This is a genomic window from Herbaspirillum sp. NPDC101397, assembly GCF_044767325.1.
Lineage (GTDB): Bacteria > Pseudomonadota > Gammaproteobacteria > Burkholderiales > Burkholderiaceae_D > Herbaspirillum.
On sequence record NZ_JBIWNS010000008.1, the window covers coordinates 114894 to 228121 of the forward strand.

105 protein-coding genes (2 of these 105 cut by a window edge) are annotated in these 113228 nt (G+C 61.2%); 37 read left to right on the forward strand and 68 right to left on the reverse strand.

Features of this window, described 5'->3' with window-relative positions; all coding sequences use genetic code 11:
• From ACIROW_RS19720 to mctP, 7 genes are all read left to right on the forward strand, one after another.
• Window positions 1-20, forward strand: the final stretch of a protein-coding gene (locus ACIROW_RS19720; protein WP_402278143.1) for an SDR family NAD(P)-dependent oxidoreductase. Its footprint begins 793 nt before the window's first position; the window shows 20 of its 813 coding nt (coding positions 794-813); its start codon lies off the left edge, out of view; it ends in the stop codon at window positions 18-20.
• Window positions 17-898, forward strand: a complete 882-nt coding sequence (locus ACIROW_RS19725; RefSeq protein ID WP_402278144.1) for an SMP-30/gluconolactonase/LRE family protein — start codon at window positions 17-19, stop codon at window positions 896-898. The genes ACIROW_RS19720 and ACIROW_RS19725 overlap by 4 nt, the downstream gene beginning before the upstream one ends.
• On the forward strand, window positions 895-2679 hold the full coding sequence (locus tag ACIROW_RS19730) for an IlvD/Edd family dehydratase (protein ID WP_402278145.1): 1785 nt from the start codon (window positions 895-897) through the stop codon (window positions 2677-2679). Before ACIROW_RS19725 ends, ACIROW_RS19730 begins: the two co-directional genes overlap by 4 nt.
• A gap of 292 nt (window positions 2680-2971) precedes the next feature.
• A complete protein-coding gene (locus tag ACIROW_RS19735) occupies window positions 2972-4063 on the forward strand; it encodes an alkene reductase (protein ID WP_402278146.1) in 1092 nt (363 codons plus the stop codon).
• 205 nt (window positions 4064-4268) lie between these two features.
• A complete protein-coding gene (locus ACIROW_RS19740; RefSeq protein ID WP_402278147.1) occupies window positions 4269-5021 on the forward strand; it encodes an SDR family NAD(P)-dependent oxidoreductase in 753 nt (250 codons plus the stop codon).
• Between the two features lie 320 nt (window positions 5022-5341).
• Complete coding sequence (locus tag ACIROW_RS19745; RefSeq protein ID WP_116434812.1) at window positions 5342-5521, forward strand: DUF3311 domain-containing protein; 180 nt, start codon at window positions 5342-5344, stop codon at window positions 5519-5521.
• Window positions 5521-7023, forward strand: a complete 1503-nt coding sequence (gene mctP, locus ACIROW_RS19750) for a monocarboxylate uptake permease MctP (RefSeq protein ID WP_402278148.1) — start codon at window positions 5521-5523, stop codon at window positions 7021-7023. Before ACIROW_RS19745 ends, mctP begins: the two co-directional genes overlap by 1 nt.
• A 76-nt stretch (window positions 7024-7099) precedes the next feature.
• Here mctP and ACIROW_RS19755 read toward each other — a convergent pair whose 3' ends face one another.
• The 3 genes from ACIROW_RS19755 to ACIROW_RS19765 all read right to left on the reverse strand — a co-directional run bounded on the left by ACIROW_RS19755 (window position 7100) and on the right by ACIROW_RS19765 (window position 10498).
• Window positions 7100-8425 carry an MFS transporter gene (locus ACIROW_RS19755; RefSeq protein WP_402278149.1) on the reverse strand — a complete coding sequence of 442 codons (1326 nt, stop codon included), beginning with the start codon at window positions 8423-8425 and terminating at the stop codon, window positions 7100-7102.
• A 121-nt stretch (window positions 8426-8546) separates the two neighbouring features.
• Complete coding sequence (locus tag ACIROW_RS19760; RefSeq protein WP_402278150.1) at window positions 8547-9494, reverse strand: dihydrodipicolinate synthase family protein; 948 nt, start codon at window positions 9492-9494, stop codon at window positions 8547-8549.
• A gap of 125 nt (window positions 9495-9619) precedes the next feature.
• On the reverse strand, window positions 9620-10498 hold the full coding sequence (locus ACIROW_RS19765; RefSeq protein ID WP_402278151.1) for a LysR family transcriptional regulator: 879 nt from the start codon (window positions 10496-10498) through the stop codon (window positions 9620-9622).
• 185 nt (window positions 10499-10683) lie between these two features.
• On the opposite strand from ACIROW_RS19765, the gene ACIROW_RS19770 reads away from it, so the two are divergent.
• Window positions 10684-11811 (forward strand): mandelate racemase/muconate lactonizing enzyme family protein, encoded by a 1128-nt coding sequence (locus ACIROW_RS19770; RefSeq protein WP_402278152.1) that lies wholly within the window; start codon window positions 10684-10686, stop codon window positions 11809-11811.
• 90 nt (window positions 11812-11901) lie between these two features.
• Here ACIROW_RS19770 and ACIROW_RS19775 read toward each other — a convergent pair whose 3' ends face one another.
• The 5 genes from ACIROW_RS19775 to ACIROW_RS19795 form a co-directional block, all read right to left on the reverse strand.
• Entirely contained in the window at window positions 11902-13032 is a 1131-nt protein-coding gene (locus ACIROW_RS19775; RefSeq protein ID WP_402278153.1) for a porin, read from the reverse strand.
• Between the two features lie 324 nt (window positions 13033-13356).
• The gene (locus ACIROW_RS19780) at window positions 13357-14394 is read right to left on the reverse strand and encodes an L-idonate 5-dehydrogenase (RefSeq protein WP_402278154.1); all 1038 of its coding nucleotides are present in this window, start codon (window positions 14392-14394) and stop codon (window positions 13357-13359) included.
• Between the two features lie 25 nt (window positions 14395-14419).
• The gene (locus tag ACIROW_RS19785; protein ID WP_402278155.1) at window positions 14420-15205 is read right to left on the reverse strand and encodes an SDR family NAD(P)-dependent oxidoreductase; all 786 of its coding nucleotides are present in this window, start codon (window positions 15203-15205) and stop codon (window positions 14420-14422) included.
• Window positions 15206-15243: 38 nt separating this feature from the next.
• The gene (gntK, locus tag ACIROW_RS19790; RefSeq protein WP_402278156.1) at window positions 15244-16782 is read right to left on the reverse strand and encodes a gluconokinase; all 1539 of its coding nucleotides are present in this window, start codon (window positions 16780-16782) and stop codon (window positions 15244-15246) included.
• A gap of 41 nt (window positions 16783-16823) precedes the next feature.
• The gene (locus tag ACIROW_RS19795) at window positions 16824-18176 is read right to left on the reverse strand and encodes a GntP family permease (protein WP_402278157.1); all 1353 of its coding nucleotides are present in this window, start codon (window positions 18174-18176) and stop codon (window positions 16824-16826) included.
• Between the two features lie 403 nt (window positions 18177-18579).
• On the opposite strand from ACIROW_RS19795, the gene ACIROW_RS19800 reads away from it, so the two are divergent.
• Window positions 18580-19638, forward strand: a complete 1059-nt coding sequence (locus tag ACIROW_RS19800) for a LacI family DNA-binding transcriptional regulator (RefSeq protein ID WP_402278158.1) — start codon at window positions 18580-18582, stop codon at window positions 19636-19638.
• A 203-nt stretch (window positions 19639-19841) separates the two neighbouring features.
• The gene (gene ggt / locus ACIROW_RS19805) at window positions 19842-21617 is read left to right on the forward strand and encodes a gamma-glutamyltransferase (protein ID WP_402278159.1); all 1776 of its coding nucleotides are present in this window, start codon (window positions 19842-19844) and stop codon (window positions 21615-21617) included.
• Between the two features lie 114 nt (window positions 21618-21731).
• On the opposite strand, the gene yjjJ is transcribed toward ggt, so the two are convergent.
• The 5 genes from yjjJ to yajC form a co-directional block, all read right to left on the reverse strand.
• Window positions 21732-23075 (reverse strand): type II toxin-antitoxin system HipA family toxin YjjJ, encoded by a 1344-nt coding sequence (yjjJ, locus tag ACIROW_RS19810; protein WP_402278160.1) that lies wholly within the window; start codon window positions 23073-23075, stop codon window positions 21732-21734.
• A gap of 131 nt (window positions 23076-23206) precedes the next feature.
• Complete coding sequence (gene tcdA / locus ACIROW_RS19815; RefSeq protein WP_402278161.1) at window positions 23207-24082, reverse strand: tRNA cyclic N6-threonylcarbamoyladenosine(37) synthase TcdA; 876 nt, start codon at window positions 24080-24082, stop codon at window positions 23207-23209.
• A gap of 92 nt (window positions 24083-24174) precedes the next feature.
• Window positions 24175-25119 (reverse strand): protein translocase subunit SecF, encoded by a 945-nt coding sequence (gene secF, locus ACIROW_RS19820; RefSeq protein ID WP_016836679.1) that lies wholly within the window; start codon window positions 25117-25119, stop codon window positions 24175-24177.
• Between the two features lie 86 nt (window positions 25120-25205).
• Complete coding sequence (gene secD / locus ACIROW_RS19825; protein ID WP_402278162.1) at window positions 25206-27101, reverse strand: protein translocase subunit SecD; 1896 nt, start codon at window positions 27099-27101, stop codon at window positions 25206-25208.
• A gap of 116 nt (window positions 27102-27217) precedes the next feature.
• Window positions 27218-27550, reverse strand: coding sequence for a preprotein translocase subunit YajC (yajC, locus tag ACIROW_RS19830; RefSeq protein ID WP_402278163.1), 333 nt, complete (start codon window positions 27548-27550; stop codon window positions 27218-27220).
• Between the two features lie 226 nt (window positions 27551-27776).
• Between yajC and ACIROW_RS19835 the strand changes: the two genes are divergently transcribed.
• The gene (locus tag ACIROW_RS19835) at window positions 27777-29426 is read left to right on the forward strand and encodes an acyl-CoA synthetase (protein WP_402278164.1); all 1650 of its coding nucleotides are present in this window, start codon (window positions 27777-27779) and stop codon (window positions 29424-29426) included.
• A gap of 99 nt (window positions 29427-29525) precedes the next feature.
• Here ACIROW_RS19835 and ACIROW_RS19840 read toward each other — a convergent pair whose 3' ends face one another.
• From ACIROW_RS19840 to ACIROW_RS19850, 3 genes are all read right to left on the reverse strand, one after another.
• Window positions 29526-30704, reverse strand: coding sequence for a porin (locus ACIROW_RS19840; protein WP_402278165.1), 1179 nt, complete (start codon window positions 30702-30704; stop codon window positions 29526-29528).
• Between the two features lie 343 nt (window positions 30705-31047).
• Complete coding sequence (locus ACIROW_RS19845; protein WP_402278166.1) at window positions 31048-31824, reverse strand: FadR/GntR family transcriptional regulator; 777 nt, start codon at window positions 31822-31824, stop codon at window positions 31048-31050.
• Between the two features lie 112 nt (window positions 31825-31936).
• Window positions 31937-32134, reverse strand: coding sequence for a hypothetical protein (locus ACIROW_RS19850; RefSeq protein ID WP_402278167.1), 198 nt, complete (start codon window positions 32132-32134; stop codon window positions 31937-31939).
• Between ACIROW_RS19850 and manD the strand changes: the two genes are divergently transcribed.
• Complete coding sequence (gene manD, locus ACIROW_RS19855) at window positions 32133-33341, forward strand: D-mannonate dehydratase ManD (RefSeq protein ID WP_116434788.1); 1209 nt, start codon at window positions 32133-32135, stop codon at window positions 33339-33341. The two genes, ACIROW_RS19850 and manD, sit on opposite strands and share 2 nt — an antisense overlap.
• A gap of 72 nt (window positions 33342-33413) precedes the next feature.
• Window positions 33414-34364, forward strand: a complete 951-nt coding sequence (locus tag ACIROW_RS19860; protein WP_402278168.1) for a sugar kinase — start codon at window positions 33414-33416, stop codon at window positions 34362-34364.
• Here the strand turns inward: ACIROW_RS19860 and tgt are convergent, their stop codons facing one another.
• Both tgt and queA read right to left on the reverse strand, forming a co-directional pair.
• Window positions 34365-35492, reverse strand: a complete 1128-nt coding sequence (tgt, locus tag ACIROW_RS19865) for a tRNA guanosine(34) transglycosylase Tgt (protein WP_402278169.1) — start codon at window positions 35490-35492, stop codon at window positions 34365-34367.
• A 2-nt stretch (window positions 35493-35494) separates the two neighbouring features.
• Window positions 35495-36523 (reverse strand): tRNA preQ1(34) S-adenosylmethionine ribosyltransferase-isomerase QueA, encoded by a 1029-nt coding sequence (gene queA / locus ACIROW_RS19870; protein WP_402278170.1) that lies wholly within the window; start codon window positions 36521-36523, stop codon window positions 35495-35497.
• Window positions 36524-36652: 129 nt separating this feature from the next.
• On the opposite strand from queA, the gene recG reads away from it, so the two are divergent.
• Both recG and ACIROW_RS19880 read left to right on the forward strand, forming a co-directional pair.
• On the forward strand, window positions 36653-38782 hold the full coding sequence (gene recG / locus ACIROW_RS19875) for an ATP-dependent DNA helicase RecG (RefSeq protein WP_402278171.1): 2130 nt from the start codon (window positions 36653-36655) through the stop codon (window positions 38780-38782).
• A 91-nt stretch (window positions 38783-38873) separates the two neighbouring features.
• Window positions 38874-40760, forward strand: a complete 1887-nt coding sequence (locus tag ACIROW_RS19880) for a DUF4153 domain-containing protein (RefSeq protein ID WP_402278172.1) — start codon at window positions 38874-38876, stop codon at window positions 40758-40760.
• Between the two features lie 3 nt (window positions 40761-40763).
• On the opposite strand, the gene ACIROW_RS19885 is transcribed toward ACIROW_RS19880, so the two are convergent.
• Window positions 40764-41099 carry a c-type cytochrome gene (locus tag ACIROW_RS19885; RefSeq protein WP_402278337.1) on the reverse strand — a complete coding sequence of 112 codons (336 nt, stop codon included), beginning with the start codon at window positions 41097-41099 and terminating at the stop codon, window positions 40764-40766.
• Window positions 41100-41277: 178 nt separating this feature from the next.
• On the opposite strand from ACIROW_RS19885, the gene ACIROW_RS19890 reads away from it, so the two are divergent.
• The 4 genes from ACIROW_RS19890 (at window position 41278) to ACIROW_RS19905 (ending at window position 44510) form a co-directional block, all read left to right on the forward strand.
• On the forward strand, window positions 41278-42225 hold the full coding sequence (locus tag ACIROW_RS19890; protein ID WP_402278173.1) for a LysR substrate-binding domain-containing protein: 948 nt from the start codon (window positions 41278-41280) through the stop codon (window positions 42223-42225).
• 148 nt (window positions 42226-42373) lie between these two features.
• Window positions 42374-43018, forward strand: a complete 645-nt coding sequence (gene yfcF, locus ACIROW_RS19895) for a glutathione transferase (protein WP_402278174.1) — start codon at window positions 42374-42376, stop codon at window positions 43016-43018.
• Window positions 43019-43066: 48 nt separating this feature from the next.
• A complete protein-coding gene (locus ACIROW_RS19900) occupies window positions 43067-44077 on the forward strand; it encodes a TRAP transporter substrate-binding protein (protein ID WP_402278175.1) in 1011 nt (336 codons plus the stop codon).
• A gap of 49 nt (window positions 44078-44126) precedes the next feature.
• Complete coding sequence (locus ACIROW_RS19905) at window positions 44127-44510, forward strand: nuclear transport factor 2 family protein (RefSeq protein ID WP_016836663.1); 384 nt, start codon at window positions 44127-44129, stop codon at window positions 44508-44510.
• A gap of 12 nt (window positions 44511-44522) precedes the next feature.
• Here the strand turns inward: ACIROW_RS19905 and cheD are convergent, their stop codons facing one another.
• The gene (gene cheD / locus ACIROW_RS19910; RefSeq protein ID WP_402278176.1) at window positions 44523-45122 is read right to left on the reverse strand and encodes a chemoreceptor glutamine deamidase CheD; all 600 of its coding nucleotides are present in this window, start codon (window positions 45120-45122) and stop codon (window positions 44523-44525) included.
• Window positions 45123-45418: 296 nt separating this feature from the next.
• On the opposite strand from cheD, the gene ACIROW_RS19915 reads away from it, so the two are divergent.
• On the forward strand, window positions 45419-45898 hold the full coding sequence (locus ACIROW_RS19915; protein WP_402278177.1) for an SRPBCC family protein: 480 nt from the start codon (window positions 45419-45421) through the stop codon (window positions 45896-45898).
• 34 nt (window positions 45899-45932) lie between these two features.
• Here ACIROW_RS19915 and gcvA read toward each other — a convergent pair whose 3' ends face one another.
• Window positions 45933-46832, reverse strand: a complete 900-nt coding sequence (gene gcvA, locus ACIROW_RS19920; RefSeq protein WP_402278178.1) for a transcriptional regulator GcvA — start codon at window positions 46830-46832, stop codon at window positions 45933-45935.
• Window positions 46833-46974: 142 nt separating this feature from the next.
• Between gcvA and ACIROW_RS19925 the strand changes: the two genes are divergently transcribed.
• Window positions 46975-47439, forward strand: a complete 465-nt coding sequence (locus tag ACIROW_RS19925; protein ID WP_402278179.1) for a RidA family protein — start codon at window positions 46975-46977, stop codon at window positions 47437-47439.
• Between the two features lie 80 nt (window positions 47440-47519).
• Here ACIROW_RS19925 and ACIROW_RS19930 read toward each other — a convergent pair whose 3' ends face one another.
• From ACIROW_RS19930 to ugpB, 4 genes are all read right to left on the reverse strand, one after another.
• Window positions 47520-48590 carry a sn-glycerol-3-phosphate import ATP-binding protein UgpC gene (locus tag ACIROW_RS19930; protein WP_402278180.1) on the reverse strand — a complete coding sequence of 357 codons (1071 nt, stop codon included), beginning with the start codon at window positions 48588-48590 and terminating at the stop codon, window positions 47520-47522.
• 1 nt (window position 48591) lies between these two features.
• Window positions 48592-49443, reverse strand: a complete 852-nt coding sequence (gene ugpE / locus ACIROW_RS19935) for a sn-glycerol-3-phosphate ABC transporter permease UgpE (RefSeq protein WP_402278181.1) — start codon at window positions 49441-49443, stop codon at window positions 48592-48594.
• Between the two features lie 33 nt (window positions 49444-49476).
• Window positions 49477-50361 (reverse strand): sn-glycerol-3-phosphate ABC transporter permease UgpA, encoded by an 885-nt coding sequence (gene ugpA, locus ACIROW_RS19940; protein ID WP_402278182.1) that lies wholly within the window; start codon window positions 50359-50361, stop codon window positions 49477-49479.
• A 190-nt stretch (window positions 50362-50551) separates the two neighbouring features.
• Window positions 50552-51859, reverse strand: a complete 1308-nt coding sequence (gene ugpB / locus ACIROW_RS19945) for a sn-glycerol-3-phosphate ABC transporter substrate-binding protein UgpB (protein WP_116434771.1) — start codon at window positions 51857-51859, stop codon at window positions 50552-50554.
• 285 nt (window positions 51860-52144) lie between these two features.
• Between ugpB and ubiA the strand changes: the two genes are divergently transcribed.
• Window positions 52145-52999: a 4-hydroxybenzoate octaprenyltransferase gene (gene ubiA / locus ACIROW_RS19950; RefSeq protein WP_402278183.1), complete on the forward strand. Its 855-nt coding sequence runs from the start codon at window positions 52145-52147 to the stop codon at window positions 52997-52999.
• Window positions 53000-53003: 4 nt separating this feature from the next.
• Here the strand turns inward: ubiA and ACIROW_RS19955 are convergent, their stop codons facing one another.
• From ACIROW_RS19955 to ACIROW_RS19965, 3 genes are read right to left on the reverse strand one after another with little or no spacing between them, the layout of a single operon-like run.
• A complete protein-coding gene (locus ACIROW_RS19955) occupies window positions 53004-53732 on the reverse strand; it encodes a peptidoglycan DD-metalloendopeptidase family protein (protein ID WP_402278184.1) in 729 nt (242 codons plus the stop codon).
• A 7-nt stretch (window positions 53733-53739) separates the two neighbouring features.
• Window positions 53740-54555 (reverse strand): pyrroline-5-carboxylate reductase, encoded by an 816-nt coding sequence (gene proC / locus ACIROW_RS19960; RefSeq protein ID WP_402278185.1) that lies wholly within the window; start codon window positions 54553-54555, stop codon window positions 53740-53742.
• 43 nt (window positions 54556-54598) lie between these two features.
• Window positions 54599-55300 (reverse strand): YggS family pyridoxal phosphate-dependent enzyme, encoded by a 702-nt coding sequence (locus ACIROW_RS19965; protein ID WP_402278186.1) that lies wholly within the window; start codon window positions 55298-55300, stop codon window positions 54599-54601.
• A 52-nt stretch (window positions 55301-55352) separates the two neighbouring features.
• Here ACIROW_RS19965 and ACIROW_RS19970 point away from each other — a divergent pair, with 52 nt between their 5' ends.
• Both ACIROW_RS19970 and ACIROW_RS19975 read left to right on the forward strand, forming a co-directional pair.
• Window positions 55353-56393 (forward strand): type IV pilus twitching motility protein PilT, encoded by a 1041-nt coding sequence (locus tag ACIROW_RS19970; RefSeq protein WP_402278187.1) that lies wholly within the window; start codon window positions 55353-55355, stop codon window positions 56391-56393.
• Between the two features lie 62 nt (window positions 56394-56455).
• The gene (locus tag ACIROW_RS19975; protein ID WP_402278188.1) at window positions 56456-56941 is read left to right on the forward strand and encodes a glutathione peroxidase; all 486 of its coding nucleotides are present in this window, start codon (window positions 56456-56458) and stop codon (window positions 56939-56941) included.
• Between the two features lie 6 nt (window positions 56942-56947).
• Here ACIROW_RS19975 and ACIROW_RS19980 read toward each other — a convergent pair whose 3' ends face one another.
• From ACIROW_RS19980 to ACIROW_RS19990, 3 genes are all read right to left on the reverse strand, one after another.
• Window positions 56948-57583 (reverse strand): glutathione S-transferase family protein, encoded by a 636-nt coding sequence (locus tag ACIROW_RS19980; protein ID WP_402278189.1) that lies wholly within the window; start codon window positions 57581-57583, stop codon window positions 56948-56950.
• 259 nt (window positions 57584-57842) lie between these two features.
• Entirely contained in the window at window positions 57843-58859 is a 1017-nt protein-coding gene (gene ilvC, locus ACIROW_RS19985) for a ketol-acid reductoisomerase (RefSeq protein ID WP_094564255.1), read from the reverse strand.
• 98 nt (window positions 58860-58957) lie between these two features.
• Complete coding sequence (locus ACIROW_RS19990; RefSeq protein ID WP_402278190.1) at window positions 58958-60085, reverse strand: sigma-54-dependent Fis family transcriptional regulator; 1128 nt, start codon at window positions 60083-60085, stop codon at window positions 58958-58960.
• 173 nt (window positions 60086-60258) lie between these two features.
• Between ACIROW_RS19990 and ACIROW_RS19995 the strand changes: the two genes are divergently transcribed.
• A complete protein-coding gene (locus tag ACIROW_RS19995) occupies window positions 60259-61227 on the forward strand; it encodes a LysR family transcriptional regulator (protein WP_402278191.1) in 969 nt (322 codons plus the stop codon).
• On the opposite strand, the gene ACIROW_RS20000 is transcribed toward ACIROW_RS19995, so the two are convergent.
• From ACIROW_RS20000 to ACIROW_RS20020, 5 genes are all read right to left on the reverse strand, one after another.
• Complete coding sequence (locus ACIROW_RS20000) at window positions 61205-62293, reverse strand: alginate lyase family protein (RefSeq protein ID WP_402278192.1); 1089 nt, start codon at window positions 62291-62293, stop codon at window positions 61205-61207. The two genes, ACIROW_RS19995 and ACIROW_RS20000, sit on opposite strands and share 23 nt — an antisense overlap.
• A 114-nt stretch (window positions 62294-62407) precedes the next feature.
• Entirely contained in the window at window positions 62408-63205 is a 798-nt protein-coding gene (locus ACIROW_RS20005) for an SDR family NAD(P)-dependent oxidoreductase (protein WP_402278193.1), read from the reverse strand.
• A 13-nt stretch (window positions 63206-63218) separates the two neighbouring features.
• A complete protein-coding gene (locus ACIROW_RS20010) occupies window positions 63219-64001 on the reverse strand; it encodes an SDR family NAD(P)-dependent oxidoreductase (RefSeq protein WP_402278195.1) in 783 nt (260 codons plus the stop codon).
• Between the two features lie 63 nt (window positions 64002-64064).
• Window positions 64065-65951, reverse strand: a complete 1887-nt coding sequence (locus ACIROW_RS20015; RefSeq protein ID WP_402278197.1) for a TRAP transporter large permease subunit — start codon at window positions 65949-65951, stop codon at window positions 64065-64067.
• Window positions 65952-65963: 12 nt separating this feature from the next.
• Entirely contained in the window at window positions 65964-67001 is a 1038-nt protein-coding gene (locus tag ACIROW_RS20020; RefSeq protein WP_402278199.1) for a TRAP transporter substrate-binding protein, read from the reverse strand.
• 479 nt (window positions 67002-67480) lie between these two features.
• Here ACIROW_RS20020 and ACIROW_RS20025 point away from each other — a divergent pair, with 479 nt between their 5' ends.
• From ACIROW_RS20025 to ACIROW_RS20040, 4 genes are all read left to right on the forward strand, one after another.
• The gene (locus tag ACIROW_RS20025; RefSeq protein WP_402278201.1) at window positions 67481-68656 is read left to right on the forward strand and encodes an acetyl-CoA acetyltransferase; all 1176 of its coding nucleotides are present in this window, start codon (window positions 67481-67483) and stop codon (window positions 68654-68656) included.
• An 89-nt stretch (window positions 68657-68745) separates the two neighbouring features.
• Window positions 68746-70350, forward strand: a complete 1605-nt coding sequence (locus ACIROW_RS20030) for an acyl-CoA synthetase (protein WP_402278203.1) — start codon at window positions 68746-68748, stop codon at window positions 70348-70350.
• Window positions 70347-70913, forward strand: coding sequence for a PCC domain-containing protein (locus ACIROW_RS20035; protein WP_402278205.1), 567 nt, complete (start codon window positions 70347-70349; stop codon window positions 70911-70913). The genes ACIROW_RS20030 and ACIROW_RS20035 overlap by 4 nt, the downstream gene beginning before the upstream one ends.
• Window positions 70913-71377: a PPC domain-containing DNA-binding protein gene (locus ACIROW_RS20040; protein ID WP_402278207.1), complete on the forward strand. Its 465-nt coding sequence runs from the start codon at window positions 70913-70915 to the stop codon at window positions 71375-71377. The genes ACIROW_RS20035 and ACIROW_RS20040 overlap by 1 nt, the downstream gene beginning before the upstream one ends.
• A gap of 185 nt (window positions 71378-71562) precedes the next feature.
• On the opposite strand, the gene glcF is transcribed toward ACIROW_RS20040, so the two are convergent.
• From glcF to ACIROW_RS20065, 5 genes are all read right to left on the reverse strand, one after another.
• A complete protein-coding gene (glcF, locus tag ACIROW_RS20045; protein ID WP_402278209.1) occupies window positions 71563-72816 on the reverse strand; it encodes a glycolate oxidase subunit GlcF in 1254 nt (417 codons plus the stop codon).
• Between the two features lie 3 nt (window positions 72817-72819).
• Window positions 72820-73881, reverse strand: coding sequence for a glycolate oxidase subunit GlcE (glcE, locus tag ACIROW_RS20050; protein ID WP_402278211.1), 1062 nt, complete (start codon window positions 73879-73881; stop codon window positions 72820-72822).
• A gap of 3 nt (window positions 73882-73884) precedes the next feature.
• Entirely contained in the window at window positions 73885-75372 is a 1488-nt protein-coding gene (locus ACIROW_RS20055; protein ID WP_402278213.1) for an FAD-linked oxidase C-terminal domain-containing protein, read from the reverse strand.
• A gap of 234 nt (window positions 75373-75606) precedes the next feature.
• A complete protein-coding gene (locus tag ACIROW_RS20060) occupies window positions 75607-76497 on the reverse strand; it encodes a LysR substrate-binding domain-containing protein (protein ID WP_116434745.1) in 891 nt (296 codons plus the stop codon).
• 101 nt (window positions 76498-76598) lie between these two features.
• Window positions 76599-78008, reverse strand: coding sequence for an FAD-binding oxidoreductase (locus tag ACIROW_RS20065; protein WP_402278215.1), 1410 nt, complete (start codon window positions 78006-78008; stop codon window positions 76599-76601).
• A 235-nt stretch (window positions 78009-78243) separates the two neighbouring features.
• Here ACIROW_RS20065 and ACIROW_RS20070 point away from each other — a divergent pair, with 235 nt between their 5' ends.
• On the forward strand, window positions 78244-78804 hold the full coding sequence (locus ACIROW_RS20070) for a cob(I)yrinic acid a,c-diamide adenosyltransferase (protein WP_402278217.1): 561 nt from the start codon (window positions 78244-78246) through the stop codon (window positions 78802-78804).
• Between the two features lie 72 nt (window positions 78805-78876).
• Here the strand turns inward: ACIROW_RS20070 and dxs are convergent, their stop codons facing one another.
• The 3 genes from dxs to ACIROW_RS20085 are packed head-to-tail and all read right to left on the reverse strand — an operon-like array spanning window position 78877 to window position 81975.
• A complete protein-coding gene (gene dxs / locus ACIROW_RS20075) occupies window positions 78877-80739 on the reverse strand; it encodes a 1-deoxy-D-xylulose-5-phosphate synthase (protein WP_402278219.1) in 1863 nt (620 codons plus the stop codon).
• Between the two features lie 58 nt (window positions 80740-80797).
• On the reverse strand, window positions 80798-81715 hold the full coding sequence (locus ACIROW_RS20080; RefSeq protein WP_402278221.1) for a polyprenyl synthetase family protein: 918 nt from the start codon (window positions 81713-81715) through the stop codon (window positions 80798-80800).
• The gene (locus ACIROW_RS20085; RefSeq protein ID WP_402278223.1) at window positions 81712-81975 is read right to left on the reverse strand and encodes an exodeoxyribonuclease VII small subunit; all 264 of its coding nucleotides are present in this window, start codon (window positions 81973-81975) and stop codon (window positions 81712-81714) included. The genes ACIROW_RS20080 and ACIROW_RS20085 overlap by 4 nt, the downstream gene beginning before the upstream one ends.
• Window positions 81976-82198: 223 nt before the next feature.
• Between ACIROW_RS20085 and ACIROW_RS20090 the strand changes: the two genes are divergently transcribed.
• The 3 genes from ACIROW_RS20090 to ACIROW_RS20100 all read left to right on the forward strand — a co-directional run bounded on the left by ACIROW_RS20090 (window position 82199) and on the right by ACIROW_RS20100 (window position 85309).
• Entirely contained in the window at window positions 82199-83317 is a 1119-nt protein-coding gene (locus ACIROW_RS20090; protein WP_402278225.1) for an aromatic ring-hydroxylating dioxygenase subunit alpha, read from the forward strand.
• 193 nt (window positions 83318-83510) lie between these two features.
• On the forward strand, window positions 83511-84434 hold the full coding sequence (locus ACIROW_RS20095) for a DMT family transporter (RefSeq protein ID WP_402278227.1): 924 nt from the start codon (window positions 83511-83513) through the stop codon (window positions 84432-84434).
• A 14-nt stretch (window positions 84435-84448) separates the two neighbouring features.
• Entirely contained in the window at window positions 84449-85309 is an 861-nt protein-coding gene (locus ACIROW_RS20100) for a sulfurtransferase (protein WP_402278229.1), read from the forward strand.
• 23 nt (window positions 85310-85332) lie between these two features.
• Here ACIROW_RS20100 and ACIROW_RS20105 read toward each other — a convergent pair whose 3' ends face one another.
• The 8 genes from ACIROW_RS20105 to ACIROW_RS20140 form a co-directional block, all read right to left on the reverse strand.
• Complete coding sequence (locus ACIROW_RS20105; protein ID WP_402278231.1) at window positions 85333-86235, reverse strand: LysR family transcriptional regulator; 903 nt, start codon at window positions 86233-86235, stop codon at window positions 85333-85335.
• A gap of 260 nt (window positions 86236-86495) precedes the next feature.
• Entirely contained in the window at window positions 86496-87290 is a 795-nt protein-coding gene (locus ACIROW_RS20110; RefSeq protein ID WP_402278233.1) for a ZIP family metal transporter, read from the reverse strand.
• A gap of 69 nt (window positions 87291-87359) precedes the next feature.
• Window positions 87360-91478 carry a response regulator gene (locus ACIROW_RS20115; RefSeq protein ID WP_402278235.1) on the reverse strand — a complete coding sequence of 1373 codons (4119 nt, stop codon included), beginning with the start codon at window positions 91476-91478 and terminating at the stop codon, window positions 87360-87362.
• A 33-nt stretch (window positions 91479-91511) separates the two neighbouring features.
• Window positions 91512-93725, reverse strand: coding sequence for a methyl-accepting chemotaxis protein (locus ACIROW_RS20120; protein ID WP_402278237.1), 2214 nt, complete (start codon window positions 93723-93725; stop codon window positions 91512-91514).
• Between the two features lie 80 nt (window positions 93726-93805).
• Window positions 93806-94327, reverse strand: coding sequence for a chemotaxis protein CheW (locus ACIROW_RS20125; RefSeq protein WP_402278239.1), 522 nt, complete (start codon window positions 94325-94327; stop codon window positions 93806-93808).
• 53 nt (window positions 94328-94380) lie between these two features.
• Window positions 94381-94746 (reverse strand): PleD family two-component system response regulator, encoded by a 366-nt coding sequence (locus ACIROW_RS20130; RefSeq protein ID WP_402278241.1) that lies wholly within the window; start codon window positions 94744-94746, stop codon window positions 94381-94383.
• Window positions 94747-94795: 49 nt separating this feature from the next.
• Entirely contained in the window at window positions 94796-95191 is a 396-nt protein-coding gene (locus ACIROW_RS20135) for a PleD family two-component system response regulator (protein ID WP_402278243.1), read from the reverse strand.
• 206 nt (window positions 95192-95397) lie between these two features.
• Entirely contained in the window at window positions 95398-95550 is a 153-nt protein-coding gene (locus ACIROW_RS20140; RefSeq protein WP_040503154.1) for a rubredoxin, read from the reverse strand.
• A 96-nt stretch (window positions 95551-95646) separates the two neighbouring features.
• Between ACIROW_RS20140 and ACIROW_RS20145 the strand changes: the two genes are divergently transcribed.
• Both ACIROW_RS20145 and hemL read left to right on the forward strand, forming a co-directional pair.
• Window positions 95647-96474, forward strand: coding sequence for a hydroxymethylpyrimidine/phosphomethylpyrimidine kinase (locus tag ACIROW_RS20145; RefSeq protein ID WP_402278245.1), 828 nt, complete (start codon window positions 95647-95649; stop codon window positions 96472-96474).
• A 17-nt stretch (window positions 96475-96491) separates the two neighbouring features.
• Window positions 96492-97793: a glutamate-1-semialdehyde 2,1-aminomutase gene (hemL, locus tag ACIROW_RS20150; RefSeq protein WP_402278247.1), complete on the forward strand. Its 1302-nt coding sequence runs from the start codon at window positions 96492-96494 to the stop codon at window positions 97791-97793.
• Between the two features lie 99 nt (window positions 97794-97892).
• Here the strand turns inward: hemL and erpA are convergent, their stop codons facing one another.
• From erpA to rplM, 6 genes are all read right to left on the reverse strand, one after another.
• A complete protein-coding gene (gene erpA / locus ACIROW_RS20155; protein ID WP_016832796.1) occupies window positions 97893-98258 on the reverse strand; it encodes an iron-sulfur cluster insertion protein ErpA in 366 nt (121 codons plus the stop codon).
• A 53-nt stretch (window positions 98259-98311) separates the two neighbouring features.
• Window positions 98312-98713, reverse strand: a complete 402-nt coding sequence (locus ACIROW_RS20160) for a polymer-forming cytoskeletal protein (protein ID WP_007877923.1) — start codon at window positions 98711-98713, stop codon at window positions 98312-98314.
• Window positions 98714-98721: 8 nt separating this feature from the next.
• Complete coding sequence (locus tag ACIROW_RS20165) at window positions 98722-99426, reverse strand: DUF6776 family protein (protein ID WP_402278248.1); 705 nt, start codon at window positions 99424-99426, stop codon at window positions 98722-98724.
• A gap of 23 nt (window positions 99427-99449) precedes the next feature.
• Window positions 99450-100487, reverse strand: coding sequence for an N-acetyl-gamma-glutamyl-phosphate reductase (argC, locus tag ACIROW_RS20170; protein WP_402278250.1), 1038 nt, complete (start codon window positions 100485-100487; stop codon window positions 99450-99452).
• A 186-nt stretch (window positions 100488-100673) separates the two neighbouring features.
• Entirely contained in the window at window positions 100674-101066 is a 393-nt protein-coding gene (gene rpsI / locus ACIROW_RS20175; RefSeq protein ID WP_016832800.1) for a 30S ribosomal protein S9, read from the reverse strand.
• A 9-nt stretch (window positions 101067-101075) separates the two neighbouring features.
• Complete coding sequence (gene rplM, locus ACIROW_RS20180; protein ID WP_016832801.1) at window positions 101076-101504, reverse strand: 50S ribosomal protein L13; 429 nt, start codon at window positions 101502-101504, stop codon at window positions 101076-101078.
• Between the two features lie 552 nt (window positions 101505-102056).
• Between rplM and ACIROW_RS20185 the strand changes: the two genes are divergently transcribed.
• Window positions 102057-102515 carry an OsmC family protein gene (locus ACIROW_RS20185; protein WP_116434713.1) on the forward strand — a complete coding sequence of 153 codons (459 nt, stop codon included), beginning with the start codon at window positions 102057-102059 and terminating at the stop codon, window positions 102513-102515.
• Window positions 102516-102574: 59 nt separating this feature from the next.
• On the opposite strand, the gene coq7 is transcribed toward ACIROW_RS20185, so the two are convergent.
• The 7 genes from coq7 to ACIROW_RS20220 form a co-directional block, all read right to left on the reverse strand.
• Entirely contained in the window at window positions 102575-103201 is a 627-nt protein-coding gene (gene coq7, locus ACIROW_RS20190) for a 2-polyprenyl-3-methyl-6-methoxy-1,4-benzoquinone monooxygenase (protein ID WP_402278253.1), read from the reverse strand.
• A gap of 51 nt (window positions 103202-103252) precedes the next feature.
• Window positions 103253-104287, reverse strand: coding sequence for a dihydroorotase (pyrC, locus tag ACIROW_RS20195; protein ID WP_402278255.1), 1035 nt, complete (start codon window positions 104285-104287; stop codon window positions 103253-103255).
• A gap of 249 nt (window positions 104288-104536) precedes the next feature.
• Window positions 104537-105265, reverse strand: a complete 729-nt coding sequence (locus tag ACIROW_RS20200) for an amino acid ABC transporter ATP-binding protein (protein WP_402278257.1) — start codon at window positions 105263-105265, stop codon at window positions 104537-104539.
• A 79-nt stretch (window positions 105266-105344) separates the two neighbouring features.
• Window positions 105345-106040 (reverse strand): amino acid ABC transporter permease, encoded by a 696-nt coding sequence (locus tag ACIROW_RS20205; RefSeq protein ID WP_402278259.1) that lies wholly within the window; start codon window positions 106038-106040, stop codon window positions 105345-105347.
• Window positions 106041-106043: 3 nt separating this feature from the next.
• Window positions 106044-106793: an amino acid ABC transporter permease gene (locus tag ACIROW_RS20210; protein ID WP_402278261.1), complete on the reverse strand. Its 750-nt coding sequence runs from the start codon at window positions 106791-106793 to the stop codon at window positions 106044-106046.
• Between the two features lie 220 nt (window positions 106794-107013).
• Window positions 107014-107961: an amino acid ABC transporter substrate-binding protein gene (locus ACIROW_RS20215; protein ID WP_116434704.1), complete on the reverse strand. Its 948-nt coding sequence runs from the start codon at window positions 107959-107961 to the stop codon at window positions 107014-107016.
• A gap of 177 nt (window positions 107962-108138) precedes the next feature.
• Window positions 108139-109059 (reverse strand): amino acid ABC transporter substrate-binding protein, encoded by a 921-nt coding sequence (locus ACIROW_RS20220; RefSeq protein ID WP_402278263.1) that lies wholly within the window; start codon window positions 109057-109059, stop codon window positions 108139-108141.
• Window positions 109060-109099: 40 nt separating this feature from the next.
• Here ACIROW_RS20220 and ACIROW_RS20225 point away from each other — a divergent pair, with 40 nt between their 5' ends.
• A complete protein-coding gene (locus ACIROW_RS20225; protein WP_402278265.1) occupies window positions 109100-109576 on the forward strand; it encodes a hypothetical protein in 477 nt (158 codons plus the stop codon).
• A gap of 18 nt (window positions 109577-109594) precedes the next feature.
• Here ACIROW_RS20225 and ACIROW_RS20230 read toward each other — a convergent pair whose 3' ends face one another.
• The 3 genes from ACIROW_RS20230 to ACIROW_RS20240 form a co-directional block, all read right to left on the reverse strand.
• A complete protein-coding gene (locus ACIROW_RS20230) occupies window positions 109595-110893 on the reverse strand; it encodes a Glu/Leu/Phe/Val dehydrogenase (RefSeq protein ID WP_402278267.1) in 1299 nt (432 codons plus the stop codon).
• Between the two features lie 358 nt (window positions 110894-111251).
• A complete protein-coding gene (locus ACIROW_RS20235) occupies window positions 111252-112223 on the reverse strand; it encodes a LysR family transcriptional regulator (protein ID WP_402278269.1) in 972 nt (323 codons plus the stop codon).
• 66 nt (window positions 112224-112289) lie between these two features.
• A protein-coding gene (locus ACIROW_RS20240) for an ABCB family ABC transporter ATP-binding protein/permease (protein ID WP_402278271.1) crosses the window boundary here: on the reverse strand, window positions 112290-113228 show its 3' portion. 930 nt of this gene lie beyond the right edge of the window; only the last 939 of its 1869 coding nucleotides appear in the window; the start codon falls outside the window, past its right edge; it ends in the stop codon at window positions 112290-112292.

The window sequence follows — 113228 nt, forward strand, 5'->3', positions numbered from 1 at the left end:
CCGGCTGGTACGGCGCATGAACGCGCCCGCTCCGACCTGCGTGTGGCCGGTCGGCGCCGAGCTTGGCGAAGGTCCGGTCTGGCATGCGGCGGAACAGGCGTTCTACTTCGTCGACATCAAGGGCCGTGCAATCCATCGCTGCGATGCCGGCGGCAACCACCGGCGCAGCTGGGCTACGCCGCGGCCGCCGGGCTTCGTGCTGCCCCGTGACGGCGGCGGCCTGCTATGCGGCATGCAAGGCGGCCTTTATCAGTTCACTCCGGACACCGGAGTTTTCATGTTGCTGCAGCCGGTGGAGCAAGACCTGCCGGGCAATCGGATCAATGACGGTTTCGCCGATCATCGCGGCCACCTGTGGTTCGGCACCATGGACGACTGCGAGGAAAATCCGAGCGGCGCGCTGTACCGCCGGGACCGCGGAATCCTGCGCCAACAGGACAGCAACTACATCATCACCAACGGCCCGGCGATGAGCCCGGACGGCAAAACGCTCTATCACACGGACACATTGCTGCGAACGGTATATGCTTTCGATGTCGACGCGGCGGGAAACTTGTCCGGCAAGCGCCCCTTCATCGTCATTGACGGCTCCGGTTATCCGGACGGCATGGCGGTAGATGCGGAAGGTTGCCTGTGGATCGCCCTGTTCGGCGGGTGGCGCATCGAGCGCTTCCTGCCGTCCGGTGAACTGGCCGGCGTGCTTCCCTTCCCGTGCGCCAACATCACCAAGCTGGCCTTTGGCGGCGCTGACCTGCAGACCGTGCAGGTCACCACGGCATGGAAAGGCCTGTCGCCCGCCGAACGGTTGCAGCAGCCGCTCGCGGGAGGCTTGTTTTCGTTCCGCGCCGACACGCCTGGCTTGGCTCAACATTACATATCGACAGAGGTACAGAAGTGACAAAACCACAGCAGACACCGCGCCGTTTCCGTTCCCAGGACTGGTTCGACAATCCGGACCACATCGACATGACGGCGTTGTATCTGGAACGCTTCATGAACTACGGCATCACCGCCGAGGAACTGCGCTCCGGCCGCCCCATCATCGGCATCGCCCAGAGCGGCAGCGACATCAGCCCGTGTAACCGCATCCACCTTGAACTGGCGCGCCGCGTACGCGACGGCATCCGCGACGCCGGCGGCATTCCGATGGAATTCCCGCTGCATCCGATTTTCGAGAACTGCCGCCGCCCGACCGCGGCGATCGACCGCAACCTGTCCTACCTCGGCCTGGTGGAAATCCTGCACGGCTATCCGATCGACGCCGTGGTGCTGACCACCGGCTGCGACAAGACCACGCCGGCGCAAATCATGGCCGCCTCCACCGTCGACATCCCTGCCATCGTGCTGTCGGGCGGTCCGATGCTCGACGGCTGGATGGACGGTGAACTGGTCGGCTCGGGCGCCGCCATCTGGAAAGGCCGCCGCCAATTGTCCGCCGGCCAGATCGACAATGAAAAATTCCTCGAGATCGCTGCCGCCTCGGCACCTTCGTCGGGCCACTGCAACACCATGGGCACCGCTTCGACCATGAATGCCATGGCCGAAGCGCTCGGCATGTCGCTGACCGGCTGTTCCGCGATTCCCGCGCCGTATCGCGAACGCGGACAAATGGCTTACGAAACCGGCCGCCGTATCGTCGGCATGGCGTATGAAGACCTGCGTCCTTCCAAGGTACTGACACGCGACGCCTTCCTCGATGCCATCGTGGTCAACGCCGCCATTGGCGGCTCCACCAACGCCCAGCCGCACATCATGGCAATGGCGCGCCACGCCGGCGTCGAGCTGGATTCCGATGACTGGATGAAATACGGCTACGACGTGCCGCTGCTGCTCAACATGCAACCGGCCGGAAAATACCTCGGAGAGCGCTTCCATCGCGCCGGTGGCGTGCCGGCCATCATGTGGGAACTGCAACAGGCCGGCAAGCTGCGCGCCGACCGCCTCACCGTCGGCGGCAAGACCATGGCGCAGAACCTCGAAGGCCGCGAGAGCCATGACCGCGAAGTGGTGTTCCCTTTTGCAGCACCGATGCGCGAACGCGCCGGCTTCCTGGTCCTCAAGGGCAATCTGTTCGACTTCGCCATCATGAAGACCAGCGTCATCTCGGACACCTTCCGCGAACGCTATCTGAATACACCGGGCAGCGAAGGTATCTTCGAATGCAATGCAGCGGTATTCGACGGCTCCGACGACTACCACGCGCGCATCAACGATCCGGCGCTCGGCATTGACGAAAACACCATCCTGGTGATCCGCGGCGCCGGCCCGGTCGGCTGGCCCGGCTCGGCCGAGGTGGTCAACATGCAACCGCCTGACGCGCTGCTGCGCCGGGGCATCACGACCCTGCCGACGCTTGGAGACGGTCGCCAGTCGGGCACCTCGGACAGCCCGTCGATCCTGAACGCCTCGCCCGAAAGCGCGGTGGGCGGCGGTCTCGCTTACCTGCACACCGGCGACAAGATCCGCATCGACCTCAACACCGGCCGCTGTGACATGCTGATCAGCGATGAGGAACTGGCCAGGCGCAAAGCCGAGGGCATCCCGGCGGTGCCGGCCAGCCAGACGCCGTGGCAGGAGATTTATCGCGACACCGTCGGCCAGCTCGAGACCGGCGCCGTCATGGAACTGGCGGTCAAGTATCAGGGCATTGCCAAGGTTCTGCCGCGTCACAACCATTGACGCGCAGTGCGCGGCGACGGGCCGGCCCTGCTCGCAGGCCTGTGCGTCGCCGGATTCTGCAGCCAGTCCTGCTTCCATTACAAGCGCCCTTCGGGGCGCTTTTTTATTGTCGATTTCCTCGTCAACACGGCAAATCGAGCGCCTTTAGACGACTGGTCTAATTTTAGGCTATGATGAACCGTCGGCTTTATTTCGGCTGTTGCATTTGTCGTATGCATCAGGCTGCAAAGCTTCAAAGACAGTGATCTCACTGTCTTTTTTATTCCGCTTTCATTTTTATTGAAGGATATTCATGACTTCCTTATTCGATCCCCTCAAAGTCGGCGACATCTCGCTCGCCAATCGTTTTGTCATGGCCCCGCTGACCCGCAGCCGCGCCGTGGAAGGCTTCAAACCCGGGCCGCTCACGGTGGAGTATTACCGCCAGCGCGCCACAGCCGGCCTGATCATTGCCGAAGCCACCCAGATCACCCAGATGGGCCAGGGTTACCTCGATACACCCGGCATCTATTCTCCTGAACAAGTAGCGGCATGGCGCGAAGTCACCAACGCCGTGCACGCGGCCGGCGGCAAGATCGTGCTGCAGCTGTGGCACGTCGGCCGCATCTCGCACACTTCGTTCCTGCCGGGCGGTGTCGCGCCGGTGTCGTCAACCAACCGTGCCGCCAACGCCAAAACCTTCACCACCGAGGGATACCACGACGTGTCGACGCCGCGCGCCTTGCGCGACGACGAGTTGCCGGCGCTGGTCGAGGACTACCGCAAGGCGGCGCGCAACGCCATCGACGCCGGTTTCGACGGCGTTGAAGTGCATGCCGCCAATACGTACCTGCTGGAACAGTTCCTGCGCGACAGCGTCAACGATCGCAGCGGTCCTTACGGCGGCAGTATCGAGAACCGCGCGCGCCTGTTGCTCGAAGTCGTGCAAGCCGTGGCCAAGGAAGTTGGCGCCGGCCGCACCGGCATTCGCCTGAGCCCGATGACGACCTTCAATGACACCCCCGTCGACAGCGATCCGCAAGCGCTGTACAACTATGTGGTGGAACAGATCGCGCCGCTGGGCCTGGCCTATCTGCACGTGATCGAAGGCGAAACCGGCGGCGCCCGCGTGCCGGAAGGCGCGCCGGTGAAGTTCGATTACGCCGCGCTGCGCACCCGCTTCCCCGGCACCTTCATTGTCAACAACGGCTTTGACGGCGCCGAAGGACAAGCCATCGTCGCGGCCGGCAAAGCCGATGCGGTCGCCTTCGGCCGGCCATTCATCGCCAATCCGGATCTGGTGCGCCGCGTGCGCGAAGCCAAACCGCTCAATCCGCTGAACCCGGACACCTTGTACGGCGGCGGCGCTGAAGGCTACACCGACTATCCGGCGCTGACGGCGTAGTCACCGGTCGTTAATCATTGCAATGCCGGGGTCTTCGACGATGTCGCAGGCCTCGGCATTGTCGTATCTGCAACACCTCTTTTCCCTCCCGCATTCTTCCCGTCGATTCCATCCGCGACGGAACTAGTAGCACCTCATCCTGACCAAACAATTGATCCGCACTTCTGCCCGCAGAAGTATTCAATCGCTTGAAAAGGAGACAGACATGCCCGAATTTTCCGACAAGGTGGCGCTGGTAACCGGTGCGGCCACCGGCATTGGCGAGGCCATTGCACGCAAGTTGTTTGACGAAGGCGCGACCGTCGTCGTCGCCGGACATGACAAGCAGGCGCTCGACGCCCTGCTCGCCGGACTAGATCCCGAAGGCGCACGCAGCCTCGCCGTCGAACTCGACGTGCGCGATCCCGATGCCATGCTGCGCGCGGTCGCGGCTGCAACCGATGCCTTCGGCGGCCTCGACCTGGCCGTCAACAATGCCGGCCTGACCGGGCCGCACGACACGCTGATAGAACATCTCTCGCTGGCGGACTGGAACACCGTCATCGGTACCGACCTCACCGGCATGTTCCTCAGCCTCAAGGCCGAGCTGCCCGCGCTGGTGCGACGCGGCGGCGGCGCCATCGTCAACTTGTCATCGGCCAACGGCGTGATCGGCGTCGCCGGCATTTCCGCCTATACCGCCGCCAAGCACGGCGTGATCGGCCTCACCAAGACCGCCGCGCTGGAATACGCCGGCACAGGCGTGCGCGTCAATTGCATCGGCCCCGGCTATGTCGCCACACCGCGCATGCAGCAAATGCCGCAGGAAGCGCTCGACGCCATGGCGCAATCGCATCCGCTGCAACGCCTGGCGACGCGCGAGGAGGTGGCGGAGATGGCGGCCTTCCTGTTGTCGGAGCGAGCGTCGTTCTGCACCGGCGCGTTTTATCCGGTGGATGGCGGTTACACGGCGCGATAGAGGAGAAACGGCGGGGGAAACGTCGAGTGTGCAGTCCATGCAAAAAAATCCCCAGCCGCCAAAAATCTGACGCTTCACTGACAAAAATGCGAATGAATTTTCAAGTAGCGACAGCAGGCCTTGCAATATCAGGATTTTCTCGCAAACTGAACGCAAGCAGCATTTTCTGGAATCTCGCAAACCCAGCGCCATAGCGCCTTTTCGTCCGTAGTAACAGCGCTACGAAATGCCGCACTGCAAACAGAAATTATCGATCCTCACTATAATTGCGCTGCATTTTTTACAATAATCCTTCCACCAAAAGTATGAGGAGATTTTCTATGCGGCTCTTACTCCTGTTGCCGTTCATTGGTCTATTGTGGGTCCCGTTTTACAACGACGAACTGCCCACGCTGCTTGGCTTCCCGTTTTTCTACTGGTATCAGTTCGCGTGGGTGCCGCTCACTGCGCTGATCATCTGGATCGTCTATAAAGACGGTCTCAAAAAGGGAGTCGAATAATGAATTCTTCTTCCATCAACTGGACGGCGCTCGGCGTCTTCATCTTCTTCTTCGCATTGGTCACCGTGATGGGCTTCTGGGCCTCGCGCTGGCAAAGCGGCGGTTCCGCCAACAAGGGCGCGCACCTCGACGAATGGGGTCTGGGCGGCCGTAACTTCGGCACCTGGATTACCTGGTTCCTGGTCGGCGGCGACTTCTACACCGCCTATACCGTCATCGCGGTGCCGGCGCTGGTGTATGCGGTCGGCGCTTATGGTTTCTTCGCGCTGCCGTACACGATCCTGGTCTATCCTATCGTGTTCCTGATCATGCCGAAGCTGTGGCACGCCGCACACAAAGCCGGTCACGTCACCGCTGCCGACGTCGTCTTCGGCCGCTACAAGTCGCGCAAGCTGGAACTGGCCATCGCCCTGACCGGCGTCGTCGCCACCATGCCGTACATCGCACTGCAACTGATCGGCATGGAAGTCGTCATCAAGGCGCTCGGCGTTACCGGCGAGCTGCCATTGCTTGCCGCCTTCGTTATCCTGGCGCTGTACACCTACTCGGCCGGCCTGCGCGCACCTGCGCTGATCGCCTTCGTCAAGGACCTGATGATCTACATCGTGGTGCTGGTGGCGGTGGTGCTGGTACCGATGAAACTGGGCGGCTACGGCATCGTGTTCAACTCGGCGCGCGAGGCGTTTGCCGCCAAGGGCGGCGCCACCGGCCTGACGCTGAAACCGGCGCAGTTCCTGCCGTTTGCTTCGCTGGCGCTGGGTTCGGCCATGGCTGCCTTCATGTATCCGCATACACTGACCGGCATCTTCGCGGCCAAGAGTGCCGACACGATCCGCAAGAACGCCGTGTTCCTGCCTGCGTACACCGTGCTGCTCGGCCTGATCGCACTGCTGGGCTACATGGCCTACGCGGCTGGCGTCAAGGTTGAAGCCAACAATGATGTCGTGCCAGCCCTGTTCAACGCCATGTTCCCGAGCTGGTTCAGCGGCTTTGCGTTTGCGGCGATCGCCATCGGTGCGCTGGTGCCGGCGGCAGTGATGTCGATCGGTGCGGCCAACCTCTTCACGCGCAACTTCTGGAAGCCGTACGTGAATCCTGGCGTGTCGGCCGAAGGCGAAGCCAAGGTCGCCAAAATCGTCTCGCTGGTGGTCAAGTTCGGCGCGCTGGTGTTCATCCTGTTCCTGCCGACCAAGTTCGCACTTGACCTGCAGTTGCTGGGCGGCGTGTGGATTCTGCAAACCTTCCCGGCGCTGGTGTTCGGCCTGTTCATCGGCTGGTTCGGCGCCAACGCGCTGCTGACCGGCTGGGCAGTCGGCATCGTCGGCGGCAGCTGGCTGGCGTATGCGGACGGCATCAAGCCGGTGCATACCTTCCACATCGGCGCCGATGCGTACACGCTCTACACCGGTCTGATCGCTCTGGCGCTCAACATCGTTGTGGCTGTCGTGGTGCAGTTGGTGTTCGGCAAGGGCGGTGCGAAAGCGCCGGCATTGAAGCACTGATGCAGTAGTCTTACCCGCAACAAGAAAAAGCCACGTTCCTGCGAACGTGGCTTTTTTATTTGCAGTACCTGCCGGCTCAGCGATTGACAACCTTTGCCGGAATGAAGCTCAGCACCAGTACCGCCGATAACGCCAGCATCGCCGCCACGAAAAACAGCCCTGACGAGACCGAATGGGTCTGCGTTTTGAGCCAGCCGATTACCGATGGGCTGACAAAACCCGCCAGGTTGCCGGTGCAGTTGATCAGTGCAATCCCGGCTGCTGCACCGGCGCCGCCGAGAAAGGCGGTCGGCAATGCCCAGAACATCGCCACCGCGGTCACCACGCCCATGGCGCCCAGGCTCAGGCCGAAGATCGCCGGCGCGATCTGGTTCTCGCTCATGGCGCAGATGCAGAAGCCGATCGCCGCGACCAGCACCGGCACGATGACGTGCCAGCGGCGCTCGCGGAAGTGGTCGGCGCTGCGGCTGGCCAGCAGCATCGAAATCAGCGCAGCGGTGTAAGGGATCATCGCCAGCAGGCCGATGTGGAAAGGATCGGCGATGCCGGCGCTGCGAATGATGCTCGGCAGCCAGAAGCCGATCGCATACGACCCCATGATCACGCCGAACAGGATCAGGCACAGCAGCCACACGCGCGGCGACAGCATGACGCTCCTGATCGAGCTATGCGTGCGCACCTGGGCGTCCTGATCGATTTCGTTCTTGATCAGATTCTTTTCTTCCGCATTGAGCCAGGTGACGTCGGCCACGCGGTCGTCGAGATAGCAATAGATCACCACGCTCAGGATCACCGCCGGAATCGCTTCGAGGATGAACAGCCACTGCCAGCCCGACATGCCCATGGTGCCGGCGAAGGCGTACATGATGTAGCCCGACAGCGGCGCGCCGACGATGCCCGAGACCGGATTGCCGGCCATGAACATGGCCGTCATGCGGCCGCGCCGGTGCGAGGGAAACCAGTAGGTCAGATAAAGGATTACGCCGGGGAAGAAGCCCGCCTCCGCCACGCCGAGCAGGAAGCGGATCACGTAGAACATCATTGGCGAATCGACCCATGCGGTGGCCGCCGACAGTACGCCCCAGGTGATCATGATGCGGGCGATCCAGCGCCGCGCGCCGAGCTTGTGCAGCAGCAGATTGCTCGGCACTTCGAACAGGAAATAGCCGAGGAAGAATAATCCTGCACCGAGGCCATACACGGCATCGCTGAATTGCAGATCGTTGAGCATCTGCAGCTTGGCGAAACCGATGTTGACGCGGTCGAGATAAGCCACGACGTAGCTCACGAACAGCAGCGGGATGAAGCGCCAGGCGGCGCGCTTGAAAACAGCGTTGGCCGCGTCCTGCGATGTCGCGGATAAAGTGTGCGCGGCCGAAGCCAGCGTGGTGTTGGGTTGCATGGTGTCTCCTGTTGTCTTGTCGGCGATGGCGGCATGCTCTTTGCAGTCGCGCCGTCGCTCTTTTTATGTCGTATGAATATTGTCGGAATATTGTTGGGATATCCTCGTGTGATGCTTTGATTCAATGCGCTGCCGCTTCCTCCACCTGACCGCGATAGAGCTGGAAGCCGAGCGCGTCGAGTTGCCGCAGCAAGCTCTCGCGCTGGATCCGGTCCAGCTCCACAAGCGGTGCGCGCAACTTGTCCCACGCCGGATCATGGAGACCCGAGGCCATCGCCGCCTTCATCGCGGCGATCATCGGGAACTGGCCGAAGACCGCGCGCACCTGATTCAAGGCTGCCTGCCTTGCAGCCGCGTGGTCCTGTCGCCAGTCACGCAGCAGACCGGCGATACCGCCGGGATTGACGTTGGCCGTGGCTGAAATCACGCCTGCGCCGCCGTGGCGCATGGTGTCGACCAAGGCGATTTCGCTGCCGGCAAACACGTCAAAGCCATCCTTGCCGAACTCCTTCAGCATGGCCGCCGTGTTGTCCCAATCGCCTGAACTGTCCTTGACGCCGGCGATGACACCCGGGAAGGCTTTCAGCAAGCGCTCGATCAGCGCCAGGCTGATGCCGACCTGCGTCACCGCCGGGATGTGGTACAGGTAGACGCGCAAGCTGGCATCGCCGACGGCATCAATCATGCCGGCGAAGGAGCGGAACAAACCCTCTTCGCTCACGCCCTTGTAGAAGAACGGCGGCAACACCAGCACGCCGCCGCAACCGGCAGTGACGGCATGACGCGCCAGCTCGGCGGTGTCCTCCAGATTGCAGGCGCCGACGCCGGGCATCATGCGTGCGGCCGGCATGCCGGCGGCGAGGACGGCGTCGAGCAAGGCGCGCTTTTCTTTCACGCTCATCGAGGTCGCCTCGGAATTGGTGCCGAAGATCGCGAGGCCGACGTCGTGGTTGAGCAAGGTGCGGCAATGTTCGATGAAGCGCGGCACCGACGGCGAACCGTCCGCCTCGAATGGCGTGAGCACCGGCGACAGTACGCCGCGCAGTTTGGGAATAAGTGAAACGGACATGAGCTTGGTCTCCTTGGGTATTGCTGTGGACGCCAGTATTGCGCGATCAGCTCAGGAGAATAGTTATGCTCTTGTTACGTCAATCAATAGAATTTTTATCTTCCTGACGGGAAAGATAGAACCTCTTATTTGTCCTCTTTCCACTTCTTGACCAGCTCCAGGAATGAGCTCACCAGCCGCGTGCGCGCCGAGGTGCGCGTCCAGATCATGCCGACCACTCTCCTGGATGAGCGATGCGGCAGCGGCCAGCGTTTCAGTTCGAGATTGTTGCCGCGCGCCGCCAGCCAGGCCGGCACCAGGGACACGCCGATCCCTTTATCGACCAGCGCCGCGATCGAATCAAGGCCGTCGAGCTCGCAGCGCTGACGCGTGCGGATGCCGTACTGCCGCAGATAGGCGTCGGCGAACTGGCCGCCGACGGTGCCGCGGTCATAGCGCAGGAAGGGTTCGCTCTCCAGCGTCGCGTGTACATCAGTAACTTTCATCGATGCGGGCGTCAGCAAGACCAGCGGCTCTTCGCGCATGGTGTGCCAGCCGCAACTCTTGGGCAATTCGAATAACGGCTGGATCAGCAATGCTGCGTCGAGGTCGCCATCCACCACTTTGCGAAACAGCGTGGCGGAGGTGCCCGGCTCCAGGTAAGTATCAACTTGCGGATGCCGGCTCAGGAACTGTGACACCAGATCCGGCAACACCGCCAGCATCATGGTCGGTGCAGCGCCGAGGCGCAGTTGCCCGGACAAGTCCGAACTGTCGTTGAGGTCGTCGCGCAGATCGCGGATGTCGCGCAAGACCTTGCGGCCGCGCTCGAGGATGCGCGCGCCTGCCTCGGTCGGCGCCACCGTGCGGCCGGAGCGGCGAATCAGGCTCATGCCCATTTCCTCTTCCAGCATCTTGACGCGCTGCGCCACGGCGGCGGGCGTGAGGTCGAGCCGGCGCGCGGCTTCGGCGATGGAGCCGAGTTCGGCCACGTGAATGAAGCTCTGCAGAAAACGTGAATCCATGTGTCCCTCCCTGTGGGCAAGCTAAGCGAGCATCGGATCTCCGCCCGATCAATAGAATAATTATCTTTTCAAGATATCGGAACGTACTGTTTTCATCGATTCACGTCAATCAGAATGTGCCGGACGCTGCAGCAACTCATGTATGCAGCGCGCCCATTTACTCATGAATCAGGAGGACACAAAACATGCCCATCATCCAATCCATCTCGGTCTGCTTCGCCGAAGTGCCGCTCGACCGTGTCACGTCCTTCGCCACGCGCACCGTCTCGTCGCGTCACTACGGCCTGGTCAAGGTGCGCTCGACTGACGGCGTCGAAGGCATCGGCTTTTGCTACGTCGGCAGCACCGGCGGCGCGATCCTGACTGCGGCAGTCGAACAATTACTGGCGCCGGTGCTGATCGGCAAGGATTCCTATGCCGTCGAGGGCCTGTGGCAGGCGATGTACCAGGAAGCGCTGTTGCAAGGCCGCGCCGGCACCGTCATGCGCGCGCTGAGCATTCTCGACACGGCGATCTGGGATCTCAATGCGCGCACCCACCAACTGCCGCTGCACAAATACCTCGGCGCGGTGCATCTCGATGAAGTGCCGGCCTACGCCAGCGGCGGCTACTATCTCGACGGCAAGACGCCGCAAATGCTCGGCGATGAAATGGCCAGCTATGTCGACAAGGGTTTCAAGGCGGTGAAGATGAAGTCAGGACGTCTCTCGCCCAAGGAAGAAGAAGCGCGCGTGCGCGCCGCACGCGAAGCCATCGGCCCGGACATCGAACTGATGCTGGACATCAACAACGGCTGGACCGACGTCACCCAGGCCTTGCAACACGTGAACCGGATCGAGCAATACGATCCCTACTTCATCGAAGAACCGTTTTCACCGGACGACATCGACAGCCACGCCAAACTTGCGAAACTCACGCGCGTGCCGATCGCCACCGGCGAAATCGGTTACGGCCGCTGGTATCACAAGGAGTTGCTGGACAAGGACGCCGCCGCGATTCTGCAGACCGATGCCGTGGTCTGCGGCGGCATCACCGAATGGCGGCGCATTGCGGCGACGGCGGCGAGCTACGGCAAGATCATGTGCCCGCACTGGTTCCATGACGTGCATGCACCGCTGGTGGCGGCGACGCCGAATGCACGTTACGTGGAGTTCTTCTGGGACGACCAGGTGCTGAACTTCCGCCGCCTGATCGATCGCCAGCTGGAACATCGCAACGGCAACGTGATCCTGCATCAGACGCCAGGGCTGGGATTCAACTTCGACGAGACGCAGGTGGCGAAGTACGGCAAATGGACTACCGTAGGCAAATAAGCATGTAAAAAATGGCAGGAACCGGATCGCCGGCGCCTGCCATTTTCCATTATTGCTGATTACTTTTTATATCCTCAAGACTTCATGCCATCAGAACCGGTGGCGCAGACCCAGGCGCACCACATTCTGCGAGCTGTCGTCGGCAGGCGACGACGAGTATGCCGCGTTGACGACGCCCGGATTGATGACATCCTTGGCGCGCTGGTTGGTGTACAGCGCATAGACGTCGGTGCGCTTGGACAGGTAGTAATCCACGCCGACGTTAAGCTGTGTCGATGAAACCTTGGTGGCGCCCGTCGTCACACGATTGATGTTGGCGCGGTCATAGATCACGCTGCCCAGCAAGTGCAGGTTGCCGGTGAGCGCATAGTCGACGCCGACGTCGAAGATGTTGGCCTTGGTTGCGGTAACGATCTGCACCAGGCCCGTCGCCGCGACGGCAGCAGCAGCGGGTTGCTTCGACTGCGACCACGCCGCGTACAGCTTGGCCGGGCCGGCCTGGTAGCTGGTGCCGATGGTGAAGGTCTTCAGGTTGGTGTCGCCTGCACGGGCCGGCAAGGCATCTGCCGCCAGTTTGCTCTGGTAGTAACCGGCGCCGATGCCGAACGGACCGTTGCTGTAGTTGCCTGCCAAGCCGAAGGACTGGCCTGCGGACGTCTTGCCCGCCACTTCCCCGAAGCCGTAGAACAGACTGCCGGTAAAGCCGCCCATGTTGACCGTGTCATAGCGCACCGAGTTGTCGGTACGCGCGCCGCCGGCAACGCGGTCCAGGTTGTTGAAGTGGCCGCCCTTGACGCCATTGGCGCCGAAGGTCTGCACCGAGGTGTATTTGGAGCCGATGTCTTCCAGATAGTCAGTCTGGCGACCGATGGTGACGGTACCGAAGCCGCCACTCAGGCCGACTACGGATTTGCGATCGAACAACGTGTTGGCAGTGCCCATGGCGCCGGTGTCGTTATTGAAGCCGTTTTCCAGATTGAAAATTGCCGTCAGGCCGCCACCCAGGTCTTCCACGCCTTTGAAGCCGATGCGCGAGGTTGCCATGTCGCCCGAATCAAGGCTGAAGCGGCTGCCGTTGGTGGCGCCGACTTTGCTGGTGTAGGTCAGGCCGGTGTCGATGATGCCGTAGACGGTGATGCTGCTTTGGGCCTGCGCGGTGAGTGTGACGGTCGTGCCGGCCACGGCGGACAGAGCCGCCAGGGCGAATACGCTTTTCTTCATGAAAATCCCTGAGTCAGATGGTGGAATAGATAGGTGTATGTTCGATTTTTTTATTGTCGTTCGCAGGAACGCCTCCGGTATCGTGTGGTGACGATCCGTGTATGGAAGGTGCTGCAGCGGATGGTGGGTGTGCAGCCCTGTATCGAACATGGCGGATTATATTTACGTGCTATCCAGCGGTGTATAGCGGAAAACCCGTAGATGTGCGATTACAACAAGCTAGTGGGTATGTTTCATCTTTGCTGCTTAAAAAAGGACGTAAAAAAGACATAAAAAAAGCCGCTCATGAAAGCGGCTTCTAAAAGTACTTCTAACGGGAAGAAATTAATCGAAGCTCAGTTGCACCTTCATCATCTTCGACCGATCGCCCGCAATCTCGAAAGCCTCGACCGACTTCTCGAACGGATACGTCGCCGAAATCAAGGGCTTCACGTCGACCAGTTTCTGGTTCATCAATTCCACAGCCAGTGCGAACTCTTCGTGGAAGCGGAAGGCGCCGCGCCATTCCAGTTCTTTGCCGACCAGCAGGTTGGCCGGGAAGTTGATATCGCCGCCCAAGCCGACCTGCACGATCACCGCACCGGGACGCAGCGTGTCGAGCGCGCCGCGCAGCGCCTGCTCGTTGCCGCTGGCTTCGAACAGCACGTCGAAGGTGCCTTTGTCCTGCGTAAAGGCCTTGAGCGCTTCGGCGTCCTGCGCGACGTTGATGGCCTGATCGGCGCCGACTTTCAAGGCGCTCTCCAACGGCATCTTGGCGACGTCGGTGACGACGATCTGCAAGGCGCCGGCACGGCGCGCAGCGATCACGGTCAACGCGCCGATCGGGCCGCAGCCGGTGACCAGCACGCGCTTTCCGAACAGCGGGCCGGCGCGGCGCACGGCATGCAAGGCTACCGACAAGGGCTCGGCCATCGCCGCTTCGCCGTCGCTGACGTGATCGGCGACCACGTGCGCCTGAGCACGCTCAATGATGATCTCCTGGCGGAAGGCGCCCTGCACGTGCGGCATGCGCATCGCGCTGCCATAGAAGCGCATGTCGAGGCAGTGATTCTGCTTGCCTTCCTGGCAGTACTTGCACAGGCCGCAGGGATTGCTCGGGCTGATGGAAATGCGGGTACCGGCCTTGATGTCGCCGATGGCTGAACCGGTTTCAGCGATCACGCCGGAGACTTCATGGCCGAGCACCATCGGCTCCTTGATGCGCACGGTGCCGAAGCCGCCGTTGTGGTAGTAGTGCAGGTCGGAGCCGCAGATGCCGCCGGCCTTGACCTTCACCTTGAGCTGATGCGGCTGCAGTTCTGCGGTCTGCAATTCCTGGACGCGCAGGTCGTGCGGTGCGTGGATGACGATGCCTTGTTGCATGATGTGTTCTCCGCTGTCTTGTTATTTATAAGGTTGCCGTGACGCCGCCGTCGACGTACAGGATGTGGCCGTTGACGAATTTCGAGGCATCGCTGGACAGGAACACGGCCGCGCCGACCAGGTCCTCGACGTCGCCCCAGCGACGCGAAGGCGTACGGCCGATCAGCCACTCGGAGAATTTTTCATCGGCGACCAGCGCCATGTTCATCTCGGTCTTGAAGTAGCCCGGCCCGAGGCCGTTGACTTGCAGGCCGTACTTGCCCCAGTCGATCGCCATGCCTTTGGTGAACATCTTCACTGCGCCCTTGGTCGCCGTGTACGGCGCGATGTTGGGACGACCGAGTTCGCTCTGCACTGAACAGACGTTGATGATCTTGCCGCGGCCGCGTTTGATCATGCCTTGCGCGACGGCCTTGGCCGTGAAGAACACGCTGTTGAGATTGGTGCTGATCAGGTCGTTCCAGTCCGACTCCTTGAAGTCTTCCAGCGGCGCGCGGCGCTGGATACCGGCGTTGTTGAACAGGATCTCGATCGGGCCGATGTCGGCTTCGATCTTCGCCACGGCGGCTTCCACCGAGGCCGACGACGTCGCGTCGAAGGACGACTCGTGAATCGTGTAGCCCTCTTCGCGCAGCGTTGCCGCCACCGCGGCAAGCTTGGCCGCGTCACGGCCGTTGAGCACGATGGACGCGCCGGCAGCAGCCAGGCCGCGCGCCAGCGCCAGGCCGATGCCGCCGCTGGAACCGGTGATCAGCGCGAGCCGGCCGCTCAGCGAAAAACTCTGCAGGCCAGCGGGTAGTGTTGCGGTCATTCTGTCTCCTTGCTTGTTATGGTTGAATCCGGTCGGAATTATTTGATGTCGAGCCGTTGGAACGCCGACAACGCGCGGTATTCGTCGGCCAGCTTGTGTGGAATCGCCATGAAGATCGGCCGCAGGCGATCATAGATGGCGACGTTTTCCGGAATCGGCAAATGACGGTTGGTCGAGCCGACCATGTCGGAAATGACGTCGAGCGATTTGATCTTGCCGAGCGCCAGCAAGCCGAGTACGGCGGCGCCGAGGCAGGATGACTCCACGCTTTGCGGCACCACCACTTCGCGGTTGAAGATGTCGGCCATCATTTGCCGCCACAAGGCCGAGCGTGCAAAGCCGCCGGTGGCCATCATGCGCTTGGTCGGGCCGATCAGGTCTTCGACCGCCGGCAGGATGGAATAGAGATTGAAGATCACGCCTTCGAGCGCGGCGCGGATCATGTGTTCCTTGCGATGATGCAGCGCCAGGCCGAAGAAGGAGCCGCGCAGGTCGGCGTTCCACAGCGGCGCCCGCTCTCCCGACAGATACGGATGGAACAGCAGCCCTTCCGCGCCCGGCGCGATGTGTTCGGCGATGCGGGTCAGCGCGTCGTAGGGATCGACGCCGTCCTTGCGCGCCTGCTCCGCTTCGGCGGTGGCGAGTTCATCGCGCACCCAGCGGAAGATGTTGCCGCCGTTGTTGACCGGCCCGCCGACCACCCAATGCTGCTCCGTCAGCGCATAGCAGAAAGTGCGTCCGGAGGCATCCGTCACCGGCCGTTCGACCACCGTGCGCATGGCGCCGGAAGTGCCGATGGTGACCGCCACCTGGCCCGGATGGATGGCGTTGACGCCGAGATTCGACAGCACGCCGTCGTTGGCGCCGATGACGAAAGGCGTATCGGTGCGCAAGCCGAGCTGTTCGGCGATTGCGTTGTCGAGCCCCTGCAATTGATGCGTGGTCGGCACCGGCTTGGGCAGCTGGCGCGCATCGACTTGCAGCAATGCCAGTGCGCCTTCGTCCCAGTCCAGTTGTTCGAGGTTGAACATGCCGGTGGCGGAGGCGATCGAATAATCCACCAGCCATTCGCCGAACAACCGGAACAAGACATATTCCTTGATGCCGACGAAGCGTGCGGCCTGCTTGAATACTTCGGCTCTTTCGTGACGCATCCACATCAGCTTGCACAGCGGCGACATCGGATGGATGGGCGTGCCGGTGCGGCTATAGATGGCCTGGCCGTCGAACTCGTTCTTGATGCGTTCGGCCCAGACGCTGGCGCGGATGTCGCCCCAGGTAATGCTGTTGCTGAGCAGGTTGTTGTGAACATCGAGCGCGATCAGGCTGTGCATGGCGGCGCTGAAGGAGACCAGTTCGATGTCGCCGGGCGCAGCCTTGGCGGCCGCGACGGCGCCGGCGATCGAGCCCAGCACGGCGTCGAACATCTGCAACGGATCCTGCTCGGACATGCCCGGCTCGGTGCACAGTACCGGATATTCGACGGCGTGCTGGGCCACCACCTGGCCGTCCAGCGTGAACACCACGGTCTTGGTGCTGGTGGTGCCGATATCGACGCCGAGCATGAAGTGCGACATGAGTATTTCCTTTACTGCTGCCGTGTAAAACGCTGTTGCGTTTAGACGACCAGGTTAAGCAACATGATGAAGATCAGCGCTACCACCGAGATGATGGTTTCCATCGCTGTCCAGGTCTTGAATGTTTCGCCGACGCTCATGTTGAAGTATTCCTTGACCAGCCAGAAGCCGGCGTCATTGACGTGCGACAGGATCAGCGATCCGGCGCCGGTCGCCAGCACCAGCAGCTCTCGGTTGGTGCCGGGGATCAGCGTCACCAGCGGCGCCACGATGCCGGCGCCGGTGATGGTCGCTACCGTCGCCGAACCGGTCGCCACGCGGATCACGCCTGCCACGAACCAGGCCAGCAGCAACGGCGAAATCTGGGCATGCACGGCCAACTGGCCGATCGCGGTGCCGACGCCGCTGTTGACCAGCATCTGCTTGAAGCCGCCGCCGGCGCCGATGATCAGCACGATGGCCGCAGTCGGCGCCAGGCTTTGATCAACGAACTTCAACACTTGCTGGCGCGTGAAACCGCGCGCCACGCCAAAAGTGTACAGCGACAGCAGCAGCGCCGCCAGCAAGGCCACGATCGGGTTGCCGATGAAGTCCATCAGGTCGCGCATGGCGTTGCCTTCCGGCAGGGTCACGTCGACGAAGGTTTTCAGCAACATCAGGAACACTGGCGACAGCACTGTCACCAGCGTGATCGCAAAGCCCGGCAGATCCTTGGTTTGCGGTTCGCGCGCCAGTTGCTCCATCAGCTCGTCGGACGGCTTGATGTCGACATACTTGGCGATGAAGGCGCCGAACATCGGGCCGGCGATGATCACCGTCGGCAGGCCGACTACGAGGCCGTAGAAAATGGTCTTGCCGATATCGGCGCCGAAGATGCCGATCGCCAGCAACGGACCCGGATGCGGCGGCACCAGACCGTGCATGACGGACAGGCTGGCCAGCATCGGCATGCCGATCTTGAACAGCGGCACGCCCGAGCGGCGCGAGACGATGAACACCAGCGGGATCAGCAGCACGAAGCCGATTTCAAAGAACAGCGGGATGCCGACCAGGAACGCGCCGATCATCATGGCCCAGTGCACGCGCTGCTTGCCGAAGGCGCGCACCAGCGTCTGCGCGATCTGGTCGGCGCCACCTGATTCGGCCATCATCTTGCCGAGCATGGTGCCCAGGCCCAGCACGATGCCGACGAAACCGAGCACGCCGCCGAAACCGTCCTGGAACGATTTGACGATCTTGGCCAGCGGCATGCCGGAAATCAGGCCGAGGAAACCGGAGGTGATGATCAGTGCGATGAAGGGGTGGATGCGCAGGCGCGTGATCATGACGATCAGCACCACAATCGCCAGGAAGGCGTTCAACAACAGGCTTGCTTCGTTACTCAATCCGAACATGTGGATGTCTCCAGGGGCGATAGTGCACACGGCCGCTACACGCGCACATGCGGAGAACCGCATTGCCGCGCCGTCAACACCATGCCTGCCATCCGTTGCGGAGTCTTTACATTGTCTCGACGAGGCGTCCCGGGTGCATGCATTGCAAACAACATCGGGACTGCCGTGCCCACTATCTGCGTAGTGTTTATGAAAGGGAATTTTTGTTTTACGCCGAAATGTTAGCGTTAACATCGGCAGCGATGATAACGCTACCAAAATTTATGTGTCAAATCATTTGTATGAATATCTGGAGGGAGGAAACGTCCCGAAAAGGCCGATGCGGCGGCGCAGCATGGTTTTGAATGGGTGATTGTCCGGACGCTGAGGGTATGATGTCGGCAATTGAAATTTCCGTCCCGCCATGAGCAAAACCACCGCTGCCGAAAAAACCGCCAAGCCAACCAGAGCCGTCAAGGGAAGCCGCGCCACCGGCCGCGTCACCATCGTCGACGTGGCCGCCGAAGCGCGCGTCAGCCCGATGACCGTGTCGCGCGCATTGAAGTCGCCGGAGCTGGTGCAGCAAGAGGCGCGCGACCGCATCGCGACGGCCATCCGCAAGCTCGGCTACGTGCCCAACCAGGCCGCCAGCACCCTGGCGTCGGCCCGCTCGCAGGTGATCGGCGTGCTGGTGCCGTCGCTGACCAATGCGGTGTTCATCGAAACCCTGAGCGGCATCCGCGACTACCTGTCGCAGGCCGGCTATCAGTTCCTGATCGGTGAAACCGGTTATTCGAAGGAGAAGGAAAGCCGGCTGATTTCGACTTACCTCGCGCATGCGCCTGACGGCTTCCTGCTGTCCAGCTCGGACCAGCACGACATCCTGCGGCGGCAACTGGCGGCGTCGAACATCCCGGCCGTGCGCATGTTCGATCTTGGCAAGAGCAACAGTGACATGTCGGTCGGCTTCTCGCAGACCAAGGCCGGCTATGCAGCGGCACGGCATCTGATCGAACGCGGCTACCGCCGCCCCGCCTTCCTGGCGGCGCAGCTCGATCCGCGCATGATGAAGCGGCGCGAAGGCTTCCGCAAGGGACTCAGCGAAGCCGGCCTCGATCCGGATGTCGAAGTGCTGCTGCCGGCGCCGACTACCGTCGACATGGGCGCGCAACTGCTGGCGCGCGTGCTGGAGATCGCGCCGGACTGCGACGCCGTATTTTGCTGCAACGACGACCTCGCGCTGGGCGCCCTGTTCGAATGCCAGCGACGCGGCATCAAGGTGCCGCAGCAGATGGCGATCGCCGGCTTCAACGACCTGTCGTGGGCCGCCTGCGCCACACCGTCCATCACCACCATCATCACACCGCGCTACGACATCGGCTACAAGGCGGCGGAGATGTTGATTCGTCAACTCAAGGGCGAGCCGGTGGAGAAGGCAAGGCTCGATCTGGGCTTCGAACTCGCAGTGCGCGAGAGCACCTGAATCCCCGGCGGTACAGCGCATTTCACCAATACGCTGCGCTGCAAGGCGATTGATGAAGTGACCTCGACGCCTCGCGTACAGGCTGGAAATCAGAGCGCAGATTTCTTGATTTTTCTATGGACATCGAACTTCCAGAGGCTACAATCGTCTGATGCGAAAGCATGCGTTTCACCATAATTACAGACAACCTCAGGAGAATCCCCATGCGGAAAATCAACGGCTTGCTCAAGCCGGCTTCCATGGCATTGCTGCCGCTCTGCACTTCCCTCGCTTTCCTGCCTGCCCACGCACAAACTGCCGCACCTGCAGCTACACCCGCAGCTGCGCCGGTAGTCAAATACGACCTGACCTACGACATCATCAGCCCGGTGCAAGCCAAGAACGGCATGGTCGCGTCCGAGCAGGAACTGGCGACGCAAGTCGGCCTCGATATCCTGAAACGCGGCGGCAATGCGGTTGACGCCGGCGTCGCAGTCGGCTTCGCACTGGCGGTAGTGCTGCCGAATGCAGGCAACATCGGCGGCGGCGGCTTCATGATGATCCACGATGCCAAGACCGGCAAGAACGTGGCGCTGGATTTCCGTGAAATGGCGCCGGCCAAGGCTACCCGTGACATGTACCTGGACGAAAAGGGCAATGTCGCTCCGGGTCGCTCGCTGTATACCCACCTGGCCATCGGCGTGCCGGGCACCGTCGCGGGCCTGACGCACGCGCTGCAAAAATACGGCACGATGAAGCTGTCCGACGTCATTGCGCCCGCCGTCAAGCTGGCGGAAAAAGGCTATGAAGTCAGCCCCAGCCTGGCGCTGATCCTGGCTGCGGAACGCGACCATCTGGGCCAGTGGGATTCAAGCAAGGCGATCTTCTTCAAGGATGGCCGCCCGCTCCAGGCCGGCGAAAAGCTGGTGCAGAAAGACCTCGCCAAATCGCTCAAGCTGATCGGCAAGAAAGGCCCTTCGGTATTTTATGAAGGCGAGATCGGCAAGAAGATCGTCGCCGAAATGGACAAGCACAATGGCCTGATCACCGCCGCCGACCTGAAGAACTACAAGGTCGTCGAACGTGAACCGGTGGTCGGCAATTATCACGGCTATCAGGTCATGTCGATGCCGCCGCCAAGCTCTGGCGGCATCCACATCATCCAGATGATGAACATCCTGGAACGCTATCCGCTGAAGCAATACGGCGCCGACAGCGCACAGACGATTCATCTGATGGCTGAAGCGATGAAGCTGGCGTATGCCGATCGCGCCGAATATCTGGGCGATCCGGATTTCAACAAGGTGCCGGTCAAGGGCCTGACCTCGCGCGCCTATGCCGACGAACTGGCCAAGAAGATCAATCCTGATCGCGCCACGCCGTCCGCTGAAATCAAGCCTGGCAAACCGCAGCCTTACGAAAGCGACCAGACCACGCACTTCTCGGTCGCCGACAACAAGGGCAACCTGATCGCCACGACCTACACGCTGAACCTGAACTTCGGCAGCGGTATCGTCGCCACCGGCACCGGTATCACGCTCAACAACGAGATGGACGATTTCTCGGCCAAGCCGGGCGTGCCGAACGCCTTCGGCCTGGTGGGCGGCGAAGCCAATGCGGTCGGTCCGGCCAAGCGTCCGTTGAGCTCGATGTCGCCGACCTTCGTGCTGAAGGACGGCAAGCCGTTCCTGGTGACCGGCAGCCCGGGCGGCAGCCGCATCATCACGACCACGCTGCAGACCATCCTGAACGTGATCGAGCATGACATGAACGTCGCCGAAGCAACCGTCACACCGCGCATCCATCATCAATGGGCGCCGGACCAGTTGCGCATCGAAAAGGGTATCAGCGCCGATACCATCAAGATCCTGCAGGACAAGGGCCAGAAGATCAGCGTGCAGCCATCGATGGGACGCACACAAACTATCCAGATCAAGGATGGGATGTTCTACGGGTATTCGGATCCGCGCAATCCGGATGGACGTACGCTGGGGTTCTGATGCGCGTCTAGCAGCACTGCATCACGCAAGATGAAAGAAAAGGCCAATGCAAATGCATTGGCCTTTTTCATTGCTGGATCCGGAACGGTGGAATGGCTATCTATACGTGCGATGTCAGCCGAGACGCCGCATCTTGTCTCGCGCGCCATTGACATGCGCCACCAATGCGTCGATGCAAGCGAGAAAATCATTGGAGAATCTTGGTTCGTGCCGAATGCGATCAAGAAAATCGTCGGCGAGTTCCAGCGCGCGAACCCAGGTATCGGCATCCACGCAAGCGCGCAAATTGGCCGGCGCCAGCGTATCCGGCAAACCGCCCCCGGAACGCGGTGCAAAACCCATCGGCAACATGTCGTAAGCCGGCGCCAGGCCGTAAGGACGGCCATGCTCACTGGTAAAGGACAGATTGCCGTTATGCATGTCGGTGTTACCGATCAGCGTTCCAAATGCATACAGCAGCGCGGCGCCCTGGGCAGCCTCGGGTGCGATATGTCCGTCGGCTGCCAGTCGCGTGGCGATCACCGGCCATGGCGAGGCTGCGTCGCCGACGAACTCGGCCTCGACTGCCGTTAGAGAAAATATGCCGCGTCGACCCAGTGCACCAACGCGATCGAACCTTTCGACTTCAAGGAAACGCTGCCCTCCATGGTCGATGACGGACGAGCCCGCGGCATCGACTCCCGCTGCCGCAAGTGTATTGAGGGCGTGATGCTCGGCCAGCAACAAATCGCGCCAACGGGCGGTCACGGGATTGATGTCCGGCAGCGAGAACTTGACCAGAACATGGCGAGGGCCGTCCGGTGTTTCAGCGAACGTGAGGAATTTTGGCTGTTCGCCGCCGGCGGAGGAGCCGGGGATATCTCCTCTGGCGGCGTCTTGCGCCAGCCCGGCATAGGCAGTGCTTTTGGCGTTCATCGCAACCGGCTCCGCCGGGGACATGTCGATGAACCGGTCACGTGCGACATCGCCCAACAACAAATTGCCCACGGCGTCGTGGCCATGCGCCATCAGCGCCCGCAATATGTCTGCGTCGCTCCACTCTGCAAGTTGAACAGGCAGCCCCAACGCGGCGGCATACCTGGCGGCATAAGCACGTCCGATAAATCCCTGCGGGCGCATATCCAGCAACCACCAGGGAAGGCTATCGCTGTGCAGCATGACACCATCCGCCTGGCGCATCACGAATCCGTCCGGGCAAACCGGCACCAGCATTCCCAAGTCTCTTATTTTTCCGTCGGCTCCGACGCGATATACGGGAACACTAGCCAACCCGCGTCGGCCGTCTCGCAATGCATATTGAATAGATCGTGCGGCGCCAAGTCGAACAATCTCGTCACCCATTCCAGATATGGCGCGCGACAGAGTAGGCTGGCTAATCCCTATATTTTCAACGAGTTGTCGAGCATTCTTGATGCCCTGAACCAGCTGAAGCCGGATTTGATCGGTATGATCCGCCATGAAAATGAATAGATAATCGAATAGATATATGAATAATTAAATGTAGCACAAAATTATCCATATGCAAGGTCGTTATCTATTCAAGCCGCCGTCCCTCGACAGGCGTCATTCCATCCGATTTGCCGCCTTGCTTATTGCGTGCCGGCCTCAGGCCGCTCCATGATTTTCCTCAACACAAACCCCGCCGCCACCAACCCAAACGAAGCCGTCACCACCATCGCCGACCCAAACCCCGCGCAATTGAGCCCGGTCACGCCGGCATCCTGCTTGCGGCCATCAGCATCAACGGTATCCAGGCCATCCGCAGCATCGTCCGTATCGACCTCGCACACTTCCCCCTCGGGAAAGCGCAAGGGCTCGGTAGAAAATACCGCATCAATCCCGAACTTGTTCTTGGTCCCGCGCGGAAACTTGTGCCAGGCGCGCAGGCGCTTGCGCACCTTGGCCAGCAAGGGCTCTTGCTCGGTGCGGCACAAATCGCGGATCTCGATTTTGGTCGGGTCGATCTGGCCGCCGGCGCCGCCGCTGGTCAGCAAGGGCACCTTGTGCTCGCGGCAATAGGCGATCAACGCCACCTTGGCGCGTACGTTGTCAATGGCGTCGACGACATAGTCGAAACGGCCCTCGCCTATCGTCTCGCCGACGTTGTCGGGCGTGAGGAAGTCCTCGATCTCGGTGACCTGGCAATACGGATTGATCTGCATGATGCGCTCGTGCAGCGCGGTGACCTTGGCCTTGCCGAGCGTGTCGGTCAGCGCGTGGATCTGGCGATTGACGTTGGACTCGGCCAGGTTGTCGAGGTCAATCATGGTGATCTTGCCGATGGCGCTGCGCGCCAGCGCTTCGACGATCCAGGAGCCGACGCCGCCGACACCGACCACGCAGACATGCGCCGCGCGAAAACGCGCCAGGCCTTGTGCGCCGTACAGGCGGGCAATACCGCCGAAGCGGCGATCGAAATCGATATCGGCGTCGCTGGAGGCAACGACAGGTTCTACATTGGACATGATGGTTCCGGATAACAAAGCAAAACAGGCTGTTTCCTGAGAAACAGCCTGTAAAGGTAACGATTCTACCGACTTAGAACCGACTCTGGTTCTTACACAACTGCGCCGTCGGTTTCATCCTTCGGCTTGGCCGGCTTGATCAGGTCTTCGCGCTTGACGCCCAGCCACATGGCGATGGCGGCGGCGACGAACACCGACGAATAGATACCGAACAAGATGCCGATGGTCAGCGCGACAGCGAAGTAATGCAGGGTCGGGCCGCCGAAGATCAGCATCGACAAGACCATCATTTCAGTGCTGCCATGGGTGATGATGGTGCGCGAAATGGTGCTGGTGATCGCATGGTTCAAGACTTCCGGCGCGCTCAGCTTGCCGTAGCGGCGGTCGCGGAATGCTTCGCGCACCCGGTCGAACACCACCACCGATTCATTGACCGAATATCCCAGCACCGCCAGCACCGCCGCCAGCACCGTGAGGGAGAACTCCCACTGGAAGAAGGCGAAGAAGCCGAGGATGATCACCACGTCATGCAAGTTGGCGATGACGGCGGCGACTGCAAACTTCCATTCGAAGCGGAAGGCCAGGTAGATCACGATACCGATCACCACCATGCCCAGCGCCATCAAGCCGTCATGCGCGAGTTCGTCGCCGACCTGCGGGCCGACGAATTCAACACGCTGCAGCTGGACGTCGGGGTCCTGCGCCTTGAGCGCGGAGATCACCTTTTCGCTTTGCTGGGCCGAGTTGACGCCGTGTTGCGCCGGCAGACGGATCATCACGTCCTGCGCGGTGCCGAAGCTCTGCACCTGCGTGTCGGTGAAGCCGAGGCCTTCAACCGACTTGCGGATGTTTTCGATGTTGGCGGCCTTCGGATAGGCGACTTCCATCACCGTGCCGCCGGTGAATTCAATCGAGAAATGCAGCCCGCGCGACAGCAGGAAGAACACCGCCAGCACGAATGTCAGCGCCGAGATGACGTTGAATATCAGCGCATGGCGCATGAAGGGGATATCTTTTTTGATGCGGAAAAATTCCATCACATACCTTTCTGTTCTGCGCCTTGCCCGGTCATCCGGTCAGGGCGCATTGGATCATGTCGATCGCTCTGTTGGTTCTGCTGCGCTTATTTGGCGTCGACCGCTTTGCTGTCGGTCTTGCCGGCATTGCCTTGCGGCTTCCAGATCTGGCCGATGGCCAGGCTGGTCAGCTTCTTCTTGCGGCCGTACCACAGGTTGGCCAGGCCGCGCGAGAAGAACACGGCCGAGAACATCGACGTCAGGATGCCCAGGCAGTGGACCACCGCGAAACCGCGGATCGCGCCGGAACCGAAAATCAGCAGCGCCAGGCCGGCAATCAGCGTCGTCACGTTGGAGTCGAGGATGGTCGCCCATGCGCGGTCGAAACCGATCGAAATCGCCGCCTGCGGCGAATTGCCGTTACGCAGCTCTTCACGGATACGCTCGTTGATCAGCACGTTGGAGTCGATCGCCATACCCAGCGCCAGCGCAATCGCGGCGATACCGGGCAAGGTCAGCGTGGCCTGCAGCGTCGACAACACCGCGACCAGCAGCAGCACGTTGACCGACAGCGCCAATGCGCTGAACAGACCGAACAGCTGGTAGTACACGATCATGAAGATGGCCATCGCGGCGAAACCGTACAGCGTCGCGTCGAAGCCCTTGCGGATGTTCTCGGCGCCGAGTTGCGGGCCGATGGTGCGTTCTTCGATGATGTCCATCGGCGCGGCCAGCGAACCTGCGCGCAGCAACAACGCCAGGTCGCTCGACGATTCAGCCGAGCCCATGCCGGTGATCTGGAAGCGCGAGCCAAGTTCGGAGCGGATGGTCGCTACCGTCAGGACTTCGCCCTTGCCTTTTTCGAACAGCACGATGGCCATGGCCTTGCCGACTTTTTCACGAGTGGCGTCGCGCATCTTGCGGCCGCCGTCGCCGTTCAGGTCGATGCTGACCGAAGGCTGGTGGTTTTCGTCGAAGCTGGCGGACGCGTTGGAGATGTAGTCGCCGGTCAGGACCGGTTCCTTGTACAGCACCACGGGTGCGCCCTTGCCGATCTTGAACAGCTCGGAGCCGAACGGCACGGCGGCGGTTTCTTCGGTGCCGCGGGCAACCGAGTCGTCGACCATGCGCACTTCCAGCGTGGCGGTGCGGCCGATGATGTCCTTGGCGCGCGAAACATCCTGCACGCCCGGCAGCTGGACCACGATGCGGTCGGCGCCCTGGCGCTGGATGATCGGCTCGGCCACGCCGAGTTCATTGACGCGCTTGGACAAGGTCGAGATGTTTTGCTTGACGCCGTCTTCCTGGGTCTGCTTGAGGGCTTCCGGACGCAGGGTGGCGGTCACCTTGAGGTCGTCGCCGCTGCCGCTGTCTGCCAGCGCCAGTTCGGACACATCAGCAGCCAGCGCGCTCTTGGCCTTGTCGCGGGTGTCGGCATCGCGGAACAGGATTTCGATGCGGTCGCCGTTGCGGTTGATGCCGTTATGGCGGATGTTCTTGTCGCGCAGCACGCTGCGCACGCTCGATTGCAGGCCTTGCAGGCGCTTGTTCAGCACCGCCTTGACGTCAACCTGCATCAGGAAGTGGACGCCGCCGCGCAAGTCCAGGCCCAGGTACATCGGGAAGGCGTGCAGGCTTTGCAACCACTGCGGCGTGTTCGGCAGCAGGTTGAAGGCGACGATGTAGGTCGGATCGGCGGGATCGGTGTTCAGGCCTTTTTCCAGCAGGGCCTTGGCCTTGAACTGGGTGTCGGTATTGGCGAACCGGGCGCGCACGGAAGGCGCGCTGCTGTTGTCGAATGCGACGCTCTCTGGCGCAAGGCTGCCCTGTTGCAGGATCTGTTGCACACGCTCGGCGACGGCGCTGTCGACCTTGATGGTGGACTTGGCGCTGCTGATCTGCACGGCAGGCGATTCACCGAAAAAGTTGGGCAGCGTATAGAGCGTGCCGAACAGCAGGGCGATGACGATTAAGGCGTACTTCCAGAGAGGATAACGATTCATAGTGATTCAGCGTTGATGATGAACGTCCGGATGGACAGGTTCAAAACAAGGGCGCATCCGCTCGCAACAAAATGCGACGGAATGCGCCCTGTCAGCCGTAGGGCCGTATTACCGGCTTACAGACCCTTGAGGGTGCCCTTCGGCAGCAGCGTAGTGATCGCGGCTTTCTGCACGACGATTTCATTGCCTTCGGAAACTTCAACAGTGATGTAGGCATCGCTGACCTTGACGATCTTGCCCAGCAGGCCGCCGGAGGTCACGACTTCATCGCCCTTGGCGAGTGCTTCCATCATGGCCTTTTGTTCTTTTTGACGCTTCATCTGAGGACGGATCATCAGGAAGTACAGCACCACGAACATCAGGATGATAGGCAGGAAGCTGGTCAGATTGCCCATCAGGCCGCCTGGGCCTGCAGCAGTAGTTTGTGCAATTGCATCGGTAATAAACACGTGGCGCTCCAAATGGTTGTTTAAAAAATAGCCCCGCATTTTAGCATTGCGCCGGGCGCATACCCCATTCCGCAGCGGCCGAAACAGGTGAAAGCGCCTTTAACAAGGAAAAATAGGCTTGCTGCAAGGAAAAATTGCCAGAACAGCATCGCCAACATGGGGGCGCAGGGGTACATTAACAAGCAAATACAGAACAGACTTACAAAATTCAGGAGACCGCCTCACCATGCTGCCCATTGCCGCCCAGCCCTATCAGGACATCTGCAACGCCTTCCGCTGGGACATTCCCGAGCACTACAACATCGGCATCGACGTCTGCGACAAATGGGCACTGCGCGAACCCGGCAAGCTTGCCTTGATCCACGTCGGCGCCGACGGCGCCAGCCGCAACTACAGCTTCGGCGAAATCAAGGAAAGCTCTGACCGCCTTGCCAACCTGCTGCTCTCGGCCGGCGCGACCATCGGCGACCGCATCGGCATCCTGCTGCCGCAAGCCCCCGAAACAGCCATGGCGCACGTGGCCGCCTACAAGATCGGCGCGATTGCGATTCCGCTGTTTGCCCTGTTCGGCGCGGAAGCGCTCGAATATCGGTTGCACAACAGCGGCGCGCGCGTGGTGGTGACCAACGCGATCGGCGCCGCCAAGCTGGCCGGCATCCGCGACCGCTTGCCGGCGCTGAAAACCATCTTCACGATTGATGGCACCTTCGACGGCACGGTCGACCTGCACCAGGCGCTGAAACACGCCAGCAGCGACCTGACGCCGGTGCTGACCAAAGCCGACGATCCGGCCGTCATCATCTACACCTCCGGCACCACCGGCCAGCCCAAGGGCGCTCTGCATGCGCACCGGGTGCTGCTGGGTCACTTGCCGGGCGTGGAGATGTCGCACAATTTGTTCCCGCTGGAAGGCGACCGCATCTGGACGCCGGCCGACTGGGCCTGGATCGGCGGCCTGCTCGACGTGCTGCTGCCGGCCTGGCATCACGGCGTCGCGGTGGTGGCGCATCGCTTTGAAAAATTCACCGGCGAGGCGGCGTTCCAGTTGCTGCAGGATCAGGGTGTGCGCAATACCTTCCTGCCGCCGACCGCGCTGAAGATGATGCGCACCGTCGCCGAACCGGAAAAACGCTGGCGCTTCCAGCTGCGCTCGGTCGCCAGCGGCGGCGAATCGCTCGGCGCCGAGTTGCTCGACTGGGGCCGCAAGACCTTCGGCCTCACCATCAACGAGTTTTACGGCCAGACCGAATGCAACATGACGATCTCGTCCAACGCCGCCGTCATGGCCTGCCGGCCCGGCGCCATCGGCCGTGCCGCGCCCGGTCATACGCTGGCCATCGTCGACGCCGACGGCCGGGTGCTGCCGGCCGGCAGCGATGGCAACATCGCGGTGCAGCGGCCCGACCCGGTGATGTTCCTGCAGTACTGGAACAACCTGCAAGCCACCGCCGACAAGTTCGTGGGCGACTGGCTCCTGACCGGCGACACCGGCTGCATGGACGACGAGGGTTATATCCGGTTTGTCGGCCGCGACGACGACGTCATCACTTCGGCCGGCTACCGCATCGGCCCCGGCGAAATCGAGGACAACATCCTGCAGCATCCCGCCGTCAAGATGGTCGCCGTGATCGGCTCGCCCGATCCGCAACGCACTGAAATCGTGGTGGCCGTGATCGTGCTCAACGATGGCTTCACAGGCGACGACCGGCTCAAGCGCGAGATCCAGGATCACGTCAAGGTGAAGCTGGCCGCACACGAATATCCGCGCGAGATTTTCTTTGTGGATGAGTTGCCGATGACGACCACCGGCAAGGTGATCCGGCGCGAGCTGCGTGCGCAGGTCGGGGAATGGCGCAAGCTGGGTGATGCCGCATAAAAAAACATCCGGCGGGCAGGGCCCGACCGGATGTTAACCTCAAGCTTCAGGGGATGTTGACTTACAAAAATCTACTGCAGATTCAGCTTCAAATCCAATTTAGAACAGATGACGGAAACCGACCATCAGCACGCTCTGGTTGCGTCCAGACGACGGCGAACCGTTTTGCGAATCGCCGACCACGGCCACGGCATCGACGATGCTGCCTGCGGTTTTACCCAGGGTCTTGCCGCGCGCCAGCTGATACGCTTCCAGGAAATAGATCGCCGAGCGCTTGGAGAACGAATAGGTCTGCTCCAACGCGATCTGGTGGTATTTCGCCGGATCGTTGACGCCGTTGGCGGACTTCTCGAAGGTATAGCTATAACCGCCGGCCAACGCCACTTGCGGCGTCAGCTGGTAGGTCGTGATCAGGCCCAGCGTCTGGAAAGTCGCCTTCTGCGTAAACAGCGATCCGTTGCCCGGCTTGTACTGTGCGTTGGCGTAGTTGGCGCCGACCATCCATTTGTCGATGGTGTAGCGCAGTGCGCCGGCGAGCATCTGCACGTTGTCCGAAGACACATAGCCATTGTTGATCGCGGAGGTCGAGAAGCTGCCGGACGCCGTGGAGTTCCATGCATTGGCAGGACCCGAACCATTCTTCAGGCGTTGATAGCCCAAGGCGAAGTTCCAGGCGCCGATATCGTATTTGGCTGCAAGGCTGTATGTATTGCCGGTCGATGTGCTGCCCGCGGTTTCGCCAAAACCATACAACGCGCTGACTTGCGCGCCGCCGAATACCGGCGTCGAGTAGGTCACCGAATTGCTGATGCGCACGGTGGTGTCGAGACCGTCGACGTCGCCCGGGTGGGCGCCGGTGGCGCCGGTCAGCACGCTGGTCGGGCCGATGGCGCCGACGTACAGGAAGTAAGGCGTGTACTGGCGGCCGGTGGTGACGGTGCCGTAGCTATTGTTGGTCAGGCCGACGAAGGACTGGCGATTGAACAGGGTGTTGGCTGAACTCATGGCGCCGGTATTGATGTCAAAACCGTTTTCCAGCGTGAAGATCGCCTGCGATCCGCCGCCGAGGTCTTCAGCGCCCTTGAAGCCGATCTTGCTGGCGGCCAGGTTGCCGGTGCGCAGGTACAGATTGTGCAGACCGCCCTGATTGTTGGTGTAGACCAGCGCGTTGTCGAGCGCGCCGTAGATCGTCACGCTGCTCTGCGCGGATGCCTGCACCGATGCGCCTGCGGCGGCGATGGCCAGTCCTCCCATTACCCAACTGCGTCGTAATTTCATTTCCTCTCCTCTTCTTGGATGATTGCGGTATTGCTCCGCCCTAAATTGATTCCGGCCTGCGGGGCGAGACCGGATTCAAAACTGTTGCCGGACCTGGCTTGCGGGCCCCAGACGTCGATCGCAGACGCAAAAACTCCCCCTTGCGGCAGGACGAGCCTGCTGCAATGCTTGCGTAGTCAAAGGGGAACGCCGCTGGCGCGGCGCTGATCAGTTCAGGCCGCGTCCTATGTGAAGGGCGGGAATGCGCACAAGGATGTGCAGTTGCTGATTGTTTTCATCGCTGTCTCCGTCATGTGTGACGTCCTCTGCGGGACGCTGCGTCAACATGGCGGAGAAACAGGTTCTACCGCCATGCTTTCTTGAATTCGTTCATCACCCGCTCCAGGTGCTCGCGCATTGCGTCGCGCGCCGCCACCGGATCACGCGCCACCAGCGCGTCGAACACCTTCTGGTGCTCTTCGAGCGAAGCTTCGCGCAATTGCGGCGTGTGAAAATGTTCTTCCAGCTTCTTCCACAACACGCCGCGCAACTGATCCCACAATGCCGTGACGACTTGCGCCATCACGCTGTTGCCGCTGGCTTCGGCGATGCGGATGTGGAACAACCGGTCATCCGCTTCGTTGGCCAGCTTGTCGTTGAAGTTGCGCCCCATCGCCGCCAGCTGCGCATAAATCTTGTCGATGTCGGCGTCGGTGCGGTTCTGCGCCGCCAATGCCGCCACTTCCGATTCGATCACCCAGCGCGCGCGCAACAATTCGAACGGGCCGGCGCCGCCGTCGGGGATGAAGCCGACCGGTTTGGTCGCCGCGTCGCAGACATAGATCCCCGAACCACCGCGCACTTCCACCAGTCCCTGCACTTCCAGCGCGATGATCGCTTCGCGCACCGAGGTGCGGCTGATTTCAAACCGTTCCGCCAGGCTGCGCTCGGAAGGCAGGCGTTCGCCGACCTTGAACTCGCCCTGCAGGATCAGATCTGCAATCTGCTCCGCCAGCCGCTGATACGAGCGCTCCGGCGCTGAAACTGGTTCCAACAATTCTGAACGCGCTGCTTTTTTAATTGCTTTAGTTGCTGCCTGATCCACATTTGCGGCTGATGATCGACTCTGACGATCTGCCATAAACACCCTCTTTTTTACTTTAAATTGGTCTATCCACTGTATAGAAAAGCAGCGTTCAAAGCAAACAGTGGCTTACCAATTTCAGCGATACTCTCATTTTGGTCTAACCATGTCAACGGTTATGCAGACCAATCTGTGGCTTAAAAACAAACGCCGGCGGGCGTTGGCGCTGATACCGGAGTTGCAACAAGCAAATTGGAATGCCATAATCGATATTGGTTAGACCAAATTTATTTTTCACCCAGAACAGCGGGACGCCCGGCAACGCAATCCGGACCGTCCGGCACCGAGACAAGGAAATCGCATCCATGAAGATCCTCAGCGCCAAGGTCATCGTGACCTGCCCGGGCCGCAACTTCGTCACACTCAAGATAGAAACCGACCAGGGCATTTACGGTATTGGCGACGCCACCCTCAATGGACGCGAACTCGCGGTCAAATCCTATCTTGAAGACCACATCATTCCCTGCCTGATCGGCCGCGACGCCTCGCGCATCGAAGACACCTGGCAATACCTGTATCGCGGCGGCTACTGGCGCCGCGGCCCGGTCACCATGACCGCCATCGCCGCCGTCGACATGGCGCTGTGGGACATCAAGGGCAAGGCCGCCAACCTGCCGGTCTATCAACTGCTGGGCGGCAAGAGCCGCGACGCCGTGATGGTCTACGGCCACGCCAACGGCCGCGACCACGCCGAGGCGCTGGACGCCGTCGGCCACTACATCGACATGGGTTACAAGGCAATCCGCGTGCAATCGGGCGTACCTGGGCTGGACAAGGCCTACGGCGTCGGCAAGGGCAACATGTACTACGAACCGGCCGACAAGGGCCTGCCCGACGAAGAAATCTGGGACACGCCGCTGTACCTGCGCCACACACCCGACCTGTTTGAAAAGGTGCGCGTCAAATACGGCAGCGATCATCATCTGCTGCACGATTGCCATCACCGCCTGAAACCGATTGAAGCGGCGCAGTTGGGCAAATCGCTGGAGCAGTTCAAGCTGTTCTGGATGGAAGACGCCACTCCGGCAGAGAACCAGGAAGCCTTCAAGCTGATTCGCCAGCACACCACCACACCGCTGGCCGTGGGCGAGATCATGAGCTCGATCTGGGACTGCAAGGACCTGATCCAGAACCAGTTGATCGACTACATCCGCACCACCGTGGTCCACGCCGGCGGCATTACGCACCTGCGCCGCATCGCCGATCTCGCCTCGCTGTACCAGGTGCATACCGGCTGCCACGGCGCCACCGACCTGTCGCCGGTGAGCATGGCGGCAGCGCTCAACTTCAATATGTGGGTGCCGAATTTCGGCATCCAGGAATACATGCGCCACACGCCGGAAACCGACGCCGTGTTCCCGCACGGCTACTACTTCGACAAGGGTTACCTGGTGCTGCCGGATGCGCCGGGACTGGGCGTGGACATCGACGAATCGGCTGCGCTCAAATTCCCGTATGAGCGCGCCTATCTGCCGACCTGCCGCCTGCGCGACGGCACCGTCTGGAACTGGTAGGCACAGTTCGCTCCCTGCAATGCCGCACATCGTGCGGCATTTTTATTGCCCCGATAGACACACAGGATAAACATGACAACACCGCAAGCCTGGTTCATCGGCGAATGCATGATCGAACTGCGCCCTACGCAGCCGTTGCATGACGCCCAACACATGCCGCGCGCCATGGCGCAGTCATTTTCCGGCGACGTCTACAACACCGCCGTGTACTTTCGCCGTCGCAGCACGCAAGTCGAGAGTCAATTCGTTTCAGCGACGGGCAACGACAGCATCAGTGCATCGCTGCGCGACGAGGTAGTCCGACAAGGCATCGGCACCGGTCTGATGGCCGTCCATCCCGACGCCCTGCCCGGCCTGTACTGGATCGAAACCAACGCCGCCGGAGAACGCTCCTTCCTGTATTGGCGCCAGCAATCGGCGGCGCGCCACATGCTCGACGACGCGCACGCCGAAGTGCTGATGCAGCAGTCCGCACAATGCAGCTTGCTGTACTTCTCCGGCATCACGCTGGCCATCCTCGATCATGCGCGCCGTCGTCGCCTGCTCGATCTGGCACAGGCGGTGCGGGCTCACGGCGGCTGGGTGGCCTTCGACAGCAATTACCGTCCACGCCTGTGGGAGTCCCGCGAGGAGGCGTTGCGCTGGACGCGGCTGGCGCTGGCGCAGGCCAGCCATGCGCTGGTCACGCTCGACGACGAAAGCGCCCTGCATGGCGACGTCGACGCGCAAGCCTGCCTGCAGCGTACGCGCGCCGCGGGCGTCGGTGAAGTGGTGGTGAAACTGGGGGAACAAGGTTGCCTGGTGCAGGCCGCGGGCATGGATGCGGCGCAAGGGGTGGCCACGCAAAAAGTGGCGGCGATCGATACGACCGCTGCCGGGGATTCCTTCAACGCCGCCTATCTGGCGGCACGCCGGCAAGGCGCTTCCGCCATCGCAGCAGCCGAAGCCGGCTGCGCGCTGGCGGCCAGCGTGGTGATGCATCCCGGCGCGATCATGTCGCCGGAAGCAATGCCGCCGGTCTGATCAGGCGCCGCGCGCGCGGTCTTCCTTGAACTTGGCGACGAACTGCTGGAACTGCCCGTCGTCGATGGCGGCACGGATTTCCTTCATGATCTGCAGGTAGTAATGCAGGTTGTGAATCGTGTTCAGGCGTGCGCCGAGGATTTCGCCGGTGCGGTGCAGGTGATGCAGGTAGGCCCGCGAGAAGTTCTTGCAGGCATAGCAATCGCAGGTTTCATCGAGCGGCTTGGTGTCTTCCTTGTAGCGCGCATTCTTGATCTTGATGTCGCCGAAACGCGTGAACAGCCAGCCGTTGCGCGCATTGCGCGTCGGCATCACGCAGTCGAACATGTCGACGCCGCTAGCCACACCGGCGACCAGATCTTCCGGCGTACCGACGCCCATCAGGTAATGCGGCTTGTCGGCCGGCAGGCGCGGGCCGATGTGTTCCAGCACGCGCATCATGTCTTCTTTCGGCTCGCCGACCGACAGGCCGCCGATGGCGATGCCGTCGAAATTGAGCTCATTGAGTCCGGCCAATGATTCGTCGCGCAGGGTTTCGAACATGCCGCCCTGGACGATGCCGAACAGTGCGTTGGGATTCTCGCCCTTCTGGAATTCATCGCGCGAGCGCTTGGCCCAGCGCAGCGACATGCGCATCGATTGCGCCGCTTCCACTTGCGTGGCGGGACGACCGTCGATTTCATACGGCGTGCATTCGTCGAACTGCATGACGATGTCGGAGTTCAGCACGCGCTGGATCTGCATCGACACTTCCGGCGACAGGAACAGCTTGTCGCCGTTGATCGGCGAGGCGAAGTGCACGCCTTCTTCCGTGATCTTGCGCATGTCGCCCAGCGAGAACACCTGGAAGCCGCCGGAGTCGGTCAGGATCGGCTTGTCCCAGCCCATGAAACCGTGCAGGCCGCCGAACTTGGCCATTACCTCCAGGCCCGGGCGCAGCCACAGGTGGAAGGTATTGCCGAGGATGATGTGGGCGTCGATCTCTTTCAGCTCCAGCGGCGACATCGCCTTGACGGAACCGTAGGTGCCAACCGGCATGAAGATCGGCGTCTCAACCACGCCGTGGTTCAGTTTGACGCGGCCGCGACGGGCGTTGCCGTCGGTTTTGAGCAGGGTAAATTCAAGCATAGTTAGGCGTTAAAAGCGTCACAAGTTAAAAGCATGGCGTCGCCATAGCTGAAGAAACGATATTGCTGTGCGATGGCGTGCGCGTACGCCGCACGGATATTGTCGTAGCCGGCGAAGGCCGAGACCAGCATCAGCAGCGTCGACTTGGGCAGGTGGAAATTGGTGACCAGGCGATCCACCGTTTTGAAGGTATAGCCCGGCGTGATGAACAACTTCGTATCTGCGCTGCCGGCTTCCAGCGTGCCCGACTGCGAAGCCGACTCCAGCGCGCGCATGCTGGTGGTGCCGACGGCAACGATCTTGCCGCCCGCCGCCTTCACCGCGCGCACCTTGTCCACCGTCTCTTGCGCGATGGTGTACCACTCGCTGTGCATCTTGTGTTCGGACAAATCTTCCACGCGCACCGGCTGGAAGGTGCCGGCGCCGACGTGCAGCGTGACGAAGGCGGCGTCGACGCCTTTCGCCTTCAACTGCGCCAGCAAGGCTTCATCGAAATGCAGACCCGCGGTCGGCGCGGCGACCGCACCCGGTTCTTTCGCGTACACGGTCTGGTAACGCGTCTCGTCGAACTCGTCTGCTGCATGCTCGATGTAAGGCGGCAACGGCAGGCTGCCGTACTGCTCCAGCAACTCGAACACATCGGACGGAAATTGCAGCGTATAGAACTCGCCGTAACGCTCGCCGACGATCACGTCGAAGGCATCGGCCAGGCGGATGCTGGTGCCCGGCGGCGGCGACTTGGAGGCGCGCACCTGCGCATGCACGCTGCGGTTGTCGAGCACGCGCTCGACCAGCACCTCGACCTTGCCGCCGGTTTCCTTGACGCCGAAGAAGCGCGCCTTGAGTACGCGGGTATTGTTGAATACGAGCAAATCGCCCGGCGACAGCAAGTCGACCACATCGGCGAAGCGGCGGTCGGTCAAGGTAGCGCCGTCAACCTGCAGCAGGCGTGAAGCACTGCGCTCAGCCAGCGGCAGCTGCGCGATCAACCCGGGTGGCAAGTCGAAATCGAAATCGGAAAGTGAATACATGAAAATAGACAATGAAAGCGGCAACGCATCGAATACTGCAGTAAATACTGTAAATAATCACAGTAAAAGCGCAGTAAAATAGCGCCGAACCCTCTATTTTACGCTTTCTCGACATAGAAACCCCTCTGCATGCCAGCACCGAAGAAGAAAGCTTCTGCCGACAGCGCCAAAAAGGATAAGGCCGCCAAGAGCGCCGCGCCGTTGAGCAACGCCCAGAAAGCCCTGAACAAGCTGGCCAAACTGGGCCTGCGTTCGGACATGGACTTGGCGCTGCACCTGCCGCTGCGCTACGAGGATGAAACCCAGGTCATGAGCATCCACGAAGCCAGCCTGCGCGGCACGCAAGTGGTGCAGGTCGAAGGCGTGGTCAGCAAGAGCGACGTCCAGTTCCGTCCGCGCCGCCAGCTGGTCGTGACGATCGCCGACGACAGCGGCCCGCTGGTGATGCGCTTCCTCAACTTCTATGGCAGCCAGGCCACACAACTCGCCGAGGGCGTGCGGGTACGCGTGCGCGGCGAATTGCGGCACGGTTTCTTCGGCGCCGAGATGGTCCATCCCACCTATAAAGTCGTGCTGGAAGGCGCGCCGCTGCCGACTGCGCTGACCCCCGTCTATCCGGCCGGCGAAGGACTGTCGCAAGCCTACCTGCGCAAGGCCATCGCCGGCGCGCTGTCGCGCCTCGACTGGCGCGACACGCTGCCGCCGGCGCTGCTGGCAGAACTCAAGCTGGACGGCTTCGAAGCCTCGGTGCGCCAGTTGCACAATCCGCCTACCGACGTCGACGAATACGCACTCGAAGAGCGTTCCCATCCGGCCTGGATCCGCATGAAGTTCGACGAACTGCTGGCGCAGCAGCTCTCGCTCAAACGCGCCCAGGCCGCGCGCCGCGCCCGCAACGCCAGCGCGCTGCCGACCATCGGCAAGATTTCCAAGGCCTTCATCAAGCAGCTGCCGTTCAAGCTGACCGGCGCCCAGCAACGCGTGCTGGAAGAAATCCGCCACGACCTGCAGGAATCCTTCCCGATGCAGCGGCTGCTGCAAGGCGACGTCGGCAGCGGCAAGACCGTGGTCGCCGCCGTTGCGGCCGCACAGGCCATCGACAGTGGCTTCCAGGCGGTGCTGATGGCGCCGACCGAAATCCTGGCCGACCAGCATTTCCGCAAGATCGCCGCCTGGATGGAGCCGCTCGGCGTCAAGGTGGCCTGGCTCACCGGCAGCCTCAAGAAGAAAGAGAAGGCAGCCGCCAACGCCCTCATCGAATCCGGCGAAGCGCGCCTGGTCATCGGCACGCATGCGCTGATTCAGGACAACGTGCAATTCCAGAAACTCGGCCTGGTGATCGTCGACGAACAGCATCGCTTCGGCGTCGGCCAGCGGCTGGCGTTGCGCAACAAGGCGCGCGACGGCGATGCTGACATCACTGCCCCGCTGCAAACCGTGCCGCATCAATTGATGATGTCGGCCACGCCGATCCCGCGCACGCTGGCGATGACCTACTACGCCGACCTTGAAGTCTCGGTCATCGACGAATTGCCGCCCGGCCGCACGCCGATCGTCACGCGCACCATCGACCAGAACCGCCGCGAAGAAGTGATCGCGCGCGTGCACGCCAACGCCCTGGAAGGCCGCCAGGTGTACTGGGTCTGTCCGCTGATCGAAGAGTCCGAAGCGCTGCAACTGCAGACCGCGACCGACACCTATTCCATGCTGGCCGAGGCCTTGCCCGACCTGCGCATCGGCCTGGTCCACGGCCGCCTCAAGCAAGCCGAAAAGCAGGACGTGATGGACGCCTTCAGCCGCGGCGAAATCCACGTGCTGGTCGCCACCACCGTCATCGAAGTCGGCGTCGACGTGCCCAACGCCTCGCTGATGGTGATCGAACACGCCGAACGCTTCGGCCTGTCGCAGCTGCACCAATTGCGCGGCCGCGTCGGTCGCGGCGCCGCCGCCAGCGCCTGTATCCTGCTCTACCAGAGCCCGCTCGGCGGCACCGCCAAGCAGCGCCTGATGACCATGCGCGAAACCGCCGACGGTTTTGAAATCGCCCGCCGCGACCTCGAAATCCGCGGCCCCGGCGAATTCCTCGGCGCGCGCCAGTCGGGCGAAGCCTTGCTGCGGTTCGCCGATCTTGCGACCGATCAGTGGCTGGTGGAAAAGGCGCGCAACCTGGCGCAGACGCTGCTGCAAAATGACGACGCCATTGTCGATGCGCATTTGCAGCGCTGGCTGGGCGGCAAGGAAGATTTTCTCAAAGTCTGACGATACCGGGCGTGTTTCCATCGCGTATGCCGCCGACGCATTTACAACCCGGCTGACTTCAACGACATTAGCGTTTTCAAACGGAGACTTCATGTCCAATGCCCTGCCCGACAATGCATCACAGGATGACAACGACGCCCTGCATTCGCCGGTCAGCATCCTGTCCGGCCGCCTGCGCATTGCGCTGGGCGTGCTGCAAGGCGTGCTGCTGTATGCACTGTATTCAAGCTGGAACGCCAAGAGCGGCCTGGCGATGCAACCGCTGCTGTTCGTTCCGGCGCTGATGCTGGCGGCGTTCCTGCCGATCGTGGCGGTGTCTGCGATCGGTCATCTGTCGCGCCGCAATCTGCTGATCTGGCTGGCTGCGCTTGCCGTCATCCTGTGCGGACTGGGCGTCTACGACGCCTGGCGCGCTGACCTGTCGTCGCTGCTGCCATCAGCCGCCGGCAAGGCTTGCTGCGATGCCGACATGAACGGACAACCGTCGGTGCTGCCTTCGGCCACGCTGTTCCTGCTCGCCGTGGCCGGACTGTTCATCGCGCAAGCCATGATGCTGGCCGGCGACGCCGACGGCAGGCGCATCGCGAGCTATCGCAGCTATTTTGAAATGGCGTGGAAGCTGCTGGTGCAGCTGCTGTTCGCCACGCTCTTCACCGGCCTGTTCTGGCTGGTGCTGGAAACCGGCAATGCGCTGTTTTCGCTGATCAAGCTCGATTTCCTCGGCAAACTGCTGGAAAAAAGCTGGTTCCACATCCCCGTCACCACGCTGGCTTTCTCGTCGGCGCTGCACCTGAGCGATGTGCGGCCGCAGATCGTCGCCGGCATCCGCAAGTTGCTGCTGACCCTGCTGTCGTGGCTGCTGCCGATGGCAACCATCGTGATCGGCGCGTTTTTGCTGAGCATTCTTGCCACCGGCCTGGAGCCGTTGTGGCAGACGCGGCGCGCCACGCACGTGCTGCTCGGCGCCACCGCGCTGCTGGTGGTGCTGATCAATACGGTCTACCAGAACGGGAACCACCTGACCTCGGGCTCGCATCGCTTCTTCACGGCATGTTTGCGCGTCGCCTGCCTGCTACCGGCGCCGCTGGTCTTGCTGGCGGTGTATTCGCTGGGACTGCGCGTGGCCGAATACGGCTGGACCGTCAGCCGCGTGGCGGCGGCAACGTGCGCGCTGGTGGCCGCCATGTATGCGGCCGGCTATGCACTTGCGGCCCTGAGCAGGCGCGACAAGCTGCAGCGCATCGCGTCGACCAATGTACTGGTGAGTTTCGCCATCCTGATTGTGTTTCTGGCGCTGCTGTCGCCGCTGGCCGATCCGGCGCGCATCGCCGTGGCCGACCAGCTGCATCGCCTGGCCGCTGGTAAAACTGTGCCGGAGCGTTTCGATTTCCACTTTCTGCGTTTCGATGGCGCCCGTTTCGGCGTGCAGGAACTGAAGCGCCTGAGCGAACAGAAAAACGGTCCCTATCCCGCTGCGGTGGAGCAGAAGGCCCGCCAGGCGCTGGCCAGCAACAACCGCTGGAACAGGGAGGAACTCGACGAGATCGCGCCCGACGCGGCGACGAACATTCGCGTGCACCCTGCGGGCAGGCAATTGCCGAAGGAATTCGTCGCACAGGACTGGCGCAACGACAAGCAACGATGGAGCCTGCCGTCCTGCATGACGCGCGGCGACCGCCAGTGCGACGCTTACCTCGTCAAGCCGGATCCGGCCGGCGCGGAACAGGTGCTGGTGTTCGACGGCAACAGCATGCCGGCCCTGTTCGCCTCGTCCGATGCCGGCGGCATCCCTTGGCAACTGGCAGGCAAACTGATGGTGACGCCTTCCTGCATGGAGGAACTGAAGAAAACAGCAGAGCGCGGTGCATTGAACTGGCAGCTGCCGCTGCAGCGCGACATCGACATCAACGGCGTGCACCTGCGCATGCAGGTCGAGCAGACGGTGACGAAATGTGCGCCTGACGAACTCAAGAAATAGGCGTCAGGGGAAGGTCTTCATGTACGCCAGCAGGTTGTCCAGGTCCTGCGCGTTGCTGATGCCCCAGAAACGCATTTTGGTGCCCGGAACGACGTCCCCGGGCGACTTCATGAAGGCGCGCAGTTTGTCTTCAGTCCAGACGATGCGCGAATTCTGCATCGCCGCCGAGTAGCGATAGTCCTTGGTCGCCGCTGCCGGGCGGCCGACGATGCCGTTGAGTTGCGGTCCGAAGCCGGCGCGCGCCGCCGGTCCGATCTGATGGCAGCTGGCGCATTTGGCGAAGGCCGCCTTGCCGGCGGCGACATCGCCGGCGGCATGAGCCGCTCCTGACATGTCCATCCAGACACCTGCCGCCAGCAGCGCCAGCAGGGCTGCTTTTCCTGTTTGATTACCCGATTTCATCGCTGCAAATCCCGTGATTGCCCTGTCATTGGCGGCAACTTTAGCACGCGGCGTCGGCCCTGCATGCGGCCCGCAAATGAGCTATAGTCTGCGGATACCAGCTCGCAGAAATCGTATGACACTCACCGAACTCAAATACATCGTCGCCGTCGCCCGGCAAAAGCATTTTGGCCATGCCGCCGAAGCCTGTTTCGTGGCGCAGCCGACCTTGTCGGTCGCCATCAAGAAACTGGAAGATGAGCTCGGCGTGGTCATCTTCGAACGCGGCGGCACCGAGGTTTCCGTCACGCCGCTGGGCGCGCAGATCGTCGCCCAGGCCGAACGCGTGCTGGAACAGACCGCCGCCATCAAGGAAATCGCCAGCCAGAACAAGGACCCGCTGTCCGGCCCGCTGCGCCTGGGCATCATTTACACCATCGGCCCCTATCTGCTGCCGTCGCTGGTCAAGACCATGATCGAGACCGTGCCGCAGATGCCGCTGATCCTGCAAGAGAATTTCACCACGCGCCTGATCGAGCTGCTGCGCCAGGGCGAACTGGACGCCGCCATCATGGCGCTGCCCTTCCCCGAGCACGGCCTGATCGTGCAGCCGCTGTACGACGAAGAATTCGTCATCGCGCTGCCCAGGAACCACAAATGGGCCGAACGCAAGGAAATCACCGCCCAGGATCTCAAGACTGAAACCATGCTGCTGCTCGGCAACGGCCATTGCTTCCGCGACCAGGTGTTGGAAGTCTGTCCCGAAATGTCGCGCTTCTCGACCGCCGGCGACGGCATCGCGCGCACCTTCGAAGGCTCCTCGCTGGAAACCATCCGCCACATGGTCGCCTCCGGCATCGGCATTACCGTGCTGCCGCGCGCCTCGGTGACCGACATGCATACCAAGGACGGCACGGTGCGCTATGTGCCGTTCACGAAGCCGGCGCCATCGCGCCGCGTGGTGATCGCCTGGCGCAAGAGCTTCACACGCCACACCGCCATCGATGCCGTGCGCAAGGCAGTGATGTCGTGCGACCTGCCGGGCGTCGACATGCTGCATGAGGCCGAATTGACCGAAGGCTGACGTGTACGTCGTCGTCAAAGTCCGCGAATGCAGGCAAGACTGATCGACAGGAATTACCCCGGCGCCCATCCGGGCGTCGACCGGTTCAGCAACGGCTGCGCTTTGGCCAGCACATGCATACGTAGTAAATCATCGCAGGAGAATCCATTTGAGCCAGTCGCCCTTCGCGCTGTACGTTGACGCGCAATTCATCAGTCCCTACGCCATGTCAGCCTTCGTTGCGCTGACCGAGAAGCAACTTCCCTTCACGCTGCACACCGTCGACCTGACCCTGCAGCACAATCATCTGCCGCAATATGCGCAGTGTTCGCAGACGCGCCGCGTACCGACACTGGGTGACGGCGATTTCCATTTGTCGGAGTCGTCGGCGATTGCCGAGTATCTGGAAGAACGCTTCCCGGCTCCCGGCTACACCGCGCTGTATCCAGCCGTGCTGCAACACAAGGCCAAGGCGCGTGAAATTCAGGCGTGGCTGCGCAGCGACCTGATGCCAATTCGCCAAGAGCGCCCGACCGAAGTCGTATTTTTCGGTGAAAAGCGCGCACCGCTGTCATCGGCCGGCCAGTTCGCCGCCAACAAGCTGATCGCCGCCGCCGACATTTGGCTCAGTGAAGGCGCGGAATACCTGTTCGGCACCTGGAGCATCGCCGACCTCGACCTTGCCGTCATGCTCAACCGCCTCGCGCTGCATGGCGACGCCTTGCCGTCCAAACTGTCGGACTACGCCGCGCGTCAATGGCAACGGCCGTCGACACAGCAATGGCTGGCCTTGCAGCAAGCGGCCGCAGGCTGAGCCGGCATCGACTTGCGTCAACAACATAACAACATCATAGGGAACCCCATGACCATCGCAGGATTTTTCACCCGCCGCCGTGCCGTAGTCACCGCCATCGCAGCGACGCTGCTGGTCGCTGCGCCGGCCTTCGCGCAAACCGCCTCGCTGCGTCTGATCAATGAATACCCGGCGACCTCGATCACCGCCAGCGCCGACCTGCAATTCGCCACCGCCGTAAATAAGCTGTCGGGTGGCATCGTCGCCGTGGCAACCCTCCAGGAAGCCGCCAATCCCTACAAGGGCAAGGACCAGGTCAGCGCCGTACGCGACGGCAAGGCCGAGATCGGCACGCTGTTCGCCGGCATCCTGGGCGGCGCCGATTCATTCTTCCTGCTATCGTCGCTGCCGTTCGTGGTCGACGATTTCGACCAGGCGCAGAACCTGTTCACCTGCACCCGTCCCGAGCTGGAACGCCACCTGGCGGCTCTCAACATGCGCCTGCTGTACGCCACGCCGTGGCCGCCGTCCGGCATCTGGTCGGCCAAACCGGTGACCGACGTCGCCGACGTCAAGGCGCTCAGCATCCGCACCTATGACGACAACAGCCGCGGCGTCTTCCAGCGCGTCGGCGCGCAGAGCGTCAACCTGCCGTTCTCGGCAGTCGGCGCCAAGCTGACTTCCGGCGAACTCAACGCCGTGCTGTCGTCGGGTGATGGCGGCGCGGGCAACCGCCTGTGGGATTACCTACCCAATTTCACCGCAATCAGCTACGCCATTCCGCTGAGCTACACGGTCATCAACAACGACGCCTGGAACAAGCTGACGCCGGCGCAGCAAAGCACGCTGACGCAAGCCGCAAAGCAGACCAACGACGCCAGCTGGGCCACCGTCAAGAGTCGCATTCAGGACAACTACACCCGCATGAGCGAGCACGGCATGCGCCTGAACCTGCAACCGGCTGCACCGATCCGCGTGGCGCTGCGCCAGGCCGGCCAGGAACAAGCCGACAGTTGGTGGCAACAAGATAAAAATAACGAGATCCGCGCGCGCTGCGTGCCGCCAGTGCAGGCAAAATAGGCGTCAGGCAAATCAGCTCTTAAACACCGAATACATTGAGGAGACATCCATGCCCACCAAGGAAACCCTGGAAAAATTCATCGCCCGCGTCGAAGCCAACGCGCACATCGAGGCCGTGGAAGAGTTTTATACCGAAGATTCGACCATGCAGGAAAACACCGAGCCGCCGCGCTTCGGACGTGACGCCCATGTCGCCAACGAACGCAAGGTCATGGCGCGCGTGAAGTCGCTGAAATCGAAATGCGTGCGCCCGGTATTCGTCGAGGGCGACAAGGTGGTGGTGCGCTGGATTTTCCGCTTCGAATGGCTGGACGGCACCGTCACGAACATGGAAGAACTGGCCTACCAGCGCTGGGAAGGCGAACGCATCGCCGAAGAGACTTTCTTCTACGACCCGGCGCAACGCTTGCCGCGCGTAGAAGAAAAATATTGAGATTCAGTCAAATCAAAATAAGTCGATTTCGCCGCCGACTGGCTTTTTAGCCAGCTTGCCGGCGTAATCGCGTTCCTTCATTTCCGTCGCCGCGTCAGTCGACTTCAGCTTCTTGACCAGCACCTTGCCGGAGCGCGGGAAGTAATGCACCTTGCGCGGCCAGATGTCGTTGAGGTCTTCGGCCACCACGCGGATGCCTTCGGTGCGCAGGTAAGTGCGGACGAAGGCTGCGTTGCGCTCACCCACGTTGATGGCGTTGAAACCGCGCAGCACGGCGCCGCCGCCGAACACTTTCGACTCCAGATTCTCGCGCTTGGCGCCGGACTTCAAAATCTCATTGATCAGGATTTCCATGGCGTAGGTGCCGTAGCGCGCCGACGAAGAAACAGGGCTGTCGTCGCCGCCGCCATCGGGCAGCATGAAATGGTTCATCCCGCCGATGCCGCTGACACGGTCGCGGATGCAGGCGGATACACACGATCCCAGTACCGTGACGATCATCATGTCGTGATGCGTGTGGTAATACTCGCCGGGAAGAATTTTTGCTGTATCGCAATTGAAGTTGCGGTCGTGATACACGTGGGATGCAAACTGTTCGATATTCTGGCTCATCTTTTTTTCCGTTTCTGGCGTGGGGGCGGTCTTGCCGACCGCGATCTCATGATCACATCTTCTCGGGTATGTTGAAACGATTTTAGAGAAGCCGGACGGTCCGCGATATAAGGGAATCCCCTACGGACACGCAGAAACGATGCGTCTCGCTATGGCGCCGCACCATGCCCCGCAAGGCTTTGCGACGGGCACCAAAACAAGGCTTGCCGGTGTGCAAGACGATGGTGAAAATATGCTGTGTTGATGAAACAACAAATCAGCGCGCAAGTCCCGCCGATTCCTTTCAGGAGACAGACATGACGATGACTGACGACAACTTTCCCGCCGACCGCGAATTGATCTTGACGCGCCTGATCGACGCCCCGCGCGCCAACGTCTATCGTGCGTGGACCGAGCCCGACCTGCTCAAGCTATGGTTTACGCCGGCGCCCTGGACCACGCCAACCGTGGAAACCGATGTGCGCCCCGGTGGAGCCACACTGATCGTGATGCGCGGTCCCGATGGCAATGAGTTTCCGAATCGTGGCGTCTACCTTGAGGTAGTAGAGAACGAACGACTGGTATTTACCGACGCCTACACCAGCGCCTGGGAGCCGTCCGAAAAACCGTTCATTACGGTGATCCTGAGCTTTGCCGACGAAGCCGGGAAAACGCGCTACACCGCACAGGTGCGTCACTGGTCCAGCGCCGACCGCGAGGCGCACGAAAAGATGGGATTCCACGAAGGCTGGGGCCTGTGCACGACGCAGCTGGAAGCGTTGGCGCGCTCGCTCTGACTCCGATCGGGCGACGCCGGACGCCGTCGCCGGCTCAGCCGATCATGCCGCTCCAGAACTGCCGGTCCGCTTCGCTTTCCTGCAACAGCCAGTTGGAGAAGGCGGCGATCTTGCCGTCGTTTTCTCCCTCCTGCGGATACACCAGCCAGTAGGCCTGCGTGAGCGGCAGACCCAGCGTCACGGGCGCCACCAGGCGCCCCTGCTGCAACTCGCGCACCACCAGCGACGAACGCGCCAGCGCCACGCCTTGTCCGGCCAGCGCGGCATCGACGGCCGCGCTTTCCTGATTGAAGACGATGCCGGGACGGTCGTCCGGCGACAGTCCGTGCGCGCCAAACCAGTCGCGCCAGGATTGCCGGTCATGACTATGCAGCAGCGGCGCGGTGCTCAGCGCCACGATGCTGTCCACATCCAGCGCCGGCGCGCAAACCGGCAACAGGAACTCGTCGCCCAGCCGCGTGCAGGACAAACCCGGCCAGGGACCGTCGCCGTAGCGGATCGCCAGGTCGATGTTCTCGCGCAGGAAATTGACCTGGCGCTCGTTTTGTTCGACGTGCAGATCGAGGTCCGCATGGCGCGCGGAGAATCCGCCCAGGCGCGGCGCCAGCCATTTGGCGTTGAAGTTGGGCGAGGTGGAAATCGTCAGCCGTGCGCGCTGCGGCCGCTCCAGCAATTGACGGGTGCCGTTTTCGATGCGGTCAAAAGCATCGCCGACGACGACCAGGTAGCGCTGTCCCGCCGCCGTCAGCCGCAGCTGATTGGACTGTCTTTCGAACAGCGCAGCGCCAAGTTCTTCCTCCAACGCCTTGACCTGATGGCTGACGGCGCCTTGGGTGACGTGCAATTCCTGCGCGGCCAGAGTAAAACTCTGGTGCCGCGCGGCCGCCTCGAAGGCGCGCAGGGCGTTGAGCGACGGGAGTATGCGAGCGGTCATGGCGGGTTTAGAAACGAGTTGAAAAACGGGGTGAGAAATACTCGGGCTGCCCTGAGAAAAGATGCTTTGCCGCACAGGCGGACGGGAATTTATTATAGACCCCATCCCCGGCAACTTCGCCCAACTACGACAAGGAAGCTTCATGAATCTCGAACAACGCTTGACCGAATTGTCCATCGTCCTGCCCGCCTCGGCCGCACCCGGCGCGCAATACGCAACCGGCGTCGTGCATCAGGGCTTGGCCTGGATCGCCGGCCAGTTGCCGCGCGACGGCGACCGCGTTCTGGTGTCCGGCAAGCTGGGCCGCGAAGTCTCGATCGACGACGCCAAAATGGGGGCGCGTGCGGCCCTGATTCGCGCGCTGGCGGCGCTGCGTGACACCGTGGGCGACCTGCAGCGCATCGACAAGATCCTGCGCCTGAATGTCTACGTCAACAGCACCGAAGACTTCAGCCAGCAGAGCGCGGTGGCCGACGGCGCATCGTCCCTGATCTATGAGTTGTTCGGCCCTGAACTTGGCCGCCACGCGCGCACCAGCGTCGGCGTCGCGCAATTGCCGCGCAATGCGGCGGTCGAACTGGATATCGTGGTCGCGCTGGAAAGCTGACATTCGCTGGACAAAAAAACAGCCGGCAAATGAGTGCCGGCTGTTTTTGTTTGCGACGTAGCGACCGATATCAATCGAGATCAGTCGATGCGGTGTGTCGTCTGCGGATCGAACCAGTGCAGCAGGTTCGCATCGACACCGGCCGTGACCTGTTGGCCCATCGCCACTTCAGTGCCGGCGGCGCAGCGGATCACCATGGACTGGCCGCCGCAACGCGTATGCACCAGCAGTTCGGCGCCCAGCGCTTCCACCAGTTCGACTTCCATGTTCAGGCCGGGACGTCCCAGGTGCAGATGTTCCGGACGGATGCCGAGGATGCGCGCGCCGCCGCCGATTTTCGCCGGCGTCGACAGATCGAACACTGAACCGTCGTCAAAAGTGAAACGTGCGCCGTCGTCGCTGAGCTTGCCGTTGAGCAGGTTCATCGGCGGCGAGCCGATGAAGCTGGCGACGAAGGTGGTGGCCGGCTTGCCGTAGACTTCCGCGGGTGTACCGATCTGTTCGGCGCGGCCTTTGTTCATCACGATCATGCGCTGGCCCAGCGTCATCGCTTCGACCTGATCGTGCGTCACGTACAGGCTGGTGGTGCGCAGCGAGGCGTGCAGCTTCTGGATTTCCAAACGCATCTGCACGCGCAGCTTGGCGTCGAGGTTCGACAGCGGTTCATCGAACAGGAATACCGCCGGCTTGCGCACGATCGCGCGGCCCATCGCCACACGCTGGCGCTGGCCGCCGGACAATTGACGCGGGGTACGGTCCAGCAACGCGCCCAGTTCCAGGATCTCGGCCGCGCGCTGCACGCGGGTGTCGATCTCGGCTTTCGGCAAACCCTGGATCTTGAGGCCGTAGGCCATGTTTTCGTACACGCTCATGTGCGGATACAGCGCGTAGTTCTGGAACACCATCGCGATGTCACGCTCTTTCGGCTCCAGGTTGTTGACCACGCGGTCGCCGATCATGATGTCACCGGAACTGATTTCTTCCAGCCCCGCCACCATGCGCAGCAATGTCGACTTGCCGCAGCCGGACGGACCGACCATGACGATGAACTCGCCGTCGGCGATGTCGATGTCGATGCCGTGGATGACGTCGACTGCTTTCGGCGCTTTGCCGTAGGTCTTCTTGACTTGCTTGAGATGAATTTTTGCCATGTTATTTCTCGGAATCGACCAGACCTTTAACAAACCATTTTTGCATGACCACGACGACCAGCCCCGGCGGCAACATTGCCAGGATCATCGTTGCCATCACCATATTCCATTCCACCGCCGAGTCACCGCCCGAAATCAGCGTCTTGATGCCGATGCCGATCGGGTACATGGTTTGCTCGGTGGCGATCATCAGCGGCCACAGGTACTGATTCCAACCGTAGATGAACATGATCACGAACAGCGCAATCACGTTGGTGCGCGACAGCGGCCACAGCACGTCCTTGAGGAAGCGCAGCGGCCCGGCGCCGTCGATGCGCGCCGCTTCAGCGAGCTCGTCGGGCACCGTCAGGAAGAATTGCCGGAACAGGAACGTGGCCGTGGCCGACGCAATCAGCGGCACCGTCAGGCCGGCATAGGTGTTGAGCATGCCGAAGTCGGACACCACCTGATAGGTCGGCGTGATGCGCACCTCCACCGGCAGCATCAGCGTGACGAAGATCATCCAGAAGAACAGGTTGCGTCCGCGGAACCGGAAGTACACCATCGCGAAGGCCGACAGCATGGAGATCGAGATCTTGCCGATCGCGATCACCAGCGCCGTCACCAGGCTGATCCACAGCATGCGCGACACCGGCGGCGATGAGACATTGCCGGAAGCGCCCTGGGTCAGGACGGTCTTGTAGTTGGTGACCAGCTCCGTGCCGGGCAGCAGCGACAGCGGCGACATGGCCGATTGCTCGGCGGTCTGGGTGCTGGCGATGAAGGCGACGTACAACGGAAAGATCACGATGAGCGCGCCGATAATCAGCACCAGATGGCTGACGGCGTCGAGAATGGGGCGTCGTTCAATCATGCCGGCGCTCCCTTCAACATCAATGCGGGTTGATTAAGCATATTGCACCTTCTTTTCCACATACTTGAACTGGATGACGGTCAGCAGGATCACGATCACCATCAGCACCACCGACTGCGCCGCGGCGCTGCCGAGATCGCCGCCCTTGAAGCCGTCGCTGAAGACCTTGTAGACCAGGATCTCGGTGTCCTTGCCGGGACCGCCGTGGGTGGTCGCTTCCACGATCGCAAACGTATCGAAGAACGCGTACACGATGTTGACCACCATCAGGAAGAACGTCGTCGGCGAGATCATCGGGAAGATGATCGTGAAGAAGCGCTTGACCGGACCGGCGCCGTCGATGGCGGCGGCTTCGATCAGCGATTTCGGGATCGACTGCAGGCCGGCCAGGAAGAACAGGAAGTTGTAGCTGATCTGTTTCCAGATCGCCGCAATGACGATCAGGGTCATGGCCTGGTTGCCGTTGACCATGTAGTTCCAGTTGATGCCGAGCCAGGCCAGCACGTGCGAGAGCAGGCCCAGCGAAGGACTCAGCAGGAACATCCACAGCACGCCGACCACCACCGGCGACACCGCGTACGGCCAGATCAGGAAGGTCTTGTAGATCGCCGCGCCCTTGACGACGCGATCGGCAAACACCGCCAGGATCAGCGACAGCACCATCCCGCCGACCGCGACCAGCACCGAGAAGATGGCCGTGGTGCCGAACGCCGCGAGATAACTCGGGTCGCCGAACAAGGCCGCGAAGTTGTCGAACCAGACGAATTCCGAATAGCCGCCGAAGGCGTCCTGCAGCAGCACCGATTGGTACAGGGCCTGCACTGCAGGCCAGAAGAAAAACAATATCGTGATCAGGATCTGCGGCGCGACCAGCGCATACGGCAGCCATGATGAAGTGAAGCGAGCGCGTTTTTCCACGATAGCTTATGTCCCTAAAAGCGGTGATTGAAGAGGATGTGTGATAACGATTACATCCCGCACCGGTAAGTTTTCCGAGCAGCTGAAAAATACATCGCCCCGGCGAACCGGGGCTGAGTGTCTTGCACAGGTCTTTCCTGAAGCGGCAGCGCGGCGAATCAACCTTGCCGCGCTGCGCTCAGCAGACTGTTTACTTGTTTGCTTTTTCGAAACGGGCCAACAGTTCGTCGCCACGTTTCACCGCGCTGTCGAGCGCTTCTTTCGGCGCCTTCTTGCCGGTCCAGACGTTTTCCAGTTCTTCGTCGATCACGGTGCGAATCTGTGCATAGTTGCCCAGACGGATGCCGCGCGACTTGTCAGTGGTCTTGACGATCATCTGTTTGACCGCGACGTCGGTGCCTGGATTGCGCTCATAGAAACCGGACTTCTGGGTGATTTCATACGCAGCCTTGGTCACCGGAAGATAGCCGGTTTCCTGGTGCCACTTGGCTTGCACTTCAGGCTTGGACAGGTAAGTGAAGAACTTCGCCACGCCCTTGTATTCGTCAGCCTTCTTGCCGCCCATGACCCACAGCGAAGCGCCGCCGATCACGGTGTTTTGCGGTGCACCCTGCACGTCGCTGTAGTAAGGCAACGGAGCTACGCCGAACTTGAACTTGGCGTTCTTGCGGATATCGGCATAGGCGGACGAGGAACCGGTGATGATGGCGCACTCGCCTGCATTGAACTTGGCGTTGGCTTCATCCTTGCGGCCGGCGTAGATGAAATAGCCTTGCTTGGCCCAGTTGGACATGTTTTCGATATGGCGCACTTGCAGCGGGCCATTGATCTTCAGGCGCGCATCGAGACCGCCGAAACCGTTGCTCTTGGATGCGGTCTCGGTATTGTGCCAGGCCGAGAACGATTCCAGGTGCACCCATGATTGCCAGGTGGTGGTGTAAGGACAGGTGATGCCGCTGGCCTTCATCTTGGCGGCCATACCAACGAAGTCCTGCCAGGTTGCCGGCGGCTTGTTCGGATCCAGGCCGGCCTTGGCGAACAGGTCCTTGTTATAGAACATGATCGTGGTCGAGCTGTTGAACGGGAAGGACATCATGCCCTTCGCAGTCGAGTAGTAACCGGAGACTGCCGGCACATAGGCGTTCTGGTCGAACTTCTCGCCGGCTTGCTGCATCACTTCGTAGACCGGCTTGATGGCGCCCTTGGAGTAAACCATGGTCGCTGTGCCGACTTCAAAAATCTGCAAAATGTTGGGTGCGTTGCCTGCGCGATAGGCGGCAATCGCAGCGGCCATCGATTCGTCGTAAGTGCCCTTGTAGACCGGCGTCACTTTGTAATCGGACTGGCTCTTGTTGAATTCGTCAGCCATGGTGTTGACGCGTTCGCCCAGGGCGCCGGTCATGGAATGCCACCAGGCGATGTCGGTAACCGCGAAGGCGGAAGTTGTCATTGTCGCCAGCAAAGCCGCAGCGGCAAAGGTTTTCACAGGGTATTTCATTAGGCAAATCCTCCCAAAAAGGTGACCGATGTTATCAAGTCATTGTGACTGTCTCGTTACACCGGTCGTACATTAGCGTCTAATGCCCGCCACGGCAAATAATTTCGCCTTTTTGAGCAAAAATTCACGAGCCATGTTACATCTGTTCACGGAGACCCCAATTACGTGAAAAAAATTTCCACGAAAAAGCCTCCGAATTTCGTCAAAAATCTCCCGTTTTTTACCCCTCGCCGACTTTTTTGAGCGCGCCTTTATAATGGCGCTTTCCTTTTTTGTCCACCTGACATGAATCGCCTGAACCTCTATTTCCGTCTTGTGCGCCTGCACAAACCGATCGGCATCCAGCTGTTGCTGTGGCCGACGCTGATGGCGCTGTGGTTTGCCGCCGACGGCCGGCCGGGTTGGCATATGGTGGCGATCTTCACGCTGGGTACGGTGCTGATGCGCTCGGCAGGTTGCGCGATCAACGATTACGCCGACCGCGATTTCGACAAGCACGTCAAACGCACCGTCGACCGTCCGCTCACGGCCGGCAAGATCCAGGGCTGGGAAGCGCTGATGGTGGCGGGAGTGCTGGCGCTGGCGTCATTCCTGCTGATCCTGCCACTCAATACGCTGACCAAGCAGATGTCGGTGCCGGCGCTGATCGTGGCGGCCAGCTATCCGTACTTCAAGCGCTTCTTCGCGATTCCGCAGGCCTATCTGGGCATCGCCTTCGGCTTCGGCATCCCCATGGGTTTCGCGGCGGTGCAAGGCCAGGTACCGATGGTGGCGTGGCTGATGCTGCTGGGGAATGTGTTCTGGTCGGTGGCCTACGACACCGCTTACGCGATGGTCGATCGCGACGATGACCTCAAGCTCGGCATGAAGACCTCGGCAATCACCTTCGGCCGCTTCGACGTGCTCGCGATCATGCTGTGCTACGTCGCGGCGCTGGGGATTTTCTGGGCGGTGGGCTGGCACTTCGGCCTGCGCACCTGGTTCTCGCTGGGCATGCTGGCCGCGGCCGGGTGCGCGGTATATCACTACACCCTGATCCGCACCCGCGACCGTGCCGGGTGCTTCAAGGCGTTCGTGCACAACAACTGGCTGGGCGCGCTGATGTTCGCAGGCGTCGCAGCGGATTACGCGCTGCGCTAGACTTTTAGCTGCGCGGCTTAGGCAGCAGCGGCACCGGGTTGAGCGCCTTGCCGTTGCTGCGGATTTCAAAATACAGCTTGACCATACGACTGTCGGTGTCGCCCATCTCGGCGATCTGCTGGCCGCGATTCACGGTCTGCCCTTCCTTGACCATGATCGACTTGTTGTGCGCATAGACCGACAGCAGCGTGCGGCTGTGCTTGACGATGATCATGTTGCCGTAGCCGCGGATGCCGCGCCCGGCGTACGTCACCTTGCCGGCTTCGGCCGCCCACACCGGCTGGCCCGGGGTGCCGGTGATGTCGATGCCCTTCAGGTTGCGGTCGGTGGTGGCGGTGAGCTTGCCCTGCGCCGGCCACATCCAGTCCAGGCGTTCGGCTTCGGCCGCAGACGGCGCCGCCGGCGCTGCGGATTCGGCTTCCTTCTTCGGTTCCGCCTTGCGTTCATGCGCCGCAGTTGTAGCTGCAGCCGGCTTTGCGCGCGAGACAGGCGCAGCCGCCACGGTCGCCGGTGGCTTCAACCGCAGCACATCTCCCGGATAGATTTCGTTCGCATCGGAAATCTTGTTCCACGCAGCGATGTCGTGATGATCCTTCCCGACGGTGCGAGAAATGCTCATCAGCGTGTCGCCCCGTTTCACCGTATACGAATCACCCTGATACGGCGCGCTGGCGCACGCAGTGAGCGCAGCGACAATCACGACACCAGCAACAACCGAAATATAACGAAGCACGTTCAAACTAATCCTTCCCAAACTCCTCCCCCAATTCTTTCCCTCTTGCGGCGGCGGCCTTGACCGCCGTCACGATATGTTCCGCCACGCCGGCACCTTGCATTGACGTCAATGCGGCATAAGTGGTTCCGCCCTTCGATGTCACGCGTTCACGCAACAGCGGCAGCGGTTCCGGCGAACGGATCGCCAATTCGACTGCGCCCGCGAAGGTTGCCTTGGCCAGCTCGACGCCTTGTTCGGGGCTCAGCCCCAGCTCGACGGCGGCCTTCTGCATGGCTTCCATGAAATAGAACACGTAGGCCGGGCCGCTGCCCGACACCGCTGTCACCGGATCGATCAGGTCTTCGCTGTCCAGCCACACCGTCGTGCCGACGGCGCGCAGGATGGCATCGGCGGCGGCGCGCTGCTCGGCGCTCACACCGTCCAACGCCACCATGCCGGAGATACCCTTGCCGATCAGCGCCGGCGTGTTCGGCATCGAGCGTACGATGGCCGGATGGTTGCCGAGCCAGCGCGACAGGTCGGCGCTGCGGATGCCGGCGGCGATCGACAACACCAGTTGCGTGCCGATGAACGGCTTGAGGCTGTCGGCCACCTGGCGCATCTGCTGCGGCTTGACCGCCAGCACGATGACGTCGACCTTGGCGAGCATGACGTCGACTTGCAGCGCGGTGGTGACGCCGAAACGCTGGTTCAGCTTTTCCAGCGACTCGGGGTTGAGGTCAACCACGTGGATGTTCTTGCCGTCGGTGAGCTTGCCTGCCAGACCGCCGATCAGTGCCGCAGCCATGTTGCCGCCGCCGATGAAACCTATCTTCAACATATGTTTTCTTCCTGTGGATGACTACGGATAGCTGCGAATAATTCTAGTGCGTCTGGCGTTGCCCGAAAATGGCCGTGCCGACGCGCACGATCGTGGCGCCTTCGGCGATGGCGGCGTCCATGTCGGCCGACATGCCCATCGACAAGGTGTCGCAAGCGATGCCGCTGTCGGTCAGCAACGCCGCCAATTCACGCAAGCGCCGGAACGCGGCGCGCTGTTCTGCCTCGACCTCGGTCGGCGCCGGAATCGCCATCAGTCCGCGCAGGCGCAGGCCGGGCATGGCGGCCACCGCGCGCGCCACCGGCAGCAATTCGTCGGGGGACAAACCGCTCTTGCTGTCTTCGGCGCTGATGTTGACTTGCAGGCAAATGTTCAGCGGCGGCAGCCCGGGCGGACGTTGTTCTGCCAGGCGGCGAGCGATCTTTTCGCGATCGACCGAATGCACCCAGTCGAAGTTTTCCGCAATCTGGCGCGTCTTGTTGCTCTGTATCGGTCCGATGAAATGCCAGGAGACCTGCGCTTCGGGCGCCGCCAGCTTGAGTGCGGCGATCTTGTCGAGCGCTTCCTGGACATAGTTTTCGCCGAAGGCGGCCTGCCCTGCGCGCACGGCTTCCAGTACGGACTCGACATCAAAGAACTTCGACACCGCGAGCAGCAGGATGTCTTGCGGATTGCGGCCGACGGCTTGCGCAGCGGCGGCAATGCGAGCGTTAACAACTTGCAACTGTTTTGCGATTGACGACATAATTCTTCGGTTCGGGGAGGGACAACGCTGTTTTTTCAGTCAGAGATTATAAATGGACATTCCCGACCTGCTCGCCTTTTCGGTCAAGAATCAGGCTTCCGACCTGCATCTTTCCACCGGTTTGCCGCCCATGCTGCGCCTGCGCGGCGATATGCGGCGCGTCAATTTGCCGGTATTGCTGGCGCAAGACGTCGACGACATGCTCGACGCAATCATGGATCCGGCCCAGGCCGAGAGCTATCGGCGCGACCTGGAGTGCGACTTCGCGGTCGACATCGCCGGCCTGGCGCGCTTTCGCGTCAACGCCTTCCATCAGGCGCGCGGTCCGGCGGCGGTCATCCGCACGATTCCGCACACGGTCCGCAGTCTGGCTGAACTTGATACACCGCCGGTGCTGGCCGAACTGGCGCTGCGCCGCCAAGGCCTGATCCTGGTCACCGGCCCCACCGGCTCGGGCAAGTCGACCACGCTGGCCGCCATGATCCGGCACATCAACGAACAGCGCCCGGCACACATCCTGACCATCGAAGACCCGATTGAATTCATCCACACGCCGGACAAGAGCCTGGTCAGCCAGCGCGCCGTCGGCGCCCATACGCACTCCTTTGCCAATGCATTGCGCTCGGCGCTGCGCGAAGATCCGGACGTGATCCTGATCGGCGAACTGCGCGACCTCGACACCATCCGCCTGGCGCTGACGGCGGCGGAAACCGGCCATCTGGTGCTGGCCACGCTGCACACCTCGTCGGCTGCAAAAAGCGTAGACCGCATTGTCGACGTGTTCCCCGGCGACGAGAAGGACATGGTGCGCAGCATGCTGTCGGAGTCGCTCAGCGCGGTGGTTTCGCAACTCCTGCTGAAGACCAAAGCCGGCGACGGCCGCATCGCCGCCCACGAAATCATGCTCGGCACGCCCGCCATCCGGAACCTGATCCGTGAAGGAAAAGTGGCGCAGATGGCTTCGATCATGCAGACCTCGGCCGGCGCCGGCATGCAGACACTGGACCATTGCCTGGGCGACTTGCTGCGCAGGGACCTGATCACGCCGGAGACTGCACGTGCGGCCTCCCGCACGCCCGGTCAGTTCGCCTGAAGCCGGTACACGGGCCATGGGCTATCATGGACAGCATTCCCATTCACTTCGACGAGGCCCCCATGCCCAGCATCTACGACTTCCATCCCGCCCTGCCCGACCAAACGCCGGCGGCGCTGGACCAATATCGCGGCAAGGTCGTCCTGATCGTCAACACCGCCAGCAAATGCGGTTTCACGCCGCAGTACCAGGGCCTGGAGAAGATTTATCGCGAGTTCAAGGACAAGGGTGTGGAAGTGCTCGGCTTCCCGTGCAACCAGTTCGGCGGCCAGGAGCCCGGCACGGCGGAAGAAATCGGCGCCTTCTGCGAAAAGAATTACGGCGTCAGCTTCCCGCTGTTCGCCAAGATCGACGTCAACGGCGACCAGGCCGATCCACTGTTTACCTACATCAAGGCGGAAGCCCCCGGCCTGCTCGGCAGCAAGGCGATCAAATGGAATTTCACCAAATTCCTGGTGCGCAAGAACGGCAGCGTGTTCAAGCGTTACGCGCCGGCCACCAAGCCGGAAGACATGGTGGCCGATATCGAAAAATTGCTGGCGGAGTAAGCTGGTTTAGTGCGCCTGGCAAATGCCGTCACCATACGGTGCGGCGGCAAACTCCGGCAACTTTTCGGCCGCTGCCGACAAGGCCGCCAACGCGGGATAGTGCTCCGCCGGCACCACATCGGCCACCAGTTGGCGGCTGAAGTACCAGGCCACGGCCGTAGTCAGCGTGGCCTGATCGATGGTGGCGCTGGTCACTGCGCGCGGCCGCTTGGTGAATTCCTCTTCCAGCGCCTTGTAAGCCTCCAACAATTGTCCTGATACACGCTCCAGCCAAGGTTCATGCAACTTCTCGGCAGGACGCAGCTTGTGCTCGTAGACGATCTGCACGCTCTTCTCACAGGCCGTCATCGCCAGCCCGATGATACGCAGCGCACGCTGCAACTCGCCCAAGTCGGTCGGCAGCAAACTGCGCTTCTTTTGTGGAAACGCTTCGGCGTATTGCGTGATCAGGATCGAATCCATCAGCACCGTACCGTCATCGCAGATCAATGACGGCGCCTTGACCAGCGGATTGATTTCGCGAAAACGGTCAAAGGTGCTGAACACCGAGATCGATTGATGTTCAAACGGCAGGCCGAGCAATTGCAGGGAAATGGCGGCGCGGCGGACGTAGGGTGAATCGAGCATGCCGATGAGTTGCACTTGGTTCTCCTTGAGGGGCGAAGTGGCTGGTGAGAAGTCTCGGGGCGTAAACATACCGCGAAATAAAAAAGGACGCCTTGGCGTCCTTTTTTCATCGAGAAAAAATCGATTAGTTCTTCGACTGGTCCACCAGTTTGTTGGCCTTGATCCAAGGCAGGCTGGACGGGGTTTCGCAAAGCAATGCTTTGCGCCGTCCTGCCCAGGGCACGCATGCTTGCGTGTCCTGAGATGATGCCCACGATCGCGGTCCGTGGTCGTGTTAGTTCTTCGACTGGTCCACCAGTTTGTTGGCCTTGATCCACGGCATCATCGCGCGCAGCTTCTCGCCGACGATTTCGATCTGATGTTCAGCATTGATACGACGACGCGACAGCAAGGTCGGTGCGCCGGCCTTGTTTTCCAGGATGAAGCTCTTGGCGTACTCGCCGGTCTGGATGTCGGTCAGCACTTGCTTCATGACCTTCTTGCTCTCTTCGTTGATGATGCGCGGGCCGGTGACGTATTCGCCGTATTCCGCATTGTTCGAGATCGAGTAGTTCATGTTGGCGATGCCGCCTTCATAGATCAGGTCGACGATCAGCTTCAGTTCGTGCAGGCATTCGAAGTACGCCATTTCAGGCGCGTAGCCGGCTTCCACCAGCGTTTCGAAACCGGCCTTGATCAGTTCGACGGTACCGCCGCACAGAACCGCTTGTTCGCCGAACAGGTCGGTCTCGGTTTCTTCGCGGAAGTTGGTTTCGATGATGCCGGCACGGCCGCCGCCGTTGGCGGTAGCGTACGACAACGCGACGTCACGGGCAGTGCCGGACTTGTCTTGATAGACCGCGATCAGATGCGGCACGCCGCCACCCTGGGTGTAGGTCGAACGCACGGTGTGGCCCGGGGCCTTCGGCGCGATCATGATGATGTCCAGATCGGCGCGCGGCACGACTTGACCGTAGTGGATGTTGAAGCCGTGCGCGAAGGCGACTGTCGCGCCTTGCTTGGCGTGCGGTGCTACGTTTTCTGCATAGACCTGGCCGATGTTTTCATCCGGCAGCAGGATCATGATGACGTCGGCGCCCTTGACCGCTTCGTTGACTTCGGCAACGTTCAGGCCGGCGTTCTTGGCCTTGTTCCACGATGCGCCATCCTTGCGCAGCGCAACGGTGACTTTGCAGCCGGAGTCATTCAGGTTTTGCGCGTGCGCGTGGCCTTGCGAACCGTAACCGATGATGGTCACGTTCTTGTTCTTGATCAGGGACAGGTCTGCGTCTTTGTCGTAAAAAACTTTCATGGTCTTCCTAACTTCCTCAAGGTGAGCGGAGCTCTTTTGTTTTGTCGTGTGGGCGCCGCCCGGAAGCGGCGCAATAAGTTTCGATCGATAGGTTTCGATCAGGCCGCGTACGACGCGAACTGCGTCGGCATGGCCTGGTCGCGCACGTGCGGAATATCCAGCTGGCGCAATTTGCGATACAGCGAGGCGCGGCACATTCCCAGTTGCCGCGAGGCGGCGGAAATGTTCCAGCGACTGCCGACCAGCGCATCGATAACGCGCGTGCGCTCGTCCCCGAGCGGGCCGCCTGATGGGCGCGGGAGGATATCGGCAGCACCGGCTTGTGGCAGGATGCTGCGGACGTTGGAGGCCGGAGAAATAGCCGGCCCCTCGTAGTGAATGGATAGCGAAGCGGATGGCGCGAACGTCTCCATCAGCTCTTCCGGCAGATCGCCGACCTCGATGCGGTCGCCGTTCATGACGGCGCAGCAGTAGCGGATCACGGCGTGCATCTGGCGCAGGTTACCGGGCCAGGCATAGGCCAGCATCTGCTGCAAGGCGGCCGGCGCGATGATGCCTTCATCAATGTCCGCACAGGACATTTCGTCGGAGATCATTTGCATGATCAAAGCGCGGCGGTCGGTGCGGCTGCGCAGCGACGGCAAACGCAGCACGCCGCCTGCAATGCGGTAATACAAATCCTCACGGAAGCGCCCTTGCGCCACCAGCGTTTTCAGATCCTGGTGCGTGGCGCAGATCAGGTGCACGTCGACCGGCACCGGATGCGCCGCGCCCAGCGGAATCACTTCGCGTTCGGACAGCACGCGCAACAGGCGCGTCTGCAAGGCGAACGGCATGTCGCCGATTTCGTCGAGGAACAGCGTGCCGCCGTCGGCCTGCTGCACCTTACCCTTCATGCCGCCCGGCAGCGCGCCGGAAAACGCGCCCTTGCAATAGCCGAACAGTTCGCTCTCGGCCAGGCTCTCGGGAATCGAAGCACAGTTGACCGCCACCCAGTTGGCGGCGCGTCGTTCGCTGTAGGCGTGCAGCGCGCGCGACAGGTATTCCTTGCCGGTGCCGGTTTCGCCGAGAATCAGAATCGGGATGTTGCGGTCGATCAGGCGCTTGCCGCGCGCGATCAGGTCTTGCATCTGCGGATCGCCGCCACAGAGTTCATCGAGTGAGCGATAGCGTGCGCTGCTGACATATCTGCGCGCCGTAGCGAGGTCTACCGTGGATGTCGGCATGATTTGTCTCCTGTCTATGAACTGCTTTTTCTTATGTGGCGGCGAGACCGGCTCGTGGCCGGATCACCTGGGAGTCAGTCGCAAGTAAGCTGACTCTGCGGCAAAGAATAGCCAGCTTGTTTAATAACTTCCAATACAATATAGGCACACAATTAATACCTTAAAGGTATCAAATGATCGAACTGCGCCACCTGACTTATTTCCGCACCGTAGCAGAAACCCTGCATTTCGGCCGCGCCGCCGAGCTGTTGCATATCTCGCAACCCCCGCTCACGCGCCAGATTGCGGCGCTGGAGAAGGAACTCGGCGTGCAGTTGTTCGACCGCAGCAAACGCAGCGTGCAGCTGACCGAAGCGGGCAAACATTTCTACCGGGACACTGCTGAAATTTTTCATGCACTGGAGCGCGCCCGCCGCAATGCCGTCAGCACCGGGGCCGGCAACAGCGGCGCGCTGCTGGTGGGGTTCATGATGTCGACCGCCTATAACATCCTGCCGTCGGTGACGCGCCACTATTCGGCAGCCTATCCCGAGGTCGACATGCGCCTGACCGAGCACGTGCCCAATCTGCTGGCGGTCGACATCAGGGAAGGCAAACGCGACGTCGGCATCATGTACCGGCCCGAGGATTGCAGCGGGCTGGACAGTCGCACGATCTTTTCCGAACCGCTGGTGGCGGTGCTGCCGAAAAACCACCGCCTGGCGACACGTGAAAAAATTTCAGCCAGGGATCTGGCCGACGATCCCTTCGTCAGCATCCCGCGCGCGATTGCGCCGGTGGTCTACGACCTGATCGTCAATTGCTGTGTGGCGGCGGGCTTTCGCCCGCGCATCAAGCTCGAAGCCAACCTGCAGCAGACCATCGTCAACCTGGTCGGCGAAGGCCTGGGCGTGGCGATGGTGCCGAACTCAATGCAGGCCATGCATCTGGAAACCACGGTTTTCAAGCCGCTGGTTGATGCGCCGGTGGTGGACGTCGCGGTGATCTGGAACAAGGACAACCGCAATCCCTGCATCCAGACCTTTGTGCAAACGGCGGAAGAAGTCTGGAGCGGGCTCAAGAATACCCAACCTACGCCGCCGCCTTCGCCGCCATCAGGCCGGACGCGACGACCTGCCCTCAGCCGTTTTTCAAAGAACTGAGCGCCAGCCGCAGACGCATGCTGCCGCCGCCGAGACTGCGCGCCAACTCCGCGCAGGCCGGATCGTAAGCCGCCGCGAGGTCCATGAGCGGCTGGGCGTTTTTGGGATCGTAGGGCGTGCCGATTTCATGGCCCTTCTCATGATTGTCCGAACGCGCCTTGTCGAACGGCACCCGGCTGCCGGCGAACTCGGCGTGGCTCTTCTCCCCACGCACATACGGCAACAACCATGTCACGCTGCGCGCCACCGACGCGCCATTCGGCGCCTGCCAGTGGTACAAGTCCTCGCCGTCTTCGGCAAACGCCAGCGCCAGCGTGACCAGCGGCCGCAAATCGTAGACGTGATACGACAAGGCATCGCGCTCGATGAAATCGATGCTCTCGCCATCAGGACGCAGGTTGTCGTTGATCTGGGTGCGGAAGCCATTCTTCGCATAGATGAGCAACTTGGCGTCGCCAATCGCGTAACCGATCAGGCCGACGATCTTCAGGCGATGGCTGTGCCAGTTGTTGGTGGCGGTCGGTCGCTTCAGCACACGCGAATCGATCTCGGCCTGTGCGATATTGCGCATCCACGTATCGATCCGGTCGCGCGCAGCGACCGGCAGATCGGCGCGCACAATACGGTAGCCGAAGATGCCCGGCTCCAGACCGGTTTCGTCGATGGGCTGGCCGGTGGGCTGGTTGCGTGCGGCCCAGGCATCGAGGAATTCACCCGCACGCGCCGCGTAGCGCGCGTCGCCCGTCACTTTGTAGGTCACGGCGAGCGCCTGGATCTTGTCCATGTCCTTGATGCTGGCGGCGGTCTTTCCCTTGATCGCGTCGCCCTGCAGGCGACCGCCGCTGGACAGTGTGGCAATCGGTTGCGGCGCGGCGGCGAGTGCTTCGTCGGCGATGCGGCGCTGGGCCGTCATTGCCTGTTTGAACGTCGGATCGCGACGCAACTGCTCCCACTGCTGCGACGACGGCCACAGGGATTGCGAGGAGGCGAACGGCGCTGCAATGAGCAGGCACAGCAGCGCGAGAAGATGGACAAAAGGACGACGAAAAACGTGCTGATCTGGCATGCAGTCACCGGGAAGGAAAAGGGATGAAAAACATTACACCCCATTCCTCCAACCGATGCCCTGCAATTTACCTTTCGTCACACCTATGCAGATGACGCCGACGTAACGAGTTTGCTACACACACTTGAGACTGAGGCCGCCGTCCACGATCAGGTCGACGCCCGTCACGTAACGCGCGGCATCCGACGCCAGGAACAAGGCCGCATGCGCCACATCCCAGGCGTCGCCCATATGGCCCATCGGACATTGTTCGTGACGTTTGCGGCGCATCTCTTCGATGTCGCCGCCATAGGAGGCCTTGAGCGGTTCGCGGATCATCGGCGTGTCCATCAACCCCGGCAACACGCAGTTGGCGCGGATGCCCAGCGGCGCGTATTGCATCGCGATGTTCTTGGTCAGCGCCAGCATCGCCGCCTTGGACGCCGAATAGGCGACATACGGAAAGCCCACCCAGCGGATCGCCGCCAGCGACGAGATGTTGACGATGGCGCCCTTCTTCTGTTTTTCCATCACCGGCAGGACATGCTTGCAGGTCATGAAGACGCTGGTCTGGTTGATCGCGATGACGCGGTTCCAGCTCTCTTCGCTGGCTTCGACCGGGCCGCCGGTTTCGGCGATGCCGACATTGTTGTGGAGGACGTCGATGCGGCCGAAATGATCGAGCGCGGCCTGCACCATGGCTTCGATGTCCGGCGTTTTCGACACGTCCGCGGCGACTACTTCACACGTCCCGCCTTCGCTGCGGATCAGGTCGCAGGTCTCTTGTGCGGCCTGCAGGTTGCGGTCGACCGCCAGCACGCGCGCACCTTCGCGCGCATACAGCACCGCCGCCGCCTTGCCGTTGCCCCAGCCCTCGCCGACCGAACCTGCGCCGCTGACGATGACGACCTTGTCTTCCATTGCGCGTGCCATGCTTATGCTCCGATCAAATGTCGAGAATGCCGGCGGCCACGAAGCCGCCATCCACCGGCACCACGTGGCCGGTAATGTAGGACGAATCGTCAGCCGCGAGGAAAGACACTGCCGCGGCGATTTCATCGGTGCTGCCGTAACGATGCATTGGCACGCCGGCGGTGAAGCTCTTGCGGGTTTCCGGCGAGTGCACGGCCTGCGTCAGCGGCGTATCGACCGGACCGGGTGCGACGCTGTTGACGGTGACGCCATGCTCGGCCAGCTCGATCGCCATCTGGCGCGTCAGGCCGATGACAGCAGCCTTGGATGTGCCGTAGGCGGTGCGGCCGGAACCGGCGCGTATGCCCGAAATGGACGAAATATTGACGATGCGGCCCCACTTCCTGCGCACCATCATGCGCGCCGCGTGCTGGCCGCACAGCATCACGCCGGTGACGTTGATGTTCATTGTCAGCAGCCAGTTGTCGAGCGGGTAATCGAGGAAGGGAAAGGTCTTGGCGACGCCTGCATTGTTGACCAGCACGTCGCAGCGGCCGTAGTCTTTTTCGACGTCGGCGAAGGCTTTTTCGATGGACTCGGGCTTGCTGACATCCATCGCCAGCGGCGCGGCCCTACCCCACCCCGTGCCGCCATCGGCGTTGATCTTGTCGGCGGTCGCCCTGGCTGCTTCCAGGTTGATGTCCGAGACCAGTACGGTATAACCGTCGCGCGCCAGACGCTGGGAAATTGCGGCGCCGATACCCATGGCTCCGCCCGTCACGAGCGCCACGCGGGCGCCGCTGTCATTGTGGTTCATGTTGTCTCCGTGAGGATGGCGGCTTGCGAAGGGAGAAGTGCAAGCCGCCGTTTTTAGATGTTATTAGTGTTCAAGAAAGCCGATCGAAATCCACGGCACCGCAGCCACCACCAGAAGTGCCACCACCAGTGCGGCCAGATAGCCCCACACACGATTGAAGACCTTGTCCGGCGACACCTTGCCGATCGCGCAGGCGGCATAGAAGCCAACGCCGAACGGTGGTGCAAAGAGACCAATGCCCATCGCCAGGATCACCACCATGGCGTAGTGCACGTCATGGATGCCCAGTGAGCGCGCCACCGGGAACAGCAGCGGTCCGAACAGCACGATCGCCGGGATGCCTTCCAGGATGCTGCCCAGCACGATGAAGATCACGATCGTGATCAGCAGGAAGCCGAAGCCACCGCCCGGCACGCCCTGCATCAGCGACACCAGCTTGGCCGAGAAGCCCGACTGCGTCAGCGCCCACGCCATCGAGGTGGCCATGCCGATGATCAAGAGGATCGCGCCCGACAGCGTCGCCGCTTCCACCAGCATCGGATAGATGCGCTTGAAATCGAGATGCTTCATGAAGGCATGCATGACCAGACCGACCACGATGGTGTAGGCGACACCGATGGTGGCCACTTCCGTTGCGGTGGCGACGCCTTCAATCACCGCCACGCGAATCAGCATCGGCAAGGCCAGCGCAGGGATCGCAGCGATCAGGGTCTTGCCGATCACGCCGATGGTGGCGCGCTTCACATCCGGCATCGGTTCACGACGGGCGCGGAACCAGCAGACAATGCCGATCGCAATCGTGGCGATCACCGCCGGCATCAGGCCGCCGATGAAGAGCGCCGTAATCGACACGCTGCACACGGCGCCGATGGTGATCAGCACCAGGCTCGGCGGAATCGTTTCGGTCATGGCGCCGGAAGACGACAGCAAGGCCACCAGTTCTTCCGGCTTGGAACCGCGCTTCTTCATTTCAGGGAACAGCGCCGGGGCAATCGCGGCCATGTCAGCCGCCTTGGAGCCGGAGATGCCGGAGACCAGGAACATCGCGCCCAGCAGCACGTATTGCAAACCACCCCGCACGTGGCCCAGCAAGGCCGCCATGAAGTCGATCAGCGTTCTGGCAAGACCGCTGATTTCCAGCAGCGAACCGAGCAAGACGAACAGCGGCACCGACAACAGGATCAGGCTGGACATGCCCTCGTCCATACGGCTGACCACGATCATCATCGGTGCGCCTGTAGCAATGGTCAGATAGGCCATCGTCGCCGTACCGAAGGCGAACGCAATCGGAATACCGCCTGCGACACACGCGCCGATCAGCACCACGAAGAACACGATCAGGTTGTAGTTGCCCATGGCCAGCAGGGCCGGCTTGCTGATCCACAGCACCGCGCCGATCACGGCGACAACGGCCACGGCAGACAACACCTGCCTGATGCTGGAGCGGCTCGCCATGCGGGCAATCGCCGCCAGGAACATCAGGATCGCGCCGACCGGCAGCGCTGCTGCACGCAGGCCGTCGGGGATCTCCAAGGCCGGCGTGGTGATCGCCATCTGCTCCGACGCGTGGTCGACCGCAGGATGGATGATCATCAATACAAAGATGCAGACGATCAATGCGGCGACTGTTTCCAGCCAGACGCGCCATTTGTCGGAGAGCTTGTTGACGATGGCCGTCAGGCGCATGTGCTCGCCCCGGTCCAGCGCCAGCACTGCGCCCAGCATCGACAGCCAGATGAACAGCGTCGAGGCCAGTTCATCGGACCAGATCAGCGGGTCGTGCAGCGCATAGCGGTAGATCACGCCGGCCAGCAGCACGCCGGTTTCCACCACCACCAGCGCCGCAGCAACCGCGGCGACAACGTGCATGACGCCGCGATTGACGCCCGCCAGCAGACGCGCCAGCGGGTTGGTCGGCAGCGGTGCAGAAGGCATTCTCACTTCGGTCATCGCCGCTTCCATTTACGCCAACTTCCCGGTGTATTTCTCCAACAGCGCCCAAGGTTCGTCACCGAACTTCTTGTGCCACTCGGCATAAAAACCTGCACTGCGCAGCTTGGCGCGGAAGGCTTCGTTGTCGGTGTCGTTGAAGGCCAGACCCTTGCCCTTCATTTCGGTCGCCAGGGAATCGTTCAGCGCCTTGACGTCGGCGCGTTGCTTGATGCCGGCTTCATTGACGTTGCGTGTGACGATTTCCTGCAGGTCCTTCGGCAGACGCTCGAACGATTTCTTGTTGGCCAGGAACCAGAAACCATCCCACATGTGGTTGGTCATGGAGCAGTACTTCTGCACTTCGTACAGCTTGGCGGTCGAGATGATCGCCATCGGGTTTTCCTGGCCTTCGACGATCTTGGTCTGCAGCGCGGAATACACTTCGGCGAAGTTGATGCTGGCCGGCGCCGCATCGAAGGCGCGGAACATCGATGTCCACAGCGGGCTCGGCGGCACGCGCAGCTTCATGCCCTTGAGGTCTTCCGGCTTGTTGATCGCGCGAGTGCTGTTGGTGATCTGGCGGTAGCCGTTGTCCCAGATCTTTTCAAATGCAAAGACGGTGGACTTGGCCTCGATCTGCTTGCGCACGTGCGCGCCCAACTCGCCGTCGAGTGCGGCCCACACCTGGTTGTAATCCTTGAAGGCAAAGCCGACGCCGCTGATCTGTGCAGCCGGCACCAGCGTGCCGAGAATCAGCGGGGACAGTGTAAAGAAGTCGACCGCGCCCGAGCGTACCTGGCCCAGCGTGTCGGTGTCATTGCCGAGCTGGTTGTTCGGATAGACCTGGAAGTCGATGCGGCCCTTGGACTCGGTCGCGATCTTGGCGGCCATTTCCTTGGCGCGCAGATTCATCGGATGCGTGGCCGGCAGGTTGTTGGCGTACTTCAGCGTGAATTCAGCGGCGGCAAATGCCTGGGTCGACATCATGCCGGTGGCGGCAGCGGCCGAAGCGACGGAAACAGTCTTCAAAAAACGACGGCGAGTGATGCTGGCAGTTGGGTTACCCATCTGTTTGTCTCCTGATTTTAGTTTTGGTTAATTTATGTTGCCGATACTAGTAACGACTAATTCAGCACTGCTTATGCGTTCTAGAGCAATTTGGATGCCAAGTCGCGAAAGTGTTTCCACGGACCTGGGCTTCCCTCCCTGAAGTCGGCATTGCAAGCACATTCTCTTCGATAAACGCCTGATTCGACAAGGGATGTGAGGGCCAATCAGGTGTTTATTTTGATGCGACACCTGTCGCATTGCCTGAACACCTGATTGACACCTGTATGCGGTTCCCATCCCGGTTTCATCCTGCAGTGCAGCAAATTCATCACTGCGCGCAACGTGCTATGTTTACCGCCATCACGGCCTGCCGACGCCGCCCGTACGGGCGCTGCCGCCATAACAACAAGCAACGCGGCAATGCTGCACCGGCCTGGAAAATTCGTGGCATCGTTTTTGCATATTGCTGTTCCAACACACTCTTTTCAGGAATCCACATGACTGCACCTTCCCCTTGCATCACCGGCTGGAATCACTCCCAATTCGGCAAGCTCGACGGCATCGATCCGGAAGCGCTGATCGGCCAGGTCGCCAAGGCGGCCATCGAACACGCCGGCCTGACGCCGGAAGACATCGGCTCGATCCACATCGGCACCTTCAACGGCGGCTTCCTGTATCAGGACTTCCCGTCCTCGCTGGTGTTCAATACCTTGCCCGCGCTGCGCTTCAAGCCTGCCGTGCGCGTTGAGAACGCCTGCGCCACCGGTTCGGCGGCGATCCACTCGGGCATGCAATCGATCCTGTCCGGCCAGGCCAAGCACGCGCTGGTGATCGGCTTTGAAAAAATGACCGAACTGGCCACGCCGCAAGTCGGCGAAGTGCTGCTCAAGTGCTGCTACGCCAAGGAAGAAGCCGGCATCCCGGGCGGCTTCGCCGGCGTGTTCGGCAAGATCGCGCAAGCCTACTTTGATCGCTACGGCGATCAGTCGGATGCGCTGGCCGCCATTGCCGCCAAGAATCACAAGAACGGCATGAGCAATCCCTACGCCCACATGCGCAAGGATTTCGGCTTCGACTTCTGCCGCAACGTCTCGGAAAAGAATCCCTTCGTCGCCGGCCCGTTGAAGCGCACAGATTGCTCGCTGATCTCCGACGGCGCCGCCGCGCTGGTGCTGAGCGCCGCCGACGTGGCCAAGACCATGCAGCGCGCCGTGACCTTCCGCGCCGCCGTGCACGTCAATGATTTCCTGCCGCTGTCGCGCCGCGACCCGACCCGTTTCGAAGCCGGCACGCTGGCATGGCAGCAGGCATTGAAACAAGCCGACCTCAAATTGCTCGACCTGTCGTTGGTGGAAACCCACGACTGCTTCACCATCGCCGAGTTGCTTGAGTATGAAGCCATGGGCCTGGCCGAGCCGGGCCAGGGCGCACGCGCCATCCTCGACGGCGTCACCGCCAAGAACGGCCGCCTGCCGATCAATCCTTCCGGCGGCCTGAAGTCCAAGGGCCATCCGGTCGGCGCCACCGGCGTGTCGATGCACGTGATGGCGGCGATGCAGGCCAGCCATGACGCCGGCGACATGCAGATCCCGAACGCGCGCTATGCCGGCGTGTTCAACATGGGCGGTGCTGCAGTGGCGAATTACGTGAGCATTCTGGAACGCGTGCATTGATAGTTTTTCCGTGGTCCCGGCATTGCCCGGGACCGCGGCAGCAGCAACTGAAGTAAAGACCCACATAAAAAATACACACGAGCGAGACGATGTTAACCAAAGTAATGAACCTGGGGCGCCTGCTATCCGACGTCGCCCGCCGCTTCCCCGACGAGCCCGGCCTGATCTTCGGCGACGGCACCGCGGACGGCAAAGGCGACAAGATCGCCACCTGGAAACAGATCAACGACCGCGTCGACACCCTCGCCCATGCGCTGCAAAAGCTGGGCGTGAGCAAGGGCGACAAAATGCTGGTCCACTCCCGCAACAACCTGCAGATTTTTGAAAGCGCCTGGGCGGCATTCAAGCTGGGCATGGTCTGGGTCCCGACCAACGTGCGCATCACGCCGCCGGAAGCTGCCTATCTCGGCCAGTCCAGCGGCGCCAGCGTCATGCTGTACGACCGCGGCTTCGCCAACTATGTCGACGCCGTCAAGGAAATCTCCCCCGCGCTGAAACACGTCATCGCGCTGCAAGACCCGCGCGCCGGCGAACTTGATTTCGAAACACTCGCCACTGCGGCCGGTGCGCATCAGCCTTTCGATGAAGTGGAAGTCGATTACGAAGATCCGCTGTGGTTCTTCTACACCTCCGGCACCACCGGCCACCCGAAAGCCGGCATGTTGTCGCACGGCCAGATGGCTTTCGTCGTGACCAACCACCTGGCCGACTTGCTGCCGGGCCTGACCCATCAGTCGCGCTCGCTGGTGGTGGCGCCGCTGTCGCACGGTGCCGGCATCCACGCAGTCGTCAACACGGCGCGCGGCGCCGCCAGCATCCTGCTGTCAACCGAGCGCCTGGTGCCGGAAGAAGCCTGGCAACTGGTGCAGCGCCACCGCGTCGACAACATGTTCACCGTGCCGACCATCGTCAAGATCCTGACCGAAGACGAATCGGTCGATCGCTACGACCATAGCTCGCTCAAGCACGTCATCTACGCCGGCGCACCGATGTACCGCGCCGACCAGGTGTACGCATTGAAGAAGCTCGGCAAGGTGCTGGTGCAGTACTACGGCCTCGGCGAAGTGACCGGCAACATCACCTTCCTGCCGCCGTACATGCACGAAGCGGACGACGCCCATCCGAAAGCGCGCGTCGGCTCCTGCGGCATGCCGCGCACCGGCATGGAAATCGCCATCCTCGACGACAGCTGCAAGAAACTGAAGTCGTTTGAAACCGGTGAGATCTGCGTGCGCGGCCCGGCCGTGTTCATGGGCTATCACAACAATCCGGACGCCAACGCCAAGGCCTTCAAGGGCGACTGGTTCCACACCGGCGACCTCGGCCACGTGGACGAAGACGGTTTCCTCTACATCACCGGCCGCTCGTCCGACATGTACATCTCGGGCGGCTCCAACGTCTATCCGCGCGAGATCGAAGAAGCGCTGCTGACGCATCCCTCGGTGTCCGAAGTCGCCGTGCTTGGCGTGCCGGATCCGAAATGGGGCGAAAGCGGCATCGCCGTCATCGTCGCCAAGTCCGGCCAGAAGGCCAACGGCGACGCGCTGTTGTCGCATCTGGAGAGTCGCATCGCCAAATACAAATGGCCGCGCCGCTTCGTGTTCTGGGAGACCATGCCGAAATCCGGTTATGGAAAGATCGTCAAGAAGCAGATCAAAAGTCTGCTCGAGGAGAAAGGTGACTATCGCTTATGAAAATTTCCAACAAGTCCGCCGAAGGCCATCCGGGATTTGTCGAGGTACGCAAGTTTCTTCACGCCGGCCAGCAGAGCTACCCGCGCACGCTGGACCTGGAAGCCAATCCGGCGGAAGAACTGCGCATCACGCTGCAGCCCGGCACCAAAGTCGGCGCCGCCTTGCGTGAGGTGCTGCAACGCTACGGCCAGCGCGGAGGCGTCGGCCGCATGTGCGGCGGCACCGCGCGCAAGCTGCACTACCACCGCATCGAAAACACGCGCGACGCCAACCGTCCATATGACTACGGCCCGCCGCATGTGCTGGAAGGCGTGATCACCTTCGTCACCGGCGCAATCACGGTTGGCCAGAACCAGGAAGGAAAAGTATTATTGCATTGCCACGCCGGCTTCCTTGACGGCGATGGTTCGATACACGGCGGGCATTTATTGCTCGACACGGTGGAAGTGGGCGACGATCCGCTCATCATCCGCCTGTGCTTGTTTTCCCAGGGCGCTTTCGTCGTCAACAGCGATGAAGAGACGCTATTCAGTCTATTGCATCCGACACCCATGGAATCATGATGACGACATCAACACTTATAAAAAACACAGAGACACACACCAACGACAACGACATTCAGGTAGAGGAAGGCACACTGGGAAAACTGGTGATGGCGCGCCTCAAACCGAACCAGGACCTCACTGAAAGCGTGGAAGCGCTGTGCCGCCAATACGGCATGCAGACCGCCATCGTGCGCGGCGCGATCGGCAGCCTGATCGATGCGCACCTGGAGTACGCGACGCCGACCGGTTCGCGGGAAATGGAGATCAACGGGCCTGGGGTTGAGATTCTCAATGTCTTTGGCGAGATCGGCTTCAACGGCGGCAAGCCGCATGTCCATCCTTTGCAGGGGGTGGTGGCGGATGTGGATGGGAAGATTTTTGCGGGGCGCTTTGTGCGGGGGGCGAATCTGTCGTTCATCACGATTGAGATTACCTTGCAGGAGTGGATTCCCAAGCAGGCGCAGCAGGTTTTGCACGCTTGATTTTTGGTTGCCGACTTGCGTTGGCATGATTGATGAAGGCGGCTCTCTTTTTGAGGCCGCTTTTTTGTTTTGTGCTTAGGTAAATTGAATTTTTCTTTCTTCGGACGACCTTGCCGGGGGTAGCCCGGCAGGGTTGATCGAAGAGAACACAGAATCAGCTGCCGACGAAGGAACGTCGGAACAGCTTACGCCCCCACCAAAGCCGCATCCAGCAACTCAATCCAATGCTTCACCGGCGTATCAGTCCCCGACTGCAAATGCGTCAGACACCCGATATTCCCGGAAACAATCATGTCCGGCTGAGTCGCCTGCAAATTATTCAGCTTGTTGTCCCGCAAACGATAAGACAGCTCCGGCTGCAACACCGAATACGTCCCCGCCGACCCGCAGCAAAGATGACTGTCCGCACACAGCTTGACGTCAACACCGGCACTGCCAAGAATCTGCTCCACCTTGCCGCGAATCTTCTGCCCGTGCTGCAAAGTGCACGGCGGATGATAGGCAACGCGCGCATTGAGCTTATCCTTGATTTTTCCCTTGAGCTTGCCCGCTAGTTCGGCTTCGAAGTCCGGCAGAATCTCGCTGATATCACGTGTGAGTTGCGCAATCCGATGCGCCTTGGCGGCATAGGCAGCGTCGTGCTGCAGCAGATGGCCATATTCCTTGACGGTGGCACCGCAGCCGGAAGCATTCATCACGATCGCCTCGACCGTGAAGCCGGCTGAGCCGTCCACATACGGCCACCACGCATCGATGTTGCGACGCATATCATTGAGCCCGCCATCCTGATCGTTCAGGTGATAACGAATCGCGCCACAGCAACCAGCCTTGGGCGGCACGATCAGCTCGACGCCCAGCGCATCCAGCACGCGTGCAGTCGAACTGTTGATGTTGGGCGACATGGCCGGCTGTACGCAACCGTCGAGCATCAACATCTTGCGCGCATGCGTGCGCGTCGGCCACTTGCCCGCGTCTTGTTTGACCGGCACCTTGTTCTGCAATTTTTGCGGCAACAGCGGACGGACCAGTTGGCCGGCCTTCATCGCCGGATTGAACAGCCACTTGTTCGGCAGCAGCGTCTTGAGCGTGGTGCGCACGATGCGCTGACCGAGCGGGCGCGGCACCTGGTCCTCGACCACCTTGCGGCCGATATCGACCAGACGGCCGTATTGCACGCCGGATGGGCAAGTCGATTCGCAGTTGCGGCAGGTCAGGCAACGATCCAGATGCGATTGCGTGGCAGCGGTGGCCTGCTTGCCTTCGAGCACCTGCTTGATCAGGTAGATGCGGCCGCGCGGACCGTCGAGCTCGTCGCCCAGCAATTGATAGGTGGGGCAGGTCGCCGTGCAGAATCCGCAATGCACGCAGGAGCGCAGGATGGCGTCGGCTTCCTTGCCTTCGGGAGTGTCGCGGATGAAATCGGCCAGGTTGGTTTGCATAGTTTAAAACTCGCTGTACATGCGACCGGGATTGAAGATGCCGGATGGGTCGAAGGAGGCTTTCAGGTTGCGATGGATCTTGGCGACCGCAGGCGCGAGCGGCTGGAACACGCCGACGCTCTTGTCGCCGCCGCGATACAGGCTGGCGTGGCCGCCGGCTGCGGTTGCGGCGGCACGGATGGCGGCGACACCGTCATCGCCGCGATACCAGCGCTGGGCGCCACCCCATTCGATCAGCTGCGCGCCATTGAGCGCCAGCGGCTGCGTCACCGACGGCAGGGAAATCCGCCACAACGGCGCATCCACGTCAGCGAAGAACACATGGTTCTGCTCGCGCAGGTCACGCCAGAAATCCTCGCCGTTGGTCAACTCAGACCCGCCGAGCTTCGTCTCTGCAGCAGAGACAGCGGCTTGTGCGCCCGACAAGCGAATCGTCAGCACGCCGTTGACCCAGGCGCTGGCCGACAGCGGCAGGGGCTGGCCGCCCCATTCGTTGAGCAGGCGGATGGCATTGGCCTGGTCGACTTCAAACACGCGCGTGCTGGTAGCGAAGGCCTGCGGCAATACCTTGATCGACGCCTGCAGGATCAACCCGAGCGTACCGAGCGAACCGGTCAGCAGGCGCGAGACGTCATAGCCGGCGACATTCTTCATGACCTGTCCGCCGAAATGCAGGACCTGCCCTTGCGCATCCATCAGATCGGCGCCGAGGATGAAGTCGCGCACCGATCCGCTCCATTGGCGGCCCGGTCCGGACAAACCCGCTGCGACCATGCCGCCGACGGTGGAGACGCCGCCGAAGCGCGGCGGCTCGAAAGCCAGCACCTGATTGTTGGCCGCCAATGCGGCATCGATCTCCGACAGCGGCGTGCCGCAACGTGCGGTAATCACCAGTTCAGTCGGCTCGTAGTCGATGATGCCGCTGTAAGGACGCGTGTCGAGCACCTCGCCGCGCGGTTCCTGGCCGTACCAGTCCTTGGTGCCGCCGCCGCGGATTTGCAGCGGCACGCCGCCGGACGTAGCCGCGACGATGCGCTCCTTGAATGCTTGCAGTGTCTGTTCCATGCGTTAAAACCTTGGCAAATCGGGAAATTTGATGGCGCCGCGCTGCACGTGCATCTTGCCGTACTCGGCGCAGCGATGCAGCGACGGAATGGCCTTGTCGGGGTTGAGCAGGAAGGCCGTGTCGAAGGCGCGCTTGACCTTGAAGAAGGCTTCGCGCTCTTCCGGCGAATACTGCACACACATGGAGTTGATCTTCTCGATGCCGACGCCGTGCTCGCCGGTGATGGTGCCGCCGACTTCGACGCACAACTCGAGGATCTCGGCGCCGAACAATTCGGCACGATGAAATTCGTCCGCCAGGTTGGCGTCGAACAGGATCAGCGGATGCAAATTGCCGTCGCCGGCATGGAACACGTTGGCGCAGCGCAGGCCGTACTTGCCTTCCATTTTGGCGATGCCGAGCAGGACTTCGGCCAGCCGTTTGCGCGGGATGGTGCCGTCCATGCAGTAATAATCGGGCGAGATGCGCCCGGCCGCCGGGAAAGCGTTCTTGCGGCCCGACCAGAAGCGCAGGCGTTCGGCTTCGGACTGCGATACGGCAATCGCGGTGGCGCCGCTGGCGTTGAGCACTTCGCTCATGCGGCCGATCTCTTCTTCCACTTCTTCGCTGGTGCCGTCGGATTCGCACAGCAGGATCGCTTCGGCGTCGACGTCGTAGCCGGCCTTGACGAAGGGCTCGACCATGCGCGAGCTGGTCTTGTCCATCATCTCCAGCCCGGCCGGGATGATGCCGGCGGCGATGACGTTGGCGACGGCGTTGCCGCCCTTCACCACGTCGTCGAACGAGGCCATGATCACGCGCGCCTGCTGCGGCTTGGGCACCAGCTTGACGGTGACTTCGGTGACGATGCCGAGCATGCCTTCGGAGCCGATGAACACCGCCAGCAAGTCGAGGCCGGGCGCATCGAGGCCGGCATTGCCGAGCTCGACGACGTCGCCTTCGATGGTGACCATGCGCACGCGCAGGACGTTGTGCACGGTCAGGCCGTATTTGAGGCAATGCACGCCGCCGGAGTTTTCGGCGACATTGCCGCCGATGGTGCAGGCGATCTGCGACGACGGATCAGGCGCGTAGTAGAGACCGTAAGGCGCGGCCGCTTCCGAGATCGCCAGGTTGCGCACGCCGGGCTGGACCACGGCGGTGCGCGAGTACTTGTCCATGCTGACGATCTTGTTGAACTTGGCGGTCGACACCACCACGCCGTCGGCGATCGGCATCGCGCCGCCCGACAAACCGGTGCCGGCGCCGCGCGGGACAATCTGGACTTTCAGGTCGTTGCAGGTCTTGAGGATGGCGACGACCTGCGCTTCGTTTTCGGGCAAGACCACGACCATCGGCAACTGGCGGTAAGCGGCCAGGCCGTCGCACTCGTACGGGCGGGTGTCTTCCTCGTCGAACAGCACGCAATGGGGCGGCACCACCGCTTTCAATGCGGCAACCACCTCGCGCTGGCGGGCGGGAGAAAATAAGGGGGCGACTGGGGCGTTCATGCGTGACCTCGTTTGGCTTTGGGCTGGGACGCGGCGATGACGATTGAATTGTTTTCCAGCTTATGGTGCCGGTTTTGAAGTACCTGTCTCGCTATTGTCTTCGCAATGCCTGAAGTGTAGCGAATTTCAGCCTGGGAAAGCGAAAAGCGTGGTCAGGGCGCACTGAAAAGAATTCACGTCGCGCTGTGAATAACTTTCAGGGACTCGAACCTGTTGAGGCGCGAAGCAGGCGCCTCAGATGTTTTTGAAAGCGTTCTGCAGCCAGTCGATGAAGGCATCGACCTCCGGCCGGTCGCGGATCTGCTTTTCGTAGACCACGTAGTAGGCGTGCGGCGGCGTGCGCAGGCGCACGTCGAAGAGTTCGACGATTTCGCCGCGTGCCAGCAGTTCTTCGGCGAAATGCTGGCGCGTGAGGCCGACGCCGTAGCCGTGGCGTACCGATTCCAGCAGCAGGCCGAGGTCATCGACGCGCAGGCCGGTCGACGGCTCCGGCCAGTCCTTGAGGCCGGCGGCTTCGAACCACGGTTGCCAGGGTTCCAGCGCCGAGCGCAGCAGGATCGCGTGCTGCAGATCCTGCGGTCCCTTCAGCGGTGGAATGGTTTTCAGGTAAGCCGGGCTGGCGACGGCAAAGGCCGGCTCTTCGAACAATTTTTCAGTGACGAAGTTGGGATAGTTGCCGGCGCCGAAACGGATTTCGACATCGCTCTCCGACAGGCTCAGGTCGTACAGCGGCACCGACAGGTACATCTCGACGGTGATGTCGGGATAACGCTGCGTGAACTCGGCGATGCGCGGAACCAGCAAATGACGCGCGAAGGTCGGCGGCAGCATGATCTTGACCTTGGGCTGCACCGTGGCGTTGCGATGCGGCATCGGAAAATCGGTCAGCGTGCGCAGCGCCGAGCGCACCACGTCGAGATAGCGGCGACCAAATTCGGACAGGCCGATCGAGCGACCATCGCGAAAGAACAGACGCTCGCCGACAAACTCTTCCAGCAAACGGATACGGTGCGACAGCGCCGACGGCGTGATGCAGAGTTCTTCCGCCGCCACGGCGAATGAATTGTGACGCGCCGCCGCTTCAAACGCGGACAGGGCATGGACGGGAGGAAGGCGTGTTGCCATGTCTTGTTCTACCTGCTGTTGTTGCGGGACGGCCGCCATGCGGCGCGTCCCGGGGTGCTGCCTGCTATTGGAGGTAATGCAACCGAATGACTGTCAAATGACTACCAGCGTACGATCTTGCCCGGATTCATGATGTTCTTCGGATCGAGCGCATGCTTGATCGCGCGCATCACGTCGATGGCGCCGGCGCCGTGTTCCTGCACCAGAAAATCCATCTTGTGCAAGCCGACACCGTGCTCGCCGGTGCAGGTGCCGTCCATCTTGATGGCGCGCGCGACCATGCGTTCGTTGACGCCTTCGGCACGGGCGATGTCGGCCGGATCATTGGGATCGACCATCATCTGCACGTGGAAATTGCCGTCGCCGACGTGGCCGATGATGGCGTGGATCAGGCCGTTGGCTTCGCAGTCGGCCTTGGTTTCCAGCACGCATTCGGCCAGGCGTGAAATCGGCACGCAGCAGTCGGTGGAAATCGCGCGTCCGCCAGGGCGCATCTGCAGCAGTGCGAAATAGGCGTTGTGACGTGCGGTCCACAACCGCGTGCGGTCTTCCGGACGCGTGGCCCATTCGAAGCCCAGCGCGTTGTTGTCGTTGGCCAGTTCCTGCACGACTTCTGCCTGTTCCTTGACGCCGTTTTCGCTGCCGTGGAATTCAAACAGCAGCAGGGGATTTTCGGGCAAGGTCATCTTGTCATGGGCGTTGATGGCCTTGACGCCGTTTTCGTCGAGCAACTCGACGCGCGCCAGCGGCACGCCGACCTGGATCGCCTGGATCACGGTGTTGACCGCATCGGCCACGCTCGGGAACGAACAGATCGCCGCCGATACTGCCTCAGGCTGAGGATACAGGCGCACGGTGACCTCGGTGATGATGCCCAGCGTGCCTTCACTGCCGACGTAGACGCGGGTCAGGTCGTAGCCGGCCGAGGACTTCTTGGCGCGCGTGCCGGTCTTGATGATGTTGCCGTCGGCGGTGACCACGGTCAGCGCCAGGGTGTTTTCGCGCATGGTGCCGTAACGCACGGCGTTGGTGCCGGAAGCGCGAGTCGAGGCCATGCCGCCGATGGAGGCGTCGGCGCCCGGATCGATCGGGAAGAACAGGCCGCTGTCCTTGATTTCCAGATTGAGCTGCTTGCGCGTGACGCCGGCCTGCACGGTGGCGGTCAGGTCTTCGCCGTTGACCGCCAGCACCTGGCTCATCTGCGACAAATCGATCGTGATGCCGCCTTGCAGCGCCAGCACGTGGCCTTCGAGGGAAGTGCCGGTGCCGTAGGGAATGACGGGAATACGATGTTCGCTGCAGGCCTTGATGATGGCGGCGACTTCTTCCGTGGTGTGGGCGAACGCCACGGCATCGGGCAGCATCGGATCGTAGGACGACTCATCGCGGCCGTGATGCTCGCGCATCGCCTGCGTGGTCGAAAAGCGATTGCCAAGGAGTGTCTGCAAGCTTGTGAGCAACGCTTCGGGAACGGGCTTGCGCAGTTTCTGCGCATCAACGATATGGTTCATTGTCTGTCTCTCTGTCTGTTGGAATAGTGACGCCAGGGAATATTCCTGCATGCCGGAAAAGCACTGAAACTGCCATGCAGCGGCCTGCCCTGTCGTCAAAACCTCTGTGGGATTTTACTCTCTTGCCGCAGACATATTTTATATTTGTCTGACAACTTGAGCTCTGAACGCTCATTTTTTAGCTATGCTTGGCTTTTGATTTGCAGTGCACAGAGAATAGAGAACAGGGAACAACATGGGCAATCGACTTTCCAAAATCGCAACGCGCACCGGCGACGACGGCAGCACCGGACTCGGCGACGGCAGCCGCATCGCCAAGGACGCGCCGCGCATCCATGCGCTGGGCGAGGTGGACGAACTCAATTCCCAGCTCGGTCTGCTGCTGTGCGAAGACCTGCCGGCCGGCGTGCGCGCGGAATTGCTGGCGATCCAGCACGACCTGTTCGACCTTGGCGGCGAGCTGTGCATTCCTGGTTACAGCGTGATCGCCGACGCCCAGGTGGCGCAGCTCGACGCGCTGCTGGAAAAGCACAACGCCGATTTGCCTCCGCTCAAGGAATTCATCCTGCCCGGCGGCTCGCGCGCGGCGGCGCAGATGCATGTCTGCCGCACCGTCTGCCGCCGTGCCGAACGCGCCGTGGTGACGCTGGCGCAATCGGAAGGCGCCGCGATCAATCCGCAGCCGCGCCAATACCTGAACCGGCTGTCGGACCTGTGCTTCGTGCTGGCGCGCGTGCTCAATCGCCATGCCGGCGGCGGCGATGTGCTATGGCACAAGGACAGGAATAAAAATTAGAACAAGGAAACCTGAAGACGTAAAAAAAGCGGCCTGAGCCGCTTTTTTATTGTCGCCGTCATTACATCACGTTCAGCCGTTGTTGACCACCAGGCGCGGCTGGTCCTTGCCGAAGCGTTGCACGATGGAGGCGGCAATGCCGTCGCTGTCGAGACCGCATTTGGCCAGCAATTGGCCGGCGTCGCCGTGGTCAATGAAACGGTCCGGCAAACCCAGGTGCAGGATAGGCTTGACGATGCCCGCTTCAGCCAGCGCTTCGGACACCGCAGCGCCGGCGCCACCCATGATGCAGCCTTCTTCGACGGTCACCAGCGCGTCATGGCTGGCCGCCAGTTGCTTCACCAGTTCAATGTCGAGCGGCTTGATGAAACGCATGTTGGCGACCGTGGCGTTGAGCTTGTCGCCCGCCGCCAGCGCCGGCGCCACCATGGTGCCGAACGCCAGGATGGCGATGCCCTTGCCTTCGCGGCGCACTTCGCCCTTGCCCAGCGGGATCGTGGTCAAGGTCTTTTCCACCGCCACGCCGCTGCCGGAACCGCGCGGATAACGTACCGAGGCCGGGCCTTTGTATTGGAAAGCAGTCGTCAGCATCTGGCGGCATTCGTTTTCATCCGAGGCGGCCATGACGACCATGTTCGGAATGCAGCGCAGGAAGGCCAGATCGTAATTGCCCGCATGCGTGGCGCCGTCGGCGCCAACCAGTCCGGCGCGATCGAGCGCGAACGTGACGTCGAGGTTTTGCAAGGCGACGTCGTGGATCAGTTGATCGTAGGCGCGTTGCAGGAAGGTCGAGTAAATCGCCACGACCGGCTTCAGTCCTTCGCAGGCCATGCCGGCGGCGAAGGTGACGGCGTGCTGCTCGGCGATGCCGACATCGTAGTAACGATCGGGGAATTTCTGTTCGAACTTGACCATGCCCGAGCCTTCGCGCATGGCGGGTGTGATGCCGACCAGGGTGTTGTCCTGCGTGGCCATGTCGCACAGCCATTCGCCGAAAACTTGCGTGTACGTCTGCTTGCTGGCGGCGGCCGGCTTGATGCCTTCGGCCGGATTGAATTTGCCAGGCCCGTGATACAGCACCGGATCGGCTTCGGCCAGTTTGTAGCCCTGGCCCTTCTTGGTGACCACATGCAGGAATTGCGGGCCCTTGAGGTTCTTCAGGTTTTGCAGTGTCGGGATCAGCGAGTCGAGATCGTGACCGTCGATCGGACCGATGTAGTTGAAGCCAAATTCTTCGAACATGGTGGCCGGAACGATCATGCCCTTGGCATGTTCTTCAAAGCGCTTGGCCAGTTCCAGCATTGGTCCCGGCAGCATCGACTTGCCGACGTTCTTGGCCTTGGCGTAGAACTGCCCGGACATCAGGCGCGCCAGGTAACGGTTGAGCGCGCCGACCGGCGGCGAAATCGACATGTCGTTGTCGTTGAGGATCACCAGCAGATTGACGTCTTCACTGATGCCGGCGTTGTTCATTGCTTCAAATGCCATGCCGGCGGTCATTGCACCGTCGCCGATGACGGCGATGGCATGACGATCTTCGCCCTTGGTCTTGGCCGCCAGCGCCATGCCGAGCGCAGCGGAAATCGAGGTCGACGAATGCGCGGTGCCGAAGGTGTCGTGTTCGCTTTCGGCGCGACGCGGGAAACCGGAAATGCCGTCGAGCTGGCGCAACGTCGACATCTGGTCGCGCCGGCCGGTGAGGATCTTGTGCGGATAAGTCTGGTGACCGACATCCCAGACGATGCGGTCTTCCGGCGTGTTGAAGACGTAATGCAGCGCGATGGTCAGTTCGACCGTGCCGAGATTGGACGAGAGATGCCCGCCGGTCTTCGATACCGAATCGAGGATGAAGGCGCGCAACTCGTCAGCCAGTGGCTTCAACTGAGTGCGCGGGAGTTGCCGCAAATCGGCGGGGCTGTTTATCGTATTGAGCATGCTGGGTCTTGTCACCGTTAATTGGTTGCTTGCGCGCGCGGAAAATACCGCTGCGTGCTTATGCCTTGCGTTGCACGATCAGGTCGGCCAGTTCATGCAGGCGCCGGGCCTTGTTGCCAAACTGTTCCAGCGCCTTGTGGGCGTCGTTGCGCAGCTTTTCGGCCAGCGCCTGCGATTCGCTCAGGCCGAGGATGGAAACGTAAGTCGGTTTGTTGTCGGCGGCGTCCTTGCCGGCGGTCTTGCCGAGCGTGGCGGAATCCGCCGTCGCATCAAGAATGTCGTCGACCACCTGGAACGCCAGGCTGATCGGGCACGAATACGCTTCCAGCGCAGCCTGTTCAGCCACCGTCAGGTTCTTGCCGCTGCAGGCGCCAAGCAAAATGGCGGCACGCAACAGCGCTCCTGTTTTGAGCCTGTGCATCTGTTCCAGTTCCGCCAGCGACAAAGTCATGCCGACGCTGGCCAGATCAATGGCCTGACCGCCGCACATGCCGGTCGAACCGGCCGCCTGCGCCAGCAGGTTCAGCATCTTCAGCTGGCGCGCGGCGTACAACTCTTCGACGTTGTCGGACAGCACTGAAAACGCCTGCGCCTGCAACGCGTCGCCCACCAGCAAGGCGGTCGGCTCGTCGTATTTGACGTGCACGGTCGGTTTGCCGCGGCGCAAGGCATCATCGTCCATGCACGGCATGTCGTCGTGCACCAGCGAATAGACGTGGATCATTTCCACGGCAGCGGCGGCGCGGCCCAGCAATTGCGCCGGCGCATCGAACAGCTCGCCGGCGGCGTACACCAGCAAGGGACGCACGCGCTTGCCGCCGTCCAGCGCGGTGTAGCGCATGGCCTGGTGCAGGCGCGCGGGGATTTCGGTGACCGCCGGCAGGTATGCGTCGAGCGTGCCTTCCATGCCGGCCTGGATACGCTGCATCCAGTCGGTAAACGAGGCGCCGGCGCTGGTGTCGATCCGCGCGTTCATTCCTCGTCCTCTGCAAACTCACCGGCGCCGGTGCCGGCCAATGGCTTGAGCATGTCGCCTTCGAGCACCTTGACCTGGCTGTCGACTTTGTCGAGTTGCACCGAGCAGAACTTGACCAGTTCGGCGCCGCGCTTGTAGGCGGCGACGGAGGCTTCCAGCGGGAGTTCGCCGGCTTCCATCTGGATGACCAGTTGTTCGAGCTCTTCCATGGCCTCTTCGAAAGAGGCGGGCTGGCTGGCTTTGACGGGATTCTTTGGCATAGTGGCTGATTTCAGATATAGCCCGTCATTTTAGTGCAATCCGCCACAGATAGGCGGCCGAGGGCGTATTTTCAGGCGATTCAACCGCGCAATCCGCCCTGAATAACGGGATTTATGGCATAATCCGCAGTTCTGTCCAAAATTTCCTCTTCATATTATTTGAACCCAGGTTTTTGCGGATTCTTTCTCTCTTAGGTTGGTGCAAATTAATTTGGGGGCGGAGATGTCCGATCTTGCTACTTTTGCCAAACTGGCGCGCTCAAACGCGCAACTACCAGTTGACGTCTATTTTGACGATGCGCTTTTCAAGCGCGAAATTCACCAGTTATTTCAACAGGGGCCTCGTTACGCCGGCCATGAATTGATGGTGCCCAATGTCGGCGACTACGCGACGCTGCCATGGGAAAACGAAGGTCGCATGCTGGTGCGCAACGCGCACGGCATCGAACTGATGTCCAACGTCTGTCGTCATCGCCAGGCCAAGATGCTCGACGGCCGCGGCCACGCGCGCAACATCGTCTGCCCGCTGCATCGCTGGACCTACGACCTCAAGGGTGACCTGATCGGCGCGCCGCATTTCGGCGAGACGCCGTGCCTGAACCTGTCCAAGACGCCTTTGCAGAACTGGAACGGCCTGCTGTTCGAAAACAACGGCAAGGACGGCAACGACGTCGCCGCGCAATTGAAGCAGCTGGGCGTGACGCGCGACCTGGATTTTTCCGGCTACCTGTTCGATCACGTCGAAGTGCACGAGTGCGACTACAACTGGAAGACTTTCATCGAAGTCTATCTGGAGGACTACCATGTCGAGCCTTTCCATCCAGGCCTGGGCAGCTTCGTCAGCTGCGACGACCTGAAATGGGAATTCGGCAAGAACTACAGCGTGCAGACCGTGGGCGTCAATCACGGCCTGGCCAAGTCCGGTTCGCCGACTTACAAGAAGTGGCAGGAGCAGGTGCTGCGCTTCGGCAACGGCCAGCCGCCGAAATACGGCGCGATCTGGCTGACGCTGTATCCCAACATCATGGTCGAGTGGTATCCGCACGTGCTGGTGGTGTCGACGCTGTGGCCCAATGGTCCGCAAAAAACCACCAACGTGGTCGAGTTCTACTATCCTGAAGAAATCGCCCTGTTCGAACGCGAGATGGTCGAGGCCGAACGCGCCGCGTACATGGAGACCTGCGTCGAGGATGACGAGATCGCTCTGCGCATGGATGCCGGGCGGCGTATACTCATGGATCGCGGCACCAGTGAAGTCGGTCCGTACCAGTCGCCGATGGAAGACGGCATGCAGCACTTCCATGAGTGGTACCGGTCGCAGATTGCGGTGCAGGAAAACTGAATTTCACTCTGATTCTTTTTGAGGAAAGCATGCAGAAAGCGCCGATGATGCGATGTCCCCGATGTAGTCCGACAGCATCTGCAACGCCAGACGAATTCTGCAGCACCTCCGATTAACGTACGATCCGAAGGCAGCGCCGGCTCCAGCTCGCGCTGCCTGTTTTTTTGCCCTCGCTTTCGAATAGAGTATCGCCATGCAATCCCTCTGGATGCTTGTTGCCTCCTTCCTGTTTTCCATCATGGGCGTGTGCGTCAAGCTGTCGTCCGACTACTATTCCACCGCTGAAGTGGTGCTGTGCCGCGGGATAGTCGGCGTCATCTTCATCTATGGCCTGATCAAGATCCGCGGCGGCACGCTCAGGACGCCCTACCCGCGCGACCACATCATCCGCGGCGGCGTCGGCGTGATTTCGCTGTGGCTGTGGTTCTATTCATTCGGCCTGCTGCCGGTGGCGACCGCCACCACGCTCAACTACATGTCGTCGATCTGGATCGCCGCGATGTTGTTCGGCGTCGCATGGTGGCAGGGCAAGAAGCGTTTTGAATGGGGCTTGGCCGGCACGGTGCTGCTGAGCTTCGTCGGCGTGGCGATGCTGCTGCGGCCGTCGATCGACTCCGACCAGTTGGTGGGCGGGCTGATCGCACTGTTTTCCGGCGTGCTGTCGGCGCTGGTCTACCTGCAGGTGCGCAAGCTTGGCCTGCTCGGCGAGCCGGAGTACCGCGTGGTGTTCTACTTCTCCTTCACCGGCTTGCTGGCAGGCCTGGCCGGCAGCGTGGTGATCGGCCGCATCCCGTTCTGGCACGCGCATTCGGCCAAGGGCCTGGCGCTGCTCGTCACCATTGGCCTGACCGCGACGCTGGCCCAGATCGCCATGACGCGCGCCTACCGGCTCGGCAATACGCTGGTCACGGCCAACCTGCAATACACCGGCATCGTGTTCGCCAGCCTGTGGGGCCTGTTCATCTGGAACGACGCACCGGGCTGGATGGGCTGGGCCGGCATCGGCATCATTCTGATGAGCGGTGTAGTCTCGACGTTTTACAATCAGCGTTCTCAGCAACAATCCCGACAATCGAGCAATCTGCCGGCGAGCGATCCGATCGCCACCGAAGTTTAGGAAGAGGAATAACCATGACCTACGCCACCCTGATTTCCGCAGCCGACCTGGCCGCCCATCTCGACGACGCCAACTGGCTGGTAATCGACTGCCGCCACGACCTCGCCAATCCCGACGCCGGCGCACAAGCCTACGCCGCCGGGCATATTCCGCAGGCGCGCTTCGCCCATCTCGACCAAATCCTGTCCGGCCCCAAGAACGGCGCCGACGGCAAGTTCAAGGGCCGCCATCCGCTGCCGGCGCGTCAGGCCTTCATCGACGCCATGCAGGAACTGGGCGTCGGCAAGGGCACCCAAGTCATCGCCTACGACGCCCACGGCGGCATGTTCGCCGCGCGCCTGTGGTGGCTGCTGCGCTGGGTCGGCCATGTGCAGGTGGCGGTGCTCGACGGCGGCTTGCCGGCATGGCAGGCGCAGGGCGGCCCGTTGTCGACTGAAACACCAGCGCCGGTGCGCGGCGACTTGCAGGAGCAGGCGCCGCTGGTGACCACCGTCGATGTCGGCGATGTCGTCGCCAATCTCGACAGCAAGTCGCTGACCGTCGTCGACGCGCGCGCGGCAGATCGCTATCGCGGCGAGAACGAAACAATGGACGCCGTCGGCGGCCACATTCCGGGCGCGAAGAATCGTTTCTTCAAGGATAACCTGGGCGCCGACGGCCGCTTCAAATCGGCCGATGCCTTGCGCGCCGAGTGGAATGCACTGATCGACAGCCCGCAGGCGGCCGTCATGCAGTGCGGCTCGGGCGTGACCGCTTGCCACAACCTGCTCGCGCTGGAAGTGGCCGGCTTGCCGGGCGCACGCCTGTATCCCGGGTCGTGGAGCGAATGGAGTTCGGATTCGTCGCGTCCGGTGGCGACCGGCCCACAGCCGTAAGCAGAAAACAAGTCCGGCGGCGCTCAGGCCGCCGGCATCTGCAAGGCTTGCATGAAAGCTTGTACGAACTGCCCCACCATCACCGGCGCATCGCGCCGCATCATCAGCACCACCGCCGACTGGAAGTCGGATTCCCGTATATCGATGAAATGCACGCCCGCAACGGCGATTGCACGCATGCTGTCTGGCACGATGGCGATGCCGAAATTGGCGTTGACCAGGCTCAGCAGCGACGCCTTGCGCGAGGTCGCGCGCGCCGGCTTGGGAAAGAAGCCGTGCGCGATGCAACGCTCGGCCACCAGGTAACTGAGGCCGCCGCGCTCGCGATGCGGCATGGAGACGAACAGCTCGTCGCGCAGCTCGGCGATGTCGACCACCTCGCGCTGCGCCAACGGGTGCTGCAGCGATACCGCGACCACCAGCTTCTCCTGATATAGCGTGATGGTTTCCAGATGGGGATGCTTGCGCAGGATTGGCGTGCGCGCCAGGCCGAGGTCGGCGCGCCCTTCTTCGACGTCGAGCGCCTGGTGCTCGGAGGAGGCCTGGGAAATTTCGAGCGTGACACCGGGGAATGCCTGCAGCACCGCGTTGAGACAGGGCCCCAGCGGCGGCGACAGCGGCACCGAGCTCGAATGCAGCAGGCGGATGGCGCCGCGTTCGCCCTTGTCGATGTGGCGCGCCTGCACGATGGCCTGGTCCATGTCGTCGAGGATCTTGCGCGCGCGGTCGTAGAAGTCCTTGCCCGCCAGCGTCAGTTCGACCTGCTTGGCGTCGCGCCTTAGCAAAACGACATCAATGTCGTTTTCCAGCTCCTTGATCTGGCGGCTCAGCGCAGACTGGGCAATGTACAGGCGCTCGGACGCGCGCGTGTAGCTGCCGGCGGCGACGATCTCGACAAAGTACTTGAGCTGTTTGATGGAAATCATGAGCGCCTATTGTGTCGCTGTATTGTGCCGCCATCGCGCTGCCGCCGCCATGCCGTTTTGCGATACTCGGACGGCGCATTTGATATTGGCGGCCGCACCGGTTATGGCGCTACAGTCCATGCATCATCGGCAATGCGAAGGGGCTTATCGTGTCGGAAACATTCCTTGTCCTGCTCGGCTTTGCCGGATTGCTGCTCAGCGTCGTCATCAAGCTGATGTGCCTGCCGACAAAATCCACCCGGCGTGGCGGGCGCTGAATCTCAATGCGCGTGCGCGTGGCTGGTCAGCACCAGCACGATGACCACGCCCAGGCCGATCAGGATCACTTGCGGAATCGTCTCGCGCAGCGTGGCGCGGCGTTGCATTTGCGGCATCAGGTCGCTGACGGCGATGTAGATGAAGCCTGACGAGGCAAACACCAGCACGTAGGGAATCCACTCCATGCCGCGCTCCAGCATGAAGTAGCCGAGCACGCCGCCCAGCACCGCCATCAGGCTGCAGATCAGGTTGTAGACGTAGGCGCGGGTGCGCGAGAAACCGGCATTGAGCAGGATGATGAAGTCGCCGATCTCCTGCGGGATTTCGTGCGCGATGATGGCCAGGCCGGTCACCAGCCCGAGGTGCGGGTCGGCCAGGAAAGCGGCCGCGATCAGGATGCCGTCGGTGAAATTGTGCATGCCGTCGCCGACCAGGATCATCCAGCCGGCCTTGCCCGCCTCATGCTTGTCGTGGCCGTGGTGATGGCCGTGGCCGTCGTCTTCGTGATGATGGGAGTGGCGCAGGATGGACAGCTTTTCCAGCAGGAAAAACGCCAGCAGGCCGCCCAGCAATACCGCAAACAGCTTGTGCGGCTCGGCCGAGGATTCGAAGGCTTCCGGCAAGGCGTGCAGCAGCGAGGTCGACAGCATGATGCCGACCGACAGGCTGACCAGGCGCTCGACCATCTTCGACAACAGCGCGAACGAGAAAATCGCGGCCGCGGTGATGCTGAACACGCCGGCGATCGTCGTGGCCAGCAGGATGGAAAGCAGAGTGGAATTAATTTCAAGCCCCAATCGTCAGGAACAGCCTCAGGAAGTGGCAGATTAGACCATAGCTGGTTTTTTTCGGCAAATGCGCTCTGCCTAATTGACGGGCGGCGACTGATCTTCCAGGCCGCCGTCATCCCCTTCCGTGTCCTCCGGATCATGCCGGAACAGCACTTCGTCGACACGGAATTCGGGGCGGACGCCGTCTTTTGCGATCAGGCCGTGCACCAGGTTGAGCAGCACGTCGTCCTGATACGGCTTGCCGAGGTAGGCGTTGACGCCCAGTTCCATGGCGCGCTCGCGATGCTTGGCGGCGGTGCGCGAGGTGATCATGATGATCGGCAGGGTCGCGGTAGCGGCCATGTCGCGGATGTTGCGCGTCAGGTCAAAGCCGTCCATGCGCGGCATTTCGATGTCCAAGAGAACGATGTCGGGTCGCACGGCCTGCATTTGATGCAAGGCGTCGACGCCGTCGGTGGCCAGCACTACCTGGTATCCCTCACGCGTCAGCAGGCGATGCATGACGCGTCGTACCGTCAACGAATCGTCGACCACCAGCACGATCTTGCGGCTGGCGCCGCCATCGGCGCCGTGCGGCTGCTCACGCCGCAAGATGCGCTGGTAACCCTGGCGCTGCGCCAGCTGGATGGGATTGAGGATCAGCACGATGCTGCCGCTGCCCAGCACCGTGGCGCCGACCACGCCGGTCATGCCGGCCAGCTGCGGACCGATGCTCTTGGTGACGACCTCGCGATTGCCGACGACGCGATCCACCAGAATCGCGAGGAAGTCGTGGCCGCTCTTGATCACCAGCACCGGCAGCGCTTGCTGCAAGGGGATGATACGGTCTTCGCCCAGCAGCGCCGACAGGTAATGCAGCGGCAAGCTGCGCCCCTGCCATTCCAGCAAACCTTCACGAAACACCCGTTCCTGGTCGACGCGCTTGAGTTGCAGCACTTGCTCGACCAGCAGGGAGGGTATGGCGTAGCTTTGCCGGTCCAGCTCCAGCAGCACCACTTGCGCCACCGCCAATGACAGCGGCAGGTGGATGATGAATTGCGCGCCTTTGCCGGCGACCGTGGCGATGCTGATGCGTCCACCGAGCGAAGCGACTTCCGAACGGACCACGTCCATGCCGACGCCGCGTCCGGCAATGGCCGTGACATTGCTGCTGGTCGAAAATCCCGGATGAAAAATGATGCTGGTCAGTTCGACATCCGACAAACGCTGGTCCGGATCAATCAATCCCAGATGCAGCGCTTTCTCATGAATGCGCGCGAGGTTCAGCCCCTGGCCGTCGTCGGCGAGCCGGATCATGGCTTCATTGCCCTCCTGCCGGACCTCGAGCTGCAGCCGGCCCACCGCGTCCTTGCCGGCGGCCAGCCGCTGCCCGGCGCTCTCGATGCCGTGGGCGGCGGCGTTGCGCAGCAGATGTTCGAAGGGGCCGACCATCTTTTCCAGGATACTGCGATCAAGTTCGACGGCGCCGCCGATGATGTCGAGGGCAAGCTCCTTGCCGGTTTCCTTTGCCATTTGCCGGACCAGCCGTTGCAGGCGCTCTTCGATGCCCTTGAACTGCACCATGCGCGCATGCATCAGTTCGCGCTGCATGTCGCGCGTCAACCGGGCCTGATGCACCAGGCCGTTTTGCGTGCGGTCCACCGTGTCGAGCAGATTCTTTTGCAGCGACGCAACGTCGTTGACGCTTTCCGCCAGCATCCGTGTCAGTTCTTGCAGATGTGTGAAGCGATCGAATTCGAGCGGATCGAAATGCTGGTTCTGCGGCTGCTTCTGGTTTGATGCGGCGATCTGGATTTCGGCCTGGATCTCCACCTCGCGCAGCTGGGTGCTCAGCCGCGCCACGTTGCCGCCGAGGTCGGTCAGATGCTGGCGCAGGATGTTGACTTCGGATTCCAGGCCGGAGCGCGAGATCGAGATTTCGCCGGCCTGGTTGAGGACGCTGTCGAGGATGCCGGCGCGGATGCGCACCAGCGGTGCGGCAGCCGTTGTTGCTGCCGATATTGCCGCCGGTTCGGCCACGACCTTGGCGATCTCGGCCTGGACTGCTGTAGTCGGCGCGGCGGCGGCACGGGCAGGCGCGGATGTGGGTATGGACGCCGCTGCGAGCGGCGATTGCAAGGCATCGAACAACTGCAGCCCCTGGTCGTAGCGCGCCAGCAAATCGTCGATCAGCGCCGCCGACGGCTCGCCGTCGCGCATCATTTCCCCAATACTGCTTTCCAGATCATGGATGTGCTGGCCGAGTCGCATGGCCCCGGCCATCCGTGCGCTGCCCTTGATGGTGTGCAGCGGTCGCAGAAGATACTGGATCAGCGCCGTATCGCCCGGCGTCTTCTGCAGCTTGTACAGGCTCTCGCCGACCTGCGGCAGCAAATCGCGCCCCTCTTCCAGGAAAATATCCAGCAAATCCGGATCAATGACGTCGCCGCCCGGCTCCGGCGGCTTGACGCCTGCCGCCTGTATGTTTTCAGCCGGGATGCTCCTGGCGCCGTCATGGCTCTGACGTCGACGTGCTTCCAGCGTCGTCAGCAAGGTGCGCAGCTGCTGTGATACGGCGGGGCGCGGCGAGGGCATGATGCACGCAGCGAATTGTTGCTGCATCGCCTGGAGGTCATGCACCACCTGCATCAGTTCGGCGCATATGGCGGCATCCATCAAACCCGGATAATTTTCCAGGAACTGCATGAGCTCATCGAGCGGCTGCGCCAGCGCCAGCAATGGCGCAAACTTGACCGACGCCGCGCTGCTCTTGAGCGAGTGGGTCGCCCGCAACGCTTCCGCCGCGATCACCTCGGGTGTCGCGTTCTGCCATTGCGCGATTTGCGTCGCGAGGATGTCGAGCAGATTCGCCGATTCTTCGCTGTAAATCTGATGCAGCCTGACGGGCAAGACGAGATCGCCGACCCGGCAAGTCTCGGCATGTTCAGCAATTTTTGTTTGCGCCGGCGGAGATTCACCTCGGGCATGAGCGGCAACTGCCGCCAACAAACCATCGGGGCTGCGCAGCGATTTTCCGTTGACGCGGATCTCGTCGATCCAGGCGTTCAGCTCCACAACGGCGTAATCCAGCAAGGCATAGTCGCCGGCCGCGCCCGTCCGGCCGGCGGCGGACCAGGCGGTGGCGAACTCTTCGAGCGCCATCGCACTGCGGGCCAGGGCGTTAAGCCCGACCATCCTGCCACTGCCTTTGAGCGTATGGAAGCCTCGCCGCATGACGACCACCTGCGCCATGTCTTGCGGCGTCGCGCGTGATGCCGCCAGCGCGCTGCGTATGCTGCCCAGCACCTCGCCGGCTTCCAGCAGGAAAACCTCGCGCAGTTCAAGGTCGATTTCTTCCGGCTCTTGCTCTTGCTGTTTCTGTTGCAGCGGCTGCGCAGCAACGGTCGCGATTTTTAGTGCTCTATCCGGTGCACCCGTCGCTGTAATCCCAGAGGCGGCGGCATCCTCTTCGGCGGCCTTGCCCGGATACGCCATCGATTGCGGCGCGTTATGCATCAGCGGCATGGACAGGCTCAATGCCGCCATGTTGTATGTCAGGCGCGCCAGGACCGCCGCCTCTGCAGCGTTGGCGTTCGCCACGCCGGTACGTGGCAGGCGATCGATGTCCGCGGCGCACAATCGCAGCACTTCGCAGGCAGCAGTCAATTCCAGTGCCTGCGCCACCGTTGCGAGTTGCGGCGCCAGCAACCCGGCCTCACGCAATGCGTCGGGTGCGTCGCCGCCCTGCAGAAAACGGTCCAGAAAATTCTCCAGACGAGCAAGATCGGTCGTCAATTGCGCGATGGCGACTTTCAGGGCGGGACGCCGTTGCGTGACCTCATCCTCGTCCGGCGCAATGCCCTGCCGTGGCGCTATCCCGGCCTCGATGTCGACAAGACAGGCACGTAAATCCGTACAGGCTCGCTGCACGGATTGATCCGCATCGCCGGCAGCGCTTTGCTCCAGTTCGGCCGATGCGAGCAACCCGAGCAGTTCGGCGACCCTGATATTCAACGGCGTATCGCCAATGAACGCCAGCGCGTCGGCCCCTTGGCGCAGCAAGGCATGTGCCTGCCGCTCTGCTTGCGGATTGTCGTCGCCCAGCAGCTGCATCGCCTGATCGACGGTCGAGAGCAATCCCGACGCCAGCGATGCCAGGCTGGACGAATCCGAAGACGAATCCGGCGGAAAATCAGGCGTGGAATCGGAAGCCATGCGCGATCTGCAAGTTGGACGGACGCTTCCGCATCACGAAATCGTGACGCGGAAGCGCGATACCGAGTTCTTCAGCAACTCGGCCAGATCATGCAGCTCGTTGAACAGCGACAACACCTGTTCGCGACGCTGCTCGATGATCTCGTTCTCGCTGAGGATGTTCTGGATGTCGTGCGCCACGCTGTTGGCGGAAGTGGCCTGATGTCCGGTCGAAGAGGAAATGTCCTGAATCAGTTCGGCCAGCTGGTTCGACACGCGGCGTATGTCCGACAGCGAGGCGCCGGCGGCGTCGGACAGCTTGGCGCCGTCAACCACGCCGGCGGTTGATTTTTCCATCGCCGCCACGGCGTCATGCGTGTCGGCCTGAATCATGCGCACCAGTGCACCGATCTGCCGAGTCGCCGCGCTGGAGCGTTCTGCCAGTCGCTGCACTTCTTCGGCCACGACCGAGAAGCCGCGGCCGGCCTCACCGGCGGAAGCGGCCTGGATGGCGGCGTTGAGCGCCAGCACGTTGGTTTGTTCGGTAATGTCTGAAATCAGCTCGGTGATCTCGCCGATCTCCTGCGACGACTCGCCCAGGCGCTTGATGCGCTTAGAGGTTTCCTGGATCTGCTCGCGAATCTCGTTCATGCCCTTGACGGCGTCTTCCACCGCCTTGGCGCCGCGCTCGGCCACCACCACCGAATGGCGCGCGACGTCGGCCGATTTGTTGGCGGAGATCGACACGTCGGTAATCTGTATCGACATCTCGAGCATCGATTGCCCGGTGTCATGGATGCGGCGCGCCTGGATCTGGCCGGCGCTGGTCAGCTCCTGCGCATTGTCGCGCACCTGGTTGGAGGCGGCCGCCACCTGCGAGGCGGTGTGCGTGACCTGGCCGACCAATCCGCGCAATGCCTCGACCGTGTAATTGACCGAGTCGGCGATGGCGCCGGTGATGTCTTCGGAGACCGTGGTGTGCACCGTGAGGTCGCCATCCGCAACTTTCTGCAGTTCATTCATCAGTCGCAGGATCGCCGCCTGATTGATGGCGTTGGTGCGCATCGCGCGCTCTTCCTGCTGTTGCGCGTGCAGCCGTTGCGCCTCGGCTTCCTGGCGGCGCAACTCGGCTTCTTCGGCGTTGCGGCGACTGCTTTGCAGCTGCACCCAGGAGATGCCGACGCCGCACACCAGCGCCACCGCCATCGACAGCAGCATGATCCAGAACGTCCACGAGCGGGTTTCCTGCGCTTGCCGGTAGTCGTTTTGCAGCACGGTCAGATGCTGCTTGAGGGTTTCATTTTCGAGAAATACCAATTGCTCGGATTGCTTGGCGGCGATGAAGTTTTGCAGGTTGCCGAGGATGTTGGCGACCAGCGGCTGGTACTCGCCGAAGACTTTTTCCAGCTCGTTGAGCTTGTCGCGCACGTCCTTGTCCCGCACCGCGTTGATGCCGAGGATTTCGCTGCCGTTGAGGAAGCCGTCGATGATGTCGCGGAAGGTATTGACGTCCTTGCCGAGCAGGAAGGCAGTTTCCGGATTGACGCCTTCGGAAGTAAGGAATTCATTGGCGCTGCGCCCCAGGCGCAAGGTCAGCAGCACCAGTTGCGCTGCGGCGGCGACTTCGCGCGGCGAGTTGCCGCCCTGCGATTGCAGCATCGAGATCTGCTCGCTCAGGTCCAGCAGATTCGGCGAGAGCAGCCGCAGCCGCGCCAGGGTAACGCCGAAGCCGGTCAGTTCCGGCTGCAGCTTGAGGATGGTGGAGGCGGCTTTGTCGGTGTGATCCCAGATCTTTTGGACGTCGGTCAGTACAGTGCGCATTTCCGGCTCCGGCTTGCGGATGGCATAACCCTGATACTCGCCGCCGAGCATGAGGACATTGAGCCCCTGATTGAATTCCTTGCGGCTTTCGGTGAGCTGGCTGAAGGCCTCGCGATTGCCCTGGATGGCGTTGGGCACGGCCTTGCCGATACGCTGCGAGTGCATGACCAGATCGCTGGTGATATGCGCCTGCAGGCTGACATGGATGTAGTGCTTGGATCCCAGCCACAGGAAGAAGAACATCGACAACAGCGCCATGATCAGCAGCATCAGCAGAATCCGCGTCTGTGCGCGCAGCGAATGGCGGCCGATGAACGGCAGGCGGGTGTGCTGGTAGCGCTGCATGTACTTGTCTGCTTTGGCGCTGATGACGGATGGCTGGCTCGCCTGAGTTCCCGCTGGCCCGGCTGTTTTATTCTTCGAGAGATGCGGCAGCTTGAATGCCATGGCTAAGGCTCCTTGTTACGAGGTCGTTGCGCGGTTGCGGTGAAATTTGCTTTCAACCGCGGCACTCAGTGCGACAGCTTTTATAGTCCGACTTGCAAGAAACGTGGATCTTCCACAATCTCGGCGAGGCTGATTTCCACCCATTCGTTCAGGTCGCCATCGAGATAACGTCTGCGTCCGCAGTCACCGCTCTGCTGCTCGGTCATTTCCTGGATGTGCCGCAACCCCAGAACGCGCGACAGCAGGAAACCGGTATTGCCCGATAAAGCACTGGAAACCACCAGCACGCGGCTTTCCTTGCTGATCGTCTGCGACGGTCCGCCCAGAAAGCGATCGAGATCGACCACGCCGATCAGGTTGCCGCGCACGTTGGATAGTCCAAGGTACCAGTCCCGCGCCAACGGCACTTTGGTGACGGCGATCAGATTGACGATTTCGCCTGCTTCGCGCAGATCGAGCAGGCAGCGCCTGTCGCCGATCATGACGCCAAGGCGGCTGTCGCGCATGCCGGAGCCATCACGCGCGGCCTCCATGCGTTCGAGCAGACGCGCCTGGAATTCATGCAGCCGGCCGTATCGCCATTGGTCAGGAACTGAGTCCACCCTCGCCTCTTCTGTCTGGACTGAATGCGTGCCGGACTGGGACCGGCGCGCGCTCAGCCGATCGCGGCAATTTTTGCCAATAGTTCCTGCGCATCCACCGGTTTGACGACATAGTCGCACGCCCCCTGGCTCAACGCCCAGATGCGATCGGTTTCCTGGTCCTTGATGCTGCACATCATGATCGGAATGTCCCTCAGGCTGGGATCGCGCGTCATTTGGCGCGTGATCTGGAAACCATTCTTGCCGGGCATGACGACGTCCATCAATACCAGTTCAGGCCGATTGCACCGGATCTTCCCCAGCGCTTCCTCACCGTCGTCGGCGGTATCGACTTCAAACCCGTTCTTGCTCAGAATCTCGGTCAGGAGATAGCGGTCAGTCGGCGAATCATCGACGACGAGAATTTTCTTGATTCCCATTGCACTGTTGCTCCGTACCTGAGAAGTGCTTTTTGCTAAAAATACGCCGCTATCGCCGGCCCCCGGCGTATGTCCCGACGGCCTGCAACATGCCGTCTTCCGTGAATGGCTTGGTCATGAACGCCGCGGCACCGACGATGGCGCCGCGCGCCCGGTCGAACAACCCGTCCTTGGACGACAGCATGACCACTGGAGTTGCATGGAATCTTGCATTTTTTTTAACTAATGCACAAGTCTGGTAACCGTCGAGCCTGGGCATCAGGACATCGCAAAAAATCAGATCGGGAGTGTAAGTCGCAAGCTGGGCCAGCGCATCGAAGCCGTCTTCGGCCAGCATCACCCGATGTCCGGCCTGCCCGAGGAACAGCGAGGCGGAGCGCCGGATGGTGGCGCTGTCGTCAACAACGAGGATCGTGAAGCTGCGGCAGGCTTGCGCATCAGTCATCAGAACTCCTGGAAATCGTTGCGGCAGGCGGTGGGAGGCTGCGGCTACTGCTGCCGTGAGCCTGCTTTAGGCGACTATAGCAAAGCGGCTGCCGGTGCATAAATGGAACAAGCCCGCTTTGCCCCCTCATTTGGGAGCAAGGCAGGCTTGCGGGCAGTTCCTGACGGAAACTTCGCGGGCGCGACGCTCCCTGCCGGGCTGTCGGATTAGAGCGCGACCATCTCGAAATCTTCCTTGCGGGCGCCGCATTCCGGGCAGGTCCAGTTGATGGGAACGTCTTCCCAGCGTGTGCCGGGAGCAATGTCTTCGTCCGGCAGACCCGCTTCTTCGTCGTAGACCCAACCACAGATCAGGCACATCCAGGTCTTGTATTCTGTTTTGCTATCGCTCACGGCTGACTTCCCTCAATTCAATCTAAAGTAAAATGGTAAACCAGATATCTTAATCTACTCGTCGTGCAAAACCAAACATCTCCGCTGATATTAACCTTTGGCGCAGCCGACCCCGTCGGCGCGACCGGCATCCAGGCCGATCTGGCCACCTTTGCCGCCATGGGCTGCCATGGCTTGTCCATCATCACTTCCATCCTGGTGGGCGACACCGCGCGTATCGAGGACATCCAGGTCATTGACGTCGACTGGATGGCCGACCAGGCTCGTGTGATCCTGGAAGACATGCCGGTGGCGGCTTTCAAGGTCGGTGCGGTGGGCAGCATCGAGAATATTTCGGCGATCGCCGAAATTGTTTCCGACTACCCGGACATCCCGCTGATCCTCGATCCCTTCATCACCGCCATGCCCAGCCAGGAAGGCGACGACGATGACAACCTGATCGCGATCCGCGAATTGCTGATCCCGCAGACCACGCTGATGCTGGCTTCCGCAGTGGAGCTGAACCGCCTTGCCGAAACCTGGCGCGAGCCGGTACCCAGCGACGCGCTGCAGCTCGACGCCATGCGCATCGTCGAGATGGGTTGCGAATACCTGTTCGTCACCGGCATGCCGGGCGGTGATTCGCATGAAGTCGCCAATGCGCTGTTCGATGAATCCGGCATGATCCGTCGCGACAGCTGGCAGCGCCTGCCGGGCTCGTTTACAGGAGCCGGCTCGACCTTATCGGCGGCCATCTGCGCCATGCTGGCCAACGGACTGGAAATTCCGGAAGCCGTCTCCGAAGCGCAGGAATTCACTCTCGCCGCCCTGGCCCACGCCCAACGCCTGGGCATGGGCAAGCTGATCCCCGATCGTTATTTCTGGGCGCGTGAAAACGACGCACCCAATTAATCATTTTTCCATTTCGCATGAACGCACATAGCCCACGCAATACCAACGAATCCCTGTTCGCCCGCGCCCAAAAGACCACGCCCGGCGGCGTCAACTCGCCGGTGCGCGCCTTCCGCTCGGTCGGCGGTACGCCGCGCTTCATCACCAAGGCGCAAGGTCCGTATTTCTGGGACGCCGAAGACCGCCGCTACATTGACTACATCGGCTCCTGGGGCCCGGCCATCGTCGGCCACGCCCACCCGAAAGTGGTGCAGGCAGTACAGGAAGCGGCCGCGCGCGGCCTGAGCTTCGGTGCGCCGACCGAAGGCGAGATCGACATGGCAGAAGAAATCTGCAAACTGGTGCCGTCCATCGAGCAGGTACGCCTGGTCTCAAGCGGCACCGAAGCGACCATGAGCGCCCTGCGCCTGGCGCGCGGCGCCACCAAGCGCGACAAGATCGTCAAATTCGAAGGCTGCTATCACGGTCACGCTGACTCCTTGCTGGTCAAGGCCGGCAGCGGCTTGCTGACGTTCGGCAACCCGACCTCGTCGGGCGTGCCGGAAGATTTCGTCAAGCACACGCTGGTGCTCGACTACAACAACACCCAACAGCTGGAAGAAGCGTTCAAGGCTGCCGGCAACGAGATCGCCTGCGTGATCGTCGAGCCGGTCGCGGGCAACATGAATCTGGTGCCGGCAACCGCCGAATTCCTGCAAACCATGCGCCGCCTGTGCACCGAATACGGCGCCATCCTGATTTTCGATGAAGTGATGTCGGGTTTCCGCGTGGCATTGGGCGGTGCGCAATCGCTGTATGGCATCACGCCCGACCTCACCGCCTTGGGCAAGGTCATCGGCGGCGGCTTGCCGGTCGCGGCATTCGGCGGCCGCGCCGACATCATGAAGCACCTGGCGCCGCTGGGCGGCGTGTATCAGGCCGGCACGCTGTCGGGTAACCCGGTGGCCGTTGCGGCCGGCATGACCACGCTGAAGATCATCCAGGAACCGGGTTTCTACGAACAGCTGTCGGCACAAACGCGCAAGCTGGCCGATGGCCTCAGCGATGCTGCCCGCGACGCCGGCGTGACGTTCTCGGCGGACACGCTGGGCGGCATGTTCGGCCTGTACTTCTCGGCCGCCGTGCCGACCAGCTATGCCGAAGTCATGCAAGGCAACAAGGAACGCTTCAATGTGTTCTTCCACGCCATGCTCGACCAAGGCGTGTACCTGGCGCCATCGGCGTTTGAAGCGGGCTTCGTGTCGGCGCAGCATGACGATGCCGTGATTGCCCAGACCGTGGTCGCGGCGCGTACGGCTTTTGCCGAGATCGCCAGCTGAATCACACATGCCACGCATGCAGCGGTGAAAAACAAAAAAGGACGCTTGCGCGTCCTTTTTTACGTCTGGGAAGACTGATCCTGCGGTTGGTCCGGCTGCTTACGCCGAGAACGACGAACCGCAACCACAAGTGGTGGTGGCGTTCGGATTCTTGATCACGAACTGCGCGCCTTCCAGGTCGTCCTTGTAGTCGATCTCTGCACCGACCAGGTATTGGTAGCTCATCGAGTCGATCAACAGCTGGACGCCGTTCTTGGTCATGGTGGTGTCGTCTTCGTTGACGATTTCATCGAACGTGAAACCGTACTGGAAGCCGGAACAACCGCCACCCTGCACGAACACGCGCAACTTCAGGTCTGGGTTGCCTTCTTCTTCGATCAGTTGTGCAACCTTGGCGGCGGCGCTGTCGGAAAAGACCATCGGGGCTGGCATCGATGTTTCGGGGATTTCGGCTACGGCATTCATATCAGGCTCCTGCGTCTGCGGACAATGAAGACATTATAAGTCGTCTGGAAAAATCATGCATCGCCACCGGCCGAAGCCGCCAGCTTGAGCACCGGCGCCTCTTCGGTCTGGCCATGGCTGAGCTTGCCGGATACCAGCGCGCCGCCGTGCATTTCCAGAGCTTTGTAATACACATCTCCAGTTATGCGGGCTTTCGGCTGTAATTCAAGTAGCTCGACCGAATGAACGTCGCCGATGATTTCACCGTTGACGATCAGGTGCACCGCGCGGATTTCGCCGACGATCTTGGCGTGCTCGGAGATCACCAGCACGCTCGGCTGGCCGGCCTCGGCATTGATATTGCCCTTGATGTGGCCGTCAATGCGCAAACCGCCCTTGAAATGGACATCGCCCTGGATACTTGTGGAAATGCCGATCAAACTGTCGATCGTGCTTTTGGATTTACGTCCCAACATGATTCACCTCACAAATTCACGGATTGCTGGGCGCGCATCTGACCTCTTTCGAGTACGCGAGCCTGAATCGCCTTGATGGTTGCACCCTCGGGCAGGGTCAATACGCCTTCCACCCGCTGATAGTACTTGAATGCGAGCTTGTAGCGCGCCGGATCTGTCGCGTTTTGTTCGGGGAAGTTGATAATAACACTTTTGCCTCCCTGCAACACTGTCACTGCAAGTTGCAGGTTGCCTACAAACTGACGCCCTTTTTCGCCCTGAATTGCGAGCAATTGATAACGAACTTGATTCGGCACGACCACTTCGGCCTTCAGGCGCTGGATGGTGATGCCGTCGACACCGACGTTGGTCGGCAGCAAGCTTTCAAAAAACGACAGATCTTCCTTGAGCTTGTTGTTTTCCGTCACCAGCGTCTTCAGTTGCCCGGCCAGTTGCGCCTGCGCCGAGCGCTCGATGTTGAGCTGGCTTTCGGCTGCATTGGCGCTGGTCGACAACCGCTCGCGCTCGGCGCTGAGCTTCTTGACCTGCTCTTTCAGTTCGACCACCTGGTCGCGCATGCCGTCCGGATTCAGGCCGGCAAAGTTGTTGCGCCCGAGGTCGTACGCCAGCATCGCCAGCGCACCGCCGAGACCGACCACCACCGCCAGGAACACTGCACGCAGTGGCCAGGGCATGTGGCGCTTGATGGTCATCTTCGGCGCTGAAATCGACATGCGCCGGACCCATAGCTTGTATTTCACGGCAGAACCGGCACGTGCAGCAGGCCGGTGGTTTCCTCCAGGCCGAACATCAGGTTCATACATTGCACGGCTTGGCCGGACGCGCCTTTGACCAGATTGTCCTGCACCACCAGCACGACCACGGTGTCGCCGTTGTCCGGGCGATGCAACGCAATGCGCAGCATGTTGGACGCGCGCGTGGTGCGCGTTTCCGGATGTGCGCCGAACGGCATCACATCAATGAACGGTTCGTCCTTGTAGGCGCCTTCAAACAACGCCTGCAACGCGGCGTTGTCGATGTCCTTGGTCAGGCGCGCGTACAGCGTCGAATGCATGCCGCGGATCATCGGCACCAGATGCGGCGTGAACAGCAGGCCGACCTTGTCGCCGGTCAATGTGCTGAGGCGCTCGACGGTTTCCGGCGAGTGGCGGTGACCGGACACGCCGTAGGCCTTGAAATTGTCGGAGGCTTCCGAAAACAGCGTGGCGATCTCGGCCTTGCGACCGGCACCGGAGACGCCCGACTTGCAGTCGGCGATCAGGTGCGATGCATCGATCACGCCGGCCTTGAGCAGCGGTGCAAAGCCCAGCTGCATGGTGGTCGGATAGCAGCCCGGATTGCCGACCAGGCGCGCCTTGCGGATGGCGTCGCGATTCAGCTCGACCAGACCGTAGGCGGCTTCCTTGAGCAGCTCAGGGCAGCTGTGCGGCATCTTGTACCACTTCTCGAACGCGGCGATATCCTGCAGGCGAAAATCCGCCGCCAAATCGATCACCTTGACGCCGGCGGCCAGCAATTCAGGCGCCTGGGCCATGGCGACGCCATGCGGCGTGGCGAAGAAGACAACGTCGCAGTCGGTCAGCTTGGCTTTGTCGGGCGAGGAGAAGGCGATATCCACGCGGCCGCGCAGCGACGGATACATTTCCGCCACCGGCATGCCATCTTCCTTGCGCGATGTCACTGCCTGCAACTGCACTTCCGGATGCGCGGCGAACAGGCGCAGCAACTCCACGCCCGTGTAACCTGTGCCGCCGACGATACCAACCTTGATCATGTTTTTTCCTTGCTGAACGGGCTTTCCCGGGAGCCTTTGATTTTAACAGGAGAATATTTCTGTCACATTAACCTAAGGCCAGCCGATTCAAAGCGCAAATAAGGGCGAAAAATCCGCCCCAGAATGCAAAAAGCCGCCAGGCTTGCGCCGGCGGCTTTTCGTTGTGCTGAAAAGCACGCGTCGATATTAACGCTTCGAGAATTGCTTTGCGCGACGAGCTTTGCGCAGACCAACCTTCTTACGTTCGACTTCACGTGCATCACGTGTAACGAAGCCTGCCTTGGACAGTTCTGGCTTCAGTGTTGCATCGTAGTCGATCAGAGCGCGGGTGATGCCGTGACGAACAGCACCAGCCTGGCCGGATTCACCGCCGCCGTGGACGTTGACCATGATGTCGAAACGCTCGACATTGCTGGTCAGTTCCAGAGGTTGACGAATCACCATCAGACCGGTTTCGCGCGAAAAATATTCATTCGCTGGCTTGCCGTTGACGACGATCTTGCCCGAGCCGGACTTGATGAAAACACGCGCCACTGCACTCTTGCGACGGCCGGTTCCGTAATTGTAGTTACCGATCATGTCTATTCCTTAGAGTTCGAGTGCTTTAGGTTGCTGAGCAGCGTGCGGATGATTGCCATCTGCATAAACCTTCAGCTTCTTGATCATCGCGTAGCCGAGCGGGCCCTTAGGCAGCATGCCCTTGACCGCTTTTTCCAGCGCGCGACCTGGAAAACGCTGTTGCATTTTCAGGAAATTGGTTTCGTAGATGCCGCCTGGGTAGCCGCTGTGACGGTAGTACGTCTTTTCAGTTGCTTTGGTGCCAGTGACGCGCAGTTTGCCTGCGTTGATCACGACGATGAAATCGCCGGTGTCGACGTGCGGAGTAAATTCTGGCTTGTGTTTGCCGCGCAGTCGGAGTGCCACTTCGCTGGCAACACGTCCGAGGACTTTGTCCGTCGCGTCAATCACCAACCACTCGCGCTTTACCTCATGGGCTTTAGCGGAAAAGGTTTTCATGATGACTTCCTAATATTAAAAATAAACGCTCAATTTGGCGGTTCTGCGACTATCGAAGCGGCGTGCTGCAAATACTGCCTCGTGCTACCAAACGCAGACTCTTCCTTGTTATCTTTCCCAGAGCGAACGGAAAGCCGAGAATTATAGCCTTTTCAAGGACTTAGCGTCAAACCCTTTATTCCCAGGGCCGCGCGCAGTGGCCTTTTCGGCACAGTTGTCTATGAAGCCACGCCGGGAGGCAAGGACAAAAAAAACCCGAAACGAGGGTTCCGGGTTTAAATCCACACCAAAGGAGGAGGGTGGAGGAGACAGGGTTGATTGCGTCGAAAACGTCAATCAGTGAATTCAATATAGCAAACGAAATTGTGCACTGCAAGATTTAATTTGTACTATGTGGCGCATTTTAAAATAGAGGAAAAACAATAGTTTTTGCTGCTTTGCAATATGCATTTTTTTGCCTATTCTGCCCGCCTTCGCGAAATCACGGACGGCCCCGGTTTGCGGGAAAAGCTACAATAGCCGCCTCCCCTTATTTATCGAATGAGAACGCATATGGAATGCACAGTACGCTGGACCGGCCTCTCCTCGGGCATGACCTTCCTCGCTGAAACCGGCTCCGGCCACGTGGTCGCCATGGACGGCGCACCCGATGGCGGCGGCCGCAACCTGGCGCCACGCCCGATGGAAGTGGTGCTGCTGGGCACGGGCGGTTGCACGGCCTACGATGTGGTGGTGATTTTGCGCAAGAGCGGCCAGGACATCCGCGGCTGCGAAGTGACGCTCAAGTCGGAACGCGCCGAACAGGATCCGAAAGTGTTTACCAAGATCCATTTCCATTTCACCGTACGCGGCCGCAACCTCAAGCCGAACGTGGTGGAGCGCGCGATCAAGCTGTCGCACGACAAGTATTGCTCAGCCTCGATCATGCTGGAAAAGACGGCGGAAATAACGCATTCGTTCGAGATCATCGACGACCTCACCGATCCGCCGCAGCAACTGCAGCAGCAATAACTACGGGCCGCTTGACCGCGCACGCCCCGCCGCGACGGCCGGGCCCCTGAACCTTGCGTTCAGACGCGGTAAGCCACCGTGGTCATGACCTTCGACATCATCTTCATTGCGCTGCGGATGGTCGCCGGCATCTCGGCCGCGCCCAGGGCCTTGGCTGCCTCCCCGTGCTCGACCTCATCCTTGCGCATCTGGTCGACGATGGCGCGCGACTTGGCGTCCTGCACCGGCAATTTTTCCAGATGGCTGATCAGGTGCAATTCGACCTGGCGCTCGGTTTCAGCAACGAAACCGAGATTGCGCGCATCGCCCAAACGCGCCGCGATCGAACCCAGCACGTAAGAACCGGCGTACCACAGGGGATTGAGCAGGCTGGTGTGCGAACCAAGTTCGCGCAAGCGCTCGGCGGTCCACGCCAGATGATCTTCTTCCTCTATTCCCGCATGCGCAAATTGCTGCTTGAGTGCCTGCGTCCGGGAAAACCGTCCCTGCGCATCGTACAGCGCCTGCGCGCACACTTCACCGACATGGTTGACGCGCATCAGTCCGGCACTATGCCGCTTCTCGGCGTCACTCATGGCGGCGTCGCCGATCTGCGCAGCCGGATTCGGACGCGATGACGCCACCACGCCGCTGACCACGCGCAAGGCCTTGTCCAGGTCATGAATCAGTTTGTCGGCGAATAACATAGGGGCGGTCTCACTCAGGAATAATCGGTTTCAACGATGCTCAATGGTGCCTCACGCCATCTTCCAGGCGATGGTTTCACCGCCGTTGAGCGGCACCACACTGGTGTCGCCCATCGGCAGTTCGGCCGGGATGGTCCAGTTTTCACGACGCAGCGTGACGCTGCCCTGATTGCGCGGCAGGTTGTAGAAGTCCGGGCCGTTGAAGCTGGCGAATGCCTCCAGCTTGTCCAGCGCGCCGGCTTGATCGAATGCCTGGGCATACAGTTCCAGCGCGTGCAGCGCGGTGTAGCAGCCGGCGCAACCGCAGGCATGCTCTTTCAGACCCTTGGCGTGCGGCGCCGAATCGGTGCCGAGGAAAAACTTGTCGCTGCCGGAAATCGCCGCTGCAACCAGCGCCTGGCGATGGGTTTCGCGCTTGAGCACCGGCAGGCAATAGTAATGCGGGCGGATGCCGCCCTTGAAGATTTCGTTGCGGTTGTACAGCAGGTGATGCGCGGTGATGGTCGCGGCGGTCGGGCCCTCGGACGACATCACGTAGTCAGCGGCGTCCTTGGTGGTGATGTGTTCGAACACCACCTTGAGTTCAGGCATGTCGCGGCGCAGCGGCGTCATCACGCGATCGATGAAGACCGCTTCACGGTCGAAAATGTCGATGGCCGGATCGGTCACTTCTCCGTGGACCAGGAAAGGCATGCCGGTTTCCTGCAGCACTTCCAGCGTCTTGTAGCAGCTGCGCAGGTCGGTCACGCCGGCGTCGGAATTGGTGGTCGCGCCGGCCGGATACAGCTTGACCGCGTGCACGAAGCCGCTGTCCTTGGCCTTGCGGATTTCTTCCGGCGGCGTATTGTCGGTCAGGTACAGCACCATCAGCGGCTCGAAGTCCGAACCGGCCGGCAGCGCCGCCAGGATGCGGTCGCGATAAGCCGATGCCAGCGCCACGGTGGTGACCGGCGGCTTCAGGTTGGGCATGACGATCGCGCGCGCGAACTGATGAACGGTGTGCGGCAACACGCTTGCCATGGTCGCGCCGTCGCGCAAATGCAAATGCCAGTCATCCGGACGGGTAATGGTCACTACGTCGCTCATCGCTCTTCTCTTCCCTGATCGTTCTGTTGATGGTTTAACCGCCGTGCCGGATCGTCGACAGACTTGTCTGCCGGAGCACGAAATCCTGCTATTTTACCGCAAGGGGTGATGCGCGCCGCTTGCGTCACATCAAGCAGCGCGCTGCCCAAAAAGCAAAAAACCGCTGCGGCCGGAGCCGGAGCGGTTTTGCTGATCCTGGTGTCGACAGATGCCGGAGCATCCGCAAAACACCGTCACCGATCAGGGCGATCAGTGCGTAATGATCTTGGCCAGGAAGTCGCGTGCGCGATCCGAGCGCGGCGAACCGAAGAAGTCTTCCTTCTTGCAGTCTTCCACGATCAAACCCTTGTCCATGAAGATCACGCGGTTGGCGACCTTGCGTGCGAAACCCATTTCGTGGGTCACGACCATCATGGTCATGCCTTCTTGCGCCAGGCCGACCATCACGTCCAACACTTCATTGATCATTTCCGGATCGAGCGCCGACGTCGGTTCATCGAACAGCATCGCGATCGGGTCCATCGACAGCGCGCGGGCAATCGCCACACGCTGCTGCTGGCCGCCGGACAGTTGGCCCGGGAATTTATCCTTTTGTGCGATCAGGCCGACGCGATCGAGGTACTTCAGACCCTTTTCGGTGGCTTCGGTGACGCTGCGACCCAACACCTTGACCTGGCCGATGGTGAGGTTTTCACGGATCGACAGATGCGGGAACAATTCGAAGTTCTGGAACACCATGCCGATGCGCGCGCGCAGTTTCGACAGGTTGGTCTTCGGATCGCCAACGGACACGCCGTCAACGGTAATATTGCCCTTCTGGAACGGCTCCAGGCCGTTGACGGTCTTGATCAGCGTCGACTTGCCCGAGCCCGACGGACCGCAGACCACGACCACGTCGCCCTTGGCCACGCTGGTGGTGCAATCGGTCAGAACCTGGAAGCTGCCGTACCACTTGCTGACGTTATTGAGTTCAATCATTTATTTCTCCTAATTCCTGAATACGGTATGTCCGCCGGCGTCAGGCGCATGCTGCGCCGGCGAGAGTCGTTAGCATTGGTTAGCGAATGATGGCGATCTTGTGCTGGAAGCGCTTGACGGTTTGCGACAGCACGAAGCTGAGCACAAAGTAGACCACGGCGACAAACAGGTACATTTCCACCAGGCGGCCGTCACGTTGAGCGATCTTGGAAGCGCTGGTGACGAAGTCCGGCACCGAGCCCAGCACGTAGACCAGCGACACGTCCTGGAACAGCACAATGGTCTGGGTCAGCAGGATTGGCGTGACGTTGCGGAACGCCTGCGGCAGCACCACATTGCCCATCATCTGCCAGTAGTTCATGCCGATCGCATAGCCGGCAAACACCTGGCCGCGCGGAATCGACTGAATGCCTGAGCGCATGATTTCGCAGTAATACGCAGCTTCAAACAGGATGAAGGTGATCAGCGCCGACTGGAACGCGCCGACCTGGATCGGTTCGCTGGCGCCGATGATCCACGCCCCGATGAACGGCACCAGGAAGTAGAACCAGAAAATCACCAGCACCAGCGGCACGGAGCGAATCAGGTTGACGTAGGTGGTGGCGACGAACGACAACGGCTTGTTGCTGGACAGGCGCATCATCGCCAGCAGGGTGCCGAGGATGACGCCGCCCACCATGGCCGAAATCGTCAGCACCAGGGTGAACTTGAGGCCGGTCGTGATCAGGTAGAACCACGAACGCTGAATAATATCGAAGTCGAAATTGGAAAACATGGTTTAGTGTCCTCCCGTGCTGGAGCTGCCGGTCGTAATGTAACCGGGTACGGCCGTGACGCGCTCGAGGAAGCGTGCCAGCAACAGTGCGATGACGGAAATGATGATGTAGATGATCGTGGCGCCGGTAAGCGATTCGAAGGTCTGGAACGTGAATTCGCGCATCGAGTAAGTCGCAGCAGTCAGTTCCACCAGACCGATGGTCAGCGCCACCGAGCTGTTCTTGATGATCGCTGCAAATTCGTTGGTCAGCGCCGGGATGATGATGCGGAACGCCATCGGCAACAGCACGTAGCGATATGTCTGCACGGGTGTCAGACCAAGGGCGGCGCCGGCCATGCGTTGACCGCGCGGCAAGGCGTTGATGCCGGTGCTGACCTGCACGGCGACGCGCGAGGACGTGAAGAAACCGAGCGCCAGGAAGGCAGTGACGAACGATGCCTGCGGCAGGCTCTTGAGCCAGTCGCCCAGCGCAGCAGGAACCAGTTCCGGCATCACGAAGTACCAGAGGAACATCTGGACCAGCAATGGAATATTACGGAACAGTTCAACGTAGCCGTTGGCGATCTTGACGGCCCATGGCTTCTGGGTCGTGCGAATGGTGCCGATGACCGTGCCGAGAATGAGCGCCATGATCCAAGCCAGTACGGCCGTGGCGATGGTCCATTTCAGGCCGATCAGTAATGTATCGATGTAGGGGATGCCGTCGGGAGATTGCTCCCAGAATATGCCCCAGTTCCAGTTGTAATGCATAAATGCCCTCGTCTTCTCGTCTCGACTCGTTTGCGATCAAGAACTCCATTTGCATGGCGCTCTTCGGCTGCCTGCGCCGGCTTTCCTTTGAGGTGAAAGACGACTTCTGAGCAGGTCTTGCTTTTCTTCGCCAACTTAAACAAAACGGGGGACAACTCCCCCGTTTCGTTTTTCATGCTGCGCGGCAATCAAATGCCGCGCTTTCAAGCGTCTCTCCGAATTACTTCTTCTTCGAAGATTGCTTTTGCGCTTCCGGCACGGCTGCGTAAGCAGACGGTTCGCCAGAATCGGTAGGCTTGGCGAAGACGGCTTGCAGTTGCGGGCTCATCGGCACGTTCAGGTTGACACCCTTTGGTGGGATCGGCGATTGGAACCACTTGGCGTAGATCTTCTTGATGTCGTCGCCCTTGTAGACGTTGATCATCGCGTCATCCACGACCTTCTTGAAGGCGGTATCGCCCAGCGGCAGGATCAGGCCGTACGGCTCAACCGACAGCGCTTCGCTGGAAACAACGTAGTCGCCAGGAGCCTTGGAGTTGGCAGCCAGCGAGGACAGCAGGATGTCGTCCATGACGAACGCCACTGCACGGCCGGTTTCAACCATCAGGAACGCTTCGGCGTGATCCTTGGCAGCCAGGATGTTCATGCCCAGGTTGCGTTCGGTATTCAGCGTGGTGATCTGCTTCAGGTTCGATGTGCCGGAAGTCGACACGACGGTCTTGCCCTTCAGGTCATCCAGCGTCTTCAGGTTGGCGGCCTTCTTGGTCAGGAAACGGTTCGCGGTAACGAACTCGGTGACAGCGAAAGCAACTTGCTTCTGACGTTCCATGTTGTTGGTCGCGGAATCGCACGAGATATCGGTAGTGCCGTTGGCGATCAGCGGAATACGGGTTGCCGAAGTCACAGGAACCATCTTCACGTTCAGCGAAGTCAGGCCCAGCTTCTTCTGGATCGCAGTTGCCGCTTTCAGGCACAGATCGATCGAGTAGCCTTGATACGATTGCTTGTCGTCCAGGTAGGAGAAAGGAATCGATGCATCACGAACACCCAGCGTCAGCGTGCCGGTTTCCTTGATTTTTTTCAGACGACCGGTGAACTCTTCAGCGTGGACCGAGCCCATCAAAACACTTGCCCCAACCAACACCCCTGCGAACTTTAATAACTTCATGTGACCTCCTGGAAAAATTTTTACGTAGTGTACCAAAAGCCATTCTTCAAAAATAGTCTTCATTCTTGAAAAGAGGCTATTTTGCTCTCAATTCAGCGTAGCTTGCAAAAACCGCCCCGCTCGCCGCTCGCCGCTCGCCGCCCAAAATGCGCGATCGCAGCAAAAACGGCGCAGTGTTCAGTCGTCGCCGACCTTGTCCGTGGGATACCGCAAAGTATCGCGCAAAATGAATCCCATGGGCATCTCCATTGACGGCACTTTTGCGCTGATCGGCTGCACGAACCAGCGATCGTAAATCCTGAAAATCTCACCTGACCGCACAATCCGCACCATCTGCAGATCGACGAATTTCTTGAACTCCGGATCGCCCTTGCGCATCATGATGCCGTAAGGCTCCAGCGATAGCGCCTCGCCCACGACCTGGTAATTCTTTGGCTGCCGCGCCGACAACAGGTAGCGCCGCAACAGCACGTCTTCCATCACGAAGGCATCCGCCCGGCCTCTCTCGACACTGTCGAAAGCGTCTTCGTTATACGCGACTTCCACGATCCTGACATTCAGCGAGCGTATCTTGCTGCGCTGCTCCAACAACTTCACCATTGGCGTGTTGCGCGGCACAACGACCGTTTTTCCGCGCAAGTCTTCCCAGTTCTGAATGCCGGAATCTTTTTTTACCAGCATGCGCACCGAGGCATAAAAATGCGGCACGGTGAATGCTGCAATCTTGCGCCGCTCGGCGTTGTTCGTGGAAGTGCTGCACTCCAGATCGGCCTTGCCCTGATCCAGCGCGATGAAACGCGTCACCGTGTCGACTTCCATGAACTGCACCTGCATGAGCGGCAACTTCAACTCCTTGCGCAGGCCTTCCGCGATGTTCCTGCACAGCTCGATCGTATAACCGGTCACCTGCTTGTCGTCACCGACAAACGCAAACGGCGTCGTGCCGTTGAGGTAAGCGATGACCACTGCATTGGTGCGTCGGATTTTTTCCAGCGTTCCCTCCGCCCGCACCTGCATCGGCAAACTGATGCATAAACCCAGAACCAGCGTGTTGATGATCCACTGCATCGCCGCCTGGCTGGCATATCGAGTCATCATCGCGCGCCCTCTTGCCGACGTATTCCGCCGGAGATTTAGAATGAGCAAGTATCATGCCAGAAAATCAAGTCTCCAATCGCGAGATCAGCACGGCAATTCAAGCCCTTATTGCGTCATTTGCCCGCCTGGCGGCACCTGCGTCGTGCAGGTGAAAGCCGCGCCCCCAGGCGCATGCAGCAAAATCATCAACAAGGATAAACAGCTTGTCTGCGAATCGCGCTGCGCAAGCAGCCGTGCACGAGAATGCGCACGAAAGGTGCGCATCAACGGCATGACGCATGTCGGCGTGGACGGCTTGTATTTGGCGTGGACGTCTCCTCCTTCGCGCGCGGCATCGCTTGTTTGCAGCCACGGAAAAAATGCGATCAAACGCAGCTGCGTTTCTCGCCATTCCCGACTGCAAAAACGTGCCGCCGATTTATCTTTTTTACTGCACACGGCAAACGGAGATATTGGTCTTGTAGTTCTTCCGTTTGCCGTGCTGTCGCGTCATTGCTTTACTGCGTTATTGCATTGATGCGCTGTCTTGCATCCATCAAGGATACAGGCCGCGCATCTCACGCGCCTGCAGCACGCGGGTACAAGCAACGATAAAGGCGGCCGTGCGCAACGAGATTTTCTTGTCGTCCGCCAGCTGCCACACCGCTGCGAATGCTTCGCGCATGATGCGGGTCAGGCGCAGGTTGATCTCGTCCTCGGTCCAGAAAAAGCTCGAGAAATCCTGCACCCATTCAAAATAACTCACCGTCACGCCGCCGGCGTTGGCGATCACGTCAGGCACGATCAGCACACCTTTGTCGTGCAAGATGTCATCGGCCGCCGGTGTGGTCGGACCGTTCGCACCTTCGAGAATGATCTTGGCGCGGATCACCGACGCATTGGCTTCGGTGATTTGCTGCTCGAGGGCGGCAGGCACCAGAATGTCGCAATCGGTCGCCCAAAACAGGGCGCGATCCTTCACTTCGTCGGCGCCCGGGAAACCCTGGACGCTGCCGTGTTCGGCCACGTACGCCTGCAATGCCGGCACATCCAGACCGCTGTCGCGCACGACCGTCGTGATGTGATCCTGCACCGCCACCACCTTGGCGCCGGCTTCCGCAAACAGACGTGCTGCGATGCCGCCGACGTTGCCGAAACCCTGCACCGCAACGCGCGCGTCCTTGATATCGAGACCGCGTTTTGCAGCGGCTTCGCAGCCGACCACGAACACACCACGGCCGGTCGCTTCATGGCGCCCCAGGCTGCCGCCGAGCGAAATCGGCTTGCCGGTGACGACGCCCGATGCAGTACTGCCCTGGTTCATGGAATAGGTATCCATCATCCACGCCATGATTTGCGAATCGGTATTGACGTCGGGTGCGGGAATGTCTTTGTTCGGTCCGATGATGATGCCGATTTCGCTGGTGTAGCGACGCGTCATGCGCTGCAGTTCGCCGCGCGACAATGTCTTGGGATCAACCCGGATGCCGCCCTTGGCGCCGCCGTACGGCACGTTGACTGCGGCATTCTTGACGGTCATCCAGGCCGACAGCGCCATGACTTCCGACAGTGTGACGTCCTGGTGGAAACGCACGCCACCCTTGCCCGGACCACGCGAGGTATTGTGCTGCACGCGGTAGCCTTCGAAGTGGGCGATGGTGCCGTCGTCGCGCTCGATGGGCACGTCGACGATCAGGATGCGCTTGGGACGCTTCAGGGTTTCCACCCAGCGCGCCAGCGAGCCGAGGTGAGGGGTAACGCGGTCGATTTGTTCGAGGTAGACGCCCCATGGGCCGATGCCATGCGGGGTTACGTATGAGGGGACTTCGTGCTGCTTGAGTGGTTCGTTCGACATGATGCAATCGCTCCTTGATGTTGCCACGCTTAAGCCATGCTGGCCGAGGCTGCTGCAAAATTAATCAAACTCGCGGAACTCGGTCGAAGTCAATGGAATTCAGCGGAATTCAAGCTAACGTCATCCTACTCCGGTAGCGTCCGGATTGTCGCGCCATATTGCTTAATTTTTCAGCCGCCGCCGGGTGAAAAACCCGGCCGGGAGTGCGGATGCGCCTGCACAAAACCATCGCGCAAACTTGACATCCAGACACGCCATCGACAGCGACGCCATCGTAGGTCAATGCGATGCAGCAAAGCTAATGCTTTGTGCGCATGCAACTATGCGTTCCATGCATAGTTACGGTTTGAGCCCGCTGCTATGCGGCTTTCGACGCCTTTTTTGTCCGCGCAACAGAGGCGTTGCGGCCTTCTTCAAGCTCCAGGAGGTAATCCCACAAGCGCGCCACCACCACCTTGCCGCCGCGTTGCGGGGTCGGACGTTCACGGTACAAACGGATTTCCATCTCGACTTCCCACTCGCCCTGGGCGCCATCGGCGCGTGCGAGTTGCTTGTTGCGCACCTCGCGCGTGACCGAGGATTCCGGCAGGAAGGCCACGCCATGCCCTTCCAGCGCCATCATCTTGAGGCTTTCGGACATGTCGGTTTCGTAGTGCTTTTCAAGATGCAGCGGCTTCTTGGCGTCGGTCATGATCAGCTCCACCATGCGGCCGAGGTAAGCGTTGGGCGTGTAGGACAGGAAGGGCAACGGCGCCTTGGAGCTGCCGGGGAACACGTAATCGGGCTTGCCGGTACGGTCGCAGCGGGAATACGGACGCACGCTTTCCTTGCCCATGCTGAGCATGTCATAGCGGCTCGAATCGAGCTGCACCGGCTGGCGCGGATGGTGGTAGCACAGCAGCAGGTCGCAGCCGCCTTCGACGATGGTCATCACGGCGTCATGCACGTTGAGCGCAATCAGGCGCGTGTTAAGCGCGCCGAAGCCGGATTCCAGCGAGCTGAGCCATTTCGGAAAATAGGTCAGCGACAAGGTATGCGGCACCGCGAAATCGACGGTGGTCTGCGCCGCCGGGCGCTTGCCGCGCAACAGCGCACGCGTATTGTTGATCTGGCCGAGCATCTCCACGGCCTGCTCGTAGAACACTTCCCCTGCCGCCGTCAGCCGCGTCGGATAGGACGTGCGGTCGATCAGGTCGGAGCCGAGCCAGGCTTCGAGCGACTGGATGCGCCGCGAAAACGCCGGTTGCGTCACGTGGCGCAATTCGGCGGAGCGGCTGAAACTGCGCGTTTCAGCCAGGGAAATGAAATCTTCCAGCCACTTGGTTTCCATGCTTTCCATCCCTCCGGAGGGCTCGACGATGGAGCCGCTCGCGTTGTCGTTATTGTGGTGCTCCGCTTACGCCAGTTGCATCGATGGCGACAACGGTTCAGCACCCTCGCCGTCCTCGTCACCATCCTCGCGCGCCTGTTGCCGCGCCCACATCTGGGCGTAGGCGCCGTCGGCTGCGAGCAATTGCGTATGTGTGCCGCGCTCGATGATACGCCCATGCTCCAGCACCAGGATCTGATGCGCATCGACGATGGTCGACAGGCGATGCGCGATGATCAGCGTGGTGCGGCTCTCGGCGATCTCGCTCAATTGCTCCTGGATCGCCTGCTCGGCCTTGGAATCGAGCGCCGATGTCGCTTCGTCGAAGATCAGCACGGCCGGATTCTTCAGCAACGTGCGGGCGATCGCCACGCGCTGCTTTTCGCCGCCCGACAGCTTCAGGCCGCGCTCGCCGACGGTGGTTTCGTAACCGTCCGGCAGCGACTCGATGAAGTCATGTACATAGGCGGCCTTGGCGGCGGCGACGATTTCTTCCTTGCTGCTGCAGGGCTTGCCATAGCCGATGTTGTAGCCGATGGTGTCGTTGAACAGCACGGTATCCTGCGGCACAATGCCGATCGCCTTGCGCAGCGAGGCCTGGGTGACATTGCGCAGGTCCTGGCCGTCGATGGTGATGGCGCCGGCGTCGATATCGTAGAAGCGATACAGCAAGCGCGACAGCGTCGACTTGCCCGAGCCGCTATGACCGACCACCGCGGTGGTGGTGCCGGCGGCTACTTCAAAATCGACGTCGAACAGAATCTGGCGCTTGCTCTCGTAGCTGAAATCGATATGCGAAAAACGCAGCGCCGCACCGTTCGTCGCCAGCGGTTTCGCATCCGGCGCATCGGCGATTTCCTTGTTCTGTTCCAGCAGCGAAAACAGGCGCTCCATGTCGGCCAGGCTCTGCTTGATTTCGCGATAGATCACGCCGAGGAAATTGAGCGGGATGTACAGCTGGATCAT

What these genes read in the sequence shown, in the direction of transcription:
- ACIROW_RS19725 (WP_402278144.1), top strand. Translation starts at nt 17, where the DNA reads ATGAACGCGCCCGCTCCGACCTGCGTGTGGCCGGTCGGCGCCGAGCTT.
- ACIROW_RS19735 (WP_402278146.1), top strand. Translation starts at nt 2,972, where the DNA reads ATGACTTCCTTATTCGATCCCCTCAAAGTCGGCGACATCTCGCTCGCC.
- ACIROW_RS19740 (WP_402278147.1), top strand. Translation starts at nt 4,269, where the DNA reads ATGCCCGAATTTTCCGACAAGGTGGCGCTGGTAACCGGTGCGGCCACC.
- ACIROW_RS19745 (WP_116434812.1), top strand. Translation starts at nt 5,342, where the DNA reads ATGCGGCTCTTACTCCTGTTGCCGTTCATTGGTCTATTGTGGGTCCCG.
- mctP (WP_402278148.1), top strand. Translation starts at nt 5,521, where the DNA reads ATGAATTCTTCTTCCATCAACTGGACGGCGCTCGGCGTCTTCATCTTC.
- ACIROW_RS19755 (WP_402278149.1), bottom strand. Translation starts at nt 8,425, where the DNA reads ATGCAACCCAACACCACGCTGGCTTCGGCCGCGCACACTTTATCCGCG.
- ACIROW_RS19760 (WP_402278150.1), bottom strand. Translation starts at nt 9,494, where the DNA reads ATGTCCGTTTCACTTATTCCCAAACTGCGCGGCGTACTGTCGCCGGTG.
- ACIROW_RS19765 (WP_402278151.1), bottom strand. Translation starts at nt 10,498, where the DNA reads ATGGATTCACGTTTTCTGCAGAGCTTCATTCACGTGGCCGAACTCGGC.
- ACIROW_RS19770 (WP_402278152.1), top strand. Translation starts at nt 10,684, where the DNA reads ATGCCCATCATCCAATCCATCTCGGTCTGCTTCGCCGAAGTGCCGCTC.
- ACIROW_RS19775 (WP_402278153.1), bottom strand. Translation starts at nt 13,032, where the DNA reads ATGAAGAAAAGCGTATTCGCCCTGGCGGCTCTGTCCGCCGTGGCCGGC.
- ACIROW_RS19780 (WP_402278154.1), bottom strand. Translation starts at nt 14,394, where the DNA reads ATGCAACAAGGCATCGTCATCCACGCACCGCACGACCTGCGCGTCCAG.
- ACIROW_RS19785 (WP_402278155.1), bottom strand. Translation starts at nt 15,205, where the DNA reads ATGACCGCAACACTACCCGCTGGCCTGCAGAGTTTTTCGCTGAGCGGC.
- gntK (WP_402278156.1), bottom strand. Translation starts at nt 16,782, where the DNA reads ATGTCGCACTTCATGCTCGGCGTCGATATCGGCACCACCAGCACCAAG.
- ACIROW_RS19795 (WP_402278157.1), bottom strand. Translation starts at nt 18,176, where the DNA reads ATGTTCGGATTGAGTAACGAAGCAAGCCTGTTGTTGAACGCCTTCCTG.
- ACIROW_RS19800 (WP_402278158.1), top strand. Translation starts at nt 18,580, where the DNA reads ATGAGCAAAACCACCGCTGCCGAAAAAACCGCCAAGCCAACCAGAGCC.
- ggt (WP_402278159.1), top strand. Translation starts at nt 19,842, where the DNA reads ATGCGGAAAATCAACGGCTTGCTCAAGCCGGCTTCCATGGCATTGCTG.
- yjjJ (WP_402278160.1), bottom strand. Translation starts at nt 23,075, where the DNA reads ATGGCGGATCATACCGATCAAATCCGGCTTCAGCTGGTTCAGGGCATC.
- tcdA (WP_402278161.1), bottom strand. Translation starts at nt 24,082, where the DNA reads ATGTCCAATGTAGAACCTGTCGTTGCCTCCAGCGACGCCGATATCGAT.
- secF (WP_016836679.1), bottom strand. Translation starts at nt 25,119, where the DNA reads ATGGAATTTTTCCGCATCAAAAAAGATATCCCCTTCATGCGCCATGCG.
- secD (WP_402278162.1), bottom strand. Translation starts at nt 27,101, where the DNA reads ATGAATCGTTATCCTCTCTGGAAGTACGCCTTAATCGTCATCGCCCTG.
- ACIROW_RS19835 (WP_402278164.1), top strand. Translation starts at nt 27,777, where the DNA reads ATGCTGCCCATTGCCGCCCAGCCCTATCAGGACATCTGCAACGCCTTC.
- ACIROW_RS19840 (WP_402278165.1), bottom strand. Translation starts at nt 30,704, where the DNA reads ATGAAATTACGACGCAGTTGGGTAATGGGAGGACTGGCCATCGCCGCC.
- ACIROW_RS19845 (WP_402278166.1), bottom strand. Translation starts at nt 31,824, where the DNA reads ATGGCAGATCGTCAGAGTCGATCATCAGCCGCAAATGTGGATCAGGCA.
- manD (WP_116434788.1), top strand. Translation starts at nt 32,133, where the DNA reads ATGAAGATCCTCAGCGCCAAGGTCATCGTGACCTGCCCGGGCCGCAAC.
- ACIROW_RS19850 (WP_402278167.1), bottom strand. Translation starts at nt 32,134, where the DNA reads ATGGATGCGATTTCCTTGTCTCGGTGCCGGACGGTCCGGATTGCGTTG.
- ACIROW_RS19860 (WP_402278168.1), top strand. Translation starts at nt 33,414, where the DNA reads ATGACAACACCGCAAGCCTGGTTCATCGGCGAATGCATGATCGAACTG.
- tgt (WP_402278169.1), bottom strand. Translation starts at nt 35,492, where the DNA reads ATGCTTGAATTTACCCTGCTCAAAACCGACGGCAACGCCCGTCGCGGC.
- queA (WP_402278170.1), bottom strand. Translation starts at nt 36,523, where the DNA reads ATGTATTCACTTTCCGATTTCGATTTCGACTTGCCACCCGGGTTGATC.
- recG (WP_402278171.1), top strand. Translation starts at nt 36,653, where the DNA reads ATGCCAGCACCGAAGAAGAAAGCTTCTGCCGACAGCGCCAAAAAGGAT.
- ACIROW_RS19880 (WP_402278172.1), top strand. Translation starts at nt 38,874, where the DNA reads ATGTCCAATGCCCTGCCCGACAATGCATCACAGGATGACAACGACGCC.
- ACIROW_RS19885 (WP_402278337.1), bottom strand. Translation starts at nt 41,099, where the DNA reads ATGGACATGTCAGGAGCGGCTCATGCCGCCGGCGATGTCGCCGCCGGC.
- ACIROW_RS19890 (WP_402278173.1), top strand. Translation starts at nt 41,278, where the DNA reads ATGACACTCACCGAACTCAAATACATCGTCGCCGTCGCCCGGCAAAAG.
- ACIROW_RS19900 (WP_402278175.1), top strand. Translation starts at nt 43,067, where the DNA reads ATGACCATCGCAGGATTTTTCACCCGCCGCCGTGCCGTAGTCACCGCC.
- ACIROW_RS19905 (WP_016836663.1), top strand. Translation starts at nt 44,127, where the DNA reads ATGCCCACCAAGGAAACCCTGGAAAAATTCATCGCCCGCGTCGAAGCC.
- cheD (WP_402278176.1), bottom strand. Translation starts at nt 45,122, where the DNA reads ATGAGCCAGAATATCGAACAGTTTGCATCCCACGTGTATCACGACCGC.
- ACIROW_RS19915 (WP_402278177.1), top strand. Translation starts at nt 45,419, where the DNA reads ATGACGATGACTGACGACAACTTTCCCGCCGACCGCGAATTGATCTTG.
- gcvA (WP_402278178.1), bottom strand. Translation starts at nt 46,832, where the DNA reads ATGACCGCTCGCATACTCCCGTCGCTCAACGCCCTGCGCGCCTTCGAG.
- ACIROW_RS19925 (WP_402278179.1), top strand. Translation starts at nt 46,975, where the DNA reads ATGAATCTCGAACAACGCTTGACCGAATTGTCCATCGTCCTGCCCGCC.
- ACIROW_RS19930 (WP_402278180.1), bottom strand. Translation starts at nt 48,590, where the DNA reads ATGGCAAAAATTCATCTCAAGCAAGTCAAGAAGACCTACGGCAAAGCG.
- ugpE (WP_402278181.1), bottom strand. Translation starts at nt 49,443, where the DNA reads ATGATTGAACGACGCCCCATTCTCGACGCCGTCAGCCATCTGGTGCTG.
- ugpB (WP_116434771.1), bottom strand. Translation starts at nt 51,859, where the DNA reads ATGAAATACCCTGTGAAAACCTTTGCCGCTGCGGCTTTGCTGGCGACA.
- ubiA (WP_402278183.1), top strand. Translation starts at nt 52,145, where the DNA reads ATGAATCGCCTGAACCTCTATTTCCGTCTTGTGCGCCTGCACAAACCG.
- proC (WP_402278185.1), bottom strand. Translation starts at nt 54,555, where the DNA reads ATGTTGAAGATAGGTTTCATCGGCGGCGGCAACATGGCTGCGGCACTG.
- ACIROW_RS19965 (WP_402278186.1), bottom strand. Translation starts at nt 55,300, where the DNA reads ATGTCGTCAATCGCAAAACAGTTGCAAGTTGTTAACGCTCGCATTGCC.
- ACIROW_RS19970 (WP_402278187.1), top strand. Translation starts at nt 55,353, where the DNA reads ATGGACATTCCCGACCTGCTCGCCTTTTCGGTCAAGAATCAGGCTTCC.
- ACIROW_RS19975 (WP_402278188.1), top strand. Translation starts at nt 56,456, where the DNA reads ATGCCCAGCATCTACGACTTCCATCCCGCCCTGCCCGACCAAACGCCG.
- ilvC (WP_094564255.1), bottom strand. Translation starts at nt 58,859, where the DNA reads ATGAAAGTTTTTTACGACAAAGACGCAGACCTGTCCCTGATCAAGAAC.
- ACIROW_RS19990 (WP_402278190.1), bottom strand. Translation starts at nt 60,085, where the DNA reads ATGCCGACATCCACGGTAGACCTCGCTACGGCGCGCAGATATGTCAGC.
- ACIROW_RS19995 (WP_402278191.1), top strand. Translation starts at nt 60,259, where the DNA reads ATGATCGAACTGCGCCACCTGACTTATTTCCGCACCGTAGCAGAAACC.
- ACIROW_RS20000 (WP_402278192.1), bottom strand. Translation starts at nt 62,293, where the DNA reads ATGCCAGATCAGCACGTTTTTCGTCGTCCTTTTGTCCATCTTCTCGCG.
- ACIROW_RS20005 (WP_402278193.1), bottom strand. Translation starts at nt 63,205, where the DNA reads ATGGCACGCGCAATGGAAGACAAGGTCGTCATCGTCAGCGGCGCAGGT.
- ACIROW_RS20010 (WP_402278195.1), bottom strand. Translation starts at nt 64,001, where the DNA reads ATGAACCACAATGACAGCGGCGCCCGCGTGGCGCTCGTGACGGGCGGA.
- ACIROW_RS20015 (WP_402278197.1), bottom strand. Translation starts at nt 65,951, where the DNA reads ATGACCGAAGTGAGAATGCCTTCTGCACCGCTGCCGACCAACCCGCTG.
- ACIROW_RS20020 (WP_402278199.1), bottom strand. Translation starts at nt 67,001, where the DNA reads ATGGGTAACCCAACTGCCAGCATCACTCGCCGTCGTTTTTTGAAGACT.
- ACIROW_RS20025 (WP_402278201.1), top strand. Translation starts at nt 67,481, where the DNA reads ATGACTGCACCTTCCCCTTGCATCACCGGCTGGAATCACTCCCAATTC.
- ACIROW_RS20030 (WP_402278203.1), top strand. Translation starts at nt 68,746, where the DNA reads ATGTTAACCAAAGTAATGAACCTGGGGCGCCTGCTATCCGACGTCGCC.
- ACIROW_RS20035 (WP_402278205.1), top strand. Translation starts at nt 70,347, where the DNA reads ATGAAAATTTCCAACAAGTCCGCCGAAGGCCATCCGGGATTTGTCGAG.
- ACIROW_RS20040 (WP_402278207.1), top strand. Translation starts at nt 70,913, where the DNA reads ATGACGACATCAACACTTATAAAAAACACAGAGACACACACCAACGAC.
- glcF (WP_402278209.1), bottom strand. Translation starts at nt 72,816, where the DNA reads ATGCAAACCAACCTGGCCGATTTCATCCGCGACACTCCCGAAGGCAAG.
- glcE (WP_402278211.1), bottom strand. Translation starts at nt 73,881, where the DNA reads ATGGAACAGACACTGCAAGCATTCAAGGAGCGCATCGTCGCGGCTACG.
- ACIROW_RS20055 (WP_402278213.1), bottom strand. Translation starts at nt 75,372, where the DNA reads ATGAACGCCCCAGTCGCCCCCTTATTTTCTCCCGCCCGCCAGCGCGAG.
- ACIROW_RS20060 (WP_116434745.1), bottom strand. Translation starts at nt 76,497, where the DNA reads ATGGCAACACGCCTTCCTCCCGTCCATGCCCTGTCCGCGTTTGAAGCG.
- ACIROW_RS20065 (WP_402278215.1), bottom strand. Translation starts at nt 78,008, where the DNA reads ATGAACCATATCGTTGATGCGCAGAAACTGCGCAAGCCCGTTCCCGAA.
- ACIROW_RS20070 (WP_402278217.1), top strand. Translation starts at nt 78,244, where the DNA reads ATGGGCAATCGACTTTCCAAAATCGCAACGCGCACCGGCGACGACGGC.
- dxs (WP_402278219.1), bottom strand. Translation starts at nt 80,739, where the DNA reads ATGCTCAATACGATAAACAGCCCCGCCGATTTGCGGCAACTCCCGCGC.
- ACIROW_RS20080 (WP_402278221.1), bottom strand. Translation starts at nt 81,715, where the DNA reads ATGAACGCGCGGATCGACACCAGCGCCGGCGCCTCGTTTACCGACTGG.
- ACIROW_RS20085 (WP_402278223.1), bottom strand. Translation starts at nt 81,975, where the DNA reads ATGCCAAAGAATCCCGTCAAAGCCAGCCAGCCCGCCTCTTTCGAAGAG.
- ACIROW_RS20090 (WP_402278225.1), top strand. Translation starts at nt 82,199, where the DNA reads ATGTCCGATCTTGCTACTTTTGCCAAACTGGCGCGCTCAAACGCGCAA.
- ACIROW_RS20095 (WP_402278227.1), top strand. Translation starts at nt 83,511, where the DNA reads ATGCAATCCCTCTGGATGCTTGTTGCCTCCTTCCTGTTTTCCATCATG.
- ACIROW_RS20100 (WP_402278229.1), top strand. Translation starts at nt 84,449, where the DNA reads ATGACCTACGCCACCCTGATTTCCGCAGCCGACCTGGCCGCCCATCTC.
- ACIROW_RS20105 (WP_402278231.1), bottom strand. Translation starts at nt 86,235, where the DNA reads ATGATTTCCATCAAACAGCTCAAGTACTTTGTCGAGATCGTCGCCGCC.
- ACIROW_RS20115 (WP_402278235.1), bottom strand. Translation starts at nt 91,478, where the DNA reads ATGGCTTCCGATTCCACGCCTGATTTTCCGCCGGATTCGTCTTCGGAT.
- ACIROW_RS20120 (WP_402278237.1), bottom strand. Translation starts at nt 93,725, where the DNA reads ATGGCATTCAAGCTGCCGCATCTCTCGAAGAATAAAACAGCCGGGCCA.
- ACIROW_RS20130 (WP_402278241.1), bottom strand. Translation starts at nt 94,746, where the DNA reads ATGGGAATCAAGAAAATTCTCGTCGTCGATGATTCGCCGACTGACCGC.
- ACIROW_RS20135 (WP_402278243.1), bottom strand. Translation starts at nt 95,191, where the DNA reads ATGACTGATGCGCAAGCCTGCCGCAGCTTCACGATCCTCGTTGTTGAC.
- ACIROW_RS20140 (WP_040503154.1), bottom strand. Translation starts at nt 95,550, where the DNA reads ATGTGCCTGATCTGTGGTTGGGTCTACGACGAAGAAGCGGGTCTGCCG.
- hemL (WP_402278247.1), top strand. Translation starts at nt 96,492, where the DNA reads ATGAACGCACATAGCCCACGCAATACCAACGAATCCCTGTTCGCCCGC.
- erpA (WP_016832796.1), bottom strand. Translation starts at nt 98,258, where the DNA reads ATGAATGCCGTAGCCGAAATCCCCGAAACATCGATGCCAGCCCCGATG.
- ACIROW_RS20160 (WP_007877923.1), bottom strand. Translation starts at nt 98,713, where the DNA reads ATGTTGGGACGTAAATCCAAAAGCACGATCGACAGTTTGATCGGCATT.
- ACIROW_RS20165 (WP_402278248.1), bottom strand. Translation starts at nt 99,426, where the DNA reads ATGTCGATTTCAGCGCCGAAGATGACCATCAAGCGCCACATGCCCTGG.
- argC (WP_402278250.1), bottom strand. Translation starts at nt 100,487, where the DNA reads ATGATCAAGGTTGGTATCGTCGGCGGCACAGGTTACACGGGCGTGGAG.
- rpsI (WP_016832800.1), bottom strand. Translation starts at nt 101,066, where the DNA reads ATGATCGGTAACTACAATTACGGAACCGGCCGTCGCAAGAGTGCAGTG.
- rplM (WP_016832801.1), bottom strand. Translation starts at nt 101,504, where the DNA reads ATGAAAACCTTTTCCGCTAAAGCCCATGAGGTAAAGCGCGAGTGGTTG.
- ACIROW_RS20185 (WP_116434713.1), top strand. Translation starts at nt 102,057, where the DNA reads ATGGAATGCACAGTACGCTGGACCGGCCTCTCCTCGGGCATGACCTTC.
- coq7 (WP_402278253.1), bottom strand. Translation starts at nt 103,201, where the DNA reads ATGTTATTCGCCGACAAACTGATTCATGACCTGGACAAGGCCTTGCGC.
- pyrC (WP_402278255.1), bottom strand. Translation starts at nt 104,287, where the DNA reads ATGAGCGACGTAGTGACCATTACCCGTCCGGATGACTGGCATTTGCAT.
- ACIROW_RS20200 (WP_402278257.1), bottom strand. Translation starts at nt 105,265, where the DNA reads ATGATTGAACTCAATAACGTCAGCAAGTGGTACGGCAGCTTCCAGGTT.
- ACIROW_RS20205 (WP_402278259.1), bottom strand. Translation starts at nt 106,040, where the DNA reads ATGTTTTCCAATTTCGACTTCGATATTATTCAGCGTTCGTGGTTCTAC.
- ACIROW_RS20210 (WP_402278261.1), bottom strand. Translation starts at nt 106,793, where the DNA reads ATGCATTACAACTGGAACTGGGGCATATTCTGGGAGCAATCTCCCGAC.
- ACIROW_RS20215 (WP_116434704.1), bottom strand. Translation starts at nt 107,961, where the DNA reads ATGAAGTTATTAAAGTTCGCAGGGGTGTTGGTTGGGGCAAGTGTTTTG.
- ACIROW_RS20220 (WP_402278263.1), bottom strand. Translation starts at nt 109,059, where the DNA reads ATGATGACTCGATATGCCAGCCAGGCGGCGATGCAGTGGATCATCAAC.
- ACIROW_RS20225 (WP_402278265.1), top strand. Translation starts at nt 109,100, where the DNA reads ATGAGCAAGTATCATGCCAGAAAATCAAGTCTCCAATCGCGAGATCAG.
- ACIROW_RS20230 (WP_402278267.1), bottom strand. Translation starts at nt 110,893, where the DNA reads ATGTCGAACGAACCACTCAAGCAGCACGAAGTCCCCTCATACGTAACC.
- ACIROW_RS20235 (WP_402278269.1), bottom strand. Translation starts at nt 112,223, where the DNA reads ATGGAAACCAAGTGGCTGGAAGATTTCATTTCCCTGGCTGAAACGCGC.